Origin of the sequence: Streptomyces sp. NBC_01320 (assembly GCF_035974375.1) — a bacterium.
Classification (GTDB): domain Bacteria; phylum Actinomycetota; class Actinomycetes; order Streptomycetales; family Streptomycetaceae; genus Streptomyces; species Streptomyces yanii.
This window is the reverse complement of sequence record NZ_CP108390.1, coordinates 10478825-10594167: the sequence shown is the minus strand read 5'-3', so window position 1 is coordinate 10594167 and position 115343 is coordinate 10478825. Positions and strand designations below refer to the sequence as shown.

General features: G+C 68.6%; 100 protein-coding genes, 1 tRNA gene and 20 pseudogenes (1 of these 121 cut by a window edge). 65 read left to right on the top strand and 56 right to left on the bottom strand.

Annotation, left to right across the window (positions count from 1 at the left end; genetic code table 11):
- The 4 genes from OG395_RS48285 to OG395_RS48270 form a co-directional block, all read right to left on the bottom strand.
- A protein-coding gene (locus OG395_RS48285; RefSeq protein WP_327248578.1) for an ABC transporter substrate-binding protein crosses the window boundary here: on the bottom strand, positions 1–1052 show its 5' portion. It extends 238 nt beyond the left edge of the window; only the first 1052 of its 1290 coding nucleotides appear in the window; it begins with the start codon at positions 1050–1052; its stop codon lies beyond the left edge, outside the window.
- A gap of 159 nt (positions 1053–1211) precedes the next feature.
- Positions 1212–3323: a glycoside hydrolase family 27 protein gene (locus tag OG395_RS48280; RefSeq protein WP_327248577.1), complete on the bottom strand. Its 2112-nt coding sequence runs from the start codon at positions 3321–3323 to the stop codon at positions 1212–1214.
- Positions 3324–3478: 155 nt separating this feature from the next.
- Positions 3479–4687: an ABC transporter substrate-binding protein gene (locus tag OG395_RS48275; RefSeq protein ID WP_327248576.1), complete on the bottom strand. Its 1209-nt coding sequence runs from the start codon at positions 4685–4687 to the stop codon at positions 3479–3481.
- A gap of 49 nt (positions 4688–4736) precedes the next feature.
- Positions 4737–5987 carry an IS110 family transposase gene (locus tag OG395_RS48270; protein WP_327241299.1) on the bottom strand — a complete coding sequence of 417 codons (1251 nt, stop codon included), beginning with the start codon at positions 5985–5987 and terminating at the stop codon, positions 4737–4739.
- Positions 5988–6198: 211 nt separating this feature from the next.
- Between OG395_RS48270 and OG395_RS48265 the strand changes: the two genes are divergently transcribed.
- The gene (locus tag OG395_RS48265) at positions 6199–7818 is read left to right on the top strand and encodes an IS1634 family transposase (RefSeq protein WP_327243145.1); all 1620 of its coding nucleotides are present in this window, start codon (positions 6199–6201) and stop codon (positions 7816–7818) included.
- Between the two features lie 325 nt (positions 7819–8143).
- Here OG395_RS48265 and OG395_RS48260 read toward each other — a convergent pair whose 3' ends face one another.
- A complete protein-coding gene (locus tag OG395_RS48260; protein ID WP_327248575.1) occupies positions 8144–8443 on the bottom strand; it encodes a hypothetical protein in 300 nt (99 codons plus the stop codon).
- 695 nt (positions 8444–9138) lie between these two features.
- Between OG395_RS48260 and OG395_RS48255 the strand changes: the two genes are divergently transcribed.
- The 6 genes from OG395_RS48255 to OG395_RS48230 all read left to right on the top strand — a co-directional run bounded on the left by OG395_RS48255 (position 9139) and on the right by OG395_RS48230 (position 15495).
- Positions 9139–10416, top strand: a complete 1278-nt coding sequence (locus OG395_RS48255) for a lyase family protein (RefSeq protein ID WP_327248574.1) — start codon at positions 9139–9141, stop codon at positions 10414–10416.
- Positions 10417–10633: 217 nt separating this feature from the next.
- The gene (locus OG395_RS48250) at positions 10634–11251 is read left to right on the top strand and encodes a GntR family transcriptional regulator (protein ID WP_327248573.1); all 618 of its coding nucleotides are present in this window, start codon (positions 10634–10636) and stop codon (positions 11249–11251) included.
- Between the two features lie 362 nt (positions 11252–11613).
- The gene (locus tag OG395_RS48245) at positions 11614–12666 is read left to right on the top strand and encodes an ABC transporter substrate-binding protein (RefSeq protein WP_327248572.1); all 1053 of its coding nucleotides are present in this window, start codon (positions 11614–11616) and stop codon (positions 12664–12666) included.
- Complete coding sequence (locus tag OG395_RS48240) at positions 12663–13559, top strand: ABC transporter permease (RefSeq protein WP_327248571.1); 897 nt, start codon at positions 12663–12665, stop codon at positions 13557–13559. Before OG395_RS48245 ends, OG395_RS48240 begins: the two co-directional genes overlap by 4 nt.
- Before the next feature lie 2 nt (positions 13560–13561).
- The gene (locus OG395_RS48235; RefSeq protein ID WP_327248570.1) at positions 13562–14374 is read left to right on the top strand and encodes an ABC transporter permease; all 813 of its coding nucleotides are present in this window, start codon (positions 13562–13564) and stop codon (positions 14372–14374) included.
- Positions 14371–15495, top strand: coding sequence for an ABC transporter ATP-binding protein (locus tag OG395_RS48230; RefSeq protein ID WP_327248569.1), 1125 nt, complete (start codon positions 14371–14373; stop codon positions 15493–15495). Before OG395_RS48235 ends, OG395_RS48230 begins: the two co-directional genes overlap by 4 nt.
- 202 nt (positions 15496–15697) lie before the next feature.
- On the opposite strand, the gene OG395_RS48225 is transcribed toward OG395_RS48230, so the two are convergent.
- Positions 15698–17314, bottom strand: coding sequence for an IS1182 family transposase (locus OG395_RS48225; protein WP_327248568.1), 1617 nt, complete (start codon positions 17312–17314; stop codon positions 15698–15700).
- 246 nt (positions 17315–17560) lie between these two features.
- Between OG395_RS48225 and OG395_RS48220 the strand changes: the two genes are divergently transcribed.
- Positions 17561–19264, top strand: a complete 1704-nt coding sequence (locus tag OG395_RS48220; RefSeq protein ID WP_327242291.1) for an ISAzo13 family transposase — start codon at positions 17561–17563, stop codon at positions 19262–19264.
- 76 nt (positions 19265–19340) lie between these two features.
- On the opposite strand, the gene OG395_RS48215 is transcribed toward OG395_RS48220, so the two are convergent.
- From OG395_RS48215 to OG395_RS48200, 4 genes and pseudogenes are all read right to left on the bottom strand, one after another.
- A complete protein-coding gene (locus OG395_RS48215) occupies positions 19341–20243 on the bottom strand; it encodes a transposase family protein (RefSeq protein WP_327242292.1) in 903 nt (300 codons plus the stop codon).
- Positions 20244–20547: 304 nt separating this feature from the next.
- Positions 20548–21372, bottom strand: coding sequence for a glutamate racemase (locus tag OG395_RS48210; protein WP_327248567.1), 825 nt, complete (start codon positions 21370–21372; stop codon positions 20548–20550).
- A gap of 161 nt (positions 21373–21533) precedes the next feature.
- Positions 21534–21860, bottom strand: a pseudogene (locus tag OG395_RS48205) (transposase); the annotation flags it as partial.
- 86 nt (positions 21861–21946) lie between these two features.
- Positions 21947–22216 carry a hypothetical protein gene (locus tag OG395_RS48200; protein WP_327248566.1) on the bottom strand — a complete coding sequence of 90 codons (270 nt, stop codon included), beginning with the start codon at positions 22214–22216 and terminating at the stop codon, positions 21947–21949.
- A 31-nt stretch (positions 22217–22247) separates the two neighbouring features.
- On the opposite strand from OG395_RS48200, the gene OG395_RS48195 reads away from it, so the two are divergent.
- Complete coding sequence (locus tag OG395_RS48195) at positions 22248–23753, top strand: TerD family protein (RefSeq protein ID WP_327248565.1); 1506 nt, start codon at positions 22248–22250, stop codon at positions 23751–23753.
- Between the two features lie 346 nt (positions 23754–24099).
- On the opposite strand, the pseudogene OG395_RS58710 reads toward OG395_RS48195, so the two are convergent.
- Positions 24100–24255, bottom strand: a pseudogene (locus OG395_RS58710) (DUF3152 domain-containing protein); the annotation flags it as partial.
- 625 nt (positions 24256–24880) lie between these two features.
- On the opposite strand from OG395_RS58710, the gene OG395_RS48190 reads away from it, so the two are divergent.
- From OG395_RS48190 to OG395_RS48175, 4 genes and pseudogenes are all read left to right on the top strand, one after another.
- A complete protein-coding gene (locus tag OG395_RS48190) occupies positions 24881–25570 on the top strand; it encodes a response regulator transcription factor (protein ID WP_327248564.1) in 690 nt (229 codons plus the stop codon).
- A gap of 17 nt (positions 25571–25587) precedes the next feature.
- Positions 25588–27249 (top strand): sensor histidine kinase, encoded by a 1662-nt coding sequence (locus OG395_RS48185; RefSeq protein ID WP_327248563.1) that lies wholly within the window; start codon positions 25588–25590, stop codon positions 27247–27249.
- Positions 27246–28046: a hypothetical protein gene (locus OG395_RS48180; protein ID WP_327248562.1), complete on the top strand. Its 801-nt coding sequence runs from the start codon at positions 27246–27248 to the stop codon at positions 28044–28046. Before OG395_RS48185 ends, OG395_RS48180 begins: the two co-directional genes overlap by 4 nt.
- A 181-nt stretch (positions 28047–28227) precedes the next feature.
- Positions 28228–28487 (top strand): annotated as a pseudogene (locus tag OG395_RS48175) (MarR family winged helix-turn-helix transcriptional regulator); the annotation flags it as partial.
- A gap of 97 nt (positions 28488–28584) precedes the next feature.
- On the opposite strand, the gene OG395_RS48170 reads toward OG395_RS48175, so the two are convergent.
- From OG395_RS48170 to OG395_RS48160, 3 genes and pseudogenes are all read right to left on the bottom strand, one after another.
- Complete coding sequence (locus OG395_RS48170) at positions 28585–30114, bottom strand: MFS transporter (protein WP_327248561.1); 1530 nt, start codon at positions 30112–30114, stop codon at positions 28585–28587.
- A 69-nt stretch (positions 30115–30183) separates the two neighbouring features.
- Positions 30184–31367, bottom strand: a pseudogene (locus OG395_RS48165) (GDSL-type esterase/lipase family protein).
- 56 nt (positions 31368–31423) lie between these two features.
- Positions 31424–31996: a TetR/AcrR family transcriptional regulator gene (locus OG395_RS48160; protein WP_327248560.1), complete on the bottom strand. Its 573-nt coding sequence runs from the start codon at positions 31994–31996 to the stop codon at positions 31424–31426.
- 476 nt (positions 31997–32472) lie between these two features.
- Here OG395_RS48160 and OG395_RS48155 point away from each other — a divergent pair, with 476 nt between their 5' ends.
- From OG395_RS48155 to OG395_RS48140, 4 genes are all read left to right on the top strand, one after another.
- On the top strand, positions 32473–33024 hold the full coding sequence (locus OG395_RS48155; protein WP_327248559.1) for an integrase core domain-containing protein: 552 nt from the start codon (positions 32473–32475) through the stop codon (positions 33022–33024).
- A 236-nt stretch (positions 33025–33260) separates the two neighbouring features.
- Positions 33261–33689: an FAD-binding protein gene (locus OG395_RS48150; protein WP_327248558.1), complete on the top strand. Its 429-nt coding sequence runs from the start codon at positions 33261–33263 to the stop codon at positions 33687–33689.
- A gap of 58 nt (positions 33690–33747) precedes the next feature.
- A complete protein-coding gene (locus OG395_RS48145) occupies positions 33748–34239 on the top strand; it encodes a DUF4352 domain-containing protein (RefSeq protein WP_327248557.1) in 492 nt (163 codons plus the stop codon).
- Between the two features lie 423 nt (positions 34240–34662).
- Positions 34663–36543 (top strand): TerD family protein, encoded by a 1881-nt coding sequence (locus tag OG395_RS48140; RefSeq protein WP_327249696.1) that lies wholly within the window; start codon positions 34663–34665, stop codon positions 36541–36543.
- Between the two features lie 154 nt (positions 36544–36697).
- Here the strand turns inward: OG395_RS48140 and OG395_RS58705 are convergent, their stop codons facing one another.
- Positions 36698–37219 carry a hypothetical protein gene (locus OG395_RS58705; RefSeq protein ID WP_442818695.1) on the bottom strand — a complete coding sequence of 174 codons (522 nt, stop codon included), beginning with the start codon at positions 37217–37219 and terminating at the stop codon, positions 36698–36700.
- Positions 37220–37320: 101 nt separating this feature from the next.
- On the opposite strand from OG395_RS58705, the gene OG395_RS48130 reads away from it, so the two are divergent.
- Together OG395_RS48130 and OG395_RS48125 are read left to right on the top strand one after the other, a co-directional pair.
- The gene (locus OG395_RS48130) at positions 37321–37506 is read left to right on the top strand and encodes a hypothetical protein (RefSeq protein ID WP_327248556.1); all 186 of its coding nucleotides are present in this window, start codon (positions 37321–37323) and stop codon (positions 37504–37506) included.
- A complete protein-coding gene (locus OG395_RS48125) occupies positions 37503–37688 on the top strand; it encodes a hypothetical protein (protein WP_327248555.1) in 186 nt (61 codons plus the stop codon). Before OG395_RS48130 ends, OG395_RS48125 begins: the two co-directional genes overlap by 4 nt.
- A 412-nt stretch (positions 37689–38100) precedes the next feature.
- On the opposite strand, the gene OG395_RS48120 is transcribed toward OG395_RS48125, so the two are convergent.
- Positions 38101–39360 (bottom strand): M14 family zinc carboxypeptidase, encoded by a 1260-nt coding sequence (locus OG395_RS48120; protein ID WP_327248554.1) that lies wholly within the window; start codon positions 39358–39360, stop codon positions 38101–38103.
- Between the two features lie 284 nt (positions 39361–39644).
- Between OG395_RS48120 and OG395_RS48115 the strand changes: the two are divergent.
- Positions 39645–40107: pseudogene (locus OG395_RS48115) on the top strand (integrase); the annotation flags it as partial.
- A 32-nt stretch (positions 40108–40139) separates the two neighbouring features.
- On the opposite strand, the gene OG395_RS48110 reads toward OG395_RS48115, so the two are convergent.
- Positions 40140–41371, bottom strand: a protein-coding gene (locus OG395_RS48110) for an IS3 family transposase (RefSeq protein WP_327248553.1) whose coding sequence is annotated in 2 segments (ribosomal slippage) — positions 40140–41050 and positions 41050–41371 — 1233 coding nt in all. Because the reading frame shifts where the segments join, the coding sequence is not laid out codon by codon here.
- Positions 41372–41765: 394 nt separating this feature from the next.
- On the opposite strand from OG395_RS48110, the pseudogene OG395_RS48105 reads away from it, so the two are divergent.
- The 10 genes and pseudogenes from OG395_RS48105 to OG395_RS48060 all read left to right on the top strand — a co-directional run.
- Positions 41766–42113 (top strand): annotated as a pseudogene (locus OG395_RS48105) (ATP-binding cassette domain-containing protein); the annotation flags it as partial.
- Between the two features lie 46 nt (positions 42114–42159).
- Positions 42160–43299, top strand: a complete 1140-nt coding sequence (locus OG395_RS48100) for a HupE/UreJ family protein (RefSeq protein WP_327248552.1) — start codon at positions 42160–42162, stop codon at positions 43297–43299.
- A 45-nt stretch (positions 43300–43344) separates the two neighbouring features.
- Positions 43345–48048: an outer membrane protein assembly factor BamB family protein gene (locus OG395_RS48095; protein ID WP_327248551.1), complete on the top strand. Its 4704-nt coding sequence runs from the start codon at positions 43345–43347 to the stop codon at positions 48046–48048.
- Positions 48049–48432: 384 nt separating this feature from the next.
- A pseudogene (locus OG395_RS48090) lies at positions 48433–48700 on the top strand (integrase); the annotation flags it as partial.
- Entirely contained in the window at positions 48679–49050 is a 372-nt protein-coding gene (locus tag OG395_RS48085) for a DUF1877 family protein (protein WP_327249695.1), read from the top strand. The pseudogene OG395_RS48090 and the gene OG395_RS48085, both read left to right, overlap by 22 nt.
- A gap of 27 nt (positions 49051–49077) precedes the next feature.
- The gene (locus OG395_RS48080; RefSeq protein ID WP_327241097.1) at positions 49078–49461 is read left to right on the top strand and encodes a hypothetical protein; all 384 of its coding nucleotides are present in this window, start codon (positions 49078–49080) and stop codon (positions 49459–49461) included.
- Between the two features lie 20 nt (positions 49462–49481).
- Positions 49482–50489 (top strand): IS3 family transposase, encoded by a 1008-nt coding sequence (locus OG395_RS48075; RefSeq protein WP_327242340.1) that lies wholly within the window; start codon positions 49482–49484, stop codon positions 50487–50489.
- A 408-nt stretch (positions 50490–50897) separates the two neighbouring features.
- Positions 50898–51209 carry a hypothetical protein gene (locus OG395_RS48070; protein WP_327248550.1) on the top strand — a complete coding sequence of 104 codons (312 nt, stop codon included), beginning with the start codon at positions 50898–50900 and terminating at the stop codon, positions 51207–51209.
- An 80-nt stretch (positions 51210–51289) separates the two neighbouring features.
- Positions 51290–53014, top strand: a complete 1725-nt coding sequence (locus tag OG395_RS48065) for an IS1182 family transposase (protein WP_327248549.1) — start codon at positions 51290–51292, stop codon at positions 53012–53014.
- A gap of 361 nt (positions 53015–53375) precedes the next feature.
- Positions 53376–54554, top strand: coding sequence for an alpha/beta hydrolase (locus tag OG395_RS48060; protein WP_327248548.1), 1179 nt, complete (start codon positions 53376–53378; stop codon positions 54552–54554).
- A 1094-nt stretch (positions 54555–55648) separates the two neighbouring features.
- Here the strand turns inward: OG395_RS48060 and OG395_RS48055 are convergent.
- Together OG395_RS48055 and OG395_RS48050 are read right to left on the bottom strand one after the other, a co-directional pair.
- Positions 55649–56098, bottom strand: a complete 450-nt coding sequence (locus tag OG395_RS48055) for a hypothetical protein (protein ID WP_327248547.1) — start codon at positions 56096–56098, stop codon at positions 55649–55651.
- 612 nt (positions 56099–56710) lie between these two features.
- The gene (locus tag OG395_RS48050) at positions 56711–58033 is read right to left on the bottom strand and encodes an IS701 family transposase (RefSeq protein ID WP_327241768.1); all 1323 of its coding nucleotides are present in this window, start codon (positions 58031–58033) and stop codon (positions 56711–56713) included.
- 193 nt (positions 58034–58226) lie between these two features.
- On the opposite strand from OG395_RS48050, the gene OG395_RS48045 reads away from it, so the two are divergent.
- Together OG395_RS48045 and OG395_RS48040 are read left to right on the top strand one after the other, a co-directional pair.
- A complete protein-coding gene (locus OG395_RS48045; protein WP_268270499.1) occupies positions 58227–58355 on the top strand; it encodes a hypothetical protein in 129 nt (42 codons plus the stop codon).
- Positions 58356–58375: 20 nt separating this feature from the next.
- Entirely contained in the window at positions 58376–59383 is a 1008-nt protein-coding gene (locus OG395_RS48040; protein ID WP_327241096.1) for an IS3 family transposase, read from the top strand.
- Here the strand turns inward: OG395_RS48040 and OG395_RS48035 are convergent.
- The gene (locus OG395_RS48035) at positions 59378–60835 is read right to left on the bottom strand and encodes an IS1182 family transposase (RefSeq protein ID WP_442818803.1); all 1458 of its coding nucleotides are present in this window, start codon (positions 60833–60835) and stop codon (positions 59378–59380) included. The two genes, OG395_RS48040 and OG395_RS48035, sit on opposite strands and share 6 nt — an antisense overlap.
- Positions 60836–61552: 717 nt before the next feature.
- Positions 61553–61972, bottom strand: coding sequence for a DUF6578 domain-containing protein (locus OG395_RS48030; RefSeq protein ID WP_327248546.1), 420 nt, complete (start codon positions 61970–61972; stop codon positions 61553–61555).
- Positions 61973–62482: 510 nt separating this feature from the next.
- On the opposite strand from OG395_RS48030, the gene OG395_RS48025 reads away from it, so the two are divergent.
- Together OG395_RS48025 and OG395_RS48020 are read left to right on the top strand one after the other, a co-directional pair.
- A tRNA-Ser gene (locus tag OG395_RS48025) sits at positions 62483–62581 on the top strand.
- 264 nt (positions 62582–62845) lie between these two features.
- Entirely contained in the window at positions 62846–63376 is a 531-nt protein-coding gene (locus tag OG395_RS48020; RefSeq protein WP_327248545.1) for a hypothetical protein, read from the top strand.
- Between the two features lie 175 nt (positions 63377–63551).
- Here the strand turns inward: OG395_RS48020 and OG395_RS48015 are convergent, their stop codons facing one another.
- Together OG395_RS48015 and OG395_RS58700 are read right to left on the bottom strand one after the other, a co-directional pair.
- Positions 63552–63728 (bottom strand): hypothetical protein, encoded by a 177-nt coding sequence (locus tag OG395_RS48015; RefSeq protein ID WP_327248544.1) that lies wholly within the window; start codon positions 63726–63728, stop codon positions 63552–63554.
- 146 nt (positions 63729–63874) lie between these two features.
- Positions 63875–64399, bottom strand: coding sequence for a restriction endonuclease (locus OG395_RS58700; RefSeq protein WP_442818802.1), 525 nt, complete (start codon positions 64397–64399; stop codon positions 63875–63877).
- A gap of 179 nt (positions 64400–64578) precedes the next feature.
- Between OG395_RS58700 and OG395_RS48010 the strand changes: the two genes are divergently transcribed.
- The gene (locus OG395_RS48010) at positions 64579–64881 is read left to right on the top strand and encodes a hypothetical protein (RefSeq protein WP_327248543.1); all 303 of its coding nucleotides are present in this window, start codon (positions 64579–64581) and stop codon (positions 64879–64881) included.
- Between the two features lie 192 nt (positions 64882–65073).
- Here OG395_RS48010 and OG395_RS48005 read toward each other — a convergent pair.
- Positions 65074–65445 (bottom strand): annotated as a pseudogene (locus OG395_RS48005) (winged helix-turn-helix domain-containing protein); the annotation flags it as partial.
- A 55-nt stretch (positions 65446–65500) separates the two neighbouring features.
- Positions 65501–66058 (bottom strand): TetR/AcrR family transcriptional regulator, encoded by a 558-nt coding sequence (locus OG395_RS48000; RefSeq protein ID WP_327248541.1) that lies wholly within the window; start codon positions 66056–66058, stop codon positions 65501–65503.
- Between the two features lie 120 nt (positions 66059–66178).
- On the opposite strand from OG395_RS48000, the gene OG395_RS47995 reads away from it, so the two are divergent.
- A complete protein-coding gene (locus tag OG395_RS47995; RefSeq protein ID WP_327248540.1) occupies positions 66179–66865 on the top strand; it encodes an SDR family oxidoreductase in 687 nt (228 codons plus the stop codon).
- Positions 66866–67033: 168 nt separating this feature from the next.
- Here OG395_RS47995 and OG395_RS47990 read toward each other — a convergent pair whose 3' ends face one another.
- The 3 genes and pseudogenes from OG395_RS47990 to OG395_RS47980 form a co-directional block, all read right to left on the bottom strand.
- Entirely contained in the window at positions 67034–67234 is a 201-nt protein-coding gene (locus OG395_RS47990) for a fibronectin type III-like domain-contianing protein (protein WP_327248539.1), read from the bottom strand.
- 289 nt (positions 67235–67523) lie between these two features.
- Positions 67524–67868 carry a hypothetical protein gene (locus OG395_RS47985; protein WP_327249693.1) on the bottom strand — a complete coding sequence of 115 codons (345 nt, stop codon included), beginning with the start codon at positions 67866–67868 and terminating at the stop codon, positions 67524–67526.
- A gap of 9 nt (positions 67869–67877) precedes the next feature.
- A pseudogene (locus OG395_RS47980) lies at positions 67878–68648 on the bottom strand (beta-galactosidase); the annotation flags it as partial.
- 62 nt (positions 68649–68710) lie between these two features.
- Between OG395_RS47980 and OG395_RS47975 the strand changes: the two are divergent.
- Positions 68711–69316, top strand: coding sequence for an alpha/beta hydrolase (locus tag OG395_RS47975; protein WP_327249692.1), 606 nt, complete (start codon positions 68711–68713; stop codon positions 69314–69316).
- Between the two features lie 763 nt (positions 69317–70079).
- Here the strand turns inward: OG395_RS47975 and OG395_RS47970 are convergent.
- Both OG395_RS47970 and OG395_RS47965 read right to left on the bottom strand, forming a co-directional pair.
- Positions 70080–71396 carry a hypothetical protein gene (locus OG395_RS47970; protein ID WP_327248538.1) on the bottom strand — a complete coding sequence of 439 codons (1317 nt, stop codon included), beginning with the start codon at positions 71394–71396 and terminating at the stop codon, positions 70080–70082.
- 74 nt (positions 71397–71470) lie between these two features.
- A complete protein-coding gene (locus OG395_RS47965; protein ID WP_327248537.1) occupies positions 71471–74857 on the bottom strand; it encodes an outer membrane protein assembly factor BamB family protein in 3387 nt (1128 codons plus the stop codon).
- A gap of 583 nt (positions 74858–75440) precedes the next feature.
- On the opposite strand from OG395_RS47965, the gene OG395_RS47960 reads away from it, so the two are divergent.
- Positions 75441–78344, top strand: coding sequence for an outer membrane protein assembly factor BamB family protein (locus OG395_RS47960; protein WP_327248536.1), 2904 nt, complete (start codon positions 75441–75443; stop codon positions 78342–78344).
- A gap of 351 nt (positions 78345–78695) precedes the next feature.
- Here OG395_RS47960 and OG395_RS47955 read toward each other — a convergent pair whose 3' ends face one another.
- From OG395_RS47955 to OG395_RS47945, 3 genes and pseudogenes are all read right to left on the bottom strand, one after another.
- Positions 78696–78869, bottom strand: coding sequence for a hypothetical protein (locus OG395_RS47955; RefSeq protein WP_327248535.1), 174 nt, complete (start codon positions 78867–78869; stop codon positions 78696–78698).
- On the bottom strand, positions 78850–79203 hold the full coding sequence (locus OG395_RS47950) for an HAD family hydrolase (RefSeq protein WP_327248534.1): 354 nt from the start codon (positions 79201–79203) through the stop codon (positions 78850–78852). The genes OG395_RS47955 and OG395_RS47950 overlap by 20 nt, the downstream gene beginning before the upstream one ends.
- 189 nt (positions 79204–79392) lie before the next feature.
- Positions 79393–80128, bottom strand: a pseudogene (locus OG395_RS47945) (ABC transporter ATP-binding protein); the annotation flags it as partial.
- Here OG395_RS47945 and OG395_RS47940 point away from each other — a divergent pair.
- Positions 80126–80317, top strand: a pseudogene (locus OG395_RS47940) (ABC transporter substrate-binding protein); the annotation flags it as partial. The pseudogenes OG395_RS47945 and OG395_RS47940 sit on opposite strands and share 3 nt — an antisense overlap.
- A 712-nt stretch (positions 80318–81029) precedes the next feature.
- Positions 81030–81770 carry a GntR family transcriptional regulator gene (locus OG395_RS47935; protein ID WP_327248533.1) on the top strand — a complete coding sequence of 247 codons (741 nt, stop codon included), beginning with the start codon at positions 81030–81032 and terminating at the stop codon, positions 81768–81770.
- 15 nt (positions 81771–81785) lie between these two features.
- Here the strand turns inward: OG395_RS47935 and OG395_RS47930 are convergent, their stop codons facing one another.
- Together OG395_RS47930 and OG395_RS47925 are read right to left on the bottom strand one after the other, a co-directional pair.
- On the bottom strand, positions 81786–81923 hold the full coding sequence (locus tag OG395_RS47930) for a hypothetical protein (RefSeq protein WP_327248532.1): 138 nt from the start codon (positions 81921–81923) through the stop codon (positions 81786–81788).
- A gap of 61 nt (positions 81924–81984) precedes the next feature.
- Entirely contained in the window at positions 81985–82242 is a 258-nt protein-coding gene (locus tag OG395_RS47925; RefSeq protein WP_327248531.1) for an integrase, read from the bottom strand.
- 213 nt (positions 82243–82455) lie between these two features.
- Here OG395_RS47925 and OG395_RS47920 point away from each other — a divergent pair, with 213 nt between their 5' ends.
- Genes OG395_RS47920 through OG395_RS47915 form a run of 4 tightly spaced genes read left to right on the top strand, consistent with a single transcriptional unit; the run spans position 82456 to position 84490 of the window.
- Complete coding sequence (locus tag OG395_RS47920; RefSeq protein ID WP_327248530.1) at positions 82456–82782, top strand: hypothetical protein; 327 nt, start codon at positions 82456–82458, stop codon at positions 82780–82782.
- A 43-nt stretch (positions 82783–82825) separates the two neighbouring features.
- Complete coding sequence (locus OG395_RS58695) at positions 82826–83143, top strand: IS3 family transposase (RefSeq protein ID WP_442818801.1); 318 nt, start codon at positions 82826–82828, stop codon at positions 83141–83143.
- Entirely contained in the window at positions 83053–83658 is a 606-nt protein-coding gene (locus OG395_RS58690; RefSeq protein ID WP_442818694.1) for a DDE-type integrase/transposase/recombinase, read from the top strand. The genes OG395_RS58695 and OG395_RS58690 overlap by 91 nt, the downstream gene beginning before the upstream one ends.
- Before the next feature lie 16 nt (positions 83659–83674).
- Positions 83675–84490 (top strand): SAM-dependent methyltransferase, encoded by an 816-nt coding sequence (locus OG395_RS47915; RefSeq protein WP_327248529.1) that lies wholly within the window; start codon positions 83675–83677, stop codon positions 84488–84490.
- Between the two features lie 146 nt (positions 84491–84636).
- On the opposite strand, the gene OG395_RS47910 is transcribed toward OG395_RS47915, so the two are convergent.
- From OG395_RS47910 to OG395_RS47890, 5 genes and pseudogenes are all read right to left on the bottom strand, one after another.
- Positions 84637–85644: an IS3 family transposase gene (locus OG395_RS47910; protein WP_327241096.1), complete on the bottom strand. Its 1008-nt coding sequence runs from the start codon at positions 85642–85644 to the stop codon at positions 84637–84639.
- Between the two features lie 20 nt (positions 85645–85664).
- A complete protein-coding gene (locus tag OG395_RS47905) occupies positions 85665–86048 on the bottom strand; it encodes a hypothetical protein (RefSeq protein WP_327241097.1) in 384 nt (127 codons plus the stop codon).
- Positions 86049–86162: 114 nt separating this feature from the next.
- Positions 86163–86444, bottom strand: a pseudogene (locus OG395_RS47900) (IS701 family transposase); the annotation flags it as partial.
- Positions 86437–86973, bottom strand: a pseudogene (locus OG395_RS47895) (helix-turn-helix domain-containing protein); the annotation flags it as partial. The pseudogenes OG395_RS47895 and OG395_RS47900, both read right to left, overlap by 8 nt.
- A gap of 443 nt (positions 86974–87416) precedes the next feature.
- Positions 87417–87629, bottom strand: a complete 213-nt coding sequence (locus tag OG395_RS47890) for a molybdopterin cofactor-binding domain-containing protein (RefSeq protein ID WP_327249691.1) — start codon at positions 87627–87629, stop codon at positions 87417–87419.
- 45 nt (positions 87630–87674) lie between these two features.
- On the opposite strand from OG395_RS47890, the pseudogene OG395_RS47885 reads away from it, so the two are divergent.
- A pseudogene (locus tag OG395_RS47885) lies at positions 87675–88793 on the top strand (ISL3 family transposase); the annotation flags it as partial.
- 24 nt (positions 88794–88817) lie between these two features.
- Here OG395_RS47885 and OG395_RS47880 read toward each other — a convergent pair.
- Together OG395_RS47880 and OG395_RS47875 are read right to left on the bottom strand one after the other, a co-directional pair.
- A pseudogene (locus tag OG395_RS47880) lies at positions 88818–89789 on the bottom strand (IS256 family transposase); the annotation flags it as partial.
- Between the two features lie 153 nt (positions 89790–89942).
- Positions 89943–90698, bottom strand: a pseudogene (locus OG395_RS47875) (transposase); the annotation flags it as partial.
- Between the two features lie 124 nt (positions 90699–90822).
- On the opposite strand from OG395_RS47875, the gene OG395_RS47870 reads away from it, so the two are divergent.
- On the top strand, positions 90823–90966 hold the full coding sequence (locus OG395_RS47870; protein ID WP_327248528.1) for a hypothetical protein: 144 nt from the start codon (positions 90823–90825) through the stop codon (positions 90964–90966).
- Positions 90967–91022: 56 nt separating this feature from the next.
- Here the strand turns inward: OG395_RS47870 and OG395_RS47865 are convergent, their stop codons facing one another.
- The gene (locus OG395_RS47865; RefSeq protein ID WP_327248527.1) at positions 91023–91889 is read right to left on the bottom strand and encodes a hypothetical protein; all 867 of its coding nucleotides are present in this window, start codon (positions 91887–91889) and stop codon (positions 91023–91025) included.
- Between the two features lie 59 nt (positions 91890–91948).
- On the opposite strand from OG395_RS47865, the pseudogene OG395_RS47860 reads away from it, so the two are divergent.
- From OG395_RS47860 to OG395_RS47845, 4 genes and pseudogenes are all read left to right on the top strand, one after another.
- Positions 91949–92764: pseudogene (locus OG395_RS47860) on the top strand (IS256 family transposase); the annotation flags it as partial.
- Between the two features lie 13 nt (positions 92765–92777).
- A complete protein-coding gene (locus OG395_RS47855) occupies positions 92778–93104 on the top strand; it encodes a hypothetical protein (RefSeq protein WP_327248526.1) in 327 nt (108 codons plus the stop codon).
- Between the two features lie 186 nt (positions 93105–93290).
- On the top strand, positions 93291–94511 hold the full coding sequence (locus OG395_RS47850) for a metallophosphoesterase (RefSeq protein ID WP_327248525.1): 1221 nt from the start codon (positions 93291–93293) through the stop codon (positions 94509–94511).
- A 121-nt stretch (positions 94512–94632) separates the two neighbouring features.
- Positions 94633–95007 (top strand): hypothetical protein, encoded by a 375-nt coding sequence (locus OG395_RS47845; RefSeq protein WP_327248524.1) that lies wholly within the window; start codon positions 94633–94635, stop codon positions 95005–95007.
- A gap of 179 nt (positions 95008–95186) precedes the next feature.
- Here the strand turns inward: OG395_RS47845 and OG395_RS47840 are convergent, their stop codons facing one another.
- Complete coding sequence (locus OG395_RS47840; RefSeq protein ID WP_327248523.1) at positions 95187–95906, bottom strand: hypothetical protein; 720 nt, start codon at positions 95904–95906, stop codon at positions 95187–95189.
- A gap of 223 nt (positions 95907–96129) precedes the next feature.
- On the opposite strand from OG395_RS47840, the gene OG395_RS47835 reads away from it, so the two are divergent.
- The gene (locus OG395_RS47835; protein ID WP_327248522.1) at positions 96130–96414 is read left to right on the top strand and encodes a hypothetical protein; all 285 of its coding nucleotides are present in this window, start codon (positions 96130–96132) and stop codon (positions 96412–96414) included.
- On the opposite strand, the gene OG395_RS47830 is transcribed toward OG395_RS47835, so the two are convergent.
- The 5 genes from OG395_RS47830 to OG395_RS47810 form a co-directional block, all read right to left on the bottom strand.
- The gene (locus OG395_RS47830) at positions 96411–96590 is read right to left on the bottom strand and encodes a Tn3 family transposase (RefSeq protein WP_327249690.1); all 180 of its coding nucleotides are present in this window, start codon (positions 96588–96590) and stop codon (positions 96411–96413) included. The genes OG395_RS47835 and OG395_RS47830 overlap by 4 nt on opposite strands.
- Positions 96591–96797: 207 nt before the next feature.
- A complete protein-coding gene (locus OG395_RS47825; RefSeq protein ID WP_327248521.1) occupies positions 96798–97319 on the bottom strand; it encodes a hypothetical protein in 522 nt (173 codons plus the stop codon).
- A complete protein-coding gene (locus OG395_RS47820) occupies positions 97300–98028 on the bottom strand; it encodes a site-specific integrase (RefSeq protein WP_327248520.1) in 729 nt (242 codons plus the stop codon). Before OG395_RS47820 ends, OG395_RS47825 begins: the two co-directional genes overlap by 20 nt.
- A gap of 67 nt (positions 98029–98095) precedes the next feature.
- Positions 98096–98398 (bottom strand): hypothetical protein, encoded by a 303-nt coding sequence (locus OG395_RS47815; RefSeq protein ID WP_327248519.1) that lies wholly within the window; start codon positions 98396–98398, stop codon positions 98096–98098.
- Positions 98399–98536: 138 nt separating this feature from the next.
- Positions 98537–98722, bottom strand: a complete 186-nt coding sequence (locus OG395_RS47810) for a hypothetical protein (RefSeq protein WP_327248518.1) — start codon at positions 98720–98722, stop codon at positions 98537–98539.
- 507 nt (positions 98723–99229) lie between these two features.
- Here OG395_RS47810 and OG395_RS47805 point away from each other — a divergent pair.
- Positions 99230–99886 (top strand): restriction endonuclease, encoded by a 657-nt coding sequence (locus OG395_RS47805; protein WP_327248517.1) that lies wholly within the window; start codon positions 99230–99232, stop codon positions 99884–99886.
- A gap of 20 nt (positions 99887–99906) precedes the next feature.
- On the opposite strand, the gene OG395_RS47800 is transcribed toward OG395_RS47805, so the two are convergent.
- The gene (locus OG395_RS47800) at positions 99907–100644 is read right to left on the bottom strand and encodes a phosphotransferase (protein WP_327248516.1); all 738 of its coding nucleotides are present in this window, start codon (positions 100642–100644) and stop codon (positions 99907–99909) included.
- A 135-nt stretch (positions 100645–100779) separates the two neighbouring features.
- On the opposite strand from OG395_RS47800, the gene OG395_RS47795 reads away from it, so the two are divergent.
- From OG395_RS47795 to OG395_RS47770, 6 genes and pseudogenes are all read left to right on the top strand, one after another.
- Entirely contained in the window at positions 100780–101184 is a 405-nt protein-coding gene (locus tag OG395_RS47795) for an integrase core domain-containing protein (protein WP_327248515.1), read from the top strand.
- 150 nt (positions 101185–101334) lie between these two features.
- A pseudogene (locus tag OG395_RS47790) lies at positions 101335–101697 on the top strand (helix-turn-helix domain-containing protein); the annotation flags it as partial.
- Positions 101698–101804: 107 nt separating this feature from the next.
- Complete coding sequence (locus tag OG395_RS47785; protein WP_327244963.1) at positions 101805–102848, top strand: IS630 family transposase; 1044 nt, start codon at positions 101805–101807, stop codon at positions 102846–102848.
- Positions 102845–103741 (top strand): annotated as a pseudogene (locus tag OG395_RS47780) (XRE family transcriptional regulator); the annotation flags it as partial. The gene OG395_RS47785 and the pseudogene OG395_RS47780, both read left to right, overlap by 4 nt.
- A 186-nt stretch (positions 103742–103927) precedes the next feature.
- A complete protein-coding gene (locus OG395_RS58685; RefSeq protein WP_442818693.1) occupies positions 103928–104074 on the top strand; it encodes a hypothetical protein in 147 nt (48 codons plus the stop codon).
- 348 nt (positions 104075–104422) lie between these two features.
- Positions 104423–104836, top strand: coding sequence for a hypothetical protein (locus tag OG395_RS47770; protein ID WP_327248513.1), 414 nt, complete (start codon positions 104423–104425; stop codon positions 104834–104836).
- On the opposite strand, the gene OG395_RS47765 is transcribed toward OG395_RS47770, so the two are convergent.
- Positions 104826–105095, bottom strand: a complete 270-nt coding sequence (locus OG395_RS47765; RefSeq protein ID WP_327248512.1) for a hypothetical protein — start codon at positions 105093–105095, stop codon at positions 104826–104828. The two genes, OG395_RS47770 and OG395_RS47765, sit on opposite strands and share 11 nt — an antisense overlap.
- Before the next feature lie 277 nt (positions 105096–105372).
- Here OG395_RS47765 and OG395_RS47760 point away from each other — a divergent pair, with 277 nt between their 5' ends.
- The gene (locus tag OG395_RS47760) at positions 105373–105495 is read left to right on the top strand and encodes a hypothetical protein (protein ID WP_327248511.1); all 123 of its coding nucleotides are present in this window, start codon (positions 105373–105375) and stop codon (positions 105493–105495) included.
- Complete coding sequence (locus tag OG395_RS47755; RefSeq protein ID WP_327242286.1) at positions 105492–105890, top strand: DUF5958 family protein; 399 nt, start codon at positions 105492–105494, stop codon at positions 105888–105890. The genes OG395_RS47760 and OG395_RS47755 overlap by 4 nt, the downstream gene beginning before the upstream one ends.
- Before the next feature lie 480 nt (positions 105891–106370).
- Here the strand turns inward: OG395_RS47755 and OG395_RS47750 are convergent, their stop codons facing one another.
- Both OG395_RS47750 and OG395_RS47745 read right to left on the bottom strand, forming a co-directional pair.
- Positions 106371–106673: a hypothetical protein gene (locus OG395_RS47750; RefSeq protein WP_327248510.1), complete on the bottom strand. Its 303-nt coding sequence runs from the start codon at positions 106671–106673 to the stop codon at positions 106371–106373.
- Between the two features lie 102 nt (positions 106674–106775).
- Positions 106776–106982, bottom strand: coding sequence for a hypothetical protein (locus OG395_RS47745; RefSeq protein WP_442818692.1), 207 nt, complete (start codon positions 106980–106982; stop codon positions 106776–106778).
- A 56-nt stretch (positions 106983–107038) separates the two neighbouring features.
- Here OG395_RS47745 and OG395_RS47740 point away from each other — a divergent pair, with 56 nt between their 5' ends.
- Both OG395_RS47740 and OG395_RS47735 read left to right on the top strand, forming a co-directional pair.
- Complete coding sequence (locus OG395_RS47740; RefSeq protein ID WP_327248509.1) at positions 107039–107392, top strand: hypothetical protein; 354 nt, start codon at positions 107039–107041, stop codon at positions 107390–107392.
- Between the two features lie 170 nt (positions 107393–107562).
- Positions 107563–108768 (top strand): PP2C family protein-serine/threonine phosphatase, encoded by a 1206-nt coding sequence (locus OG395_RS47735; RefSeq protein ID WP_327248508.1) that lies wholly within the window; start codon positions 107563–107565, stop codon positions 108766–108768.
- 255 nt (positions 108769–109023) lie between these two features.
- Here the strand turns inward: OG395_RS47735 and OG395_RS47730 are convergent.
- Positions 109024–109378 (bottom strand): annotated as a pseudogene (locus OG395_RS47730) (heterodisulfide reductase-related iron-sulfur binding cluster); the annotation flags it as partial.
- A gap of 587 nt (positions 109379–109965) precedes the next feature.
- Here OG395_RS47730 and OG395_RS47725 point away from each other — a divergent pair.
- The gene (locus OG395_RS47725; protein WP_327248507.1) at positions 109966–110202 is read left to right on the top strand and encodes a recombinase; all 237 of its coding nucleotides are present in this window, start codon (positions 109966–109968) and stop codon (positions 110200–110202) included.
- Positions 110203–110281: 79 nt separating this feature from the next.
- Here the strand turns inward: OG395_RS47725 and OG395_RS47720 are convergent, their stop codons facing one another.
- Together OG395_RS47720 and OG395_RS47715 are read right to left on the bottom strand one after the other, a co-directional pair.
- Positions 110282–111001, bottom strand: a complete 720-nt coding sequence (locus OG395_RS47720; RefSeq protein WP_327248506.1) for a response regulator transcription factor — start codon at positions 110999–111001, stop codon at positions 110282–110284.
- Positions 110998–111837 carry a sensor histidine kinase gene (locus OG395_RS47715; protein WP_327248505.1) on the bottom strand — a complete coding sequence of 280 codons (840 nt, stop codon included), beginning with the start codon at positions 111835–111837 and terminating at the stop codon, positions 110998–111000. The genes OG395_RS47720 and OG395_RS47715 overlap by 4 nt, the downstream gene beginning before the upstream one ends.
- Positions 111838–111975: 138 nt before the next feature.
- Between OG395_RS47715 and OG395_RS47710 the strand changes: the two genes are divergently transcribed.
- Together OG395_RS47710 and OG395_RS47705 are read left to right on the top strand one after the other, a co-directional pair.
- Positions 111976–112686, top strand: a complete 711-nt coding sequence (locus OG395_RS47710) for an ABC transporter ATP-binding protein (RefSeq protein ID WP_327248504.1) — start codon at positions 111976–111978, stop codon at positions 112684–112686.
- Positions 112683–114992 (top strand): FtsX-like permease family protein, encoded by a 2310-nt coding sequence (locus tag OG395_RS47705; RefSeq protein ID WP_327248503.1) that lies wholly within the window; start codon positions 112683–112685, stop codon positions 114990–114992. The genes OG395_RS47710 and OG395_RS47705 overlap by 4 nt, the downstream gene beginning before the upstream one ends.
- Positions 114993–115343: the final 351 nt, after the last annotated feature.

Sequence of the window (115343 nt, the reverse complement as noted above, 5' to 3'; positions counted from 1 at the left end):
GACGAGCCCTTGAGGTAGATCTCCTGGGCCTCGGCGGTGGCGAGGTAGCGCAGCAGTTCCTTGGTCTCGTCCTTGCGGCCGGTCCGGGCGCCGGCGAAGTAGCCGTCGGTCGGGGCCTCTTCGGCGAGCGGTACCTTCGGGTCGATGACGGGGAACCGGAAGAAGTCGATGTCGCCGAGCTGGTCCTTGGGGGCGGCGTCGGCGAAGAAGGTGCCGATGAGCATCATGCCGGTGCGGCCCTGGAGCAGTGCGGTGGTCGCGTCCTGGAAGGGCAGCGCGGTCCCGTTGGGGTCGAAGTAGGGCAGTGCCTCGCTCCACCGGTCGAATACCGTGCGGACCTCGGGGTCGTCGAAGCGGTGCTTTCCGGCCAGCAGGTCGCGGTGGTAGGCGGCCCCGTTGATGCGGATGTTGAGGTAGTCGAACCAGGAGGATGCCACCCAGGGGGTGTTGCCGCCGGCCCCGAGGCCGATCGGGGCGACGCCCTTGCTCTTGAGCTTGTCGCACAGGTCGAGGAACTCGTCCCAGGTGCTGGGCTCCTTGACGCCCCACTTGGCGAAGTTGGACTTGCGGTAGAAGACGCCCCACCAGTAGTACGTCGTCGGGACGAAGATCTTCTTTCCCGCGGAGTCGGTGCACAGCTTCTTCAGCGCGTCCGAGTAGCCGGCGAGCTCGGGCTTCTCCCAGATGTCGCTGACGTCGAGCAGCAGGTTCTTCTTGGCGTACGACTCCGCCACCGATCCCGGGTACCAGGTGTAGAGGTCCGGCGGGTTGGCCGAGGTGAGGTAGGTCGGCAGCTGTGTACGGAAGGTCTCCGAGGCGACGGTGTTGAGCGAGCCGCGTGCTCCGCCCCGCTTGTTGAAGGCGTCGATGACGTCCTGCATCGCCGACTTGGCCTGGGGTGAGGAGAGGTTGGACTGCAGGGTGACCGCTCCGCCCGAGCCCCCCTTTCCGCCACTCGACGACGAGGCGACGCAGCCGCTGGTCAACGCGGTGGCGCCGACGGCCGCGGCACCGGCGAGAAAGGTGCGGCGACTCTGTGCTGTGGTGTTCATGGGTCTCCCTGTGCGCCCACGGAACGGGGCCCGGCCCCCTGACGGCCGGGCCCTCGTTCGGCTGATACAGACTGACGGGGCAGGTGAGCCACCGTCAAGATTAATTACTAATTTATTTTTTCTTGCTTGGACCGGGCCTGCATCGGGCCGCGCCCTCGCTCAGATCGCGCCCTGACGGATGAGCCCCGCGACACCGCGGAAGGCCGTCAGCACCCCGCCGTCGGGCCCTGCCACGGCGGCCGGTTCCCCGTCGAAGGCCCCGCTGACGAAGGCGCTCTGCCGGGACCAGTCACCCCAGCCGGTGGCGGTGGCATAGGTGCGCTGCCACAGGGTGTAGTCACCAGCGCGGGCATAGAGCCGGACCTGGTCCCCAGTGGCGACGAGCGTGGGACTGCCGCTCACGGTGCCGCCCAGCGAGGTCCAGTCCGACCAGGTGCCGGACGCCTCCCGCACCCGGGTGCGCACCGAGTCGTCGTCGGTGCGGACAGCCAGATGCGTACGCCCCGCCGCGTCGGTGACGGCCGAGGGCCGCCCGTACAGCGCTGACCCCTCCGGGCCCTGGAACGCGGACCAGCCGCTCGCCGCCCCGCGGGTGTGGATCCGCCCGTCCGTGCCCCGGGCGAAGAGGGTCCAGCGACCCGAGCTGTCGTACGCGGCGGCCGGGGTGTCGGCGAGTGCGCCGCCGAGCTTCTGCCACCGGCCCCAGCGGCCGTCGGCGTAGGAGATCCGGTAGGCCGCGTCATCGGTGCCCCGGGCGAAAACGTCGATCCGGCCGGGACCGGCCGAGTACGCGGCGGGCGCTCCCGCGATCCTGCCGTGGGTCGGCCCGCCGAGGCCGGTGGTCCCCGCGTTCCAGTGCCCGTCGCGCCCGCTGAGCTGCCGCAGCGAACCGTCCGCGCCCCGGGTGAACACGCTCAGCCGGTCGCCGTCCCGCACCAGTGCGGGGCTCGCGTCGGACCGGATGCCCAGCGATGTGCCCGGGGCCTCGTCCCGGCCGCTCAGCGCGAGGAAGGCGGTGCCGTGCGCGGGCACCTCCACGGTGTACGAACCGGTGTGCGTGCCGCGGCCCTTCCTGGCCCGCAGGTCCCGCACCCCGACCGGGCCGCCCAGTCCGGCGTCGGCGAAGCTCACGGTGCGCTCGGCGGCCCGGTCGGAGCGGTTGAGGAGCACCACCGCCCGCTTGCCGGAGCCCTTCAGCACCTTGCTGTAGACGTCGCCGGTGGCGTCGGTCGCGACGCGCACACCCTGGATCGCCAGGGGGTCCTGGTCGACCGCGATGATCTCCGGGTTGCGCAGGGTGTCGATCATCTGCCGGGGCAGGGTGCGCGGGTCCGAGCCGATGACCAGCGGGGATCCCATTTCGGCCCACATCACCAGCTGGGTGGTGGACTCCTCCGCGGTCAGCTCGTACGAGCCGTCCGCGAGCTTGCGCATCGGGATCAGGTAGTCGGGGTCGTTGTAGTGGCCCGGCCCCTGCGCCTCCGGGTGCCAGGCATTGGCGTCCATGTTGCGCAGGATGTTGGGCCACTGGCCGACGGACGGAGTGCCCCAGGCGATGTCGGTACCGGTCCGCCAGGAGTCAGCGGTCGTCGGGCCGTACACATAGGCGTTGTGGGCATCCTGCGCCGGTGTGTGCGGGAGCCCCCAGTCATCGGTCAGCGGGTTGCACAGATTGAGCAGCATGCGCCGGCCGGACTTGGCGACGGCGTCACTGAACTCCTTGAACGCGGGCCCCGGGTCGATCTTCTCGGTGATCCCGCAGAGGAAGTCGACCTTGATCGCGTCGACCTTCCAGCCGGCGAACTGTTCGGCGTCCTCCCGGTAGTGCCCCCGGCTGCCGAGGCCGCAGGTCTTGCCGCCGTCGTAGGTCCCGGCGTCGGTGTAGATACCGGCCCGCAGTCCGCGCTGGTGCAGGTAGTCCACCAGGGCGGGGATGCCGGAGGGGAAGCGGTCGGGGTGTGCGACCAGCCGTCCCTGATCGTCCCGCGGATCGTCGGCCTGCCAGCCCCCGTCGAGCCAGACGATGTCGTAACCGCTGCCCTTGAGGCCGCTGCTGACCAGGAAGTCGGCAACTCCCTTGACCTGGGCCTCTGTCGGGGCACCCAGGCCGTAGTAGGTGTTCCAGCCCATGTACGGGGTCGAGGCAAGGCCGCTGTCGTAGTACGGCGGTGCGCCCTGGGCGGGCCGCTGGTCGGCGTGTGCGGCCGGTGCCGACACGGCGAGCAGTACGGCCGCGCCCAGAGCGGCCGCGGCGCGCCGGGCAGGCGTCATCCTTGCACCTTGCGAAATCAACTGGTTCTCCCAGGAGTTGGGGATGTCCGGCGCCCGGCCCCCGGAGATCAGGGGGCGGCGCCACGGACAGGACTGTGGCGGCTCATCCGACTCCCGTCAATATTTATTACTAATTAAGTGAAACTTGGTCCCCCTCAGGGCATCCGGACCAGATGCACCGCCGCGCTCGCCCAGTCCCCACGGGGCAGTTCGGGCCGGATCCCGTACTCCCGCAGCACAGTTGCGAAGTGGACCGCGTCGGTGCGGACGTCGCGGTAGCGGGCGGCGGGATCCAGCCCGGCCGGGCGCAGCAGCGGGGCGGGGTCGCCCGGCCGGGAGGTCCGCCGCCAGACGAGCAGCAGGGCCTCGGCCTTGGCGACGAGGCTGTTGTACGCGGCATTGTTGATCCCGGCCAGGTTCACCCCGTCCGGCGGGGTCGGACCGGAGACGTACGGGACCATCTGCGTTGGCAGATTCCCCCCGAACGGCTCCAGATAGACGTCCGAGTTGCTGGTCTGGAACATCGTTTGGCTCAGCGCGGTGGTCGTGTCCGCCGTGAGCTTGGTCTGCACCCCCAGCGCTTTCCACTCCTGCGCCACCAGCTCTGCGGTGGGTTGGGCGTAGACGCTGACGCTCGGGACGTAGTGCACGTCGAGGTGCAACGTCGCACCTCCCTTGCGCCGAATCCCGTCGCTGCCCTCCACCCAGCCGGCTTGGTCGAGCAGCGCACCCGCCGCGTCGAGGTCGTGTTCGGGCAGCTGCCCGGCGAGGGGGTTCCCCGGGCACGCCGTCGGCCGCGCATTGATCAGCCCCGTGGCGGCGGTGCCGATGCCGCCCGTGCTCACCTTGATCAGCTGCGGGAGGTCCGCGGCCATCAACAGCGCCTTCTGGACAGCGAGGTCCTGGGTGGGCCGGTTGCCGAGTTGGTTGAACCAGAGCCATTCCCCGGAACCGGCGGAGCCCACCTTGTCGAGCCCGCGGCCGTTCAGGCGTTGCCGTTCCGGGCCCTTGATGACCGCGGCGTTGAGCTGGTCGGCAAGGATCAGGTTCGCCGCGGTCGTTTCGTCCGTGACGAATTTCAGCACCATCTTGGCCGGTGTGCCCGGCGCCGAGGTGGCGGCGCCGTTGGGGCCCCAGGCGTAGCCCTGGCGCCTGATGAAGGTCATGCTCCGGCCGGGCTGGTAGTTCGTCAGGACGAACGGGCCGGTGCCGCTCGAGCTGTTCTTCAGGATCGACGGATCCTTCATGCCCTTGGCACACACGATCGGTGCCAGGCCGATCGTGTTGAGCAGAAAGCCGTACGGTTTGCTCATCGCGATGGTGACGGTCCGGCTCGTGTCGTCGGCCGTGACCGTGAAGGGCACGGTCGGGACAGTCACGCCGTACTGAGAGACATCTCACGTGCCTAAGAAGTCAAGCTGCGACGGTCAACACCGCTGCCGAGGAGGTGAAGGCATGCTGTTCGTCGAAGAGTTGTCCGGTCTGCAAGCAGTGGTAGAGCTGGCCGATCATGCGGTTGAACAGGTGCCGCTGGGCCTGGGCATGCCAGTCCCCGTGCTCGCGTCGTCGGCGGTAGTGCGTGTCAGCCCCAGAAGAGGCTCTCAGCGAGGAGAAGGCCCAGAGAAATCCAGCGGTGATCAGTCGGTCGTTCTTGATGAAGCGCCGTCCGACGTAGCGTTTCTTGCCCGAAGCGCGAGTGATGGGAGCCGATCCCGCGTAGGCCTTCAAAGCGCGGGCGTCAGCGAAGCGGCTGCGGTCGTCTCCGATCTCGGCGAGCACCCGGGCGGCGAGCTGTACTCCCAGGCCGGGAAAGCTGAGGAGGATCTCAGCGTCCGGGTGCCGGCGAAAATGTTCCTCCACCGCCGTCGCGAGTTCCTCGGCGGCCAGGCAGGCTGCGTGCAACTGGCGTATCAATGCCAGAAGTTGATAGCCCATGGCATCCTCGACGGCCTGCGGCTGGTGGGCGTAGTCAGCGCGGAAAATGGTTCGCAGGCGATCGGCCTCGGCGTCGATGCCCCGGGTGCGGCCCGCGCGTTTCAGTGCCGCCCGCAGTTGGGCCGGGGTGAGTCTGGCGGCCCTGGCCGGGGTCGGTGCCGAGGTCAGCACCGCGCGGGCCTCGGGGCGGGCCAGGCCGTACTGCTTGCCCAGGAAAGCGTCCAGGGCGGCAGGGAAGAACTCCCGCAGCAGCGAGCGGACCTGGTTGACCAGCTGCTGACGCGCCCAGACCGCGTCTTGCTGGGCACGGGCGAGGACAGTGATCGCCCGTGCGAGATCGGTGTCGGCGGGCAGCTGGCGGTGCGCGTGTCCATCGGTTCGCAGGATGTTCGCCAGGACCAGGGCATCGCCGGCGTCGGACTTCTTGCGCGAGACACTGTGGCGGTCGCGATAGCGGGCCGCGGCGAGGGGGTTGATCGCGTAGATCGGCCGTGTTCCGGTGTTCAGGGCGGCAACGAGCAGACCCCGCCCGGTCTCGATGGCCACGGGAATCGGTTCCTCGGCGGTGTCGCCGTACTCGGCGAGCAGGTCCAGCAGCAGCCGGTAGCCCGCCGTGTCATCCGTGATGCGGCGCTTGGCCAGCAGCTGTCCGGTGTCATCGACCAGAGCCACGTCATGGTGACTCTCGGCCCAGTCGATCCCGCAGAACACGGTCACACGGTTCTCCATTCACTTGTTGTGTGCGCAGGTGGTGAGCCTGTGCGGGCCACGCGGCGACCTAATTCCAGGACTCTTCGGTCCGCCATCTCACTAGCCCCATCCTCCGCACATGACCGGATCGGATGATCCGGTCATGTGGCCGGTACCTGGACGGGTGTGGTTCGTTGAGTGGGATGTGCCGATATCTCGTACACGTCGTTCCCGGGTCCAGCGTCCCCGCATGGCGGTGGAGTTGACCTCTGTGGTGGAGAGGCGTCTGGGCGCTCTGCCTGCCTCTGCCGAGTTTCTGCGCCGGCTGGACGTGGCCGGGATCATCGACGAACTGTGCCCGGTGCGGGACGTGGCGCATCTGACCCACGGGCAGGTCATCGAGGTGCTGGTCGCCAACCGTCTGTCCTCGCCCACGTCGATGGTCCGGGTGGAGGACTGGGCACGGAAGTGGGCCGTGGAGGAAGTCTTCGGCGTAGAGCCTGGGCTGCTCAACGATGATCGGCTCGTCCGTGCGCTGGACGCGATCGCGCCGAATCTGGAGGAGATCACCGGCTCGGTCGGCGCGCAGGCCATCACGGAGTTCGGCGTCGATGTCACTCAGATTCACTGGGACATGACCTCGCTGTCGCTGTTCGGTGCCTACGAGGACCAGGAAGAAGGCTTCCCGCAGGTCAGGTACGGTCACCCCAAGGACCGGCGAGTGGACCTGAAGCAGATCCAGGCCGGGCTGGCCGTCAGCCGCGACGGCGGCATCCCGCTCTTCCACCGGGTCTACGACGGCGGCGCGGGCGAGGTCGCCCAGGTCGTCGGCGCGATGAAGGCCCTGCGGAAGATCGCCGACCGCAAGGACTTCCTGCTGGTCGCGGACTCCAAGCTCGTGTCGTACCCGAACATCACCGCGCTGCTGGACGCGAAGGTCGACTTCATCGCCCCGCTCCCGGCCGCCCAGGTCAAGGACGAGGTCTACGCCGCCTTGGACGTGGACTCCGCTCAGCTGGTCGGCTACGTCAACGACCGCGACCGCGAGCGGAATACCCCCGCCGATCAGCGGGAGTCCTACCGGGTTCTGGAAGACGTCCACGTCATGGCCGGGCCCCGCAAGCGTGATCCCGTACATACCTTGCGGCGGATCCTGGTCCACTCCACCGGCAACGCCAAAGGCCAGCAGGCCGCCCGTGCCAAACGCCTGGCCAGGGCGGCGGAGGACCTGGACAAACTGCAGTGTTCCGCCGGCGGCCGCTACTACAACACCGCCGCCAAGGTCGAGGCCCGGATCGGCGTGATCACCAAGACCCGCCGCGTGGCGAGCTGCCTGCGCACCACCGTCACCACCGATACCGACGGCCGCCCGTCGCTGACCTGGCACTTCGACCAGGACGTCCTGGACGCGCAGGCCGCCGCCGACGGCTGGTACGCCCTGGTCACCCGACTCACTCCCGAGCAGGCCGACGCCGCCGAGGCCTTACGGCGCTACAAGGGCCAAGGCGTAGTCGAACGCCGCTACAGCGACTTCAAGGGCCCGCTCGCGGTCGCGCCGGTCTTCCTGGAACACAATCGACGCATCGCCGCCCTGATCAGCGTGATCTGCCTCGCGCTGCTGGTGTTCTGCCTGATCGAACGCCAAGTACGCCAGGCCCTGGGCCCCGAGCAGACTATGAGCGGCCTCTACCCCGACAACCGCAGGGTCCGCCCCACCGGACGCATGATCCTCTACCACCTCGACAGCCTCATGCTCCGCCCCGGCACCGCCACCGACCCGCCCACCATCCTCATCAGCCAAGGAGTCCAAGCACACCTGCTCGAACTCCTCGGCATCGATGAAACCAGACCCCGCTGGCTGGAGACCTAAATCCCCATGTGCGAAGTCACCGACTAGCCGTTCGCGGCACCAGCGCACCGCAGGGGCCTCCGTCTTACGAAGAGCTCGGCGGCTCGGGAGGAAGCGAAGAGGTCGCCCTGCGACGGGCTCACACCACAACGATCTACGTACGGGAGGCCGGGTTGGGTTCCGCAGCGGCCCGAAGACACCGGGCGCCACCGTTCTCTCATAAGGCCTCGACGGGCCGGGAACCGACAGGAGTCTGCCCGGTGCCCACGCGGCCGCTACGAACCCAACCCGCTTCAACAGTCCAGCAGCTCACCCACGAGCTGATCTGGAACCGCCTACACACGAATTAGGAACCGTTCTTCGGATTGGCGAGGAACTTCAGGTCGGTGGCCACCTGGCTTGCCGTCAACGGCGAACCGCCGAAGCACGTGACGCCACTCTTGAGGGTGAACGTGGCACCGTGCATGTCAGTCTTCCAGCTGACGGCGAGTCCCGACGCGAACGTCCCGTTGGGCTGCCAGTTGACCAGCGAGTCGTACGCCAGGCCGGTGAGTCCGAAGATCAGCTGATTGCGGTACGGGTCGAAGGTGCCGAGATCGTCCAGTCCCGTGCCCAGCGTGAAGGTCTGGTCGTTCGCGTACGTCACCGGCCCGTGACGGTCGTGCTGGCTCGATACGCCGGAGCAGCCGGCAAGGACGACACACCCGACGGCGGTGAGGGCGCAAAACACATTCTGCGCATCAGGGCTCCTTGGTGTCACCCGGGCCTCAGACGCCCGCCAACTGGGTGGCCTGAGCGCAACCAACGATCTATGCCAGGGTGGCCGAACTGCGACCTACAGATGTCGCAAGGTCTGACCCGGGGTTTGGACACGTTGCACTTGCCGGAAATGTCATCCGCCGAAGCCAGGCTGCGTGTTGGGTCGATCTTCGCCCGGCGGCCAATACGTCCGGGTTCCCGCACTCCACGGCCGCCCGGCCTCCCCGGCATCGCTACGGATCAGGAATTTCCCCGGTGCGCTTGCTCTCCCCGCAGCAATGCCGGGAAGCCGCTCTCGTCCGACCACCTCGACCATCCGGATCGCTTCCTCGCCTACCTGGACCGAAGCCGCCCCAGAAGGAGCCGTAGTTGCGGTTCGGGTCCCTGTCCTCGGACGGGGTGATCAAACTCTGACCCTGCCAAGGTCGCAGCTAGGTAACTAGACAACCTGGTAACTAGACAGCCTGGTTCCTCGGTCATAAGGTCGCTCACAGGTGGCCAAAGTTCATCCGTTCCTACTTGAACGCTGGGCTTTTGCTCCCTTGACGCTCTCCGTAGCCCGCCGATTGATCGAGGTAAGGCATGACTGAGTCGAATGACACCGCCGTCCCCGTGCTGTGGGGTCCGATGACTGCGCTGGTACTGCAGAACTCGCCGGCCTCCGGCCGGCGGTTGCGGGACCTCCCAGCGTTCGTCCGTACGTTTGGGGAGGTCAAGCTGGCTGCGGTGCGCGCGAACCGCGACGTCGGCGTCTTGGACGAGGTGCGCGCCAAGGCCATCGCAGAGGCGGCGAGCGAAGTCGCGCAGGGCGGTCTGATAGATCAGTTCCCGGTGCGACTCGTGGCCACCGGCGGCGGTACCGCGACCAACATGAACGTCAACGAAGTGCTGGCGGCGCGGGCGAACCAGCTTCTCTCGGGCGACGCGGATCTCGCGGTCCATCCCAATGATCACGTGAACCGGTCCCAGTCGTCGAACGACACCTACCCGACCGCGACGAAGGTGCTTCTGGTGCGCCAGGCGTACGAGGTCGCGGCGGCCCTGCGAGAGCTTGCGCGCAGCTTCATCCGGCAGGCAGAGCAGAACGTCGGCCTGGAGCGGATGGGCCGCACCTCCTGGCAGGACGCCGTCGTCGTCCCGGTGTCGGCGACGCACCAGGCCCACGCTGCGGCGGCAGGACGGTTCGCCGACCAGTTCGAGGCTGCCGCACAGACGCTGATGGCTGTTCCGCTCGGTGGCACCGTGCTCGGGACCGGAGTCGGGGCGCCGGAGGGATTCAAGGCTTCAGCAGTAGAGCACCTGGTCGACATCACGGGTCTGCCGCTGCGGCCGAGCACAAACCCCATCGATGCGTTCGTGCACGCCGACGGCTACGCCGCGCTGGCCGACACCGCAGCCCGGTGCGCCAGCATCCTGTTCAAGCAATGCCACGACCTGCGCATCCTCAGCTCGGGCCCGAACGGTGGACTCTCGGAGCTGTCGCTTCCCAAGCTCCAGCCCGGATCGTCGATCATGCCTGGCAAGGTCAACCCGGCCGTACCCACCATGGTCATCCAGGCGACCTTCGCAATCCGAGCGGCCGCCGCGGGTGTGGGCATGGCCGTCGCTTCCGGCGACCCCGACACCTTCGGGCACGGGCCCGCAGTGGTCGCTGGTCTCTCCCCGGCACTCACCGAGTTGGCCTCCGTGGTGTCCGTGCTCACCGACAAGTGCATCGACGGCCTGCGCTGGAACAAGGAGCGGCTCGCCGCACTCGGCGCAAGTCCCTTCGATGCCGCCATCACGCGGGCGGAGAAGGACGGATACGACGCAGTCGCCGGCCGCTCGGCCCGCACCTACCTGTCGACACAGAATGAATAGCTATGAGCACACACAGCAGCGCCAGAGCCGACATCGCACGATTCGGTACAGCACAAATCTGTCGGCCGACCATGAACGGGCGGTATGCCGAAGTCGTCGGCCGGGCGGCGCCCGGCCGAAGCGCTCCAGATCGTCGAGCCCAGTCCGGGGCGCCACAGCGAGGCTCTAGGATGGGGTCCTGATGCGACCGGCAACGAAACTGCAGCGGACGAGCCTGGTGGACCAGGCCGTCGAACAGCTGCGCACCGAAATCATCAACGGTTCGCTGCCCCCCGGCACGCCACTGCCAGAAGTACAGGTCAGTGAGTGGCTGGGCATCGCCAGGCCGACGGTCCGTGAGGTGCTGCTGCGGCTGCAGAACGATGGCCTCGTCCAGAAGCATGGCCGCGGAGTGGCACTCGCAGTCACCCGCATCACCCGTGACCAGATGGTCGACATCTACGTCGCACGGTTCCATCTCGAGACGGCCGGCGCCCGGTCGTTTGCCACCGCCGCCCCGTCGGCCCGCGAGGAACTGGACCAAAGCCTCGAGGGGCTCGACGCAGCGATCGCATCGGCCGACCGGTTCACCCAGCTCCGTCTCGAAGCTCGCTGCCACACCGCAGTTGTCGGCCTGACCGGCTCGCAACGCTTGGTCACTGCCCACACGCAGCTGATGGTGGAGGCTCGACTGGCCGCCATCACGGCGGGCGTTGTCGATCACGAGATCGTCATGGCCAATCACCACAAGTTCGTTGACCTGCTTCGGGCAGGACAGACAGAAGCCGCCTGCCAGCAACTCGGGGAACGCATGAACGCTGCCCGCGGCCGGCTCCTGAAGAACCTCCCTGAATGATCAACCGGGCTCGCCACCGTTTCGCGGCCCACACGTTGACGCCCTGAGCGCGCAGCACCACCGCTACCCACACGGCTGCTAGCGCGCCTCCACGATCAGCTCCCCGGCTCCGCCTTTCCTCGCCGGAGTTGGGGAGCTTTCCTCGCAATCCGTCGACTCTGGCCAGTCTGCCGACTCTGCCGACGACGGTTGCCATCACTGCCTCACATCTCCGTTACGCAACCTCTCGGATAACGGAGACAAAGCTTCTCCAATTTCCTCAGTGAACGGGATGAACATCCCATTCCTGATGTTCAGCGCCCAATCAAGCACATACGGAATCGATATATCCAAACTAGTTCCACATTGGAGGTGCGGCCGACATGAAGAAGTTCATCAGCGTGGCGCTCGTGCTCGGGCTTTCAGCGTCACTGGCGTCCTGCACGTCTACCGGCCTGGACACCGGCGCCGGTGGAGAGGACGTAGTTGTCGTCCAGGGCTTCGGCGCCGAGTACGAAACCCTCTTCAAAGAACACATCGCGAAGCCCTTCACGAAGAAGACCGGCATCCAGGTCAAGTACAGAGCTGGGGGATCCGGAGCGGAGACCTACGCCGCCATCCGGGCCGCCAACGGCGAACCAGGCTTCGACCTCGCCGTGATGACCTACTTCGAGCTCGACCAGGGCCACCGGGATCACCTGCTTGCCCCGGTGACCGACAAGCAGGTGCCGAACATGGCACATGTGCCCCAGAAGCTGCAGGAACACACCTACAGCGTCGGTGCCATCCAGGACGTCCAGCAGGTCTCCCTGATGTACAACCGCGACGACTTCCCGAAGCCGCCCACCAGTTGGGACGTGATGTGGGATCCCAAGTACGGCAAGGGCGCGCTGGTCTTCAACCCGAACAACATTCTCGGGGTCTACGCCCTGCTCAACCTCGCAGACATAGGCGGCGGGGGAATCACCAACATGGGCCCCGCCTTCAAGCGGACCGAGGAGATGGCCAAGCATGCCCTCGCCACCCCCACGACCTCGGCCGAGGCCGTGCCGTTCATGGCGAAGCAGACGGCCACGGCCTTCCCGTACTTCGACGGCCGCGCCGCGATCTACGCCAAGACCAACAACTACGACTTCACCGTTCCCCGTGAAGGCACGTACGCGCACCTGGGCGGTCTCGGTATCCCGGACGGTGCCGAACACAAGGACAACGCCTACAAGCTCATCGACTACTGGCTTTCCAAAGAGGTTCAGGAGCGCTGGGCGCGTGCCTACAACGTCGGGCCCGCAATCAGCGGCCTGACCTTCCCCCCGGACTTCGCGGCCAAGCACATCACGACGCCGGAGAAGCTTGCCAAGGTCAAGATCGCTGACGCGGCGACGGTCAACAAGCACCGCACCGAGTGGCAGCAGGAGTGGCAGGAGGCCGTGCGATGACCACCTCCCTGACGGGCTCGCCCGCGCGCGTGCCGGCGTCGGCGCCGACACGGAAGCGTTCCAGGCTGCCGTTGCTCACGTTGCCCGCGACGGTCTGGGTGCTGGTGGTGTTCGCCGTCCCGACCATGATTCTCCTCGCCAGCAGCGTGCTGACCTACGACGGCGCCAAGGTCACTACTCATCTCACCTCCGAGAACTACACCGATCTGTTCGGCGGCAGCTACTTCCGGTCGGTGCTCTGGGACACCGTCTGGACCTCCGTCGTGGTGGGCCTGGCATGCACGGCTATGGGGCTCCTGGTCGCCCACTTCCTCGTCCGGACCCGCTCACGTCTGCGCACGCTCGTCCTGCTCATCGTGGTATCGCCCCTGGTGTCCAGCGTCGTCGTCCGTACCTACGGCTGGCTGGCGCTGCTCCAGGACGACGGGCTGCTCAACAAGATTCTCCTCTGGACAGGAGTGACTGACGCACCCGTCGCGTTCATCGGGACCTGGTTCGCTGTGATCGTCGGGCTCGTGCACGTGCTCCTGCCGTTCGCGGTGTTCACCGCGATGTCCAGCGTGCAGGGCGTCGATCCCGCACTGGAACGTGCATCCCGCGACCTCGGTGCGGGGCCGGTCCGCACCTTCTTCCGGATCACGCTGCCACTGATCCGGCCCGGCTTGATCTCCGGTTTCATGCTTACCTTCGCGATCAGCCTGGGCGCGTTCGCCACGGCCGCCGTACTCGGCGGCGGGCGGGTCCAGACCCTCGCCACCCTGGTCCGCGACCGCATGGTGGTCAGCCTCGAATGGGGTCAGGCCGCGGCAGTCGCAGTGGTCATCCTCGTGGTGAGCGCCATCACAGTGTCCGCACTGCTGTGGGCCGGCAACCAGTCACGAAAGGGGATCTGATCATGACCATGCGCTTTCGTCCATGGATCCTGCTGCGCTCCGTACTGCTCGCGCTGGTCATGCTCTTCATCGCCGTGCCGATGGTCGTCGTGGTGTGGACCTCCATCCAGCCCGACACCTACCCGGCCTTCCCACCGAGCGGACTCTCCCTGCGGTGGTGGGACTCCGCGCTCACCCGCGAGTGGCTGCTGCCCATGGCCCTGTCCGCCCAAGTCGCACTGGCCTCCGCGCTGTGTGCCCTCGCCATGGGCACAGCCGCTACGTACGCTCTGTCCCGCGGTCGGGGCCGTGGCCGCGCCGCGTTGGAGGGCTTCCTCGCCACCCCGCTGCTTTTGCCGGAGATCGTGATCAGCCTCGGCGTCGTCCAGCTGATCTCGATGCTGAGCGCGCGCGGACTGATCGGCTCCCCCCTGCTGGTGGTGACGCACACGGTGATCGGCATCCCGTTCGTCCTGCGCACCGTGGGCGTCAGCCTGCTCGGGGTCAACCCCCTGTGGGAACGAGCCGCCCGCGATCTCGGTGCAACGCCCCTGCGCGCGTTCACCTCGGTCACCCTGCCGCTCATGCGATCAGGCATGTTCGCGGGAGCACTCTTCGCCTTCATCATGTCGTTCAACAACGTCGAGCTCTCCCTGTTCCTCACCACACGCGACGCGAACACCCTGCCCATCCAGCTCTTGCAGTACATGGACTACGAGTACTCGCCCACCCTGGCCTGCGTCGCGGTCACCAGCGTCCTCGGCATCTGCACCATCGCAGGCATCGCATCCCGGTTCACCCACCTGACCGAGTTCATCCACGGAGGTACCAAGTGACCGCACTCAGCGCCGTCCAGCGACCGGCCACCCAGGGAGGAGCCGGTGGTTACGCTGTCACATTGGGCGGCATATGCAAGCAGTTCGGTTCCTCGGTAGCCGTCGACAACCTCGACCTCGATGTACACCCCGGCGAGTTCCTCACCCTGCTCGGGCCATCCGGCTGCGGCAAGACCACGACACTGAACATGATCGCGGGCTTCCTGACCCCGGACAGCGGACAGATCATGCTCGACGGGCAGGACGTACACCAGCTGTCACCGGACCGGCGCGACACCGCCATGGTTTTTCAGCAGTACGCCCTGTTCCCTCACCTGACTGTCGGCCGAAACGTCGGCTACGGACTGCAGATGCGCAAGTGCCCCAAGGCGGAGATCCGCAAGCGCGTGGCCGAGGCGCTCGAACGCGTCGGGCTTGCCGGTCACGAGGATCGCCTGCCCAGTCAGCTCTCCGGCGGGCAGCAGCAGCGCGTCGCGCTTGCCCGGGCCATCGTGGTGCAGCCGAAGGTGCTGTTGTTCGACGAGCCGCTGTCCAACTTGGACCTGAAGCTGCGCGAGCAGCTCCGCCTGGAGATCAAGCACCTGCAGCGCGAACTCGGCACCACCTCAATCTTCGTGACGCACGATCAGACCGAGGCACTGGTAATGAGCGACCGGATCGCGGTGATGCGAGCCGGCCGCATCGACCAGCTCGACACACCGGAGACGATCTACCGGGAACCGGCGAACGCGTTCGTTGCCGGATTCGTCGGCCAGTCCAACCTGATTCCCGGCGTCTGCACAGAAGCGGGAGCCGACCGATGTGACGTCCAGTTGCCCGCATCGGGCATCGTACATGCGCGACATCCCGGGACAGTCGTGGCGGGCGACTCCGTCCTCGTCCTGCTCAGGCCGGAGGCACTCCGCCTGGGTGGAGAGAGCGCGGCAACATCGATCACGGGGCAGGTGGTCGAGGTCGTCAACGAAGGCAACATCGCCACGGTCGTCGTTGAGATCACAGGAGACGTCCGGCTCCGGGTCGCGGTGTCCGACCCGGCCGCGCTCAGCCTTCCCGCGCCCGGCGACATGATCTCCGTCTCTGTTCCCCCGGGCGCCGCTCGAGCGCTGCCCGCAGAGGACTGAAATCTCGTATCTCAGAAGCAGCAGAGACTAGGACGGGAGCGGACGCGACCCATCTGCCAGTCCCGCCGGCTCCGCTCGGTTCTGGCGCCGATGCCCGAGCGGAAGAGTTCCGGCCGCCACCCAGCGGCCGGAACTCGGCTTCCTACGCGAGAAAGATCGGTGCCTTAAGCTTGACTCTAAGGGGATCTTGGCTTCGCTGCGGTCAACTGCTGGTGGATCGCCAGGACTTCGGCCGGTGGATCTCTTGCTGATCGAGGTAGTTCTGGAAGGCGGTCGGCTGGCGGGGTGGGGGCGCTTCCCCGGTCGACGGCAGTCCGCTGAGGCGCTCGATGTTGACGGCGATGGCGGTCAGGACGTGCTGGACGTGAGCCTTGTCCTGGCCTCGATAGCGGCAGCGGCGCATGCCGTGGCCGTGGGCGAACTCGTTGACAGTTCCCTCCACCCCGGAACGGACCGCGTACCGCGCCTTCCACTCGGGCGTCTGCTGCTCGGTCCGGACGCGGAGTTGCAGGTCGCGGAGTTCTCGCGGTGGGAAACCCACGTTGCGGGCGCCTTCGCGGGAGGTGGTGCACTGGGCGCGGACCGGGCAGGGCCGGCACTGACCCTTGGTGAACCGCGCCACGATCAGCGGGGCCGCGGTGGGCGAGGACGTCGGGTAGGGACCATGCCAGCCTCGGCTGACCTGGCCCTGGGGGCAGGTCACCTGCCGGCGGTCGAAGTCGATGTGGAAGTCGTCCCGGCCGAAGCCCTCGCCTCGACGGTGCTGGCGGGTGGGGTTACCCGGCAGCGGTCCGGTGACGGTGACCTGGTGTTCGCGGGCGGCCTGTTCCAGATGGACCAGGGAGGTGTAGCCGCTGTCGACCAGGTGCTCAGCGGGCAGCAGGCCGCGACGCCCCAGGCGAGTGTGGATGCCGGGCAGGACCTGGCTGTCGTGCGTGGTGGCCGCGGTGGTGGCCACATCCGTGATCACGTTGGGGCCGTCAGGAGCACAGGTCTCGGTCAGATGAGCGGAGAACCCTCTCCAGCTGACGATGTGTCCGTGACGTGCGTAGCGGGCCGAGGTGTCGTAGGGAGAGACGATCGCCCGGGACGAGGGCGGCAGCCCGGGCCCGCCGTCCTCCTCGGTGCGCCAGAGCAGGCGGCCTGCGGCGTCGCGGTAGTAGTTCTGCACCATGATCTGGCGTAGGGCCTGGACGCGGGGGCCGGACGCTCGGCTTCCCCCGTGCCGGTAGAGGTGTTCCAGGAGCCGTAAGGCGTCGTCGCCGGTGGCGAGGATCCTGGTCTTGGGCCGGGTGGGGCTCTTGCCCAGGCGGACCGGTCGGCCGTAGCGGCGCCCCCATTCCTCGTCGACCAGGCCGTCCAGCAGGTGGCCGGCGGTGCCGGCGACTTCCTCCAGCGCGGCCCGCACCGCCTCGGTGATCAGTTCCAGCCGTGTCAGGTCACGCACCGCGGCCAGGACATGGGTGGAGTCGGTGCGCTGCGTGGTGCGCTCGCGCACCAGACCGGCGGCTTTGAGGCGGGCCAGCGCGAGGTCGAGGAGGCGGTCAGCACGCTCGCCCTCGGCGAGACGGTCACGGAAGTCGGCCAGCACGCTGTGGTGGAAGCCGGGGTCGTCCAGCTCCATGGCCATGGCGTACTTGAAGTCGATGCGGCAGCGCACCGCCTCGGAGGCCTGCCGGTCCGACAGACCGAGCAGGAACTGCAGCACACAGACGGTGGCCAGTTGAGCGGGCGAGAGGCCCGGACGCCCGTCGCGTGGGTACCAGTCGACGAAGTCCTCGTCGCACCACAGTCCATCCAGCCGATCTCTCACCCACATCGCCGTCGTACCGCCCGGGTTACTCGCCCGAGCAACCTGCGTAGTCAGAGACGGGACCTGCTCACCGGAACGGGGACGGAGCGACAACGCACACCTCGACAACTGCATCGGCCTTCGGAACAGACCCGAGCATGCCCGTTGAGCAAGCTGTCGCACCGGAGAACACCAAGATCCCCGACAGAGTCAAGCTAAGGGCTCGCAGAGAATCAACGTGTTGCTTCCGGCGATGCGGCTCGTTGATGTGGTATGGGCATAACGCAGGAGATTCGAGATCAACTGAGTGCGAAGTTCGGGGTGTTGTTCCCGCATCTGGACGAGCGGCAACAGCGTCTGCTGATGGGAGCCGAGGCCCGGCTCCTGGGACACGGCGGGATCCGGGCCGTCGCCCGGGCAGCCGGGGTCAGCGAGGCGACGGTCCGCAAGGGCGTCTATGAGCTGGAGGCTGGCGAAGGGCCCCTGGGGCGGGTCCGCCGGCCCGGCGGCGGACGGAAGAAGGCCGCCGACCTGGACGCGGGACTGCGTCCCGCACTTCTCGCCCTGGTCGAGCCGGACATGCGCGGGGACCCGATGTCGCCGCTGCGGTGGACGACCAAGTCGACCCGGAACCTGGCCGGCGAGCTGACGCTTCAGGGACACAAGGTCAGTGCCGACACGGTCGGTGACCTGCTGCGGGAGGCGGGCTTCAGTCTGCAGGCCAACTCCAAGACCGTCGAGGGCAAGCAGCACCCGGACCGGGACGCCCAGTTCCGCTACATCAACGACCGGGCCAAGGACCACATCAGCTCCGGAGATCCGGTGATCAGCGTGGACAGCAAGAAGAAGGAACTGGTCGGCCAGTACAAGAACGCCGGGCGGGAGTGGCAACCGGGGGGCGAGCCGGTCAAGGTCAAGACGCATGACTTCCTGGACCGGGAGGGGCCCGGCAAGGCGATCCCGTACGGGATCTACGACATCGCGGCGAACACCGGCTGGGTCAGCGTCGGCACCGACCACGACACCGCCGCGTTCGCGGTGGAATCCATCCGCCGCTGGTGGCAGGCCCGCGGCCGACACGATTACCCGCACGCCACACGGCTGCTGATTACCGCCGACGCGGGCGGTTCCAACGGCTACCGCACCCGCGCCTGGAAGAGTGAACTCGCTGCCCTGGCCGCCGAGACCGGCATGGACATCACAGTCTGTCACCTACCGCCGGGCACATCGAAGTGGAATCGGATCGAGCACCGGCTGTTCTCCCACATCTCCATGAACTGGCGCGGCAGGCCCCTGAGCAGCCATGACGTCATCGTGGAGACGATCGCGGCGACCACCACCCGCACCGGACTGACGGTCGAGGCCCGCCTCGACACCGACAGCTACGACACCGGCGTGAAGGTCAGCGATGCCCAGGTCGACGCGCTGGCGATGAGCCGGCACCGCTTCCACGGCGACTGGAACTACACGCTCCATGGCGATGCCTGCCCGCCCCCACGCCAGGGCGCGGGCATGGAGACCGAAGCGCGGTCGCCCGAGCTCCCGAATGACGTTGCCGCCGGCTCGCTCCGTGACCCGGAGCTGACCGGCATGACCGATCCACAACTGGACGTTCTGGTCAGCGCGTTGATCCCAGCACTGGCACGACGACGAGAGCAGACTCGCCGCGAACGCCGGGGCGGTGAGCGCCAACGAGCACGCGGTGCGGGCGCCAAGGACAAGCTCTCCGACGAAGACCGCATCCTGGCCACCGTGCTCAGCCTTCGCAAGATTGGTACCCACGACCTGCTCGCCCAGCTCTTCGGCGTCACCGGGAGCACCCTCACGCGGGCAGTCCAGGAAGTACGGCCCCTCCTGGCCGAGCGCGACCACGCGATCCCGCCTTCAACCGCCAGGTTCCGCACCCCGGCAGACGTGGCCGCCCACCTCGGCAAGTACGGCAGCCGACCCCCATCAGAGATCAAACCAGCATGTTGATTCTCTGCGAGCCCTAACGACGTGGTCGGCGATTGAGGTCGGGGCGTGCTGGCCTGGCGGCTCGGCTGGTGGGTGATCAGCAGACGGTGTCGCGGACGAGGACGAGTTCGGTGCTCGTCCGGTGCCGGGTAGGCCGCAGGGCGGTCCGGTCAGAAACCAGGGAGGCGATCGCGGCGTGGGTCTCGGGGTAGGTCTCGCGGCGGCCGGTGTAACGCTGGAGGGGCCTCCACTTCTTCGTCTCGCCGATGACGTGCTCGACGCAGATCCGGCGGGAGGACTGGCGGCGCCGGTATTCGCGGTGCGCGAGTTGCTCGCCCTGCGGGGCGTCCTTGTCCGGCTTGGGCGGCGGGACGGTGACCTGGCCGGGGAATTCCTTGGCCAGGCCCTGGTAGCCGCTGTCTGCTTCGACGTGGACCTCGGGGTGGAGTCTGAGCTGCTCGGCGATGCCTTCGGTGCGCATCGCGGTCTGGTCGTGCATCCGGCCGGGCCTGTCGGCCCCGGACCACAGCATCCGCCCGGAACCGTCGCAGATCGTGGTGGTCTTGCAGGTGTTCTGCTTCTTCTTGCCCGACACGAACTGCTTGCGGCCCGGCTTGCCCGGGCGGGGGCGTCTGACCTGGACCTCGGTGCCGTCCAGGCGCAGGTCGATGTTCTCGGCCTCGGCGTAGGCGAAGACGTCGGCCAGGGTGCGCAACCGCAGACCGGGGCGTTCGGGGACGGAGAAGCCGCGGGTGGCCAGCAGGGGCCGGATCTGCCCGATCGCGTCGGAGACCGTGGAGCGGCCCACGGCGTACATCTCGGCGAGCGCGGCGTGCGTCAGGCCGGTGCGCAGGTGAACCACGGTGAGCATGACGCGGTCGCAGAAGTCCAGTTCCGGCTTCGGCCCGGCACCGGCCTGACGGCGTCGGACACCACCGCGCCGCTCGTACAGCGCGGACTCCTGGCGCGCGGTCCAGGATTCGTACAACTCCTCGGTCAAACCGCCGAGATGTGCACCGGACAGGCCGGAGAAAGCAGGATGGGACAAGGCCGCGCGGGCCCACTTCTTGGTCACACTCGAAGAACTCGCGCGGCCGCCATCACGTCACGGCCCTGGCCAGGACACTCAATCGCCGACCACGTCGTAAGAGGACCTCACAGATAGGCGCGGTGAGGAGCCCCGGCGCGAAACAGGCACAGACTGGGTGATTACAGAGCTGACACGCTCTGTGATCACCCGGGTCTGTCTCGAACGGAGTGCTGTACGCACCTGGCCGAGAAGGTGCAGGGGATCTGGGGCTTGCTCAGATCGCGGGTGCAGCCATCGGGGAGCGAGTTGCGGCGGAGATGAGAATTTCGCGGGGTACCCGCCCTGCTGCGGCGAGTGCGCGGCCCAGTGGGTAGACGTGGGCGCCTGTTGGGAGGTTTCCGCGGCGACCGCTGAGTACCACGTTGATGGAGCCCATGGTGCTGTTCGATTCCCTGGTTCGGTCCAATCGCCGCAGTGTTTGGCGAGCGACTGCCTCCGCGCTGTCGTACAGGGTGGTTCCTACGGGCAGGCTCTGCAGAATCTCTGGCGCCACCAGGGGGTAGTGCGTGCATCCCAGCACCACAGAGTCGCAATTTTGGGGGGTTCGCTCGGCCGCGTCGGAGATCGCTTCCGTTGCTGCGGCCATGTCGCCGTGGTCGATCGCCTCGGCCAGACCAGGGCATGCGACACGCGCGACAGGCCGACCGTTCGCGTAGTCCGCGATCAGGCGATCCTGGTAGTCACTCAACGTGGTCCGGACGGTTGCCCACACGGCGATGCCTTGGCCGGTTGCTGCGGCCGATTTCACGGCGGGCACCGTTCCGATCACGGGTACGCGCGGTTCGAACCTCTCGCGCAGAGCGTCGATCGCGGTGACGGTGGCGGTGTTGCAGGGGACCACGATGGCCTCCGCGCCCCGTTGGACGGCCAATTGAGCGGCACTGAACAGACGGTCCGTGACGAAGGAGGCCGTTCTCGACCCCCAGGGGGCACCGTCGGGGTCCAGAAACAGAAGCAGATCGAGTTCCGGGGCGAGGTGCCGAAGCCAGCCTGTAGTGGAAAGGAGGCCAAACCCTGAGTCGATCAATGCCACCGTCATAGGGTCAAGTTACCAGCCAGGTCTTGCCGCCTGGCTGGACTGGTACGGCTCATGGACCACTGCGAAGTTCCCTCAATGAGTAGGTGCGATGGCCGGTGAAGGCTCCGTTTGAGCCCGCTCCCGCCGAGCGCTTCTCGCGCGCGGGCGTGCATGGTGGTCCGTCACGGGCAGCGGCGCGGGCGGTCCTCCCAGCGGTGAGTGGTCCACGCTCGGCGGATCAGTCTGCGCACGGTGATGATGGTGTCGGCGAGGTCGAAGAAGGCATTGATGACGGTGGCTCGGCGTTCGTAGCAGCGGGCGAGGCGGTGGAAGGCGTTCTGCCAGGCGTGGGTCCGTTCGACGTGCCACCTCTGGCTTGCCTGGATGGGCGCCCTCTCGCCCTTGTGCGCGATGCGGCCGCGCAGGCCGCGTTCGTCGAGCAGGGCGCGGGTCTTGTCCGAGTCGTAGCCGGCGTCCAGGTGCACGGTGATGTCGTCGGGCAGCGGCCCTGAAGTTGCGAGTTAAGGATTCTGGGACGGGAGGCAAGTCCGGGAAGAGTTTCGACCGAAACGCTTCCCGGACTTGCCTTTCGGCGCTACGGCTCGTCGCCGAGCGTCTGTTCCATCTGTTCGGCGAACTCGGGATCGTGCGTGCGGATGAGGCGGAACCGGTCGGCCCGCAGCACCGGCCGAGCGGGCTGGGGTGGTGGACCCCGAAGGGTCGGCAGTTCTTCGGCCAGGTGCAGCTGCTGAACGCCCGCGGCACCGCCGCCGGCAGCGTCCAGATCGAGAAGGTCCTCCCGGACACCGGCCCCTTCGGCATGCCGAGGGTCACCCGCCCTCGGAATCCGCCGGAATCCATCCACCGCGGATGGCGACCGGTGACAGGATGCCGGTATGACGATCATCATCAAGGGGGCCAACACCCCGCTGCCCGGAGGCCCGTTCCGCATCACGGTGGCCCACGAGGCCCGGCCGGACACCCCCCTGGTGGCCGCCACGGCGGTGCTGCTGGACGCGGCGGCCCGGGTCCGTGGTGAAGCCGACGTGGTCCACGGCGATCGGACCCCGCACCCCTCGGGCGCCGTATGGCACCTTGGCGGGGCGGCGGAGGGTGGGCACCTCGTCCAGCGGCTGGAGGTGGACGAGGAGGCGGTGGAGGCCGCCGTACAGCGGGTGCTGATCGCCGTCCTCGCCACGGGCGGGACGTTCGACGCGGTCACCGGGCTGTCCGTGGAGGTGGCCGGCGGCGAGGGCCCGCCGGTGGCGAGGTACGAGGTCACGGACGCCGGCGGGGATACCGCGCTGGTGCTCGGAGAGTGCTACCGCCGCAACGGGGCCTGGCGCTTCCGCGCCGTGGGCCAGGGCTACAGCGCCGGACCGGCCGCTCTCGCCGCCGACTTCGGCATACCCGCGGAGGCCCTGCCGACCGCGCTGCTGCCGGGCTCCGCGATGGCCGAGGTCCACAAGGAGGCCGTCCCGCCCCCGGGCGTGATCCCGGGCCTGACCATGAACAAAACCCCGGCCGCGACCCCGGGCGTGCCCGTGAGCGGGGCCCGGGTGATGTCCCTGGCGAAGGCACCGGGCCCGGCCACCGAGGTCCATGAGGGCCACGGCAAGCTGGAGCTGACCGTGGTGAACCCGGAGCCCGGCCGGCCGGCGGTCGTGGAGTTCGAGCGGACCCGCGCACCCAGGCCGCACAGCTGGTTCTACATCTGGCGGCTCGACGAGCAGGGCGAAGTGGACGAGCTGAGCATCTTCTCCTCCACCAGAGACGCGCGGGGACAGCTGCTGGCGTTCGCCAAGGGCGAGCCCGAGGTGCGGATGAGGGTCGAGGGCTCCGGCGACTGGCAGCTCCGGGTCTGCCCGATCGACACGGTGGAGACCCTGGGCAAGCTCGCCGAGGGGCGGGGACAGGCCGTGCTGCGCTACGCGGGCCCGCCCGCCCTGATCCGGGCTACGTGCGACGGCTCCGAGGACATCAGCAGCTATGTGCACACCATCCAGCCCGACGGCACCAGCCACAGGGTCGGACAGATCGGCACCAGGCTGCCAATGACTGGTCCGCTCGCCGTGGGGCCCGAGGGCTGGTGCCACGTGGTCGTGAAGCTGGACCACGCGGCCTCGTGGAAGCTGGACGTGCTGCCCCTGGACGACGTCCGCGAGCTGGGAGGGAAGCTGTCCGGCCACGGCTGGGAACTGCTCGAGATGACCGGTTCCGCCGCGAAGGTGCACGTCCGACTCGCCCGCGGGGCCGAGTCCGACACGATAGTGCTGGCCACCATGGACGCGTACCTGCGCCCCGAGCGGCAGCTGTGCCGGAAGCCAGGGACCTACCTCGTCCCGCCGGGCCTGATCGGGGTCCGCACCTCCGAGAAGTGGAGTCTGAAGGTCCGCCGCTGACCGGAGCGCCCGACCCCGTCGCGTCGGTGACGCCGACCTCCGCACGGAGCGGACGCCCACGGTTCCCTGGTGTCTGGATCTGTAGCCGCCTCCGGCACGAACTGCCACCGCGCCGCCGACCTCGCGGTTCGTTAACCCCCACATGACCAACGTGCCTCAGACCCCCAGATAACTGTTCAGCACGCGCTGGACGTCCCCCCTGCCTCACGTGCCTATAGATATCCGGCCACCCCAGATAACCAGGTCGTCCAGGCGGTCCAGGGTCGGGGCGAGCAAGGCAAGGAGAGCGGCCGGCCGTTTCCAACGGTTCCCAGCACGGTGTCTTCGCCGGGATACGGGCAGTCCCCGCCGGGGCCCCGAGGTACTTCCCGTGGCTGTCGTACGGCCAGGCGTCGGCCTGGCAGCCGTGCAGCCCGTCGATCTGCTGCATCATCGCCGGAGCGGGGAGGCCGGGCCCCGGGCAGGTCTCATGGCCGTGGCCGATGCGGTGCCCGGCCTCGTTCCCGTCCCGCTATGCGGGATGGTGGGCGAAGAGGAGGGAGAGGGAGAGAGACGCGGACGCCGTCGGAGGACGGGCGCTCTTCGACGAAGTCCCCTTTACACCGAAGGCGAGTCGTCCGGTCGCTGCGAGGCACCGTGCTCCCGGGTCCCGGCGCCGGCCGCCGTGGCCGACCGAGCAGTGCCACCGTTCCCCTACACCACCAGAAGGTCAGCGCCGTCACGCCCCCCAACGCCACCAGGCCGAGCAGGCGCCCTGTGAGCGGGTGATCGGCGAGCGCGGTGGGTGGCGGATCCGCCCGCCCTTGCGGACGGACCGGTCCCCGAGGGGCGTCGGGCGGATGGCTTCTTGGCATGGCGCATGGTGCGTTGACGGTTCCCTTGTCGGTGCCCGGGGAGCCAGGGCGGATGTCGGTCCCTCGGGAGGAGCGAGGTGATCCCACGCTGGGAAGCCCACGTGATGGGACATGGTGCAAAAAGTCACGGAAAGATAAGGAAGGTTGGGTTGCCGCACGGCCGGCGCCATGACGCGCCGTACGGATCGGCGTGTAAGACCATTGCGTAACGGCTGCCCCCCACAGCCCCGCCGCCCGCCCCGGCACCGAAGTTCGCGGACGCATACTGGGACCATGTCCCGCGTGCTGCTCATAGAAGATGACGACTCCGTCCGCAGGGCCGTCGACCTGGGGCTGAGGCGCCAGGGTCACGAGGTCCGCACGGCGGTGACCGGAGAGGAAGGACTGCGTCGGATGACCTCATTCCGGCCCGACGTGCTGGTGCTGGACCTGATGTTGCCGGGGATGGCGGGGCTCGATGTGTGCCGCCGGGTGAGGGAGAGCGAGCAGTTGCCGATCATCATCGTGACTGCCAAGGGCGATGATGTGGACGTGGTGGTGGGCCTTGAGGCGGGCGCGGACGACTATGTGGTCAAGCCGGTACGGGCCCGGGTGCTGGACGCCCGGATACGCGCGGTGCTGCGCCGCGCCGACGCCCCGGTGCCGGCGGGGGGCAGGCCGCGCGTCGAGTCGCACGGTCCGCTGGCCATCGACCGGGCCGGTCTGGTCGTGACCCGCCACGGTGTTCCGGTCCTACTCGCCCCCTCCGAACTGCGTCTGCTGCTGACCCTGTCCGCCGCACCCGGCCAGGTGTTCAGCCGGCAGCAACTACTCGAAGCGGTCTGGGAGCACAGCTACCACGGTGATATCAGGCTGGTCGACGCCTGCGTCAAACGGCTGCGCTCCAAGCTGGGCGAGTCCCGCTCGGAGCCCCAGTGCATCGAGACGGTGCGCGGCTTCGGCTACCGCTTCCGGTCGGCGTGAGAAGGGAGCGACGACCAGTGAGACCACTGGCAGCTGCCCGGCGTCCCCTGAGCGGCCTCCGGGTCCGGCTGGTCCTCTCCTTCGTACTGGTCGCCGCCGCGAGCGCGCTCGGCACCGGTGCCCTGACCTTCCGGGAGGCGCGCACCGGTGTTCTCCAGCAGAGCCAGGACACCGTGGTCAACCAGTTCCGGCAGAGCGTCGACACCCTGATCCCCGAGCTGCCGCTCGCCCCGGCCCAGGCCGATCTCGACACCCTTGTGACGCGGCTCGCACAGGACCACCGGACGGACGGCTGGCGGGTCCTGGCCACCTACGGCGGGCTGACGGCGGCTTCGGCCCCCTCGTCCGGTTCCAGTGAACTGACCCCGTCGCTGCGGAAGTCGGTCACATCCCGCGCGGTCGCTGTCTTCCAGCGGGTACGGGCGGACGGCCAGTCCGTGCTCGTCGTCGGACTCCCGGTCACTTACACCGAGGACGCCTACACCTCCCGCACACTGTCCGGCCTGGCCCTCTACCTCGTGGTATCGCAGCGGACCGAACAGACCTATGTCAACGCGCTGATCACCGCAGTCGAACGCGCCACCGTGCCCGCCCTGGTGCTCGCCGTCCTGCTGGCACTGCTGCTCGCGCGGGGTGTACTACGTCCGGTACGGGCGCTGCGCGGAGCGACCCGCCGGATGGCCACCGGGCACCTCGACACCCGGCTCACCGTCCAGGGGTCCGACGAACTCGCCGATCTCTCACAGGCGTTCAACGACACCGCCGCCGCGCTCGAGATATCCGTCACGGAACTGCGCCGTATGGAGGACCGGGCCCGCCGTTTCGCCGCCGATGTCTCGCACGAACTGCGGACCCCGCTGGCCGCGATGACTGCCGTCACCGATGCCCTCGCCGACGAGGCACTGCTTCTTGAGGGCGACACCGGGGATGCCGTACGGATCATCACCGAGGAGACCGTACGGCTGACCCGGCTGGTCGACGATCTGATGGAGATCTCCCACTTCGACGCGGGAGCGGCGGAACTCCACCCGGACGACATCGACCTCGCGGAGTCCCTGCGGCGGACCCTCTCGGCGCGCGGCTGGCTCGGAGAAGTGGACACGGACCTGCCGGACGGGGTGCGGGCCCGGGTCGATCCCCGCCGCCTCGACGTGGTGGTGGCCAATCTGGTCGGCAACGCGCTGCGGCACGGCCGCCGCCCGGTGACACTGGCCCTGCGCCTGGTGGAGGAAGGGGCGGAAGCGATGGAGAGCGCGGAGCCTGCCGGGCGGCTGGAGCACACCGCGCTGCTGAGGCATACCAAGCGGGTCAGGCGCGCGGACCAGCGGGACCGGCCCGCCTTTTCCGGCCGGACGGACGGCACGGACCGGGCGGATGAGCAGTACGGACCCGGCCGGTGGGTGGTGATCGAGGTGGAAGACAACGGCCTCGGCATCCCCCGGACGGCGCTGCCCCACGTCTTCGACCGTTTCTACAAGGCCAGTTCGGCGCGGACCCGCAGCGAGAGCAGCGGTCTAGGGCTCGCCATCACAGCGGAGAACGTCCACCTGCACGGCGGACGGGTGCACGCAGCCAACCGGCCGGGCGGCGGCGCGGTCCTCACCGTCGTCCTTCCGGCGGGGCCCCGTGAGGCGCGGGACGCGGACGCCGGGCAGCGTGGCGAAGGGAGCCCCGCGTGAGACATGGTGCGGATGACCGCCCCACCGCCGTACGCATGGCACGGCCGGCGCCGCGCGGCGGCTGGGCACCGTTGCGGTGGACGGCGCCAGCACTGGGGCTGGCGGCCCTCGCCCTCAGCCTGGCGGGGTGCGGGGTCCCGCCGTCGGAAGTGATCGACGTGGGTAAGCCGGCGACCGGGATGTCTCCGGCGACGGAGGTCTACTTCCTTACCGGGGACACGGGGACTTCCCAGTCACCGAAGGCCCATTCCCCGGGCACCTCGTCCCCGGACGGTGACGGCGGGATGGCCGCCGCCGACCCGAGCGTCACAGGAGGCGCGACGCCGCGTACCGCGACCGGTGCCGGAAGTCTGCACGCGGTGCCCCGCCCAGCGGCGTCCGGCACCGACCCCGTCTCCTATGCGGTGCGGCAGCTCGTCGCCGGACCGACCGCCGTGGAAGCCGCCGGGCTGACCACGGCCCTGCCCCCGGTGAAGCACCCGTCCCGGATCACGGTCGAGACCGGCCGCCACGCCGATACGGTCGTCATCCGCTTCCCCGCCGGTACCGACCGGCTGACGGAACCGGCCCTGCGGCAGCTGGCCTGCACCGCTGCCCGGGCCCACCGTGCTGCGGAACGGAGCGCGGGCGGGGAGACCGGGACGAGGAGCTCCGCCGTCCCGGCCCCGGCGACGGTCCCAGTGCCCGCGGCGCGGGCCCCGGTCGAGGTCCAGGTCACCGACCGGCACCCGGCCGGGAACGGGGAGCCGGGTGCCGGCTGGGAGGTCACCGTGACGGACGACGCGTGCCCGTCATAGGGAGTTGATGGCGCCCGCGCCCGGCGCACTCGGGTAGCGCGGCTGCCTCCCGGCGGCCAGGGCAGGGGCAGGCGGCGGGGTCCGCCCCTTTCCGCCGGGCCGTCCCCGGCGGCGACGGGCAGCCGTTCAGTCGGTCGGCCTCGGCGAGCGCTGTCCTGGCCGCGTCGTCCCTGCCGAGCCGGCCGTCGCCCGTCTGGAGAAGAACGGCTGGGTGCGCCGCGAGGACTGCCACTCCGACAAGCGGGGCCAGTTCGCGGTGTTGACGGACGAGGAGAACGAGGTGCTGCGGCAGACCGCGCCCGGTCACGTGGCCGCCGTGCGGCAGACCATGTTCGACCGGCTGTCCCCCGAGCAGCAGAAGTCCCTCAGCGAGATCATGCGGATCGTCGCCGAGGGACTCCGCCCCGCGAGGCGGGCGCGGGCCTGCCCTGGCTGCGCTGAGCGCGCGGCCGGGGCAGGCCCTGGATACCGTACGTACGGGGCATCCCCTCCCCTTACGTACGAACGGAACGAGCGGCCCGGAGGGGTACCGCGAGCGTCAGTGCGCGACGACCGGCACCGGCAGCTCGTCCTCGACGCCCTCGCCGGAGGCGGCGACGGTGGTCTCGCCCGGACGCCCTGCGTTGACGAAGGCCAGGGCAATCAGGGCCGCGACGACCAGGATGCCGACGGCGAACCGGATCGCGCTGGTGTAACCCTGCACCTGACCCTGCAGCTGGACCAGTTGCTGCTGTGACCGGGTGGCCGCGCCGCCGATGTGGTCGGCGATGTAGGACGTGGTGGCCGAGGCAGCGATCGTGTTCAGCAGCGCCGTACCGATCGCGCCGCCCACCTGCTGCGAGGTGTTGACCATCGCGGAGGCGACATCGGCGTCCCGGGGTTCGACGCCCTGGGTGGCCATGGACATGGCCGGCATGAACGCCGTACCCATGCCGAGGCCGAGCAGCAGCACGGCGGGCAGCAGCACGGCGGCGTAGGAGGAATCGATCTCCAACTGGGTCAGCAGCAGCATGCCGACGGCGGCGAGCAGGAAGCCGGGGCCCATCAGCAGCCGGGGCGCGACCCGGGTCATCAGACGGGTGCCGATCTGGGTGGAGCCCGTGACCATGCCCGCGATCATCGGCAGGAAGGCGAAACCAGTCTTGACCGGCGAGTAGCCCTTCACGACCTGGAGGTAGTAGGTCAGGAAGAGGAACAGGCCGAACATCGCGATGACCGCCAGGCCCAGGGAGAGGTAGATCCCGCCGCGGTTGCGCTCGGTGACCACGCGGAGCGGCAGCAGCGGGGCCTTGACCTTGGACTCGACGAGCACGAAGGCGAGGAGCAGGACGGCGGCACCGACGAACATGCCGACCGTCACGGAGTCGCTCCAGCCGTCGGACTCGGCGCGGGTGAAGCCGTAGACGAGCGCGACCAGACCGAGAGTGGACAGGATCACGCCGGGGATGTCGAGCGGCGAGCGGTCGCGGCCGACCCGCGGCTCACGGATGACGAGGTACGCACCGGCGGCGGCGACGAGCGCGAACGGGATGTTGATGAAGAACGTCCAGCGCCAGTTCAGGTACTCGGTGAGGAAGCCGCCGAGGATGAGCCCGACGGCGCCGCCGCCACCGGCGATCGCGCCGTAGATGCCGAACGCCTTGGCGCGCTCCTTGCTGTCCGTGAACATCACGGCGAGCAGGGACAGCGCGGCGGGCGCGAGCAGCGCGCCGAAGACACCCTGGAGGGCACGGGCGCCGAACATCATCGCCTCGTTGGTGGCCGCGCCGCCGAGCACGGAGGCGACGGCGAATCCACCCAGCCCGACGACGAAGACCCGCTTGCGCCCGCACAGGTCGGCGATCCGGCCGCCGAACAGCAGCAGACCGCCGAAGGCGAGGGCGTAGGCCGTGACGACCCACTGCCGGTTGCCGTCGGAGATGCCGAGGTCCTGCTGGACGGAAGGCAGGGCGATGTTCACGATGGTGGCGTCGAGAACGACCACCAGCTGCGCGAGCGCGATGAAGACGAGCGCTTTCCAGCGGCCGGCGTCCGGGACACCGGGAGCCTGTGCGGCTGTTTGAGGCATGGGGGTACCCACTTCGGGACGTGAGACTCGGCCACGGCTACGGCCATGAGCCCCCTCGATGGTCGGCGGTCAATGGTTCTCCGCGGCAAAAGCGCCGTCTTCGCCGAAGGCGAGGTGGGCGAAGCGTTCGCCCATGCGCTGGTGGGTGGCGGGGTCCGGGTGCAGATCGTCGGGCAGGGGCAGTTCGGCGTGGTCGGCCTCGCCGTAGAGGTCGAGGCCGTGGAGGTAGTGCAGGTTCGGGTCGGTGGCGGCTCGCTGCTGGACGATGCGGGCCAGCTCGTCGCGGATCACGGTGAGGGTCAGCTTCCCGGCAGCTGTCTGCGCGGGGTCGCCGGTGGCCACGAACCGCAGTCGCCCCTCGCTCATCGCGCTGAGGTCCGGGGCGCTGGGTCCGGGCGTGTTCTCGTGGATGGCGCAGTAGATGGGCGAGACGACCAGCAGGGGGGTGGTGGGGTGGCCGTCGCGGATGGTGTCGAGGAAACCGTGGACGGCCGGGCCGAACGCGCGCAGCCGCATCAGGTCGGTGTTGACGAGGTTGATGCCGATCTTGATGCTGATCAGGTCGGCGGGGGTGTCGCGCATGGTGCGGGCGGTGAACGGGTCGAGCAGGGCGCTGCCGCCGAATCCCATGTTGACCAGCTCCACCTTGCCCAGAGCTGCGGCCAGGGCGGGCCAGGTCCCGGTCGGGGTGGTGGCGTAGGAGCCGTGGCTGATCGAACTGCCGTGGTGCAGCCAGACCTTGCGGCCGCTGGGCAGTGGTGTGTGGACGGGGGCGTTGGTGCGCAGGGCGGCCAGCAGAGTGGTCTCGTCGTGCGGCAGCCAGATCTCGACGTCCTTCTCCTTGTCCGGCAGGTCGGTGAAGCGCAGGGTCTCCACCGGCCCGGGACGGGTTTGTGCGGCCCCGGAGGCCAGGTCGATGGTGATCGTGTCGCCCTCGGGCGCGCTGGCCCGGCCCGCGAGCCGCCCGTCGACGAGCAGCTCGTAAACCCCGTCGGGACGTGGCGGCGCTCCGACGTAGACCCGCTTGGTGGCCACGACGTCCAGCTCGACGGCGGTGGCCCGGGTACGGAAGGCCAGCCGCACTCCGGAGGGCTGTGACTCCGCCATGGCCAGCTGGCCGTCGGGGATCTGCTGCCGGGCGCGCGCGGGCAACCGGTGGGGCAGTACGCCGCGTTCGGTGTGCTCCAGGTCGAGGGCGCCGCGCAGGAGGCCGGCGGTGATGGGGTGGTGGTCCACTGGTGCTCGGTGTTCATCTCGTTGGTCTCTTCGATCGGGAGGGTCGGTTGTTGGAGGCGGCCGGAAGGGTTGGTCAGGAGGTGGTGGGCCAGGTGCGCAGCAGGGCGTCGAGCGCGTTGAGGATCTCGGTCCAGCTCTCCTGCGAGTCGGGGGTGCTGTGGCTGAAGCCGCCCGCGGTCTCCAGGCCGACGTAGCCGCTGAAGACGCTGCCCAGCAGCCGCACCGCGTGTGTCTGGTGCGGTTCGGCCAGGTTGTATCCGCGCAGGATCGCCCGCGTCATCTGGGCGTGCCGGACTCCGGCGCTGGCGGCCGCCGTCTGCGGGTCGAGCCGGAACTGGGCCGCGGTGAAGCGGCCCGGGTGCTGGAGGGCGTAGTCGCGGTAGACGTTCGCGAAAGCGGTCAGGGCGTCTTTGCCGGCCCGTCCGGCCACCGCGGTGGAGACCTGGTCGGCGAGTTCCTCCAGGGCGAGCAGAGCGATCTTGGTCTTGAGATCGTGGGCGTTCTTCACGTGCGAGTACAGGCTCGCGGTCTTGACACCGAACCGCCGGGCCAGCTCCGCGGGGGTCGCCTGCTCGAAGCCGACCTCGTCGGCCAGCTCTGCCCCCGCCCGGACCAGGCGCTCCGTGGTCAGTCCTACCCGTCCCACCCGTGCCATCTTCATCCTCCGAATCGCTTCTCATCCCTGACATCGACGATTATGCACTTACCTAATTCGATTAGGCAAATTAGCATGTCTATTATGAAGCGACTGGCTGGACGCGCAGGCTCTGGCTGAACGAGTGGCCCGCGGTCTTGTTGGCGTTGTAGGCCGGGGTGAAGGGGAGCGGCTGCGTTACCTCCCGTCTGGCGGGCGTATGAGCTCTCCGGTCCGGCTCCTCATACAGCCGCTCACCACCCGGACGGAGCTCAGTCAGTCACGCCGTCCTCAATCAGCGCGAGGACGCCCGCGATTCGCTGGACGTCGCCGAAGGACCAGTAGACGTGTGCAGAGTGGCGTTGTGGTATGCCTCATGAGTACCGACATGCCCCTTGACCAGGCCGGATGATTTATCGGCACCCGCACCGTTGTTGAGTGCGAGAGCAACAGCCGCGAGTTCGTCGGTATCCCATCGCGGCAGGTCGGTGCCCTGGGACTTCCTGCACGTCGACACCGCGCTGGGCAGCAGGCTGTACGCGCTGGCATTTGTCGAGCACGGCACCCGCCGGTTGCACATCACCGGCGTCACCGCCAACCCGACCCAGGCCTGGCCCGTTCAACAGGCACGAAATCTCGCCGCCAACCCGGGCACGCGCTTGGAGTCACTGCGCTTCCTGCTGCGCGACCGCGATGACAAGTACGGCGAGACCTTCGACACGGTCTTCGCAGCCGAAGATATGGAGATCCTCAAGAGCGCGCCGCGAGCGCCGCGGATGAATGCCCGCTGCGAGAGGATCATCGGTAGCATCCGGCGTGAGGCCTTCGATCACGTCCTCATCATGGGCGAGGCTCACGCCCGACAGGTCCTGGCCACCTACAAGAAACACTACAACGCGCATCGGCCTCATCGGGCCCGCAGTCAGCTGCCACCCGACTCGGTCCAACAGCCCGCCACCGTGCACGACTTCGATACGCGCAGACTCCTACGCACCCGCGTCCTCGGCGGTGTCATCAACGAGTACCGCTACGCGACCTGAGTAGCAACAATGACTTTCCGAGCCCCACACGTCTGAACGTAGAGGTTGACTCACTGATAGTTCCCGGTGAAGCCGTACTCCTGGGCCAGCCGCTCGTGAATGACCGCGGCCTTCATCAGCACCTCGGCTCGGAGCATCGAGTCGATCAGAGGCCCGAACTCGTCGATCACCCTTGCGTGGGACCGCCCGCTCGGTGATCGCCGCGGAGGCGTCGCCGACCCGGTGCCGACAGGTACTTGCGAACCGTCTTGCCCGGTCTCCCTCGCGATCTCCGACAGGCTCATCGCCCCGGACTCCAGCAGGATCTTGGTGGTTCATTCCAACTCTTCTGCAATGAAGTCGAGTTGGACGGTCGGCGAGTCCGACCCGGGCGAGCAGGGCCTGCCCCCGCTCCCGGGCCTCGGGCCTCGGGCCTGGGCACCTTCCCGACGCTGGCCGACGGGGGCCTCGCCGTCGACACCAACCTACGCGTGACCGATACCAACGGCGAGCCGATCCGGGGCCTGTGGGCCGCAGGGTCCACCGGGCAAGGCGGCGTCCAGCTGCTCAACCACGGTCTGCACATCGAGGGGGCGATGATCTCCGGCCGGCTCGCCGGCCGGCACGTCGCTCAGGCGCAGAACCGGCTCGACCTGAAGCCGGTGGAGCCAGTACCGGCGGGTTGAGGATCTATCGGCCGCGCGGTCATTCCAAGTTGAAGAGCGAGGCGCTCAATGGTGTGGCATGAGCGACATGTACGTGCCCGCAACCACGGCCATGGCAAGACCATGGGAGTCAGTCGCGGTTGCCCCTGCGCAGGTTGGCGAACGGCAGCTTGCCGTGGAGAAGGGCGACGGCGAAGCGGACGCGAAGCCCGCCGACAAGCCCGCAAAGAAGCCCGCCGAGCTGGCACCGGTGCAGATCACCGCCAAGAAGACCGCGTTCAAGCCGAGCATCCTCCACGACGGCGGCGACTTCACCAGCGTCCAGGTCACCATCAGCAACAACAGCGACGAGAAGATCGACGTCAACCCGCTGTACTTCTCCATCACCGACACCGAGGGGGCCAAGCACAACGCCGAACTCGGCGAGACCGAGGATCAGATGGACGTCATGGACCTCGCCCTGGGCGAGAAGACCACCGGGGTCATCACCGGCAAGGGCGCCTTCACCCCGAAGTACGTCACCTACACCGACGGCATGTTCGGCGACGACATCCGCGGCAACGTGTCCTGAAAGGGCCGAAGTGCCCCTACGACGGTCGCGCGGCTCGCCCCGCCAGGTACCGATCAGTTCCGCAGGCAATAGGGCGCGAGCTCCCGTCCGCTCGGGCAAGCACCTAGAAGAGACTGGGTTGCTGGGTGGAGAGACGGTATCTGACCTGTGCATCTCGACGTTGGCGATCTCTACTCTCCGCGAGCTTCGGCATGTACTCGACAGGTCAAGTGATGACCACTTGTGCCATCTGTCCGCGAGCTGCTTACTGTGCAAGTCTGCTTACCAGCGAACGAGTTCTGTTTTCGTAAGACGAATATCGCAACCTGGGAGCTAAGGTTCACTTCGTGCAACGGGATGTGTTGTACAGGTTTCATGATGGACCGGGCTGCCCTGGGGAGGGTTCAGCGCCGGCCGGGTGCGCTGGGGGGCGACATGTTGGAAATGGTCAAGGGAGCCAACGCCGGGCTTGCTTCTCTGAGCGAGGACGTCAGCTCCGTGGTCCTGAGCCTCGCCTGGTGTAGTGCGACGGGGGACGACGACGCAGATGTTTCCGTGCTGCTGTTGGACGCCAACGGCAAGGTGCGCACCGACGCGGACTTCTTCTTCTACAACAACCCGGCCGCAGCTGATGGCAGTGTGCAACTCCTGGGCAAGACACCGACCGCCGATGGGAGCGAGGATCGAATCACCCTCGACCTGAGTGCAATGCCGTCGGGCGTGGAGCGTGTCGTTGTGGCAGCGAGCCGTTACGGCGACGCGCGGTTCGGTGATCTGGGCGATCTACGGATAGCGATCGCCGACCGTACGGGTGAGGCTCTCCTCGGGTTCTCCATCACCGACGCCGGAGTGGAGAGCGCGTTCATCTTCGGGGAGCTGTACCGACGGGGCGAGGAATGGAAATTCCGCGCCGTCGGCCAAGGGTACGAGACCGGGCTGGCAGGTCTGGCCACGGACTTCGGTATCGATATGGACAACGCCTCTGAGGAAGAGTCGGAGGAACCCGCGGGGGGCGCGGAGCCGTCCGCGGTGGTTGTCGAGGCTCCGGCCGAAAGTCCAGTGCACGTACCAGCACCGGCGGAGGCGCCTGAGGCAGTTGCCGCGAGGCCACGGCGTCCTCGTACTGCCAAGAAGAAGGTCACTCTCCCCCAAACGCCACGGAAGTCGCTCGCCGAGAATGACGCATGGCGGGGAGAACTCGCCATGACCGAAGGTCCGATTGACGCTGTCGACGCCGGCGGCGACGACGATGCCGACCGGGAGGTCGTCGAGCAGGAGCGGGCCGAGCTGAAGAAGTTCATCAAGGGTCTGAGCGCGGACGACATCAAGTCGGGCAGCTGGTTCACCAAGCTCAGCGCTCAGGCCATGAGTTCCTACACCGAGAAGGTCGACTGGCAGTACTTCCAGGAGCGGTACGAGGGCGTCCCCGCGGATGCCATCGTCGATCAGCGGATCAAGATGGCGGCCCGGTACGCCGCGCTCGAAGGCGGGCTCTCCGCCGGGGCCTATACGGCGACCGTCGTCGCCACCCTCGGGAGCGCCGGTGGTGCCTCGCCGGCGACCGTCCCGGCCGCCATCACGACCATGATGGTCGACGTCGCGTTCGTCACCCGGCTCCAGCTCCGCCTGGCCTACGACGTCGCGGTCCTCTACCGGGTCCCGCTCGACCTGTCCGACCCCGAGGACATGTGGAAGCTCATCCGAGTGGCCTTCACGATCAAGAGTGGGGAAACGGTCCAGAAAGGTGTGACCAAGGCGGTCCCAGCCATCGTGCGGCCGCTGATCAAGCGCTTCTACTCCGGAGAGGTACTCACCGCCACGAAGGCTCTCCCCGTCGTCGGGAAGTATCTCCTGCAGAAGAACGTCATCAAAATAGGTATCCCCCTGGTCGGCGTTCCCCTTGCCGTGGTGTTGAACCGCTATACGACACTGCTCGCGGGGCGGCACGCGCAAGCCGTCTTCCGGAACGAGGCGCGGGTGATCGAACTCGCCGAGGGCATGAGCAAGCGGAGTCAGCACCCGCGGTTGATGCTGTGGGTCGCGTGGCTCGTCATCAGGGCGAACCAGAAGATAGCCGACGACGAGGCGCTGTTGATGCGACACCTGGTGAGGCTGGTCCGGGAACAGCATCAGGTGGTCGACAGACAGCTCGCAGACCTCGTCGACATCGAACCCGCCGAGGTATGGGAGCGCATAGACGCCGAGCCGGGGGATCTGAGCGACATCCTCGACGTGGCCGACCGGGTGGCCACAGTGGACGGTGCCGTCAACACGCGCGAGAAGGCCGTCATCTCCGAGCTTCGAGATCGCTACCGCCGAGCCTGACGCCGTCATGCGTTACCTCCCCCAAAGGCGAAGATCTGACGCGTGAGTTGTGGCCTGCTGGCAGTCTTGCGGCTTGATTCGGAGGTTCGCACATGTATGTGCAACGAACCGAGCAGATAGGCCGTCAGGCGGCCGTCTACGGCTTCCTAGCCCTTCAGTTGGAGATCGACTGGTCCGCTGTAGTTCGGTGATCTGTCGGTGCGGGTAACTGGCCGGCATGCAGGCGAAGTTGCTGGATGTGCCGCTGGACGTCACGGATCTGGAGCGGGCCGAGGAGGTCGGTGACCAGCTGGAGCTTTGGTTGCTGGAGGTCGGCGGGTGCTTCCCGCGGGCGGATCTGCTTCGTCGTCGGTGCCCGGCCGGGCCTGCTCCGACGCTTGCTGCAGTCCCACCGGCGCGCCACGAGCCTTCGATGCCACGCCGGCACGGTGCCCGCAGTCACCGGGAACACCTGCGCCCAACGACGCCGGGGTATCAACGCGGACAACGCCGCGAACCACAGCCGGTCCGCCGGCTCGTAGCGCACCGGACCCGCAAGTTGCCTGCGCAGCACCGCGTTCTCGTGCCGCAGGACAAGACGTTCGGCGTGCCTGGCCACCTGCCGACGCAGCAGCACCGGGACCGACAACAGCTTCCCCGTCACCCGATAGACCAGCGAGACAATCGCCCGCGGCATCCTCCCACGCGACCCTGAGCGCCACCAGACCCCCTACGACCCGCAGCAACGCATTTCTGAACGGCACACGCCCTCAGGGCCGGTGAATAGGGAGGGGAACCATGTCCAGCATCTCCAGACGAACCCTGCTCGGATCCTCCGGGACGACCACCGCGGGTGCGGTCCCGGGCGGCGCGGCGGTGGCGCAGCCGGCCCAGGCCGCCGAGCCCCAAGCCGTGCAGGCCCAGGCGAAGACCTCCTCTGCCGACTTCCCCGAGGGGACCCTTTCGACGGTACGGCTCGCATGAACATCGGCGACGATTACAGCGCGGACATGCAGATCAAGTTCAGCGACAGGTGCAACGAGACGCCCGCCCCCTACGCCATCTCCTCGCAGGAGATCGCCGACCTGCTCAACGATCTCGCCGTCCGCCGGGGCTGGCCGACGATCACCTTCTACCGCACCCCGAAAGCCGCCGCGCTGAACTGACGCATACCGTCAGCGGCCCCGCACCGTGCACCAGCACCACCACGGTCCGGTCGGCGCGGGGGCCCTCCCGCGTCCATGCCCCATGAGCAGACACCGCCCCCACCCGCGCCGGTTCCGCTCCGCATCCGCCGGCGCCTGCGCGCCAACCGGGCCCATCCCGGCCAGGACATCACCGAGCGTCCGGCCCGGGTAGCCAGACCCTCCACCCATCCCCCACGCCGACCAGCGGTTCGCCCTCCGAGCCGCAGACACGCAGCGAGATCGCCGCAGGTTGCCAGACCCGCCTGGGCCGGGCCGCCATGGAACAGGCAGGCAACGAACAGACTGGTAACCGCGGCAGGTTGGGAACCTGCCGCGGGCCGCGTCGCTGCCGTGGGTCACGTGCCTGCGCACGGGACCCGTTCCGCCGAGGTCAGTCCGCCATGGTCTCCCACCCGTAGTCCGGCAGCTTGAAGAAGTCGTCCCCGTTGACCCGGTCGGCGCTGCCCGTGGCCAGGCCCGTCATCAGGGACTCCACTCCGGTACGTACGGACTGGACGAACATCCCGCGCTGCCGCTGTCCCAAGTCATCCTGCTGCCCGCGGACTTCGAAGAGGACTGTGCCGGTTCCGTTGAGGGCGAAAGCGGAGCGGCCCTGGCCGGCGTATTCGCGCGCGTCGGGGTGGAGATAGCGGCCGGTCGCGGCGAGCCTCGACTGCTCTCCGTATGCGTCGGCGATGCCATTGGCCACCGTGAGCGCATAGCGGCGGGACTTGTCCTGGTCCAGCTTCGGCCACTGCTTCTTGTACTTGGCCCCATCGTTCACACCGAGCGGCGGATAGTCCAGCGAGACCGTGATCAGCTTGCCGTCCTGAGGGCCGCCCGTGATGCGCTCGCAGGGACCCATGTGGTGCAGATCGATGAACGCGTCGACAGATCCCTTCTCGTTGCGCATCTTCAGATACGTGTCACGGATCGCGCGCGACTCGGGGGAGAGGAAGAAGCCGGCGTCGGCCTGCTTGCCGGGGAGGTCGGATGCCTGCGGGACATAGTTCAGATCCGGGTTGAAGTCCCGGTTGAGGTCATAGCCGGGCTGGTCGATGCCGTCTCCGCGGAGGCTGTGGTACCAGGCACGCGGGGCCCCGGCCAGCTGGGGGAACTGCGCGACGGTCTGGTCCCAGGAACGTACGTTGATACGACGGTTGAGCTCGCCGCCGTCCGGGTTCACCATCGGCATGGCAACCAGGGTGACTTTGCTGAGGAGTTCGTCGGTCTTCGGACCAGAGCTCGAACCGAGCTCCTTGAGGATGCCGATGAGGGCCTCCGTGCCCGTGCGCTCGTTGCCGTGAATAGCGCTGGTCACCATCAGGACGCGGGGGCCGGTGCCCACTCGCGCGGCCCACAGTTCGCGTCCCTGGGTGGTGCGCCCGGCGACCTCGACCTGCACCCGGCCCTTGCTGGTCTTCTCGATCTGCAGCAGTGTGGCGCCGAGTTGATTATGGTCGGTCCAGCCGGACCAGGACGGATCGTCGGAGGTCTTGCAGTTCCCCGGCTCGCTTTCGGCGGCCGTGGCGGTGGCGGCGGCCGGTGAGGTGACCAGTACGGTGCCTAGGGCGGCGGAGGCTGCGACGGTGGCAACGGCTGTGCGTAGCGCTCGCGGACGGGTGTTCCGCGTGCTGCGGTAGGTGCGCATGGGGCGGGCTCCTCACGACGTTACGGGTGGGACTGGCGTGGGGGGCGTTCCGGATGATGCTGACCCGAGGGTCAAGGAAAGGTCAATGGGGCGTATGTGAACGCCCATGTCGGCGAAGGGCCCCGAGAGCCGGGAGCCTCGGCGACGAAGAGACCACGATGTGCGCGCCCTGCCCTTGCCGATAACCTCATCCCTACAGGTGGGAGTGGGTTTCAATGCCGACCGTGGTCACCCGCGTCGGCGCTCTCGCTCGGGGGGCGGTGGAGGCGGCATGATGATCGGCCGTGCTGTTGAGACTGGCGTACCTGGGCATGACGAACGCCTTCGCGATGCTGCGACTGCCGCCGATGAGCAACCGGGAGAAGGATGTCGAGATCCTGGCTCCGCGTCATCAGATTGCCGTCCTGGAGCGGCATCTGGACGGGCAGCGGGTCCGGTTCGACGCCGGCGACCGGGCGTTCCTGGCGTCGCTGCTCCACGGCGTGCCCCGCGAGGTGCAACGCCGGATGCAACTGCTGGTCCGGCCGGACACGGTCCTGCGCCGGCACCGCGACCTGATCGCCCGCCGGGCACGCCGCCCGGTCCCGGCCCAAGCGCGGCGGCCGGCCGCGCACCGTGCGCTCGATCCGCGTGCTGGTCCCGCGCCTGGCCAGGGAGAATCCCGACTGGGGCTACCGCAGGGTGCAAGGCGAACTACTCGTGCTCGGGGTGAAGGTGGCCGCGTCCACGGTATGGGAGATCTTGAAGGGGGGCTCACCCAAGATCGTGGACACCGTGCGTTATGCGGCGAGCGCCACCTTAACCGATCGCCGTTCGAAGGTGATCGGACTGATATTCCCGATGGCGGTGTGGCGCCTTCGGGTGTTGTATCGGGTGATCCAGCGGAAGACTTCCCGGCGGGCTTCACGGGCCCCGTCCCACCGCTTCTTCCCCTTCAACGTCTCTCGTTTCAGGGAGGCGTTGAAGCTTTCCGCGGCGGCGTTGTCCGCGCTCGTGCCCACGGCGCCCCGGCTTCTGGTCACGCCGAGTTCGGTGCAGAGGTCGGCGAAGTCCTTCGAGCAGTACTGGGCTCCGTTGTCGCTGTGGAACACCGCGTCCCGCAGCCCCGGGGAACCTCGGTTGGCCGCCGCCATTCGCAGCGCGTCGGTGATCAGCTCGGTGCGCATGTGCGTCGCGATGGACCACCCGGCCAGACGCTTCGAGCGCAGGTCCAACACCGTTGCCAGGTAAAGGAATTCACCGTCGCCGATCGGCAGGTACGTGATGTCGCCCACGTACCTGGTGTTGATCGCGGGCGCGGTGAAGTCCCGCTGGAGCAGGTCCGGCACCGGCGTCGGCGAGGGCTCGGGGATCGTGGTGCGGACCTTCTTGCGCAGGTGCACCCCGACGATGCCGTGCTCGCGCATGAGGCGCTCGACGCGCTTGTGATTCGCCTGTATCCCCGCCTCGTGCAGCTCGGCGGTGATCCGGGGCGCACCGTAGGTCGCGTCGGAGTCCGTGTGGATCGCCCGGATCCGTTCCACGAGGTCCGTATCCGCGCGGGCGCGCGCCATCCGGGCCTGGATGCCGGCCGCCCAGCGGTAGAACCCGGAACGGGAGACTTCCAGGACCCTGCACAGTCGCTTGACACCGAAGGCGCCGCGATGATCATCAACAAATTGGAAGCGACTCACCAATTCGTCTCGCCCGCGAAATACTTCGCAGCCCTCCGCAGGATCTCGCGCTCCTGCTCCAGCTCCCGCACACGTGCCCTGAGCTGCTTGTTTTCCGCTTCCAGCATGTCATCGGACGATACCGGGCCCGTCGCGGAAGCGGCCGAGGGGGCCGTCTTTGAGCTCCCGCCCGGCTTCCCGCCGGCGGCGCGACGTCGCTCGGCTTCGATCCAGTTGCGCAGCGTGGAGCGGTTCACGCCCAGGTCCTGGGCGATCTCCCGAAGCGTGGCTCCCGGCCGGGACTTGTACATCTGGACGGCGTCCGCCTTGAACTCGGCGGAGTACACCTTCATCACCATGCGTGACCATCTTTCTCTGGATCCTCATGGTCCAGTCTCGGATGGTGTCCACGGTCAAGGGGGAGGCCCCGTTGCCCTTGCCGTCCGGATGCGGACCCGCGTGGGCGGTTCGGTCCTGCCCGAGTGGTGACACCGAGTGACTATCACGCCCCGGTGACTGACTTCTCGTCAATACGCCCTCGGCCCCTCCGTTCAGGCCGCCGAGTGACTCCTCGATCGCCCCCAACACCACGCAGTGTTCGCGATCGTAACTTCTCCATCCACTCCTCTGCTTTTGATCAAGCAATCGCAAAGGGTGCTGGTCGTTTCGTGTTCCATCAGCATTCAACTCGCGATCCCTGTGAGCAGCCTGAGCAGTCCCTATGGTCCTTGAGGCTCTTGAAGGAAGGGACCCATGGATCAACTCCGCGCAATCCGGGCTCGCGGCATCACGAAAAGTTTCGGTGACGTCGTCGCCCTCGACGGCATAGACCTCGATGTGACGCAGGGGCAGATCCATGGCCTGGTCGGACCGAACGGCGCCGGGAAGACGACCTGGCTCGGCCTCCTGCTGGGGCTCGCGGTTACCGACAGTGGCCGCCTCGAGGTCCTGGGCACACCGGTCGGGCGGGCACTCGACGCTCCCGACGGTGTCGCCGGCTTCGTGGACGGTCCCGCTCTCTACCCCTCGCTCACCCCACGGCAGAACCTCGCCGCGCTGGCCGCACTCCGCGGCCACGACGCGCGCACGGCGGGAATCGAAGGATGAAACGCCCGCCCTCCCCCATCTCGGAGTTGCAGCTGTGCGCATGAAAGCGTTCCTTACCACCCTCGTTGCCGCCGTCGTGACCGTGCTCCTGTGCGGCGCCCCGGCGCAGGCGCACGTCCGAACGACCTCCGTCGCCATCGACCTCCGCAGCCACGGTGACGGCGTCGCCGCCGTCGTCGACGTCGAGTACGACGTCCTCGGCAAGCTGCTGAGCCTCGACGGCCTGAGCAGCAACACTGGGTTGCCCAGTCCGGACGGGACGGTCGCCGACGTGCCCACCGATACGCGGCGGAAGGCGCTCGACGCGCATGCGACCGAGGTGGCGGCGTACGTAGGCGGCCGAGTGCGACTGAGCCGTGGCGCGATCGGGTGCACCCCGGAGGACGACCACCGCGTCGAGCTCACCGACGCGGGCGCAGTGCGGGTGTCGCTTGCCTACGACTGCCCTGCGTCGGGTGCATTCACCGTCCGCAGCGACATCTTCCGCGCCTCCGACGGAGTCGTCGACGACACCACCACGAAGGTGGCTTACGACGTCGACGGGCACCGCGGTGCCGCACTGCTCGACCTCGCGGACACCAGCGTCACGGTCGGCCACACCGACCTGCTCAGCGAGATCCCGCGGCTCGTTCGCCTGGGGTCCGAGCACCTGCTGTTCGGCCTCGATCACGTGCTGTTCCTGCTCGCCCTCCTGCTCGGTGCGAACCGGCTGCGCGACGTGGTCCAGGTCGCCTCGGCGTTCACGCTGGCCCACTCGGTGACCCTCGTGCTCGCGGCGATCGGCTGGATCAGCGCGCCAACGTGGATCGTCGAGCCGCTGATCGCGCTGTCCATCGCGTTCGTCGCGATCGACAACCTGCTCTCGCCCCGCGCCGCCCACCGGCTACCCGTCGTATTCGGGTTCGGGCTCCTGCACGGGCTCGGGTTCGCGGGCGCGCTGAGCGTCGACGGCCAGTTGTCGGTCTCGACACTGGTTGACCTCGTCTCCTTCAACCTCGGCATCGAGCTGGCCCAGCTCACCATTATCGCGGTGGCCTTCCCGGCTCTGCTGTTCCTGCGTCGGGCGGCGACCGCACCCGCCGCAGCCCGCACCCTCACGCTCGGGACGGTCGCGGCAACCCTCGCCGTCGCCGGTTCCGGTCTGGTCTGGTTCGTCGAACGCTCGCCCCTCCTGACCTGACGCCCCCAACCGTCACCCCCCAACCACACTCCCCGAAGGATTCTCATGTCCTCGTCCAGATGGACGCACGCACGCATGCGCGTGGTCCTGTACGTCACCACGCTGGGGCTTGCCACCAGTGTCGTGGCGGGCCCGCTCACGTCGTACGTGGCGACCGCCATCGACCCGCCTGAGGCCACCGTCAGTGGCGTCGTGTACGTCGACGCCAACGGCGACGGCGCTCGGAACGACGGCGAGGCCGGTCTGGCCGGCGTCCGCGTCTCCGACGGCGTGGTCGCCACCACGACCGCAGCCGACGGCACCTACTCCCTGACGATCTCGACCGACCGCCGCACGACCGACATCGTGTGGGCCAGTCAGCCCCGCGGCTACCGGTTCGGCCTCGACCAGTTCAAGGAGCCCAGGTTCTGGGCCAACCTCGGCCAGCTCGGCGACGGCGCGACGCCCGCGGCGGACTTCGCCCTCGAGCGCGACCGGATCTCCGACGGGGACAACTTCTCGTGGGCGAACATCGCCGACCCGCACGTCAACGCGCAGCTGCCCGACCAGATCCGCGAGATCAACTCGACAGGCACCGACCTGCGCTTCATCGCGGTGAGCGGTGACCTCACGAACAACGCCAGCCAGGCTCAGTTCAACACCTACCGCAACAGCACCGCGCAGTCGAACGTCGGCGTGTGGCCGGCGGTCGGCAACCACGAGTACGGCAGCGGCTCGGCGTACGCGGCCAGGATTGAGAACTACCGCACGAACGTCGGCCCCGAGTGGTACTCGTTCAACTACGGCAACCGCCACTTCGTCGTGCTGGAGAACAACGGCTCCGCACCGTTCGACGAGCAGCTCCAGTGGCTGAAGGACGACCTCGCAGCGGGCGTCCCGCTCGACGACGACCCGACCAACAACATCGAGGTCGTCGTACTGACCCACCAGCCGATGAACGTGCCGTTCGGCTCGCCGTCGACCTACGACGCCTTCGGTGACGTTCTCGAAAAGTACAAGGCTCAGCTCATCCTCGTCGGTCACGAGCACTCCAACCACGTCGAGAACGACTCGGCGTTCGCCTCGACCGCCAAGCACATCCAGACCGTGTCGAGCTCCTACACGATCGACAACGCGCCCCGCGGCTTCCGCTACATCCACATGGCGGGCTCCGGCTTCGAGAACCCGTTCCGGATGTACGGCGAGAACGAGCACCTGACCATCGTGAGCCCGGCCCCCGGCTCGAAGGTCCCGGCCGCGGGCTTCCCGGGAATCCAGGTCAACGCCTACGACACCGGTGACGAGGTCAAGTCGGCCCGCTACCGCATCGACGGCAAGGGCGTATGGCTCCCGCTGCGCGCCACCGGGGAGTTCACCTGGCAGAACAACCTGCCGGAGAACCGGCAGACCGTCGGCAAGCACAGCATCGAGGTGACCATCACCGACCAGGCCGGCAAGGTCTGGACGAAGTCCGCCGAGTTCACGCTGACCAAGGAGCCCGCGCTCGCCCCCGTCGCCGACGGTGACTGGACCCAGCACCACGGCGACGCCGCCCACTCCGGCATCGCGCCCGCGCAGGAGCCGGGCCGCCGTCTCGCCTGGAGCTACCGCACCCCGGGCACCTTCCTCACGGGCTCGCCGGTGATCCACAACGGCGTCGTCTACGCGGGCACCCGCGACGAGAACGGTGACGGCAACAGCCGCATCCACGCCGTCTCCCTCAAGAGCGGCAAGAAGCTGTGGGACTTCGAGGTGCCGCAGTCGATCCATGGCAGCCTCGCCTACGGCGACGGCCTGGTCTACGCGCCGACGCTCGGCTCGGAGCTGTACGCCGTCGACGCCACCACCGGCGAGCTGCGGTGGAAGGCCGTGCCGGAAAAGGCGCCGGCCCCGAACAACCAGCGCACCTACGGCTACTACTCGCCCGCCGTCTCCGGGCACACGGTCCTCTGGCCGTACCAGACTCGCTACGGCATCGGCAGCCAGGGCGTCCTCAAGGCGCTCGACACGAAGACCGGCAAGGAGATCTGGGCCTCGCCGATGTCGGGCAGCCAGATGAGCGACGGCACCCCGGCGGTCATGGACGGCACCGTGTACGTCGGCAACCAGACCGCTGACCGGGTGCTCGCCTACGACCTCGAGACCGGCGAGCGGAAGTGGACCGGCACCGAGTCCCTGGGCAGCTGGCAGGACGGCGTACCGACGGCGGCCGAGGGCAAGGTCTTCATCGGCGCCGACAACGGCATTGCCGCCCGCGACGCCCGGACCGGCAAGACGCTGTGGACCTACAAGAGCCCGCACACCTCGCTCGTCTCGAGCGGCTCGACCCCGAGCGCCGCGGCGGTCAAGGACGGCGTCGTCTACATGGGCTTCCCGACCGGTGCGGTCGTCGCCCTCGACGCCGAGACCGGCAACGTGATCTGGGACCGGGTCCTGCCCGGCGACACCTACCACGGTGGCGTCATGTCGAGCCCGGTCGTGGCCGGTGACACCGTCTTCGTCGGCACCAACAACGGCCGCTTCTACGCGCTCGCCGCCGACACCGGGCAGCAGCTGTGGAACCACGAGATCGGCACCTGGGTCGGCGCCGGTCCCGCGGTCAGCGGCAACACCGTGGTCGCGGGCTCGTGGGACGGCAACCTGTACGCCTACGTCCCTGGTGGCGAGGCGGCGCAGCGCTGGGCCACCGTGACCGGCACCGTCACCGACCCGGAGACGGGTACACCGATCGCGGGCGCCAAGGTCACCGCCACGGCGTCCGGTCAGGAGACCACCGTCACCAGCACCGACGCCCAGGGCCGCTACAAGCTCGGCCTGCCGGCCGCGACCTGGACGGTCACCGCCGTCAAGCGCGGGCTGATCGCCGACGAGCACTCCGCCCGCACCGTCGAGGTCGGGGAGGCCGGCAACTCCACTGCTGACCTCCAGCTGATCAAGGTCACCCGTCCGGTGGCCGGTGTCTCGACCTTCGCGCCCGACTACGGCAACGGCAGCACCCGCACCGACGTCGTCACCGGCAACAAGTACTACTACCTGGCCAACGACAAGATCCGGGCGTCCGTGACGCCGTACACCGCCGGCAACAACGGCGTGGGCGGTCTCGGCCAGGGTGCCCTGGCGGACCTCATGCTGAACGACGCCAACGGCGCCGAGACGCTCGACTGGGGCGAGATGCTGCTGCGTCCGGACCTCAACGGCACGAAGGACTCGTGGGACCGCCCGAACGACCAGATCGACTTCCCGGAGCTCGCCGTCGACGGCGCTGCGGTGGTCGGCAAGGGTGCCTACCGCGCGAACAAGGCCGTCCAGGCCCAGGTCCGCTACGCGACCCTGCCCGGCGCGCCGGTCGTGAAGATGACGGTCAACCTGACCAACACCGGCACGACCGACTACAAGGGCTACTTCAACTACATGATCGACCCGGACAGCTCCGTCGACAACGGCCGGATCCCCGGCGTCGCCGGCACCAACCCCGGCTTCAAGACCTCGGGTTGGACCGCGCCGTTCGTCTACGTCGGTGCTGACACGGCGACGACCAACGGCCAGCCGGCACAGGCGCTCGCCTGGGCGCAGGACACGCCGTACGCCGTCGGCGCCTTCGGCTACGTCGAGGGTCTCTACTACGACGTCTCCCTCGCCGTGGGCGCGTCCAAGCAGTTCAGCTTCTACCACCTGACCGACTACGCGACCGCGGGTGGCGACCCCACGCGCAACCTCGCGCAGTGGGTCGATGAGCTCGACCTGCACGACCCGGCCGTCCCGGACGCCTCACGCGCCGTCGGCACCATCACGTCGGCCGGTGCTCCGGTCGCCGACGCCCGGGTCGCCCTCGAGCAGGCCGGCAAGGTCGTCGCCTCGACCACCACCGACGCCGCGGGCAAGTACGCCGTCAAGGCTCCGGCCGGTGCGTACGACGTCAAGGTGACCGCGCTGGGCTACCTGTCCGCCGCCGGCCGGGTCACCGTCCCGGAGACGGGCAACGGCACCGCCGACGTCACGCTCGCTCCGGTCACGGTCGAGGCGAGCTTCGGCAAGCGGATCGGCTCCGGTCTGGTCGAGGCCGGCTACGGCGACGTCATGCTCGAGAACGACAAGCTCTCCGTGGCGATCGCCGACGCCTACAACGACAGCCAGCTCAGCGGCGGCACCCGCGGCAAGCCGGTCGACATCGCCGTACGCGGCATGGCCGACCAGTTCGACTGGATCAACCTGCCCTACGTCTCGGCCACCCAGCCGACCGGCGACAGCGCGTGGGACATCCGGTCGGTCGCGGCCACCGACGTCAAGATCGTGCAGGCGACCGGCGACCAGGCGGTCGTCCGCGTGTCGGGTCCGGTCAAGGGCTTCACCGGTTTGACCGCGACCACCACCTACACGCTGAAGCCGGGCGACACCTACGCCACCGTGACGACGGAACTGCGCAACACCGGCTCCGACCCGCTCAACGTGTGGACCGGAGACGCCATGGACCACGACGCCGCGGGCCAGGCCAGCATCATCCCGGGCGCCGGCGTGGTGGCGCCCGGTGCGACCGCGGCCTACACACCGACCAAGCCGTACATCGGCATGACCGGCACCGACCCGCAGGTCTTCGGCCTGGTCTACGGGACGCCCGCGAGCGCCTTCGATGTGTACGCAGCGGGCAACTGGGTGATGAGCCGGTTCCAGGTCGAGGTACCGGCGGGTGGCTCGTACACACTCACCCGGCGCCTCGTGGTCGCCCCGGGCACCGACGCCATCGGAATCCTGGACGCCGTCCCGGCGCCGTGACGGGTTAGCAACACAGTACGACCGCGTTCAGGGCCGGTCCGGATCCGTCCGGGCCGGCCCTACGGGCTTCATGCGTGGTGCTGCTGGCAGGAGACGTGACGCTGTTGCCGTCGGCGGATGCCTTCTCGCGTCGCAGCCAGTGTCGACTCTGCTGCGCAATCGGGCCGAGCAGCGGCAATCCGCTGGGCAGGCCGCGACGGTCACAACATCGTCGCAGGCCATGGTCCGTAGGGCGGAGACACCCTGGAATTGCGCAGCAGAGTCCTGCCGGTGCCGATAAATCATCCACCCAGGTGGAGGCCTTGATCGACTGACCCCTCAGGTCACGCTCGCCGACCACTCCGATGTCTTCACGTGCACAGACACGGACGACATCATGATCTCGTGCTGCTGCGCCTGGCCTACCTCGCCGCGACCAAAACCCTCGCGCTCCTGCGCCTGCCGCCGATGAGCCACCGGGACAAAGACATCGAGATCCTTACAGTTCGGCACCAACTGCTCGTCCTGCAACGCCAGGTCGGCAAGCCCACGTTCACGGACACCGACCGCACTGTCCTCGCCGGCCTGCTCCACCACCTCCCGTGGCAGAAGCTGCACCAGCTCCTGCTGCTGGTACACCCGGACACGATCATGCGGTGGCATCGCAACCTGACCCCGCAGGGTTCTCATGACTGGGAACTCCCGGTCTTCGGTGGCGACCCTGTGTACCACGCCACTTACAACCAGCCGCCGTTTCTGATACTTCGCCCCGCTCAGGTGCGCGATGTAGCGGACTTCCTGGCTGCGGTCTCCTTCGACGATCTTTGGGAGGTGGCCCGGCCGAAGGTCCTGCCTCCCTTCTCTGCCTTCGACGAGGCTGAGGTCAAGGGCTGGTTCCTCACCCATCACACCGACCTGCAGGCCTTCTACACCCGGACCGTCCCCACGGGGCACGCCGTCGTCAAGGCCTTCCCCTCTCTGTCAGCCTCGGGTGAGACGTCCCGTTCTGCGGGGTTAGCCTGAGAGGGCACGACAGGAGAACCGCCCCTTATGCCCAGCACTGAGCCCGTCGGGTCCGACCCGGCGCCGAGGCCGAAGCGCCGTACCTTCACCTCGGAGTACAAACTGCGGATCGTCGCCGAGTACGACGCCGCGCCCAGGAACGAGAAGGGCGCGGTCCTGCGCCGGGAACGCCTCTACCACTCGCATGTCAAGGAGTGGCGGGCCGCCCGGGATGCCGGGGCCCTGGAAAACCTGGTCGACCGCCGGACCAGCCCCGCCCGCACGAAGAAGTCCGCCGCGGAGGTGGAGAACGAGAAGCTGCGACAGCAGGTGGAGCGGCTGCAGAAGGACCTGGCCCGGAACAAGGCCGCACTCGAGGTGATGGGAAAAGCCTCCGCGCTCTTGGAAATGATCTCCGAGAGCGCGGACTGAAACACGCCACCGACCCCGTGGTGGACACCGCGTTCACCGGCGTTCAGGGCCAGCTGGGCATCACGGCCGCGTGCCGGCTGACAGGCCGCTCCCGGGCCACCCACTACCGCAGGCTCAAGCCCCCGACCGACCGCACGCCCCGCTCCCACGTCCAGGCCCAGCCCTCGGCGCTGACGGATCAAGAGCGTTCGGCAGTACTGGAGTTGATGAACAGCGCCGAGTACGTGGAGCTGCCGCCCGCGCAGATCTGGGCCCGTGAGCTGGACGCGGGCCGCTATCACTGCTCGGTCTCCACGATGTACCGGATCCTGCGTGACAAGGGCCAGTCCGGCGAGCGTCGCCGTCAGGCCACCCACCCGGCCAAGACCGTGCCCGAACTGGTCGCCACCGCCCCATCCCAGGTCTTCACCTGGGACATCACCAAGCTCGCCGGACCGGCCAAGGGCACCTGGTACCACGCCTACGTCGTCATCGACATCTTCAGCCGCTACATCGTCGGCCACACCGTCGAACGCGCCGAATCAGCAGAGCGTGCCGAGGAGTTGATCCGGGACACCATCGAGCGCAACGGCATCGTGCCCGAGACCGTCCACGCCGACCGGGGCACCTCAATGACCTCCAAGAAGGTCTCTCAGCTGCTGATCGACCTCGGCGTCACCCGCAGCCATTCCCGGCCGAAAGTCTCCAATGACAACCCCTACAGCGAGGCCCATTTCAAGACCACCAAGTACATGTCCGACTACCCCGAGCGGTTCGATTCCCTGGCCCACGCCCGTGATTGGTTCGACGCGTTCATCGCGTACTACAACCACGAGCACCGGCACTCGGGCATTGGATGGCACACGCCCGCCAGCGTCCACTTCGGCACCGCCGAGGAGGTCCGCGACCAGAGAGCCGTCACGCTCGCCGAAGCGTTCGCCCGCCACCCCGAACGCTTCGGTCGCCGCCCCACACCGCCCGAGATACCCCAGCAAGCGTGGATCAACGACCCCGCCAAGCGCAGGGAAACCACACCACAGATCTCATAGCCACACAAATGTCTCACTGGACTTGAAATTCACCGTTCTGGTACTGAACGGCAGCCCTCTCCCTGGCTCGCGGTACCGAGCGGTCGGCGTAGCGGCTTTGGGCTGGAGTTTCAATGACTCAGTCAAGCGCCGCCGCGCTCGGATCCGGAGCACTAGTTTGGAAGACCTGGGATGCGGGCGCTGGCTGACCTGGGACGCGTCTGACGTTGGCCGTAACTGAACTGTGGCCGAGCTTCCCCGTGAGTCCCCGCCGCTTCCCGTTGGGCCGGGCATGCAACGAGCACGGCCCGGATCGCTAGGACTGTCCGGCCGATCATGAGGGTTGCGGGGAAGCGCGTGGACGCGCAGCGCGGCGGGTGCCATGATCACGCCGGTGTCCGGCGCGGTTCCGGCGCGCAGGGAGGGACCATGAAGCTCTACGTTGCCATACCTGTTGTTCTGCTGGCGTTGCTCATCGCCGCCTCGGGCGTAGCGGGGATTACGCGTGGCTGGGTGCTCCCCGCGAACCGGCGGACGGTCCACCGCCCACGCCTCTACGGGTGGGGCCAGTTGGTGGCTTCCTTCGCCCTGTGCTGGCAACAGGTCTGCTTCTGGGCGCTCAGCGACCCCGACACCCGCCAGTGGGGGTCGCTGAGCGGCGGCGTGCTGCTGACCGGCCTCATCGTGATTATGGTGAGCCATCGCACGGGCGGTAATCAGCAGGACAGTGGCACGCCCTGAGCTTGACTCTGTCGGGGATCTTGGAGTTTCGCTGTGCGGCGGCTTGGTCAACAAGCATGCTCGTGTCGTTCCGATGACCGATGCAGCTGCCGAGGTGCCCGTTGTCCCTTCGCCTCCGTTCCGGTGAGCAAGTCCCGCCTTTGACCGCGCGGGTCGCGCGGGCGAGCAACCCGAAGGGCACGACAGCGATGTGGGTGAGAGACCGGCTGGATGGGCTGTGGTGCGACGAGGACTTCACCGACTGGTACCCGCGCGACGGGCGTCCGGGCCTCTCGCCCGCTCAACTGGCCACCGTCTGTGTGCTGCAGTTCCTGCTCGGTCTGTCGGACCGGCAGGCCTCCGAGGCGGTGCGCTGCCGCATCGACTTCAAGTACGCCATGGCCATGGAACTGGACGACCCCGGCTTCCACCACAGCGTGCTGGCCGACTTCCGTGACCGTCTCGCCGAGGGCGAGCGTGCTGACCGCCTCCTCGACCTCGCGCTGGCCCGCCTCAAAGCCGCCGGTCTGGTGCGCGAGCGCACCACGCAGCGCACCGACTCCACCCATGTCCTGGCCGCGGTGCGTGACCTGACACAGCTGGAACTGATCACCGAGGCGGTGCGGGCCGCGCTGGAGGAAGTCGCCGGCACCGCCGGCCACCTGCTGGACGGCCTGGTCGACGAGGAATGGGGGCGCCGCTACGGCCGACCGGTCCGCCTGGGCAAGAACCCCACCCGGCCCAAGACCAGGATCCTCGCCACCGGCAACGACGCCGCCCGGCTCCTGGAATACCTCTACCGGCACGGAGCAGGCCGGGCATTCGGCCGCCAGGTCCAGGCCCTGCGAGAGATCACGGTCCAGAACTACTACCGCGATGCCGCGGGCCGCCTGCTCTGGCGCACGGAGGAGGACGGCGGACCCGGGCTTGCGCCATCGTCCTTGGCGATCGTCTCTCCCTACGACACCTCGGCCCGCTACGCACGTCACGGACACATCGTCAGCTGGAGAGGGTTCTCCGCCCATCTGACCGAGACCTGTGCTCCTGACGGCCCCAACGTGATCACGGATGTGGCCACCACCGCGGCCACCACGCACGACAGCCAGGTCCTGCCCGGCATCCACACTCGCCTGGGGCGTCGCGGCCTGCTGCCCGCTGAGCACCTGGTCGACAGCGGCTACACCTCCCTGGTCCATCTGGAACAGGCCGCCCGCGAACACCAGGTCACCGTCACCGGACCGCTGCCGGGTAACCCCACCCGCCAGCACCGTCGAGGCGAGGGCTTCGGCCGGGACGACTTCCACATCGACTTCGACCGCCGGCAGGTGACCTGCCCCCAGGGCCAGGTCAGCCGAGGCTGGCATGGTCCCTACCCGACGTCCTCGCCCACCGCGGCCCCGCTGATCGTGGCGCGGTTCACCAAGGGTCAGTGCCGGCCCTGCCCAGTCCGCGCCCAGTGCACCACCTCCCGCGAAAGCGCCCGCAACGTGGGCTTCCCACCGCGAGAACTCCGCGACCTGCAACTCCGCGTCCGGACCGAGCAGCAGACACCCGAGTGGAAGGCGCGGTACGCGGTCCGTTCCGGGGTGGAGGGCACCATCAACGAGTTCGCCCACGGCCACGGCATGCGCCGCTGCCGCTACCGAGGCCAGGACAAAACCCACCTCCAGCACGTCCTGACCGCCATCGCCGTCAACATCGAGCGACTCAGCGGACTGCCGCCGACCGGAAGAACACCTCCGGCCCGACAGCCCACGGCCTTCCAGAATTTCCTGGACCAGCACAACATCCACCGGCCGAAGTCCTGGAGAAGCAGCCGTGGTTGACACCGCTGATTCCAAGATCCCCGACAGAGTCAAGCTGAGGGGGTGTCCCGTTTGAGCTTGCCCTGCATCTCCTTCCGAACGGGTGGAGTGCCCGGACGGGTGGCCCCCGGATGCGATCCGAGGGCCACCTGGGTCAACCTGCTGTCCGGCTACTGTCCGGCTCAGCGGCCGGACCGGGGAGGCCTGATCAGATCCAGCCGCACCCGCACGGCACGCCCTCCCATCGGCGCCGAGTACGCGTGTGTGCGCTGATGTTGAACCGGGTTCGTTGGATCTTCACGAGTGAGTGACCTGCGACGGCGGGGCTGGGCGGGGAAATCCCAAGAAATTGCCCAGAGTTGACGGTGGTACCTTCATGGACATGCCGATGGGATACGTGGCGACGACCGCGCTCTTCGCCTGGTGCACCTTCTTCGCCGTTGTCGCGCCACGCCGTCCCCGGCCACTGGCGACCATGAGCTTCTGGTTCGGCCTGGGCCTCAACGAGGTGCCGTTCGTGGGCATCTATGTCTTGGTGGCCTCCACGGCACTGGCCGCCGCCGATGGTGATCTGGAGTCACCGGGCGCCAAGGTGACGGCCGCGGTGGCCGCCGTCGTCACCGTCGGCCTTGCTGTCTCCGCCTGGCGGGGCCTGCGCACGGATCGGGTAGTCGGGCGGGCTCTTGAGCAGGGCCTCGGGACCGGCTGGCGGGATCGTGTGCACGTACCGCTGCGCCGCCACCGGCCCTGGGCCCGCATCCTGCTGCTGCCCGGCCTGATGCGGCGGCGTGACGTGCAGCGGATCCCCAACATCAGCTACGGGGACGCCGGCCGCCGGAATCTCCTCGACATCTACCGCCGCCGCGACACACCGCAGAACGGGCCGGTCCTGATCTACTTCCACGGCGGCGGGTACACCAGCGGAGCGAAGAACCGCGAGGCACGGCCCCTGCTCTACCGGCTCGCCAGCCAAGGGTGGGTGTGCATCAGCGCCAACTACCGGCTGCGGCCCCAGACCACTTTCCCCGGCCACCAGATCGACGCCAAGAAGGTCATCGCCTGGGTCCGCGAGCACGCCCCCGAGTACGGCGCCGATCCGTCGAGGCTGTTCGTGGCGGGCAGCTCCGCCGGCTCCAACCTGGCGGCCCTGTGCGCGCTCACGCCGAACGACCCGGTATTCCAGCCCGGATTCGAGTCGGTCGACACCTCGGTCACCGCGGCCATCTGCCTCTACGGCTACTACGGCCACTACTTCGGCGATGCGCCGGACGAGCCGCCGCCCCCGCTCCAGCCACAGGGATACATCCACCCCGGTGCGCCGCCGTTCCTCATCGCCCACGGCACCAAGGACGCGCTGGCGACCATCGAGGGCGCCCGGAACTTCGTCGACCAACTGCGCCGCACCTCGGACAGCACCGTCGTCTACGCCGAACTGCCCAGCGGGCAGCACGCGTTCGACATTTTCCACTCCCCGCGCTTCGAGGCAGTCGTAGACGGCGTCGAAGCCTTTGCCGCCTGGGTCCTGGCCGCCTCGCAGCGCACTCCCGACTCAACCCGCTAGGTCGATGGGGTGAGCGCGGCCCGCGCAGACTCCTCCACCTCAACCCACCCCCGCTTCCATCCCGTCCGCCTTCGGCCCACACACCGTGGAGCGGGCGTGGTTCAGGGCGTCAAGGTGGAGCGCGCCACTGTACGAACGACCTTGACGCCCTGGGCCGCGACTGCTCGGCTCCGCCTGGGTCGAAGGTGGTCGGGATGGGAGCCCCACGACGCTCGCGACGCTCCGGCCGGCACCCGCGAACGGCGCCCCGACCCATCCCGGAGTCTGAGCGCCCCCGCCGGAGGCACGTCTTATGCCTTCCGTCTCCCCTCGTCCAGGCTCTCTCGCTCTAGTTACGCAACCGGCGTAGCCGGGGCCCAGAGCGGGGCGGAGACAGGAGCGCAGGGCCCCGGCGGTGAGCCGGGGAGCGCGCGACGAGCGGAGCGAGGAGCCTTGAACCCGTAGAGAAGGTTTCTACTCACGCCCAGCGCGACGCGCCTGAGGGACTGCCGTCACCTACTGCCGTCAACGCCTCCGCAGCGGCACGCTGCGGGGGCGTTTTGACTGGTGGACGCGGACGGTTTCGAACCGCCGACATCTGCTTTGTAAGTTCGATCTTCCCTCGGCCTGGTCGGTGCCCGTCCCGCGCAACAGTGCGACGTCTGGCTGCTGCGTGTTGCCGTCGTCCGGGGTCGTTGATGTCAGCGTTGGATGTCAGCGGAACAGTCCCGGCACCGGGCAGACTTCCAAAGGCTCATCCGGTCGGTCGGCCCAGCGCCACCAGACATGCCGACCGGCGCAGCTCCATAGCGTCCGGCAGGCCCGCCGGCCATCGTCCTCCCGCTGAGAGAGGACGAAGCCGCCGGAGTTCATGGGCTGGCAGCACTCGGGACAGGTCGGGGAGTCGTCGGTCATTCCGCGCACCTTAACGGAGCGACCGCTTCGTCCCGAAGCAACTTGGATGGGCGCTCGGCCTTGAGTTGCTATGCGCCTGAGCTGCTGCGATCGTCCACAGACGTGCGCTCCTGTCCGCCATTGTTCGTCGGCGTTGTCACGCAGTTAGACACGCACTCTCTGACGTGTCGCGAGCGCAGCTATAGCTCGGCGACTGGGATTCAGTTGCCTGGTGCCCGGCACGGCCAGGGTTGCCCATCGGGAGACGCAGACAAAGGCCGACCCGCTCGAACGAAGTCGGCGTATTCGTCGTGGGCCATGGTCTCGTTGATCCATCGCTCCCGCACCGAGCCCGTGACCTCCTCGGCGGCAGCCAGGGCGCTCAACGGGTCCTGGACCGTGGCGACGAGACGGCCGAAGTCTTCTTCGTCGGCATCGGCATCGGCATCGGCATCGGCATCGAACGGTGGGAATTCGACCAGGTCGAAGAAGCTCTCGTGGCCGACGTCCTCAACCGTATGAACGTAGACCTCATAAGACCCCCGCACTGGGCGGATCTCGACGTAGCTGACGCCGCTTCGGCCGGAAGCGGCGACCGGCCCAAGGAACTGCTCAACTGGCCGGCCCTCCTTCAAGGCACCGACAAGCAAGGACTCCGTCAGGTATCGCACTCTGCGCACCTTACTGAGCGCACGCACCCAGCGGGGATGTGCTGCGCATGGTCCTCGCGAAGGCGCGTCAGAAAGGAAGCCAGGGCCTCCCGGTTCGGTATGTGATCCTCGGCGCTCAGAAGGGGGTCCATGTCAGGCACCGTATAGCTAGGAGCGTGTCCCGGTAACGGGCAATCGGCTGGTGATCGTGACGGTGAGATCGGTGGTTGCTCGCTGGGTGCCTGCTGAGGCGGGTGGCCTGGTTATGTCGGCTTGGGGATCGGCCTGAAGGGGGCCGTTGACCGGGCTGGTCAGCTGATCGCCGCCCTCTCTGTCAGCCTCGGGTGAGACGTCCCGTTCTGCGGGGTTAGCCTGAGAGGGCACGACAGGAGAACCGCCCCTTATGCCCAGCACTGAGCCCGTCGGGTCCGACCCGGCACCGAGGCCGAAGCGCCGTACCTTCACCTCGGAGTACAAACTGCGGATCGTCGCCGAGTACGACGCCGCGCCCAGGAACGAGAAGGGCGCGGTCCTGCGCCGGGAACGCCTCTACCACTCGCATGTCAAGGAGTGGCGGGCCGCCCGGGATGCCGGGGCCCTGGAAAACTCGACTTTCGACGTTCTGATTGATCGTCATGCCAGGTGTGCGCTGGCTGCGGCCCATGCCTCTTGCACGGCGCGGATTTCGGTATCTGTGGGCTGACCGGCGTCGATGGGCATAAATCGGGCCGCGATGATCGTTCGGCGGAGCTTGGCGGTCATGTCGGAGAACGCCGGGTGCGTCTTGGTGAGGTACCACGGGGCCCGTGCCCGGTGCTCGGCCGCGTCCTGGGGGTGGTGGCCGTGCAGCGCGTACCAGACCACGGTGATCGTGTAGCAGTACAGGCCGAACGGAACCCCTCGCTGGACCGCGCGCCGGGTCCGGTGGTGGGCCTGGCCGACGCCGAGGATGCCGCGGGCTTCGCCGAAGGTCACCTCGATCGACCATCGCGCGGCATACCGGGCCACCAGTTGCCCGGCCGACGCGGTCAGGTCGGTGGAGATCAACGCCAGGTCGTAGCCGGTGTCGATGGCATCCTCGCGGAGCAGCAGCACCTTCACCGTTTGGGTGTGGAAGGAGCCGTACCACAGGCAGGTGGTCTCGGCGGTGAACACGGTCTCGGTGCGGCCGTAGCGGGTCACGGCCTGCGGGGTGAACGCCAGCGTGGCGGCCAGCTCGGCCGGAGTGCCGAGCCTGTCGCCTTTCAGGCGGGGCCTACCGCGCCGTCCGGTCGGCGGTGGGGCAAGGCGGTAGAGCACCGCGTGGGACGGCAGCCGGGTAGTGAAGGTGACAGATACGGGCAGGTCACGCAGCGCCTTGCCGTGGTAGGCGGCATCCGCGACCACATCGATACGTCGGCTCCAGTGGCAGGCGGCCAGGAATCGGATCATGGAAGCGGCCAGTTCGACCTTGGTCTGCTCGCCTTTCGGGCGGTGCAGCCGGGCGGCCACCGGCAGGCACACCGGACGGGGCAGGAACGGCAGGTCCACGATCAGGCCGAGGACGACGAAGCAGGTGCCGTAGCCGATCCCGTCGCGGCCGGCGGCGGAGCCGTCGTGCTGCCAGGCGGCGCCGAAGACCTTCTTCCCACGCCGTTTGAACAGCGTGTCGTCCACCGCCACCGTCAGCGGGGTGCCGTCGGGCACCACAGAGCGCACCACAAGGTGGGACAGCGACGCGCCCAGCGTCTGCGGCTCCCAGCGGGCGCGGGCGAAGAAGGAGTGGGCCCGGTCATGGGACCAGCAACGGGTCAACCCCGCGCCCAGCAGCATCCCGGTGACCGTGCCCCGACCGGTGTTCGCGATCAGCCCAGTGACCAGCGCGGCGAACGTGGAGAAGGTCGGCGAGGTGAAACTGCCGCGCAAAGCGCCCAGCACAGCGAGCAGAGATGCGGGTACGGTCGGATCCGGAAGCATCGGCGGGTCCCTCACAGCAGGCGACATAAGCACCGCCGATGCTTCCTTGGCGTCTGCCTCCCGGCCGGGCCGATGGCCACAGGTCACCCGTGCGAGCTACCTATCTGACAGTTGGTCAGAACGACGAAAGTCGAGGGAAAACCTGGTCGACCGCCGGACCAGCCCCGCCCGCACGAAGAAGTCCGCCGCGGAGGTGGAGAACGAGAAGCTGCGACAGCAGGTGGAGCGGCTGCAGAAGGACCTGGCCCGGAACAAGGCCGCACTCGAGGTGATGGGAAAAGCCTCCGCGCTCTTGGAAATGATCTCCGAGAGCGCGGACTGAAACACGCCACCGACCCCGTGGTGGACACCGCGTTCACCGGCGTTCAGGGCCAGCTGGGCATCACGGCCGCGTGCCGGCTGACCGGCCGCTCCCGGGCCACCCACTACCGCAGGCTCAAGCCCCCGACCGACCGCACGCCCCGCTCCCACGTCCAGGCCCAGCCCTCGGCGCTGACGGATCAAGAGCGTGCGGCAGTACTGGAGTTGATGAACAGCGCCGAGTACGTGGAGCTGCCGCCCGCGCAGATCTGGGCCCGTGAGCTGGACGCGGGCCGCTATCACTGCTCGGTCTCCACGATGTACCGGATCCTGCGTGACAAGGGCCAGTCCGGCGAGCGTCGCCGTCAGGCCACCCACCCGGCCAAGACCGTGCCCGAACTGGTCGCCACCGCCCCATCCCAGGTCTTCACCTGGGACATCACCAAGCTCGCCGGACCGGCCAAGGGCACCTGGTACCACGCCTACGTCGTCATCGACATCTTCAGCCGCTACATCGTCGGCCACACCGTCGAACGCGCCGAATCAGCAGAGCGTGCCGAGGAGTTGATCCGGGACACCATCGAGCGCAACGGCATCGTGCCCGAGACCGTCCACGCCGACCGGGGCACCTCAATGACCTCCAAGAAGGTCTCTCAGCTGCTGATCGACCTCGGCGTCACCCGCAGCCATTCCCGGCCGAAAGTCTCCAATGACAACCCCTACAGCGAGGCCCATTTCAAGACCACCAAGTACATGTCCGACTACCCCGAGCGGTTCGATTCCCTGGCCCACGCCCGTGATTGGTTCGACGCGTTCATCGCGTACTACAACCACGAGCACCGGCACTCGGGCATTGGATGGCACACGCCCGCCAGCGTCCACTTCGGCACCGCCGAGGAGGTCCGCGACCAGAGAGCCGTCACGCTCGCCGAAGCGTTCGCCCGCCACCCCGAACGCTTCGGTCGCCGCCCCACACCGCCCGAGATACCCCAGCAAGCGTGGATCAACGACCCCGCCAAGCGCAGGGAAACCACACCACAGATCTCATAGCCACACAAATGTCTCACTGGACTTGAAATCCACCGCCGCGGCGAGTCCTGCGGTTCCGGCGTGTCGGAAGATCTTGCGGAGGTTGTGGCAGGCGGCCAACAGTCGCCACTCGCCGCGGGCTCCGTCCTCACCGCGCAGGAGGAGTTGGCGGCCGTTCTGGCAGGTCATGATCTGGCCGAAGACGGGTTCGACGATGGCTTTGCGGCGGCTGTAGGCGGCCTTGCCGGGCTTGGTCCGCAGTTTGCGGGCCATGCGCTCCTTGAGGGTGGCGCTGGCAGGGATGCGTCCGCGGGGCGCGGGCGGGACCTGTTCGTCGTGGCCGAGTCGGCCGGTGGCCATGAACGTGTCGGTGCCGCAGGCGAGTTGGCGCTCTTGGGCGGCTTCCAGGTTGGTTTCGGAGCAGTAGCCGGCGTCGACGAGGGCCTGCTTGGGGTGGACGCCGGTGTTCTGCGCGGACTGGTCGAGCATCGGGGTGTAGTTCAGCGCGTCCGAGGCGTTGGTAGTGATGTCGGCGGCCGTGATGACCTGGTGCTTTTCATCGACGACAGCTTGGGCGTTGTAGGCCTGGATGTAGGCGCCGTCGCTGTTCTTCATGATCCGCGAGTCGGGGTCGGTGAAGTTGGCCTGGGCCTTGGGCTTGGGCCGGACCTTCGCGGCGGCCTTCTGCCCGGCGTCGGTGACGGCCCGTTCGTCGCTGGTCCCGGCGCGCTCCTGACGGCGGCGTTCCTTGTCCTCGGCGTGGCGGCGGGCCTTGTCGGCAGCCTCGGCCTCGATCTGCGCGCGGGCGGCCTGCAGCCTGGCCAGGCGCTTCTCACGCCGGTCCAGCTCGGCAGGCAGGTCGGCCTCTTTGCCGTCCACGCCGAACCGGGCATCTTCGGTGGTATCGACTGCTTCGGCGTCGTCCAGCAGGGACCGGGCCGCGGCCTCCAGGGCGGCGATCTCGGCTTCGATCTGCTCTTCCTTGCCGATCAGGCGGCCGTAGCTCATCGCCTTGTGTTTGGAGGCGCTGGCCTCCAGCTTGGTGCCGTCCAGCGCGACGCGGCCCATCTTGACCATGTCCAGCTTCCGCGCCAGGTGCAGCGACTGCAGGAACAGGCCGGCGAGCGCGTCCAGGTGGCGGCGGCGGAACCGGGCGATCGAGCGGAAGTCCGGAGTCTGGTCGGCGGCCAGGAACCGGAACGCGACGTCATCGACACACTTACGCGTGATCGCCCGCGAGGAGCGCACCCCGGTGGTGTAGCCGTAGATCAGCAGCCGCACCATCAGCCGCGGGTCGTAGGGCGGGTAGCCGCGCTTTTCGGTGTAGTCGGCCAGGATCGGCGACAGGTCGAGCACCTCGTCGACCAGGTCGGCGACGAACCGGGCCAGGTGGTCCTCCGGCAGCCAGTCCTCCAGCGACGGCGGCAGCAGCAGGACCTGGTGCGGGTCGAACGCCCGGAACGTCTTGTCCACCGCCGCGGGACGACCCTGCGGCTGCTTCTTCTCACCCGGCTCGATCTCGAACAGCCCATCCCGATCACGCATACCGTGATCATCCCGCACGAATGATCACGAACCGCAGGCGGGGTGCGGGTTACTGGGACACGCTCCTAGGCAACCAATGCCCGTACGTTGACCAGAAGCCGAAGTAGTGACACGCCGGGTTCCCACCTGCGGTTACGACGTAATCGATCAACGCTGTGACCTGCTGCTGAGCTGTCGGCAGTTGTCAGCGTTGGTCATCATTGAGCACCCTTCCACGGCCCCGAGACGGCCCCGGGAGGGTGCTCCTTGGATGTGATCACACCCGCTTTAGGAGCGAGGTAGGGCGGCTCTGGCGTGACCTGCGTGGATCTGTCGTGCAGCACGTCCCGGCGTCTGCACCGCTGTTACTGGTGACTCCCCGTGAGTCCCTGCGCGTTCTGGCACGAGAGTGGCACGGTCCTGCTGTGGTGGTGAGACAGCCGACCCTTGTCGCACCCCGGGTCGCGGCCTTTACCGTGCGGACGACCTCACCACCGGCCGAGGATACGACCTTCTGATCCGTAGCTCTAGCCGGATCGGTCAGCGACGGCCATACCGGCCGCCCCGAGGCCCAGGAGGGACGCTACCGAACAGGGGCGGTTGCTGGGGTTGCGGTACGGAGCTGCTGTACAGCGACCGGGCAGGAAGCCTGCCCCGCCGACTCCTTCATTGACCGCGAGCAGCAGCACCTTCCGGTCCGTCTGTGGCACGCCGAGCCGTCACCAGATAGCCCGCGAAGCTAACGTCCGGCCTGGCCTTCGCCCACCCGTCCGCCTCCTTCACCGGAACCAGCACGGTCGTGCCCGGAACGGGGTAGTTCACCTTGTCCGTAGCGCCCGGGGGTACCCCGTAACGGCAGTGCACCTCGGCAATCGACACCACCTCCACCGAGGTGGGTGCGTGCCCATCCCCTTGGCCGTGATGCTCCTCGCGGAAGTCGATCTCATCCGCACGTTCGCCGCCAACGACGTCGGCGTAATCCTCCGGGTCGACCTCCAGCAGCGTCCAGGAGACAACATCCCCTGGCGCGAAGCTCTGTCCGCAGCACTGGATCTGCCAGTCATCGATCCAAATCGTCAACGTCATGCGGCCATTGTCCGCCGAGCGACCTGAGCTCATTAGGGGCCTCGCGCATGATCTACGACACCCGCTTTAGGAGCAACGTGGGGCGAGTTGAGGCCTGACCTGCGGGATACCGACTTTGGTAGCTGCTGGCTGTGGCCTCCGCCATCAGCCGCAGTTCCCCGTGAGTCCCCGCCCGATCTGGCGCGGTTGTGGCACGGGGAAGTTGCCGCACTTCGCTGCTGCACGGGGCTGGGCATCCTCAAGCGAGACCCAGAAATCTGCCGTTCGAGCTCGGCAGGAGGCCGGATGAACTAACCTGGCAACGCCGTCAGTTGAGGCAAGGGGCATGGAGCATCTGTTCGACTCAGATGGCAGTTCTCGCCCTGGCTGTCCTGGCTCTGGTTGTGTTGCGATTCGTGGGTCTGGCCTTGGAGGGTTCCAGAAATCGTAGGGCACGGAGTGAGGGGAGTTCGCTTATGGGCAGAGGGAGACTGATTGTTGTGGCTATTTTGGATGTAGTCGGGGCAGTCGGGGCAAGCTGCGTGGCCGGTCTGCCACCCCTTACCTGAGCTGACGGTCTTGAAAACCGTCGTGGCAGCGATGTCACCGTGGGTTCAAATCCCACACCCACCGCAGGTGAACGGCCCTTGATCAGCCAGCTTGGTCAGGGGCCGTCGGCATGTCCAGCGACCGCGATCACCCGGTGCTCCCCGTGATTTCCCGCTCGGTCGGGCACGGAAGGGGCACGGAGGCCACGTAAAACTCCGCTGGGCCCTGGCCGCACCTCGGATTTCGCGATACGGGTTTGGGGGGTGGACAACGCGGTAGAGCATCGCCACACTTCGTGGACGATCACGCGCAGCTGTGGCTGCATGGGAATGGTGGGGATGGTCGATGGGGCGACCGCAGAGCGAGGGCTTGCCGCTGGAGTGCATCCGCTACCGCTTGACGCGCCTTCAACGCTTGCTGCCCATGCTGCCCGCCATTGTGATCATGGCGCCCTTCCAAGTGTTGATCTGGTTGGACGGGGGGCCGGTTGGTCCTCCACTCGCGTCAGTCGTGCTGCCGTTCGTGCTGCTGATCGCTTCGCGGCCGTTCGGGGTCACTCTCGCGCAGTCAGCGGCCGTCGTGCACAACCTGCGCCGCCGGACCATTCCCTGGGCCGACGTGCAGGCCATACAGGTCGAGTCCATCTTCGGGGCCCGGACCGTCGTGATCTACGAAGCGGGCGGCCGCCGTACACGCCTGCGGGCGCCGATCACAGGGTTCCTCAACTGGGATCGAACCTTCGAGGAGAAGTTCCACATCATCGGCAGATGGTGGCTGGATCACCGCGGACCGGATTGGGCTCCTGTCCCGCTGCCGGGGGCCTGGTGGGGTGGTCCACCGGTACCCGGCGGGAACTCTTTCGCCCCTCCTGCGTAGTTTCTGCTGCTGTTCAGCGTCCCGGACGGCGGGCTCAGTGGCCCACTCAAGCGCCGGCACAAGTTGAGCACTTGTTTGGAAGACCACGTACCCGGGTCTGGTCTGACCAGGCAAGACGCAGACCTGGGCCCGGGTACCCAAGCGCCGTGATTCCCCGTGGTTCCCCGCTCATCGCCTACTGATCGGGCACGTGAAGGGCACGGCCCTCCTGGTCCTGCTCGTCCTGTTCCAGTCCGGCGATGATCCTTCGGCGCCAACGTGGCACCACCACTGCGACGATCACACTGACTGTGAACACAGCGATGGCGGCGCCCCACAGCAGAAGCGTGAACGCGTACCCGGCTGGCTCCATGAGCCCCCCTCTCGTGAGGAGCGTACTCAGCCTGAGACTGGCATGTGGTCGACGGAGTCTCAAATGGCGAGGCAACCCCTGAACGATCTTGAAAACCGTCGTCGCAGCGATGTGACCGTGAGTTCAAATCCCACACCCACCGCACGTTAACGGCCCCTGACCAGGTGAATCGGTCGGGGGTCGTCTTCATGCGTGCTGTCCGTCAGACACCGTGGTTCCCCGTCAGTTCCCTGTACATCGGGCACGGCAGGGGCACGATTGAGGTGATGAGGCAGACGGCCCAAAACGCACCCCGGGTCCCGCCCTCGCCCCGAAGCCACTTGACTCCAGCTGGGCATTGTCCGGCTCCACCCGGCGGTCTGGGCCGGGCGAGCAGACAGCCGAGACGCTGGCGCGTTCACTGGAGTGATGTGGCCGAACTCCAGGAGGGAGAACAGCGCGACCCCTCTCTCGTCGGCGAACTCCAGGGCATTGGCCGTATAGCCGCCGGACGCGTAGAACAGCAGGTGATGGTGTGAGTCCGCCACCCCCCGCAGTTCTCGGATGGGGCCGACACCGATTGACTGACTGTAGTGCTTCACCTGCGCTATGGCATCGCGGGCGATCACGTCGATGCCCCCGTCCGCGCCGGAACCCGTCACCTGCGCCTCAGTGAAGCCGATACTGCGCATGTGGTCGACAGCGGCGAGCTCGGCGTCCTGCCACGTGCGGATGGTTCTCGCGCGGAACACCCTCTCCTGTGAGCCGGTACTTTCCTCCGCATGCGGAGGTGCGGAGGTGCGGACGCCTGGCCGGTCGTCCGCGGGTGCGCTCGGGGTGTCCCGGAGGCATCGCGGTCGTCCCGCGCGACGTGCGGAGGAGCGGCCAGGGCATCGTCATCGCCCGGCCGGCCGGCGTCGATCAAAGCGCGGGCCACCGCCAGGGAAAGGGGCTTGAGCTCCATCACCCCTTCGGGGCCGTCGAGCACGACCGCCTCGCCGAACCGGGACTGACTCCCACTCCCCAGGACGGTGAGGGGGCGGCGCAGTTCCATGTGTTCCACCTTGAAGGTGCCCCGCCACAGGAGAAGACGCCGACCGGTCAGCGCGCCCTGGAACCGGAGGGTGGTGAACAGCAACTCGACCCGCTCACCGGGCGCCAGGTGCGTCAGTAACTGTTCGCTCTGTGGCGAGTTGCCCACCCAGCCGCTGCCGCGGACAGCAGCGGAGGTGCGAGGGTCGCTGCGAAGACTTGACACCATGTCATCTTGCCTTAACTCCCGGTGCGGAGCGTAGGTCCAGGTACGGGTTTTGAGCAACCGGCGGCGACTTGACCAGTTCTTTCATCGCGGCGCGCTGGGAGTCATCCTGCGGGCGGGTGCCTGCCAGGCCCAGCCGTGCCGTTTCAGCAGCCGCCATACTGTCGCCACCGACAGACTCAGCCGGAGCTGGTGGCGGACCACCGTCTGAACCCTGGCCAGGGTCCACTGCTCGTCCCCGAAGCCGTGCGCGGCCGGACCCTTGCCCAATTCCTCTTCCAGCACGGCGAACTGGGCATCGGTGACGGCCGGGGAGTTCGCCGGTCCGGCCGAGCGCAAGGCCTCCAACCCGCCCTCGCGCCAGGCGCGGCGCCAGCGTTCCACCGACCGCACACTCACCCGCAGATCCTTTGCGATCACCGCGGTCTTCTCACCCGCCGCGAACCGCCGACCGGCCCGCAGCCGGATCCCCTCACGCACTGACCGCCGCGCTCGCGCCCGCTACGAAGCGAAGGCCAGCAGCGCCCAGCCCCGGTCACTCCCCGACCGTCAAGGCCGCGCGCGCGGAAGCGAGGATCTCCTCGGACAGCGGGGAACCCTTGGTGGCCCGGGCCAGGACGAGTGCCCCGATCATCGTGCACAGCCGCGAGATGCCGTCACCGTCGTCGGCGCCGAGCCACTCGGCGAAGTCGCTGACTCCCTCGGCATAGACCCGGTGGGCCCCACGGTCGCCGCTTCCCCGTGCCATGTCCACCGCAAGCCCGGCGACCGGGCAGCCGTCCGCCGCGTTGTCGCGGTGCTCGACGGAGAGGTAGGCGTCGATGAACGCCTGCCGGGCGGCCCCCTGCCCCGTACGGAGCCCGCGCTCGACCGTCCGACGTTCGGCGAGTTCACCGAAGGCATGGGTCGTGGCTTCGTCGATGAGCGCCTCCTTGGAGGCGAACTGCTTGTAGAAGCCGCCATGGGTCAGGCCGGCCGCCTTCATGAGGTCGGCCACGCTGACGTGCGTGCCCTGCTCGCGGAACAGCCGGGAGGCGGTGTCCACGATCCGCTGGCGGTTCTCCCGTGCCTGAGCTTGCGATACGCGGCCCATCAGCCACCTCCCCATTTGAATGTCGGTCGACATCTATCCTATAGTGGATTTTTAGATTGTGAACGTAATCTAAAAATCGCGTCCGGTCGTCCGGACGGCTCGTAGACATGGGGAGCAAGCATGGAACTCAAGGACGCGGTCGTAGTGGTCTCCGGCGCCAACCGGGGACTGGGGCGTCACCTGGCCGCCCAGCTCGTGGAGCGTGGAGCGAAGGTGTACGCGGCGGCGCGCCGCCCCGAGACCGTCGATGTGCCGGGCGCCGTCCCGCTCGCCCTGGACGTGACCGACCAGGAGTCCGTCCGGGCCGCAGCCCGCATCGCGTCCGACGCGACGCTGCTGGTGAACAACGCCGGTATCTCCACCGCCGCCACGCTGATCACCGGTGACCTGGACGCTGTCCGGCGGGAGATGGAGACGAACTTCTTCGGCCCGCTCGCCACGACCCGGGCCTTCGCCCCGGTCATCGAGGCCAACGGCGGCGGCGCCGTCCTCAACGTCCTGTCCGTCCTGTCCTGGCTGCACCCGGCCGGGCTCGGCTCCTACGCCGCGTCCAAGGCCGCCGCGTGGGCCCAGACCGATGCGGTCCGCGAGGAACTGGCCCCGCGCGGCATCACGGTCTCCGCGCTGCACGTCGGATACATGGACACCGACATGGCCTCGGGCGTCTCCGCCGACCAGAAGGCCGACCCCGCCGATGTCGCGGCTCAGGCCCTGGCCGGCATCGAGCAGGGCCTGCCCGAAATCCTCGCCGACGACACCAGCCGGCAGGTGAAGCAGAACCTGGCCACGGCGCCGAATGCGGCGTGACGCGGGTGGGTGCTGAGGGACCGGTGTCAGGCCGGGTCCCCCAGCGGTCGGTGGGGGCAGTCAGCCGGTGGTGTCCAGCTCGACGAAGAGCGTGGGCGTGAGCGCGTCGTGTGCGGCACGGGCGAGGTGGTGGCCAAGGAGCGTCGTCCATGTGCCGAGGGCGGTGTCTCAGACCTGGAAGGCGCGCTCGGGCAGGGCGATCTCGGCTTCGACGCTCGCGCCGGGGCCCGCCGTGACGGAGGCGAAGACGGCCGGCCACCGTTCGGGGCGGGCCGCCGGGGAATCGGTCGGCGGGCTCACATACAGCAGGACGACGTCGCGGCCGGGCCGCGCCCCGGACCACGTGCCGCTGGCATCGAGTGCTGGCACTCGGTCCCCGGAAATCGGTCGGGCCTAACGACGCCCTTCGCCCCGGCCTCGGGGCCGGTGGCCGGGCCGTCGATGCCGTGCTCGCCGGATCCCGAGCGCGATGCCTGACCCGCCCCAGGCGGGCTGGCCTGGCCCGGCAAGCGCCGCGCCCTGGCTGGAGCGGCCCCACTCCTGCATGGACTGCTACAGCCGGAGCGAGATCCGGGCGTACCGAAGGTCGCGGGGCCGCTCGGCCAGGCCGGAAGCATGCTCCGTTCGAGGCGGGCAAGGGGGTCGGTGTTACTCGCGGTCAGTACTGGGGGGCTGCCGCGATCGGCCCGAGGTCGGGCTCTGCCCGCAGTTCCACAGTGAGTGGTGTGGCGGCTGCGGCAAGGTCCAGTACCAGGATCTCGTTGGCACCCGCACGCCACACGGGCGCCGGGGCGTAAAGGGTGCGCTGCGGCCCCTTCTCTGTGCGCAGGCGGCCGAGGAGGAAGCCGTTGAGCCAGACCAGGGTGCGGTGGCTGCCAGGGACGGAAAGGAATGCGTCGGCGGCCTCGGGCAGGTCGACGACGGCGCGGTGGAAGGCGGGGCCGTCGTCGGTTTCGGCGGCAGCGGTGGTGGGCAGGGCCGTCAGGTCGTCGAGGGGGAGCACGCGGATGTCCCAGTCGAACAGGTGCTGGTGGTCCAGGCGCACGCCTGCCACCGGGCCCTTGCGGTCGGCCAGGTGAGGGCCGTAGTTGACCCGGCCGAAGGGCTCGACGAGGATCTCCAGCTCCGCGCCGCCCTCGGGGACGGACAGCTCGATGGTCGGGGACGGGTCGTCGCGTTCGAGCACGCCGACCAGGTGCCCGTCGAGGAAGATCTGCGCCAGGTCCCGGATGCCGTCGACGGTCAGCGTGGCGGGACCGCCGGGTCCCGTGATGTGGTTCCGGTAGTGGACGAGCCCGCAGTGGTGGCCGAGCTTCTCGATCGGTTCGGGGGCCGGGCGCCTCAGCGCGGCGGAGAGCAGGTCCAGGCTGCCCCGCAGGGACGCGACGCGGGTGGCGGGGACGGTCCGCGGGTCGACCCGCCGCGGCTGGGCGGGCAGTTCGGTGTCCGGCAGCGGCACATGGCGGCCGATGACCTCGCGGAAGGCATGGAACTTCTCGGTGAGTTCGCCGGCCTCGCCGATCGGCGCGTCGTAGTCGTAGCTGGTGATCGTGGCTAGGTAGCCGGGGTCGGCGAGGGTCTTGCCGGTGTGGTTGGCTCCGGCCCACCAGCCGAAGTTGGTACCGCCGTGGCCCATGTAGATGTTGACCGATCCACCGGCGGCGAGGATCCCGTCGAGTGCCTCGGCGGCGTCGGTGGTGTCCCGGACGTGGTGGGGGCCGCCGTAGTGGTCGAACCAGCCGTTCCAGAACTCCATGCAGACCAGCGGGGCGTCCGGCTGGAACGTGGCGAGGGTGGTGAAGGCCTCGCCAGGGCGCGAGCCGAAGTTGGCGGTGGCCCAACACGCTGCGCGGCATACCCCAGGACTCGACGTACCTGAACAGCCTCCTGAAGACCATCAAGGGGTCGATCGTCCTCGTCGGACACTCCTACGGCGGCGGGGTGATCTCGCAGGCGGCCGCCGGGCTCGACAACGTCAAGGCACTGGTGTATGTCAACGCGATCATGCCGGACAAGGGTGAGTCGTTCGCGAGCCTCTCCGGCAAGTTCCCGGCCGCCCCGCTCACCAAGGCGCTCAAGCAAGTGCCGTTCCGCAACGGCGACGGCACCACGGGCACGGACGTGTACATCCAGGCCGCCAAGCTCCAGGCGACCTTCGCCCAGGACGTCCCGCAGCAGCAGGCGTCCGTCATGGCGTCGACACAGCGCCCGATCGCGCAGTCGGCGTTCACCGACAAGCTCACCGCAGCGGCCTGGCGGGACAAGCCGGTCTACGTGCTCGTCGGCACGCAGGACCGGGCCATAGACCCGAGCCTCGAGCGGTACGAGGCCAAGCGCGCACACGCGCGCAAGACGGTGGAGATCAACTCCTCGCACGTGTCCCTGGTCTCCCACCCCCAGGCGGTCACTGATCTCATCGTGAGTGCGGCCCACGACTCCGGTCACCAGTAGGCGAACGGCAGCACCCCGGGCGCAGGCGGCGAGGGGCCTCCAACAGACACCGGAATCCCACCCGCAGAGCGCGTCCGCGGTCACCCACGAGATGGGCAGCGAAGACGCCAGGGTTCGGGATCACCCGGAACCAGGGCGCATCAGGCGGCAGCTCGGTCATGGCCAGCACCAGCCCCTGGCCAGGGGCCGGCGGATCAGGGCTGCGCGCCAAGATCCACCGGACACCCCTGATGCACTCCCGAACGCGGTTGCCGTCAAAGGCTGCCGTCAAGGCATGAGCCAGAGGCCCCTGTGGATCACTCCACAGGGGCCTCTGGTCTGCTGGGCACTCGGCAGGATTCGAACCTGCAACCTTCTGATCCGTCGGATCGGGCAGGCGGTTGGGCGGGGGCTCCGGCGTCAACCCGGCTGGTCTCTGATGGTCGTGATTACTGAGCTTGTAGCCGTGGTGTCGTCAGCCTGAGTCTGGTCTCGGCGAGGCAGCCGTAGATGATGTCGCTGCGGTATTTGGATCTGGCGGAGGCCGTGTCGTAGCGCGCTGATGAGGTGCTCGGGGTCAGTGAAGGCCGCGGTGGCAGACAGGCAACCCCGAGCCTGCGGTGGCCGTCAGCGCCGTGCCGACGTCGCCTCAGATGCGGTCGGAGGGCGCGGGAAGGAGATCGTCTGCCCGGCCGGTTTCCGTTCGTGGAGGCGTCGGCTGAATTCCTGGTGGCCGACACCGACGATGGGCGCGATGGCGGGCGCCGCCGCCTCTTGCCTCGGATCACGATGCCAGGACGCGGCCGGCGGCTATGGCTGATGCGACGGTGCCGCCGGTAACGACGGCCCAAGCGGCGACGATCGGGATGCGGGTGCTCCAGGTGCGCAGCGCGGGTGAGGTCGTCGCTCGGGCGAGGAACGCGTCGCGACCGCGCAGTACCGCAAGGCCGACGCCGGTCAGGGTCAGCGCCATGCCGGCACCGAACGCCGCCACCATCGCGATGGCTGGGCCGACCCGGCCGGTCAGCAGCCCGGTGAGGAGGACGAGGAACGCTGACGGGGAGGGAAGCAGGCCGCCGGATGTGCCGAGCAGCAGGATGCCGCGCCAGGTGAGCAGGGACGTGGACGTCGGGATGTGGTGGCTGTGGCCGTGGTGGTGATCGTGGTCATGTCCGTGATCGTTTCCATGTTGGTGGCCATGGTGGTGGCCATGGCTGTGGCCGTGCTTCCGGTTGATCAGGTGGCGCCGGAGCAGGCCGACGCCCACGGCGACCACGACCAGGGCTGCGATCAGCTGAAGCCAGTTCGTCACCGCTGCGACGTCCGGTGCTTGCTGGGCGGCGAGCCACCAGCCCACGGCGAGTACGGCGACCGATGCGGTGTGCATGACGGCCACGATGGCGCCGAGCCACACCGCGTCCCGCGCCCTGCCCTGGCCGCCCACGAGGTACCCGGCGGCGAGCGTCTTGCCGTGACCGGGGGCGCAGGCGTGGAAGGCGCCCACCGCCGCGGAGATGAGAAGGGCCAGTGGCAGGACGACTCCGTGGTCCAGGAGTGCCGCAAGGTCTGTGGTCCATATGGTCGCCGGCGCGGTGGACGCGGTGGCGGCGGAGGTGTCGGCGGCGCCGAGGGCAAGGGTATGGGTGGGGTCACTCGCCGTGTGCAGGCCGCCGCCGCCCTTCTCCGTTACCGAGATTGTGCGATAGGCGGGGTTGACGTCGGTCAGCGCGGTGATGGTGAGGGCGACCGCGTTCACCGGTTCGGGGCAGGTGTAGGGCACCACGGCGCCCTTGCTCGCGAGCTGCTGGGTGTCCACTGTGCCCAGCCGGCACTCACGCCCGTCCTGGTGCACCGAGATGTGGGAGCCGAGGTAGGCCGCCTCGTCTCCCTTGGCTGCCTGGTGCAGGACGTCCAGGTCGTCCTGCTGGGCAGACCAGGCAATCTCGACGGTACGGCCTTCGGCCTTGACCTTGGCGACCGGCGGTGTGCCGAAGGGGTGTGCCTCGGCCGTGCCTGCGGCGCCGAGCAGCGCCAGCGCGGCTGCCAGGCCGATCAACAGGAGACGGGCGGCGTGGCTGCGGGTGGTGCGGAGGATGTGCACAGTGGTGGTCCCGTCGGGAGTGGAGCGCCGCGAGTTGCCTCCCCTGGCGGGGGAGGCAACTCGCGGACGGTGGATCAGTGCTCGCGCAGGTGGCGGGCGGCCAGTGCGTGGAGCGTGCCGTCGTCGGTGAGGGCGATCACCCAGTCACCGCTGACGGAGAGCGCCGAGGTCACACTCGCGCCGAGGTTGTACTCGGTCAGGAGCTTGCCGGTGGCGCGGTCCAGGACGACCAGACGGCCGTCGCGGGTGCCCGCGTACACCCGGTCCTTGGTGGCCAGGGCGTGCATCGCGGGCGCGTTGAGGTCCCCGGTGCACCCCACGGGGCTCCTGCCGGGTTGGTAGCCGACCTTGGTCTCCCAGGTCGGCTTGGACGAGTCGGCCGCGCTGGTGTCGTAGGCGCGGATGACTCCGTCGCGGCTGGCGACGTAGGCGGTGCTGCCCCAGATCGCGGGGCTGGTCAGCGGGGCGGGGCCGCTCTCGCCGCAGCCGCTGCCGCCGCCCAGCGGGGACTTCCACAGCTCCGCACCGGTGCTGAGGTCGTGCCCGCGGATGCCGCTCTCCGTCATCGTCACCAGCTGCGGGTTGCCCGTGGCCGGGTCGGTCAGGGCCGGGGAGGAGTGGCTGGCGATGCCGCCGCCGGTGTCCTTCGCCCACAGCTGGCGGCAGCCGACGAGGTCCATGGCGACCACCGTGTTGCTGGAGTCGGTGTGCAGGTAGGCGATGTCGGAGCCGGGCTGGCGAACAGCCGTGCTGTGGAACTGGCCCCAGTTCGTCGCGCCGTTGAAGCCGCCCAGTAGGTCGCCGGTCTTGGCGTCACGACATTGGATCTTGTTCCAGTTCTGGTAGACGGCGACCGTGCGCGGCGCGTCCTTCAGGTCGAAGACGGTGACCGGGCCACCGGCGCGCCCATAGCGGCGGACGGTGTCGCCGTGCTGCTGCTCGTCCTCGATCTTCTGCCAGACGACGTGGCCGTCCTTGGCGTCGAGCGCGTAGATCCGGCCGACGGCGGTGGTGATGTAGACCTTGCCGTCGTGGTAGGTCGGTGCCGACTCGGCGTCACCGTCCAGGTAGGTGCGCCAGATCTCGCGGCCGGACTTGATGTCGTAGGCCAGCATCATGTGGTTCGGCGAGTCGAACGCCCTGGAGGAGACGATCACCTTGCCGTCCGCCACGACCGACCCGTTGAGGTTGAACTGCTCGCCGGTGTTGGCCGCCCACTGCAGGTCGAGCTCGGTGCCCGGGTCGTCGCTGCTGTTGGAGCGGCCCGCCTCGTCGCGGCCCTGACGCAGCCAGTCCTGGCCGGTCTTCGGCTTGGCGATCTTGTCCTCGGGTGCCACCGTGAAGGTGTTGGTGACGGTGGGCCACGCCTTGCTCCGCGTGTCGACCGCGGTCATCTCGGCCGTGTAGGTGCCCGGCCGCATGCCGGGGAGGTTGTCGCTGACCCGGGTCCAGGAGGTCCGGGCGGCCGGGCAGGGCTCCGGGGTGCCGCCGGGGGCCGTGTAGCAGTTCTCGATACCGGTCTTGCGGACCTTGGTGCCGAACTTCATCCGCTCCTTGTGCCAGGCGATGTGGCCGCGTGAGTCGCGGATGGTCAGTGAGGCCGTGTCCGGGGTGCGCCCGGCGTCCTCGGTGTACAGCTCGATCGGGATTCCGGCGCTGTTGCCGTGCACACTGCCCTGGGCGGGGCTGACCAGCGCGACGGCGTTGCGGACGTCGAACTGGCGGTGGGTGCCCATCACATAGCCGGTGTCCTCGTTGCGCTTCGTGCTGGGGTCGTCGTAGATGCCCTTGAAGTCGAGGATCTTGAAGTCCGCGCGGGCACCGTCGATGCCGTACTCGCCCTGGTTGTTGATCTCAACCGAGCGGTTGAAGGCGCCACGGCGGTACTCGGCCTGCTGGTTGTGGCCCGCGGCGAACATCCGCACGTCGTACTTCGACAGCTCGTCGATGGTCGGCTGCATGCCGGCCCCCGGACCCCACTTGGTGAACAGCGAGCGGTGTGCGAAGACCATCACCTGCTTGCCGACGGCGTGGCGCTTGAGGTCCTCGCGCAGCCAGTCCAGCTGCGGCTTCAGGCCGCTGGAGTCGTAGTTGTCCTCAAGGACGACGATGTGACGGCCGTTGCGGTCGAAGCTGTACCACTCCGGGCCAAGGTTGCGGCGGTAGTACTCCATACTGCCGCCGTAGCCCTGCGAGGTTGCGGTGCCGCCGACGTCGTGGTTGCCGACCACGGGGTAGAAGGGCATGCCGAGCTTGCCCTCGGTCAGGCCCTTGCGCAGGATGTCGTAGCCGCGCTGGCGGCGCGGCTCCGCCGCGTAGTCGGTCACGGTGTTGTCACCGGTCGTGATCGCCATGGTGGCGCCGTCGACCTCGGACATCGCCTCGACCTGCTTGGGCCACCATTTCTCCGCGCTGGCGGCGCCGGCGTCCGAGGTGTTGCTGACCTCGATGTCCGAGTTCATCAACCATTTTTCGGTGGGGTTGGCGGCGTTCTTGTCCTTGACGAGGGCGAAGTCGATGCCGGAGCCGCCCTCCTCCGGGACCTTGTGGAAGAACTGCGGGATGTAGTCGTCGCGCAGTGCGGGGGTGTAGCCGTTCGGGGAGACGATGCTGATGAGGTCGGTCTCCCGGCGGGTCGGGGCCATCTGCAGGCTGTACGAGCCGTCGGGGCCGGTCGTGGTCCAGACGGAGCCGTCGGTGACGTCGACGCCGGGCATCGGAGCCTCGCCGGCGTCGCGCTTGCCGTTGCCGTTGGCGTCCTCGAAGACCGTGCCCGTGACAGTGACCGTGTTCGCGGTCGCCGCGGCCCCCTCAGCGAGCGGCGCCGCCGAGGCCACCTGCGGAGCCAGGCAGGACAGCGCCAACGCGCCGATGGTGGCCAGCTTCACCGGCTTGCGGTTGGCGCCGACCTTGGCGGCCAGCTGGGCGAGCTGGAGCCGTCCGGTGCGGATCTGCCACACCGCGAGCAGCAGCGCGGCGGCCAGCGCGATGCCGAGCGCCACCACTGCCCACGGGAAGGTGGGGAGCGCGTGGGCACCCGATGCGTCGACAACGGGGGTCTGCGCGTTGGCGTTGGCCGTGGTGCCGTCGAATTCGGCGACGACCTGGGTCAGCCCGCCCTGCTGCAGCATCGCGCTCAGGTCGAGCTTGTCGACGTGGCAGCTCCACGCGAGCTCGACCACCACACCGCCGGGGACGCCGCCGGAGTCTCCGGCGATGCCGGAGCCGGTGGCGGGGCAGCTGGAGGTGCTCAGCAGGCGCGAGGCCCAGGCCCCCGCCCTCTGCGGTGACACCACGTCACGGTGGACGATCAGCCGCCCGCTGGTGACGTCGTTCTTGGTGGATATGACGAGTTCGCCGTGCTGCGGCGACACATGCGCAGCGGCAGGCTGCGCACAGAAGCCCAGGATGAAGTAGAGCAGCGCGAGGCCTAGACCAGCTGATCTGCGTAGGAATCTCATGGGCGACGAGGCTAGCTTGACCGGACAACTTTCCGGTCGAGAAAGGGCGATCTTCATCGAAGGGTCCACGGGAATTCACGCGAAGGCGCGTGGGGTCTCCCAGTGCGGCGCCGCCCGGTGTCGGTGAGCGGCATGAGGGCCAGCAGTCCGGCGACTTCGGCGTCGTCCGGCAGCAGCCGATGCCACCTCGTCCACATAGAGGATTCGGTCCGGCGTAACGGGGACGGGTTCCTCGCTGGTTCCGAGCAGATCGTCGAGTTCCCCACTGCCAAGTAGGAACGCGCTCGACTACGCGCAGCGCAAGAGCCTGTGCGGGCCGCACAGCCGCGGCCGGTCCGGCTCAACGGAGAGGAGCGCCGCGTGAACCCACGTACACCGTCGCAGAACACGTACGGCGAGACCAGGGTGCCGTCCTTGCAGTGCGCGATTGTGCCGCTCGTTGCGCTCAGCCGGAAAGCCGTCCCGTGGGGACACGTAATCATCGTGTCTGGTCCGCTGCTGCAACACCTGGCGGACACCTGTCCGGAGTGTGCTGCGGGGAGCAGAGTTGTATGGACAACTCTCCTGCCTCAAGGAGTGCAGCGTGCCCTCTTCCCGTATCCGGTCCGCAGTAGTGGCCGGCTCCTGCGCCGTTGTCCTCGCTGTCGTCGGCTCGCCGGTCTCGTCCGCCGCACCGACCAGCAGCACCCAGTCGGCCGTGAGCGCATCCACCCTCACCCTGAACACCCAGCAGCCCCAGGTCGGTCAGAAGCTCAGCTTCAGCTACACCACCGACGCTCCCAGTGCCAAGAACTGGATCGGCATATACCCGGCGAGCCGCAAGCCCGGCGACGGGGCCTCGCTCACCTGGGTCTACGTCCCGAACGCCAGCGGCACCGTGACCCTGGACACCTCCGGCCTGCCGGCCGGCTCCTACTCCGCCTACTTGCTGGCCAACGACGGGTACCAGGCACTCGCCGCACCGGTGAACTTCGATATCGCCCCCCGGCCCCCGCGCCATGCCACCGTCCAGGGCACCGTCTTCGACGACAAGAACGGCAACGGCACCCAGGAGAAGGGCGAGCAGGGGCTGGCCGGTGTGTCCGTCTCGGACGGCGCGACCGTCGTCCGCACCGACAGCAACGGCCGCTACGTGCTCTCCGCCGACCTCAACCAGTGGACCCGCACCATCGTCAACATCACCATGCCGCGCGGCTACTCGGCCACCCTCGGCAGCAACCGGGTTCCGCGCTTCTACCGCGACCTCGGCTCACCGGAGGCCGACGCCACCCTCACCCAGAACTTCGAGCTGCGGCGAGACAAGGCCAGCGAGCGGCCTGACTTCACCTTCGCACAGATCACCGACACCCACGTGACCAGCCCCGACGGTCCGGAGGCGCCCGTGGACGGCGATGGCGTCACCCCAGGCAAGCTCGCCAAGCAGCTGGACGACATCGCCGCATTGCCCACCAAGCCGGCCTTCATCGCGGCCACCGGAGACCTCAGCGGCGACGGTGCGCCCTCCCACTGGCAGGCATGGCTCAAGGGCTCAGCGAACTCCAAGCTCCCGATCTGGCCGCTGACGGGCAACCACGACCACGGCGGCGGGGACAGCGGAGTCGGCAACTACCGCTCGTTGCTCGGGCCTTCCTGGTACTCCTTCGACTACGGCAACACCCACTTCATCCAGCTCGAGAACAACGGCGGCCTCGGCGATCCGGTGCAGATGGCCTGGTTGAAGCAGGACCTGGAGCTGAACGGCAAGAACGCCGACGGCATCAGCAAGCAGATCGTGGTCAACACCCACGAGCCGCTGGACACCCCTGACCCCGGCGGCTCCACCGGGCAGATCAACACCCTGCTCGCACTACTCAAGAGCTACGACGTCAAGGCCATCTTCAACGGCCATATGCACACCAACTTCACCGACCCCCACCTGTTGGACGGCGCGGTGGAGTACAACACGGCCTCGGCAACGTACAACGACGACCACTCGCCCACCGGCTTCCGCGAGGTCACTATGCGCGACGGTGAGGTGAAGGCCGAGTTCCGGATGTTCAACCAGGAGCACACGGTCGCAACCACCTCGCCTGCGCCCGGCTCTCAGGTCGGCCAGGGCCGTACCGAGTTCCAGGTGGACGCCTACAACACCTCCAGCCATGTGAAGCGGGTCGAGATCCGCATCGACGGCCACGAGGTCCAGAAGCTGCGCCCCACCGGCAAGTTCTCGTGGTCGGCCCCGTGGGACACCCGCGAGCTGGAGCTCGGCGACCACACCGCCAAGGTCACCGCATACGACGACGCCGGCAAGAGCTGGTCCACCACGAGCCGCTTCACCATCGTGCGGAACGCCGAACAGGTGCGCCCGGGCGCGGACGTGCCCGAGTTCCACGGCGACGCCCTGCACACCGGAGTGCAGCCCGGCAGCCTCGGCTCCGGCAGCCTGACCAACGCCTGGACCCACCGCACCGGCGCCACCATCGGCATGTCCTCCCCGGTGGTCGCGAACGGAACCGCGTACATCGGCACCTGGGACACTGACGGGTCCAAGGGCAATGGCGTGGACGCCGTCGACGTCGCCACCGGCCGGACCAAGTGGCACTTCGCCACCGACAGCCTGGTCCAGTCCACGCCCGTGGTGCACGACGGGACCGTCTACGTCACCGAGATGCGCGGCACCCTGACCGCGCTGGACGCGGCGACCGGCGCGAAGAAGTGGAGCTACACCCTCCCCGGTTCCTCGGAGACCGGCCGCTACGACGGCTACGCCTACGGTGGCGCGACCGTCTCCGGCTCCACCGTCTACTACTTCGGCTACACCACCACGGGCAGCCACCTCGTCGCTGTGGACGCCGCCACCGGTAAGCAGCTGTGGAATTCCCCGGTGGACAGCGGCTGGTGGGACAGCAGTACCCCCACCGTGGTCGACGGCAAGGTTTACGTCCACGACAGCCGTGGTGGCCTGCGCATCTACGATGCCGCCACCGGTAAGCAGCTCGTCTCCGCCGGAGGCGTCGGCGGCGTCCACCACTCCACTCCTGTGGTGGCCGACGGACGGGTGTTCACCACCGACTTCATCGGAGACGCCGGCAACAACTCCATCCTGGCCCGCGACGCCTCTACCGGTAAGGAGCTGTGGCGGTACCGGAGCACCGGAGTCTCCAAGGATGACGCCGGCCAGCCGGGCGCCTCTGCGGCGGTCGACGGCCACACCGTGTACGCCGCCTTCACCAACGGCCGCGTAGCCGCTTTCGATGCCGCCACTGGCACCAAGCTCTGGGACTTCCAGAGCGGCAGGGCCTTCGTCGGCTCGCCGACCATCAGCGGTGACACGCTGTGGATCGGCGGCACCGACGGCCACCTGTACGGCCTGGACAAGACCACCGGCGCCAAGCTCCAGGACCTGGACCTCGGCGCTCCCATCCTGTCGACCCCGACCGTCACCGGTAACACGCTGCTGATCGGCGCCTGGGACGGCAACCTCTACGCCTTCACCGCTCGCGGCTGACGCTCCCGCCGCACCGAACCCGAGCCGACTGCGGCCCCAGCACACCGCCGGGGCCGCAGTCGGCCGTTTTGGTTCCGCAGCCAGCAGCCCCGACCGGGTGCCGGAGGAGCGAGGCGGCGGATGCTGTGCGGGCGGTACGCAGCTCGCCGAGCCCCGAGACAGCGGTCGGTGCCACCCGCGGACGATGGCCGTGGACAGGTGAGGGGACGCTGGGAACAGGCCCGCAGGGGAGCGCAGATCCCTTCGCGACGCGGCGCCCAGTCGATTCCCGGGCGGTCGCTGTGCAGCAACACGAATCGGGTCCTGGCCGCCGACGGCGGCCAGGACCCGGGTCCATCATGGGGTGATGTGTCAGGCGGTCCGGGGTGGCGGTCGGTCGGCCCCGGCCGCCAGGTCCTGGAGCAGCGCCAGGTCGGCGTGGTCGAGGCCGGAGATGATGTGCCGCCCGGGCCCTGCCGGTACGGGGATCAGCAACGGCACCACCAGGATCGGGCAACCGGCCGCCTCAGCGGAGGCGGCGCCCACCGCGCTGTCCTCGACAGCGACACAGGCGCGCGGCGGCGGCAAGGTCGGGGGCGGGCTTGGTGCGCGGGGTGTCCTCGACGGTGATCGTGATGTCGAACCGGCGTCGCCCGATGGTCGTCAGCACGGTGTCCACCACGGCGCGCGGGGAGGCGGATACCAGCGCGGTGGGGATGCCCGCCTCGCGAAGCGCGTCCACCAGTTCCAGGGCGCCGGATCGCGGCACCACCTGCGTCGCGACCCGGTCCGCGAACTCTCTCAGGAGCTCGCCGGCGAGGTGCGCCGCGGGTGCCCGCCCGCCGGTGGTGCGGTGCAGGTGGCCCGCGGTGTGCTCCACGGATCGGCCGAGTACGTCGGGTGTGTCGGCCTCCCCGAGGGCGTATCCGAGGCCGCGGACGACCGACTTGACGGCGTCCCATCAGACCCACTCGGTGTCCACGAGGGTGCCGTCCATGTCGAAAGACGACGGCCTGCAGCCGGTCTGACTCAGCGATGTGTGGAGGCGAGGTCTGCTCTGCTGTTCCGGTCAAAAGTGACGTAGTGTCAACGAATGTGAGGCGCGGCGGGAGTCCACCAGCACCGGTCGGTCGGGGAGGGCCACGGAGACCGACGCACCGGCGCCGAGCGCGGCTGCGTCGGGTGTGGACAGGTCGGCGTTGATCTCGGCGCCGTCGGTGAGCCGTACGGTCAGCCGCGTCATCGCGCCCAGGAAGGTCGCCGCCACCACTCTCGCCCCGCCGTCGACGTCGGACCGCACGGCAACGGCCTCGGGCCGCACCAGCACGTCCAGCTCGGCGCCCGCCGCCGCCCCGCCCGTCACCGGAAGCCGGCGGCCCAGCACCTCGACCTCGCCCTCGCCGGTCGCGCGGCCGGGCAGCCGGGCAGCCGGGCAGCCGGTTCATGGTGCCGACGAACTCGGCGACGGACACGGTCGCCGGGTGCGCCTACAGCTCCACGGGTGGGGCGCACTGCTCAAGCCGCCCGCCGCGCATCACCGCCACCCGATCAGCCATCGACAACGCCTCCTCCTGGTCATAGGTGACGAAGAGGGTGGTGATGCCAAGATCCTGCTGGAGCCGGCGGATCTCCTCGCGCAGCATCAGCCGTAGCTTGGCGTCCAGTGCCGACAGCGGCTCGTCCAGGAGCAGTACCCGCGGCCGCAGCGCCAGCGCACGGGCCAGCGCGACGCGCTACTGCTGGCCGCCCGACAGTTGGTGCGGGTAGCGGCTGCCATGGTCAGGCAGGCCGACCAGCTCCACCAGAACCTCTTCCTGAAGGGCTATGCCCGCCCGGCGCTCATGTCCTCAATGACCCGGAGCGGCACGGTCGACAGCGCGGCCGCCGCCCATCTGCCCCCGGTCACCGGAACCCCCTCCTTCCCGACCGAAGCCCAGCTGGACAAGGCCAAGCAGGTTGTGGCCCAGGGCTGGGGCAAGGCCGTGGCCGGGTGACCCAGCCCATGGCCGACTCCTCCGCCACCGTTACCCCCGCTGTCGTGCCCGTCGGCGGGGGGCGTGACGCCACAGTGCGGGGCCCGGAACCGGCTCCGCCCGGGCCCCGGCTCGCATTCCGGCTGTCCCGCCCGGCCCCGCGACCGCGCCGTCGCTCGGCGGCCGCGCTCGCGGCCGTACCACCGCTTGCCTTCACCGGGCTGTGCTTCGGCGTCCCCGCGCCGGCCACGCTGAACGGCGCGTTCACCGCGCAGGACCCGACCACAGGCGCCTCGCACTACACCACCGCCAACCTCAGCGCCTCGCTGCACGGCGCGTACCTGACCGCGCTGGCCGGCAGCGTCAAAGTCGCGAACGTGGCTGCGGTATCAGCACGCCGGCAAGGCCGGCCGTTCGCGCGGAGAGCAGGTTCACAGGGTCTCCTGAGGGTACGTCAGCTGCGCGGGAAAAGTGATCGGGTGCTACCAAAAACCCAGGCAACTTGTCCAAACAAGATGTCCCAAGTACGTCGGAATGCGATGACCTTTCAGTGAACGGAGAACAGATGCTCGCTCTCGGTTTGAAGACCCTTTGAGACGATGCCGGCCGCGTGGGGGTGCGGTCTTTGCTGTGTGCAGGACAAGTGTGCCCGGTGCGGTGGGATCGCCTACCCTGTGTGCACACGCCGGTGCCTCGCGGAGCGGGGACGGTATTGCGGATGAGGGAGCTGGGTGTGGCAGCACGGCACGAGCAGATCGCCGGCGAGTTGAGGCTTGCGATCGACCGCGGCGACTACCCGGTGGGGGGCCGGCTCCCGACCGAGGGTGAACTCGCCGAGCGGTACCAGGTATCCCGCGGCACCGTCCGCCAGGCGCTCGCGGCTCTGGTGGCCGAGGGGCTGGTCGGCTCACGGCAGGGCACCCGACGAGTGGTGCTCGGCGCCCGCCGCAGTCAGAGCTTCACCGAACTGCGCAGCTTCGCCCAGTGGGCGCGTGCAGCCGGACACAAGGCCACCGGCAGCGTCGTGGAGGCCCTCCGGCGCCCGGCCACCACGGAGGACATGCTGCGTCTCCAACTCCCAGTCGGCACAGAGGTGTTGCACGTCCTGCGGGTGCGTGGCCTGGACGGGCAGCCGGCCCTGCTGGAGCGCACCGTCTACGCCGACTGGATCGCGGCCGCGGTCGAGCGTATCGAGCCCGACTGCGACTCGGTCACCCAGCGGCTGTTCGATGAGGTGGGCGTGGTCTTCGCGCACGGCGAGCACGTCATCGACACACTTGCGGCGGGCGCCCGCGACGCGGAACTGCTCGGCGTACGCCGCAGCAGCCCGCTGCTGCGGGTCCGCCGGGTCACCACCACTCACGCCGGCCGCCCCGTGGAGTGGTCCGACGACCGCTACCGGCCGGGTACGGTCACCTTCCGCATCCACAACTCCATCGGTGTCAACCCGCTCGTCCGCCAGCCCGGCGAATGACCGCGACGTGGCCCTTCAGTGGCGGATACCGCCTGCGGGGTCCGCGACGGCCTTCGGGCCTGCCCGCGGTTCTGCCCCGTCACCCGTGGCCTCGTCGTCCATGCCGCGGACCACGCCCCACCGCGCCGAACTCGTCGTCGACGCCCTCGACATGGCTCGCTCCTCCTCGACCTCCTCCCAGACCTGCGCCTGCCGAGAACCTCATCCGCGCAGGTCATGCGGCATGTTGGTACTCGTGAAGTATGCCGCCGAGCCGTTCACGTCTCCGTATGTCGAGGCGAGCGATCTGCTCCGGATCGCTGATCGGGACCGACAACGGGTGCAGAGGGCGGGCGTTGTCGATGCCCTGATGGGGCCGATGGGAGTTGGAGAAGTCCTCGAACTCGCGTAGGGCGTACAGCAGGTGCCGCTGATTCCAGATCAAGTTACGGTCCAGCAGCACGCGCCGACAGGTCTGCACCCACCTATCCATGATCGAGTTCATGCGCGGTATCCGCACCCCGCTGGGCACCACCTCGATCCTGCGGGGCTCGTAAAGTCATCGCCGCAGGTCGGGATGGTGGAGCGTTCTCGGCTGGGACCATGTCCGCCGTGATCCTCTTGATGCTGTACACGGTGGCCCGCAAGCTGCTGTCTGAACCGTTCTGATTTCGGTGGGGACTCGATCGTTTGAGAGGATCGAGTCATGGCATGTCCTTCCCAGTACCCGCTTGATCTGCGCCGTCGTGCGGTGCGCATGGTCGCCGAGGTGCGGCCCAACTACGACACCGAGTGGGCTGCGATGAAAGCGGTCGCCGCGAAGCTCGGCATCGGCACGACCGAGAAGTTGCGCAAGTGGGTTCGGCAGGACGAGATCGATGCCGGCACACGGCCGGGAACGACGACGGAGGAGTCCGCGCAGATCAAGGCGATGAAGAAGGGGATCGCCGAGCTGAAGCGGGCCAACGAGATCCTGAAGGCGGCGGCGAGTTTCTTCGCGGCCGAGATCGACCGGCCACACACACGCTCGTAGCGTTCATCGACGAGCCCGGGGCCGCTTCGGCGGAGTCGATCCGATCTGCCGTGTTCTGACCGAGCACGACTGCAGGATCGCCCCGTCCACCCACTACGCCCACCACAAACGCCTGACCGCCCCCTCGGCCCGCACCGTTCGGGACGCCGAACTGAAGGCCCTGATCCAGGAGGCATACGAAGGCAACTACCGTGTCTACGGCGCGAGGAAGATATGGAGGCACCTGAACCGCCAGGGCCAGCCAGTGGCCCGCTGCACCGTCAACGTCTCATGCGCGAGCTCGGCATCACCGGGGCCGTCCGCGGCAAAAAGGCGATCACCACGATCTCGGACCCCACTGCACCACGCGCTCCGGACCTGATCGACCGCAACTTCGTCGCGAGTGCGCCGAACCGCTGCGGGGTCGCCGACTTCACTCATGTCGCCACGTTCTCCGGCGTCGTCTACGTCGCCTTCGTCGTGGACACCTTCTCCCGCCGCATCGTCGGCTGGTCCGCTTCGACCACGAAACAGACCCGGCTCGTCCTGGACGCCCTGGACATGGGACTGTGGCAACGCGAGTGCGATCAACACCCGCCTGTTCCGGGTGAGTTGCTGCACCACTCGGACGCGGGCTCGCAATATATACGTCGGTCACGCTGGCCGAGCACTTGGAGGAGGCCGGCGCCAGTTCGCAGGGGCCCTCCGCACTCAGCGGCGACAGCGTCAACTCCGCCGAGCTGCCACTCCCCCGGCGCCGGCTCCGCACCGCATGGTCCGGCGTGGCATCCCCGTACTCAACGAACGCCTGCTAATCAGCGGCAGAGAGGCGAACTGATTTACGCGTCCAGGTTGTTGGGACGTAGGTTGTGCGTTGACAGTTCACGCCCCGGTTGAAAGACGGACGGTACCCATGACCGACCACGCGACATCGCCCGGACCCGCAGCGCATCAGAAGATCGATACGTCGGTGCCGCACTCCGCCCGGATCTGGAACTACTGGCTGGGCGGGAAAGACAACTACCCCGTTGACGAGAAAGCCGGCGACGCGTACAGCGCCGTCTTCCCCGGCATCGTCACCATCGCCCGCAGCAGCCGTGCCTTCCTGCGCCGCACCATCACGTACCTGGTCACCCAGGAGGGCATCCGGCAGTTCCTGGACGTCGGGACCGGCCTGCCGACCGTGAACAACACCCATGAAGTCGCCCAGCGGCTCGCCCCCGAGACCAGGGTCGTCTACGTCGACCACGACCCGATGGTCCTCGTGCACGCCCGCGCCCTGCTCACCTCCGCCCCCGAGGGGGCGACCGCCTACGTCGACGCCAACCTGTCCGACCCTGATCGCATCCTGGCGGCCGCCGCCGAGACGCTGGACCTCACCCGCCCCACCGCCCTGATTCTCAGCAACATCCTGGGCCACGTCGCCGACTACGACCAGGCACGCGCCACCGTCACACACCTGATGGACGCACTGCCGTCCGGCAGCTACCTCTCCATCAACGACGGTTCACGGGGCACCGACGCCGACTACGAACACGCCCAGGACGCGTACAACGAAACGGGCGCCGTACCGTACTTCCTGCGCCCCGTCGACGAAATCGCGGCGTTCTTCGACGGTCTGGAACTTTTGGACCCCGGGGTGGTGTCGGTCCCCTTCTGGCGCCCGGACCCCACTTCCCCCGCCCCGCAACCCATCGGCGAGCACGGCGGCCTCGCCCGCAAGCCATGACACCCTGACGGACCAGGCCCCGCGTACGACTAATAGTGCTTGGTCAGGTCGGCATAGGGGTGGGTATGTCGCGGTGGCAGGTGGGGCAGGCGCCGGTCCAGACTGCGAGCACGGTGGATTTCAAGTCCAGTGAGACATTTGTGTGGCTATGAGATCTGTGGTGTGGTTTCCCTGCGCTTGGCGGGGTCGTTGATCCACGCTTGCTGGGGTATCTCGGGCGGTGTGGGGCGGCGACCGAAGCGTTCGGGGTGGCGGGCGAACGCTTCGGCGAGCGTGACGGCTCTCTGGTCGCGGACCTCCTCGGCGGTGCCGAAGTGGACGCTGGCGGGCGTGTGCCATCCAATGCCCGAGTGCCGGTGCTCGTGGTTGTAGTACGCGATGAACGCGTCGAACCAATCACGGGCGTGGGCCAGGGAATCGAACCGCTCGGGGTAGTCGGACATGTACTTGGTGGTCTTGAAATGGGCCTCGCTGTAGGGGTTGTCATTGGAGACTTTCGGCCGGGAATGGCTGCGGGTGACGCCGAGGTCGATCAGCAGCTGAGAGACCTTCTTGGAGGTCATTGAGGTGCCCCGGTCGGCGTGGACGGTCTCGGGCACGATGCCGTTGCGCTCGATGGTGTCCCGGATCAACTCCTCGGCACGCTCTGCTGATTCGGCGCGTTCGACGGTGTGGCCGACGATGTAGCGGCTGAAGATGTCGATGACGACGTAGGCGTGGTACCAGGTGCCCTTGGCCGGTCCGGCGAGCTTGGTGATGTCCCAGGTGAAGACCTGGGATGGGGCGGTGGCGACCAGTTCGGGCACGGTCTTGGCCGGGTGGGTGGCCTGACGGCGACGCTCGCCGGACTGGCCCTTGTCACGCAGGATCCGGTACATCGTGGAGACCGAGCAGTGATAGCGGCCCGCGTCCAGCTCACGGGCCCAGATCTGCGCGGGCGGCAGCTCCACGTACTCGGCGCTGTTCATCAACTCCAGTACTGCCGCACGCTCTTGATCCGTCAGCGCCGAGGGCTGGGCCTGGACGTGGGAGCGGGGCGTGCGGTCGGTCGGGGGCTTGAGCCTGCGGTAGTGGGTGGCCCGGGAGCGGCCGGTCAGCCGGCACGCGGCCGTGATGCCCAGCTGGCCCTGAACGCCGGTGAACGCGGTGTCCACCACGGGGTCGGTGGCGTGTTTCAGTCCGCGCTCTCGGAGATCATTTCCAAGAGCGCGGAGGCTTTTCCCATCACCTCGAGTGCGGCCTTGTTCCGGGCCAGGTCCTTCTGCAGCCGCTCCACCTGCTGTCGCAGCTTCTCGTTCTCCACCTCCGCGGCGGACTTCTTCGTGCGGGCGGGGCTGGTCCGGCGGTCGACCAGGTTTTCCAGGGCCCCGGCATCCCGGGCGGCCCGCCACTCCTTGACATGCGAGTGGTAGAGGCGTTCCCGGCGCAGGACCGCGCCCTTCTCGTTCCTGGGCGCGGCGTCGTACTCGGCGACGATCCGCAGTTTGTACTCCGAGGTGAAGGTACGGCGCTTCGGCCTCGGTGCCGGGTCGGACCCGACGGGCTCAGTGCTGGGCATAAGGGGCGGTTCTCCTGTCGTGCCCTCTCAGGCTAACCCCGCAGAACGGGACGTCTCACCCGAGGCTGACAGAGAGGGGCAGGGTCTGGAGTTCGCGGACGACTTGGTAGAGGCTCAGGCTGGCGCCGCGTCTTTTGGGGCTTGGGCCAGTCGTTGCAGGGTGCAGAAGGCGTGCGCGACAGAGACAAGGGTGACGTGGTGGTGCCAGCCGCCCCAGGTTCGGCCCTCGAAGTGGGCCAGGCCCAGGGCCTGTTTCATCTCCCGGTAGTCGTGCTCGATGCGCCGGCGGAGCTTGGCGAGCCGGACCAGCGTGGTCACAGGCATGCCGGAGGGCAGGTCGGACAGCCAGAACTGCACCGGCTCGGGCTCGCCGGCGGGCCATTCGGCCAGCAGCGAGGATGCCGTGGGCCTGGGCGGTGAGGAATTCACGCCAGGGCGGGCCGGAGCGCTGCAGAGCGGGATCGATGCCGGCGGCGCGCAGGATCTCCCAGACCGTGGACGGGGCGATCGAGTAGCCGAGGCGGGCGAGTTCGCCTTGGATCCGGCGGTGGCCCCAGGCGTGGTTCTCCTTCGCCAGGCGCAGGATGATTTGCTTGACGGTGGGCGCGGTGGAGGGCCGTCCCGGGCGGCTGCGCTGAGGATGCGTCCACTTCCGGGCGACGAAGCGCCGGTGCCAGGCCAGCAGCCTGGTAGGAGTGACCGCGAACACCTGACGCCAGCGCTCGCGTGGGACCAGCCGGGAGAGCACGGCGAGCCAGATCCGGTCGGCGGGCCCGTAGCGAACCCGGGCGATCTGGCGGCGCAGCACCGCTTTCTCGTGCCGCAACGCCATCACCTCCGCATCCTTCGCTACGCGGCTGCGCAGTACGGCTGCGGGCACCGTGATCAGATTCCGGACCAGCGCGGTGACGACGGATAACGGCATCGAAGGATCGTCGCAGATGCTGTGCCGGCCAGTCCTTCGATCTGGGAACTTCCAGGTCAGGCCCCAGAATCGCGTTTCCGAGCGGGACAAGTCGGCGGGCAGCGCGGCCCTGTCGCCCGTCTCACCGCGGTGCGGGATTGGCAGCACCGCACGCCCCGCCACCTGCGCTTTCACTGGAGCCGCCGCCTCAGCAGCCTCCGTATCGGCCCGGTCCCGTTCGGCAAAGCGGCGCAGGACCCGCTCGGCGATCCCCAGCTCCTCCCGCTCGGCCTCGACCTCCTGAAGCTGCTTGGCCAACTCCTCGGCGAGCACGTCCAGTTCGCTACGGCAAGCCGTGATCCGCTCCAGATCGGACATCCTCACACCCTCCCCACGACGCGATAGCGGGTGCACGCGTCACGCAGAGCCCCACTGGCCGGCGAACCGGCACCGTTGTCACGGATTCAGTTATCCATCAGTGGTAGACCGGGCAGCACCTTCTCGATGGTGATGGGGAAGTCGCGCACGCGCACGCCGGTGGCGTTGAACACCGCGCCCCAGCTGGTGGGAAACTCGGAACGCCCGAGCTCGATCCGCACCCGATCGGGCGGCAGTCCGAGCCCGTCGGACGCGACCTGAGTCAGGACGGTGTACGTGCCAGTGCCGAGATCGGTCATGTCCGTCTGGACGACAGCGGTGCCGTCAGCCTCCAACCGCACACGCGCGCGCCCTGGTTCGACGCCGGGCGGGGCCGACGTCGGTGGCGGGACCTCGACCACGGCGTGATGCGGGTCTTCCTGGAGGCCGACGCGCCGCGGGTGGACTGCCGCCGACACGGAGTGACGGTGACGGCGGTGCCCTGGGCTCGTCACGCTGCCGGACACACCTACGCCTTCGATCAGCAGGCCGCCTGGATGGCCGCCGAGTGCTCCAAGAGCGCGACCGCACAGTTGATGCGGACTTCCTGGCGCACGGTCGGGGCGATCGTGGAGCGGGTGGTCGCCGACCGCGACCGGGCCGTCGACCGGCTGGCCCGCCTGTGGCGGATCGGCATCGACGAGATCAGCTACCGCAAGGGGCAGAAGTACATGACCGTGGTCGTCGACCACGACACCGCCCGCGTGGTGTGGATGAGCGACGGGCACGGCAAGGACGTCCTGCACCGCTTCTTCGACGCTCTCGGCGCTGAACGGGCCCGCACCCTCACGCACATCTCCGCCGACGGCGCCGGCTGGATCGCCGAGGTCCTCCTCGATCGGGCCCCCGGCGCGATACGGGTGATGGACCCCTTCCACGTCGTCGCCTGGGCCACCGAGGCGCTGGACGCCGAGCGCCGGGCCTCGTGGAACCGGGCCCGCCGCGAGCTCGGCGACCGCGACAGGGCCCGGGCGCTGAAGGACTCCCGCTTCGCGCTGTGGAAGAACGCCGACGATCTGACCGACCGACAGGCCGCCAAGCTCACCTGGATCGCCGCCACCGATCCGCGCCTGCACCGGGCCTGGCGCCTGAAGGAGGCCCTGCGGGCCGTGTTCGCCCTGGCCAAGTCCCGCCCCACCGCCGCCCTGCGGGCCCTGGACCGGTGGATCGGCTGGGCCCGCCGCTGCCGCATCGACGTCTTCGTCGACCTCCAGCGCAAGATCATGCGGCGCTACGAGGCCATCCGCTCCGCGCTGGCCACCGGCCTGTCCAACGGGCTGATCGAGTCCACCAACACCAAGACCCGGCTCATCATCCGACGCGGCTTCGGCTTCCACAGCGCCGACGCCATCATCGCCCTCGTCATGCTCACCCTCGCCGGCCCCCGCCCCACCCTCCCCGGACGCCAACCCGCCACAGAGTGACCCACTCATGCGGCAGGAGAGCCTGAAATCCTCCCAGGCCCGCTCCCAACTGGCAATCAAACCAGGGTAGTTCTTGCCGTAGTTCGCCCTCAGCTCGTCCAGGGCGGACAGCGCCTCGGACTCGGTCGCGGCCGTGTAGATGGGTTTGAGGGCGGCGGCGACCTTCTTGCGGTCGCTGTAGGAGACGTACTTCATCGACGCCCGGATCAGGTGGGTCACACAGGTCTGGACCAGGGCTTTGTCCCAGACGGTGTTGATGGCCTCGGGCAGGCCGGTCAGGCCGTCGCAGCACACGATCAGCGCATCGCGCAGGCCGCGGTTCTTCAGCTGGCTGAGCACGTTCAGCCAGAACTTCGAGCCTTCGGTGTCCTGGATCCAGATGCCCAGGACGTTCTTGATGCCGTCGACGTCGACGCCGATGACCAGGTGGGCGGACTTGTTGGTGACCATGCCGCCGTCGCGGACCTTCACGCTGAGTGCGTCGATATAGAGGATGGGATAGACCTCGTCAACTGGCCTGTTCTGCCAGGCAGTTATCTCATCGGCCACCACATCAGTGATCTTGGAGACCAGGGCCGGGGAGACCTCGGAGCCGTAGACCTCCTTCAGATGCGCGGTGATGTCGCGGGTGGTCATGCCGCGGGCGTAGAGGGACAGGATCATGTCGTCGACCTGGGCCAGGCGCCGTCGCCCCTTGGGCACGATGACCGGCTCGAAGGCGGCCTTGCGGTCCCTGGGCACGTCCACCGTGACCGGCCCCGCCGTCGTGGTGAGTGTCTTGGGGAAGCTGCCGTTGCGGGAGTTCCCGCTGCCCCGACCGGCCGGGTCGCCGGCCTCGTAGCCCAGGTGGTCGGCCATCTCGACCTGCAGAGCCCGCTCCAGGACCGCCTTCATCATCTGCTGCAGCAGCCCGCCGGCCCCGTCGATGCCGACCCCGGCCTCCTCCGCGTCCGCCAGCATCCGGTCGATCGCCGCAGGCGACAGTGCCCCCGCCAGGCGTCGGGCGGCCTCCTCACGGCTGTCCATGGGCGCGGCCTGCGGGCTGATCTCGTTCATCAAGTCACTCACTGTGTGTCACAAACTCCAGGTCAGGACGGGCCCGACCAGCACCCAGCAAGACCATCACTTACACATAGGAGTGAACACCCTCCACTTCACCGTGTGGAAGGGGTCCATCACCCGCACCGCGTTCGGGCAGTGCGCGGAGACCGGGCCGGCGACCCAGTCCGCCGCATCGGCCGAAACGTGCGTGATCTTCGCGGAGCGTTCGGGTCCCAGCAGGTCGAAGAACTTGTTCAAGGTGGCCTTGTCCCGGCCGGGTTCGGCCCACAGCAGACGCCCGGAATCGTGGTCGACGACGACGGTGAGGTACTTGTGGCGCTTCTTGTAACTGATCTCGTCGATCCCGATCCGACGGAGCCCGGCCAGCCGGTCGGTCTGCGCCTCGGCATCCGCCCAGACCCGGGCAACGATGGAGCCGACCGTGCGCCACCCAATCCGCATCAGCTGCGTGACGGCCGTCTTGGAACAGCAGGTCGCCAGCCAGGCGACCTGCGCGTCGAAAGCCAGGGTGTGACCGGCGCCGTGCCGGGCCCAGGGCACCCCAGCCACCGTCACCCCGTGCACCGGACACGACACCCGGGGCGCGTCGGCCTCGATGAAAGCCGTGAGCACGCCGATGTCCAGGGCCCGCCAGCGACGCCGCCCCTCACCGGCGTCGTACTTCGCCGCCCTGCGCCCACAGATCCCGCACCTCTGCCGCCGCCCCTTGACCGGACGGGCATGGACAACGATCACCACACTGCCGTCGGCATCCTCGCCGGAGCCTTCCTCTTCGGCCTCGACCTGCTCGATCACCGTCTTTTCGACATCGAGCAGCCGAGTCCATATCCTTGTACTTCGCACGCCGTATCCAGGTTCTTCCGTTTCGTTCCTTAAGCAGTCGAAACGTACCCCGGGTACGGCGTGTTCTGCGTATCAGCCCTGGTCAGCGACCCACGGATCCGACAGGAGAGCCATAAAAACATCGATGCCGCCCTTGGCGGGCGCGGAGGTGATGGGTGAGCGACGGGCGGAAGGGGAGACGTACACCCGGATCCAGACCGACCTGACGGTGGAAATTCTGGCGGGATCGAGCCGGCACGGAACGCTCACGGTGGTGCGGATGCGGTGACCCCGTCCATTCAGCCTTCAACCGGGCAAGGGAAGGCCTGGACGGGCCATGGCTGTTCACCGGCGGGACCAGGTTTCGCGCAGGGCGTGCCGGCGCGCTGCGGAGATGCCGGGCCCGGCCTTGGGGCGGCGTTCCAGGTGGGTGGGTGCGGGGCGGGTGGTGGGGGCGGGCTTGGTGTCGGCGGTGAGGGTGCGGATGTAGTCGGTGAAGTCGGGGTCGGTGAGGGGGAGGTCGAGTCCGTCGACGCAGCCGACGGCGGCGGGGACGCAGTCGATGACGGCTCCGACGGCGGCGGGCCTGGGGGCGGGCTCGGTTCTGAGGGCGCCGAGGATGCGCAGGGCGGTGGGCAGCAGGCTCGCGTCGGTCGTGGTCACTTGCTTGAGCGCGGCGGTGACGGCGGAGGGGACGTCCTGGGCGGGTGTGGTGGCCGTGTTGTCGGTGGTGTCGGTGGCGGGCAGTGCGTCCTGGACGAGTTCGGTCTGGTCGTGCCACCAGCGCGCTTCGCCCTGTTCTCCCAGGGCCAGGTGGTGGAGGTAGAGGCAGTAGGAGGAGGCGGGATCTCCGGCTCCTGCGGCGTATTGCCACCAGAAGCGGGCGTTCTCGGATTCGGCGAGCTGCAGGATGCAGCCCAGCACCCGCGCGCCGGGCGGTTCGGGAAGGTGCGGGGTGATGAAGTCGTCCAGGGTCTGCAGACCGGTGCGGGCCACGACGGTCCCGCACAGGGTCTGCAGGCTCTGTGCGGCTTCGTGTTCCGGGGTCTCCGGGATCACCGGCTGAGCCGCGGACGCCAGGACCGGCGTCGGTGTGGGGGGATTTTCGAGCCGGGCGAGGATGCGTGCCTCGGCGGCGTCGATGTCCTGCTGGGCGTAGGGGGTGGCGGTGAGCCGGGCCCGGGACAGGAATGCCTCGATGTGGGGGGTCATCGCAGTCCTTCCACAGTGGTGCGGTCCGGACCGATGATCTCGCTCAGGCGGCGCCCGGGGACTTCGTCCCGGCACTGGAACACTTCCTCGGCGGCACAGCCGGGCTGTCGCCGGCGACCGTGACCCGGCTGACCAGGCAGTGGCAGGACGACCACGCGGCGTTCCAGCAGCGTGACCTGTCGGACCGCGACTACGTCTACGTGTGGGCCGACGGTGTGCACCCGAAGGTGCGGCTCGGGCAGGCGCACTCGTGCGTCCTGGTTCTGCTCTCCGTCCGTCTGGACGGCACGAAGGAGCTGATCGCGCTCTCGGAGGGGCTGCGTGAGTCCACCGAGTCGTGGGCCGACCTGCTGCGTGACTGCCGCCGCCGTGGCATGCGCGACCCGGAGCTGGTGGTCGGCGACGGCGCGATGGGCCTGTGGCGGGCAATGGCCGAGGTCTTCCCTGCCGCACGGCATCAAAGGCGCTGGGTTCACAAAGCCCGGAATGTCACGAACTCGCTGCCGAAGTCCGCGCAGGTGGGCGCGACGAAGGCGATGCAGGAGATCTACAACGCCGAGGACCGCACGCACGCCGAGAAGGCGATCGAAGCGTTCGCGAAGACTTCGTTCTACGACTTCCCGGCCGAGCACTGGATCCACCTGCGGACCACGAATCCCATCGAGTCGACGTTCTCCACGGTCGAGCTCCGCACGAAGGTCACCCGCGGGGCCGGCAGCCCGGCTGCGGCCCTGGCGATGATGTTCAAGCTCGTCGAGTCCGCCCAGGGCCACTGGCGGGCGATCACCGGCGCCCACCTGGTGCCTCTCGTCCGCGCGGGCGCCCGTTTCGAGGGTGGCCAGCTGGTCGAACGCACCGAGACCACCGCGGCCTGAGGAGAATGCCACGATGACCGTCTTCGACATCTATGGCACGAACACCTACACGGCCGGGGAGTTGGCCGTCCTGCTCGCCGACCGACTCGCAGCGGCCTTCGCCGAACGCGAGAGTGACTACCTCGGCGTCTACTTCCTCGCTGCCCTCGCCGACACGACCCGCATCCAGGTCCAGCCGAACGCCATTCCCGGAGACCACGGCGAAGACGATCTCTACGAGGACGAGTACCCCGACGTGTCGGTACTTCTCCTCGTCACCTCACCGGCTGCCGCCGAGCCCCTCAACGGCGAGCTTTCAGCGGTCGACGGACTCATCCAGCTCAGATCATCCCGAAGCTGAGCAACCTCTGATCCACAGGTATTGTCGATTGCTCGCTCATGCCAAAGGAGGTGTCTGCGGCGGAGTCTTGCCATCCCGCAGAGAACCCTTCGCCCCAAGGGACCGCGCCCATGAACGCCGGTCCGGCCGGCCCGAGGGCGACCGGATACAGTGCGCGGGACGGCAGCCTGGTTTGTGAGGGGAAGCGTGACCGACACCAGCGACACCCGACCCGCCGGCAGTGAAGCGCAAGCGCCGCGGCAGAGCCGACTGCACCGCCTGATGCGCTACATCCCCCTGATCGCCCCCGTCCTGCTGTGGGCCGTGCCCTGCTGGGTGCTCCTGCACAGCGGCCAGCACTGGCCGCTGCCCGTCACGCTCGCCGGCACCGCCCTGTTCGCCCTCGGCCTCGTCGGTATGCCGCTCGCGATGGTGCGCGGCCACGGCCGGCGCCAGCAGGACCGGGCGGCGATCGTCGGTGACACCCTGCTGGGCACCAGTTGGGTTCTGTTCACCTGGTCCATTCTGCTCGGCGTCCCATTGCGGCTCGTCCTGACCGTGGCCGGCGTCGACGAGAGTCAGGACCGGGCTCGAATTGTCACTTGGGCCGTCCTCGGCATAACCGCCGCACTACTCGCCTGGGGATACGCCGAAGCCCGCCGCGTGCCACGCGTGCGCCGACTCGACGTGCAACTCCCACGGCTGGGTGCCGGGTTGGACGGCATCCGCGTCGTCCTCATCACGGACACCCACTACGGTCCCCTCGATCGCACTCGCTGGTCGGCACAGGTTTGCAAGACGGTGAACACCCTGGAAGCCGACCTGGTCTGCCACACCGGTGACATCGCGGACGGCACGGCCGAGCGCCGCCGCGCCCAGGCCGCCCCACTCGGAACCGTGCGGGCCACCCGGGCCCGTGTATACGTCACCGGCAACCACGAGTACTACAGCGAGGCTCAGGGCTGGGTCGACCTGATGGACGAGCTGGGCTGGGAGCCGCTGCGCAACCGCCATCTGCTGCTCGAACGCGGAGGCGACACCCTCGTGGTCGCCGGCGTGGATGACGTCACCGCCGAGTCCTCCGGCCTCGCAGGCCACCGCGCCCACCTCGCCGGAGCCTTGAACGGCGCCGACCCCGACCTACCCGTCCTGCTCCTGGCACACCAGCCCAAGTTCATCGACCGGGCGGCAGCCGACGGCATCGACCTCCAGCTCTCCGGCCACACCCACGGCGGCCAGATCTGGCCCTTCCACCACCTGGTCCGCATCGACCAGCCCGCCCTCGCCGGCCTCAGCCACCACGGCCCCCGCACCCTCCTCTACACCAGCCGCGGCACCGGCTTCTGGGGCCCGCCGTTCCGCGTCTTCGCCCCCAGCGAGATCACCCTGCTCGTGCTCCGCTCCCCGCACCTGCCCACCTCGATGTAGCACTCGACGGGCCGACACATCCGCTTGGAGCAGTCCACGAGCCGAGGGATGCGGCGTCGACAGATGACCACGGGGCGGGGCGAACGCGGGTCCGTCGTGGTGGTCGGGCTGTGCGGTCACGGTGACCTCCTCCTCGATACCCTCCGACGCTACGCGGCACCGGAGGATCGCCGGGGGCTTCCCTCCCACCTCAGAAGCGACCAACGAGATCCGCCGCAAGTGCATCGACCTGCTGCGCGAGGCACTGGGCCTGCCCGCGCTGCGCCTGGGTGGCGGGGAGATCCCATTGCAGCCCGCGCCGGAGGCGGCCACCCTGTCCGCGCTGTCCCGCCAGCTCGACCGGTACCTGGGCGGCGCCATGTCTCCGGCGCAGACCCGGCTGACGGCCCTGCTCGCCGTCGAGCTGGACACCGCGGCGCGCAGCGGGGAGCTGGTCGTCGCCCTGCCCGTCGCCGCCGGAGTGGTGACCCTGGGGTACCGGCCTCGGGACTGGTAGGCCCGCATGTTGAGGTGTCGCGTATTGCGTGACTGCCGCTGCTCGATATCACCGTGAGTGACGAGCGCAGGCCCAGCTGTTTAGTGATCTGCCTACGTATTCCATGGCACCGTCGCGGTCGTCTCGATCCGGCTGTGGCTCTGCACCTGAGACAGAGCCGCTCGCTTCCGGTACACCGCTCACATGAGAGGGCGATTGGAAGACGCGTACTCGTCCGCGATGTTGAAGACGCTGGCACAGCGTGGGCATTCCGCCTGGCCGAAGAGATGGGTGATTCCGTCGGCGAGCACAACTTCCCCATCACGTACGGCGGTCTCGTGCATCCAACGACCGGGGCCGGAGAGCTCCTCGGGGGACGCCGGCCTCAGGTCGCGTCGGTCCACGTCGCCCAGGTTCCAGTCCCGGATCGCTGAATAGCTTCCGTAGTCGCCGATGGCGATCGTCACCTCCTCAGCGCAGTGAGGGCAGGCGACCTGGTAAAAGTCGTCCGAGAAGTCCCCCAGTACCGCACTCCAGTGGTAGTGCCCTTCGACTGCAATCAAGTCGCGGAAGGTCGCGAGGTAGTCGTCCGGCCGTGACCGCAGGCGCCGATCCAGCAGCTCACGGAACTCCGCAATCGCTTCGACACAACCCGCCAGCAGATCGTCGCAACCGTGCCCCCCTGCCGCGCACCGGACGATCGCCCCAGCCAGCTCGCGCGCCGGCGCGCTCCGCGACCCTAGACGCACCAGACGCGGCAGTGCGGCAAAACTGGCGGGGAACACCAAGTCGCATTCGAGGATCAGCCGGTAACCCAGCTCATCCCATGCCTCTGCATCGTCCTCGCGCTCGACCCGCGCCAGGAGCTCGGGGACGCGATCGATGTCCCCGTAGCAGTCGTACATCTGTGCCCAGTTCACCACCTGAGCATTTAACCGCCCTGAGGCTGCCGGGGACGACTCCGTATCCGGCCTCGCACCGGCCCCTCGGCGTGCGTCCATGCCCGCCCGTGCAGGAACGTGCGGAACTTCCGGCCCCACTCCGCGTCCTCGAACTGGTGGTAGCGGGGGCCCCAGTAGGAACGGAACAGAGAACCGTCGTAGCTGTCAAAACTTTTGACGGTCGGTGAGTGAGGCTGCCAGGGTGAGCGACGACCCGACGATCGGTTTCCTGAAGGCGGATGTGGCGCGGTTCTGCGCTGGTCTGGATGAGCTGGCTCCGCCGATCCGGCTGCGGCTGCTCGTCCAGCTGCGGGCCGCGCTGGACGAGGTGACGGATACGGCCCTGGATGCGGGGATGTCTGCGGCGAAGGCGGAGGGCTGGGGGCTGCGGCAGATCGGTGGCCAGGTGGGGCTGTCGCACGAGAAGGTTCGCTACCGGCTCGCCCAGCGCGCCGGCAAGGGCGAGCCGGCCGGAGGCCCTGTCTAGATCGTGGTGGAGGCCGTTTCGGGCTTGGTGGTGGAGCGGAGCTGTCCGCCCTGGCCCTCGCCTGGCAGGGCGAAGTTGTAGCGGCCGTGGAAGTTGATGTGGGCGAACTTCAGCGGCGAGAGCCGGGCGAGGTCCTCGTCACGGACGTGGATGGCTTCGGCTCGCATCTCTTCGATGATCTTCTGGAACTAGACCGTGTTCCACAGGACGACGATGTTGAGCATCAGTCCCAGTGCGCCGAGCTGGTCTTATCCGAACTAGTCCAACTCAGGGACAGGTCCGCCTGCGAGCCGACGTTCACGACGGAAAGTAGTCGTGAAGAAGTTGGGTGGGCGCGTTCCGTCGGGCGTGTCGATCGCGTCGGCACCGTGTGCTTCGCGGTCTTACTGGGAGAACGCGTAGGTCCGGACGGGGTCGAGGTGCAGTTCGTAGGGCCCGAAGCAGTCGGCCGCGAGCGTCGCGACCGGAGCACCGCAGGGGCAGGCTCGGTTGAGTCCCTCGTCGCCGGTCGGTCCGCAGCACCCAGTGCTGTTCTCCCAGTTGGGCAGTGGCTGAAGGCCGGCGGCATCGTCGGGGTGCACCAACACTGTCTGTCGGCTGCCCGCTGAAATGACGAAGCCTTCTTCGCGGCAGATCTGAGGTCCCCGCGGCTGAGCCGACTTTGGGTTCTTCTGATCCTCCTGCGCGACGTAGGGAGGTCCCCAGGGCTCGGGATCGATCGCGTAGCAGCCCCGCGGAACGGTGGAAGGTGCCCGTCGTGTCTCCTTATCCCGGTCGCGCTCGCCGACGGAGACGTCAGGGATGGCGGCAAGTTCGGCCAGCTCCGGCGTGATCGCGGTGCCGCACTTGGAACAGAGGAAGACGGTCATGCCCTCGTTGTAGTCCTCAGGGCTGCTGCTTCGCATCCTCGTTTCGCTGCTCGGTGTCGATCCGCGCGACGACGCCAGGGAAATCGGGCATGCCGAGGTGGACGGCAGGGTGCCGGGCCGCGAGGTCGCGCATGGCGGCGAGCTTCTGCTCTGCGGCGGCGATGCTGGCCTCGATCGCGGCGACCTCGCCGAGCCAGCCCTGTTCCTTGGCTTCCTGAAGCCGGACGAGAAGGTTCGCGCGCATCTCCTCCAACCGGGGCAGCTGCTCGGGGTCGGGCCGCAGGACAGGGCAACGGATGCAGGCGTGCTCGTGGACGCACGGGGTGCCGAAGTCACGGGCACAGACGCCCAGGGCAACCTTCCGCAGCTCGAAGTGGGCCAGGAAGTCCTGCCACTCCTGCGCGGTCGGCTCGCGGCACTCGCTGCTGGGCCGCAGCGACCTGCGGCGGGCGAAGAAGGCCCGGTGGTGGTTGATGACGTCCTCGGGATAGATCGCAGCGTATCCGAGCGTGGTATCGACGGTCTGGTGGCCGCAGATGCGGGCGGCGATATGCGCGGGAAGGCCGGAGCTCAGAGCGTCGGTGACGAAGATCCTCCGGAAGTCGTGCGGGGTGTAGCGCAGGGGCTCGTTGCCGGGGCCGGTCAGCCCGCTCGCCGCGAGTGCGTAGTTGAGCCAGGTATAGACGTAGTTGCGTGGGATGGCGCGGTCTTCCGGGCCGCAGAGGCGCTGGAAGGGGAACGGCATCGGCGGGCTCCAGAGCCGTTCAAGGGAGTCGTAGCGCGTCCCGAGACGGTGTTACGGCCTGCCGTGCTCATGCGCCCATCGTGGCACCGGTCGCGCTGCGGGCGGGCGGCACGAAGGTGCGGGCGCACTCGCGGTGGCACCCGGGGGCCCGGCGGGAGCTGACCATCTTCGCGGTGATCGCCCTGGCGGTCGTCGGCTTCGGCAGCAGCGGCGGGTCGGCCGGCGGCGCTGGGTCGGGCGAGCGGTTACCCCGACCGCAGCAGACCGGGGTGTATCCGGTGCACTTCCCCGGTTGGGACAAGCCCGCGCCGCGGCCGACGCCGACGGTGTCGTACCCGATCCGGTGGGACCGCAGCCAGTAGATGGCCATCGTCCGCTACGAACGCGCGGGCTGACCTGCAGACAGCACAGGGCCCCGGGCGTCATCGGCCGCCCGGGGCCCTGCTGTGTCCGCTTGCTGCGCGAGGGCCCGTCAGATCTGACGGGCCCTCGGCGTGCGGGGTGAGCACTACGGGTGGTCGGTGGCCGGGACTGATGCCGCATGCGACGGAGTGGTGCCGGCCGGTGCCTTGCTGCTGGCTCCCGGTCCGCTGGCCAGGGCCAGTAGTAACAGGAACAGCAGCAGACCTCCGCCCCCGGTGCCCGCGACCACGGCGATGGTGCGCGGGCTGATGGACCGGTGGTGCCCGCGCACGCGGGTGCCGTCGGAGCGGTAGTGGGAGCGTACGTAGGTCGTCGGTCCGGCGGGGACCGGGCGGGGCCGCGGGATGGCGCGTCGGGGTGCCGTACGGGGCTGTGCGGTGCGCGGCCGGGTGCGGCGGTTGTGGCCTTTGACGTAGGTGCCGTCGCGGCGGTAGTGGGGGCGTACTTAGGGCACGGGCGGTCCTCGGCGGTGAAAGGGGGCAATGCCCCCAGGCGGGGCCGGGTGTTCCTCGGCGCAACATTTGACGGTAGCGACCGGCACTGACAATCCGATGCGGCCAACTCCTCTACTGGGCACACCCGTTGGGCTGCGGACAGCGATTTCCGGACGGGTGATCCCGACGGCGGGCCGACTGTCGGTATCGGGTGCTGTCATGAAGGCGGCAGGGAGCTGCAGACGAGGGGGGACTGTGCTCGGGAACAGGGGATACGAAGGCGCCGATTACACCGGCCGGGATGTGCCCGGGACGCTGTGCGCCGTGGCGGCGGGGGTCTTCCGGTGAGCCCGCGTAGGCGGCGGCGCAAGAGCGACGAAGATCTGCTCTTCGCGCTGGGCGGGCTCGTGGTCGCCGGCTTGGTGCTGGTCAAGGTCGGACAGTGGGTGTGGGCGCACTGGTGGGTCCTGGTCGTGCTCGGCCTGCTGGCGCTTCTCGCCCTCGCGGGCTGGATCTACCGGCAGGTTGACCAGATGCGGTCCGCGCAGCTGCGGGTCGAGGGCCTGACCTACTCGCTCGGCCAGCTGGACGCCATGCACCACAGCGCCTTCGAGATCGCCGTACGTGACCTGCTGGCCCGGGACGGCTCTCGCGACGCGCTGCGCTGCGGCGGCCGGGGCGACCTCGGCGCCGACGTAAAGGGGCACGATCCGCTCGGCCGGCTGTGGGTGATCCAGTGCAAGCACCGCAGGAAGGGGCTGGACGGTTCGGCTGTCGGGACTCCGGAGCTGCAGACGCTCAACGGCACCGGCCGGCCGGTGCACGGCGGCGACGTCGTCGTAATGGTGACCAACGGGAGGATCTCCGGGCCTGCCCGCGACTTCGCCCGGCAGCAGCGCCTGCACCTGGTCGACCGGCGGGTGCTGGAGCAGTGGGCCCGGGGCGGGCGACCGCTGTGGGAGATCCTTCCCCTATTCATCCACAGCCAGCTCTTGTCGTGAGATGACCGGCACCCAGTGGGTCAGCGCAATGCGCGATCCATGTTGACCCGGTGATCGGAGACCCACTGATACGCCTCCTGCACCTCTGTCACTGCCCCAGCGTCACGGAGACGGATCATCGCGAAGTCTCCAGAGTCCGCAGCAGTCTCAATACCGCGCCAGCACCTGTCCTGCCACCACAAGATCGCAGAGACGAGATCACGCCGGTCCACGAGCTCATAACTGTCAGCGATCAACCGCAACCGTCGCGCAGCTTCGGAGGCGTCTTCGACGCTCGGCCCGAGTCCGAGGTACTGCCAACAAACGTGGGCGACATCATGGATGCGCGCGCCTGGGGCTGCCAGATCCCAGTCGATAAAGGCCACCGGGCGCAAGGCACCGCTGACAGGTCGATAGACCGTGTTCTTGGGCGAGAGGTCGTTATGACATACGACCTCATGTGATCCGGCCAGTGCCGTGCCTGCCGTCAGGTCGTGGAACTCCCGCACCAGCTGCGTGACCCGCAGCAGACTCTCGTCGGAGTACACGGCCGGCGGCTGCTGCGGTTCCCAGGCCACATGCCCATCGAGGTAGGTGAGAACCTCCCGGCCCTCCTCGTCGATGCCGCAGTAGCGCGGTGCACCGGGCCAGCCGCTGGCCTCAAACATCTTCAGCAGGTCGCCAACGAACCCCGTACTGGCCGACGCGGGCCGGCGCACCGTGGCGCCGACACGCACCACATGATTGATAAAGCCACCAGGCAAGGACGACTCAGACATCACCTCGACACCGTGTCACTCAAGCGCCTCTACACCCTGGTCGTCATCGAGCACGGCACCCGGCGCCTCCACCTCGCCGGCGTCACCGCCCATCCCACCGCGCAATGAACCGTCCAGCAGGCCAGGAACCCCGCCGTGATCCCGGACCGCCGCATCGACTCGCTGCGATTCCTCCTCCGGGACCGGGACAGCAAGTACACCCACGCCTTCGACGCCGTCTTCGAGGCCGACAGCGTGGAGATTCCGCTCAGCCCACCACGGGCACCCAAAGCGAACGCGAACTGCGAGCGAGCCGTGGGCACCCTCCGCCGCGAGCTCCTCGACCGCATGCCGATCTACAACGAGGCCCACGCCGTGAAAGTACTGACCGAGTACATCCAGCACTACAACGGACACCGTCCCCACCAATCCCGCCAGCAGTTCCCCCCGGACAGCGACCAACCGTCCAACCCGGCCGCCATCACCGACCTCCAGGCCCACCGGATCCGGCGACAACCCATCCTCGGAGAATTGATCAACCAGTATCACCGCACCGCCTGACCAAACAACACCACCGCAGCTCACACCACCGAATCGTATTTTCGAGCGGGACAGGCACCTTCGTGCGTTCTGGATCAAGTGACGCAACCCACAGAAAGGGCCTTGCCCAATACCCTGACAGTGACGAGCTGCTCAGAGAGGGGCAAGGCCATGCCAGTTGATGCTACCCCGGACCCATACGCCGACCCGATGGCATTCGGTCAGCGCATGCAGATCCTCCGCACCAAGCGCGGCATCAGCCGCCCCGTCGCCGCCGGCCTGCTCGGCATGTCGCCCTCGTGGGTGAAGCAGGTGGAGCGAGGAGAGATCGGTATGCCGAGGTTGCCCATCGTGCTGCGCATCGCCGAGCTCCTGCGGGTTCGCGACCTCTCCGACCTCACCGGCGACCAGTCCGCCCCGGTGCACCTGTTCATCGGCCCCGGGCATTCGCGGCTGCCTGCTGTCCGGGATGCCGTCAACGCGCTGACGCTGGGCGGGGACCGCGAGGCTCCGTCTGCTGGGCACCTAGTGTCCTGCGCCGGTAGTTGATCGTTAGTTGTTGTGTGACTTCTGCAGCTGGTACATCCATTCCTCGTCGTGGTCCGAAGCTGGAACCGTTACTGCTGTCCGCCGAGGAGCGGATGGCACTGGAGCGGTGGACGCGTCGGGCTACGACGGCTCAGGCGTTGGCCCTGCGGGCCCGGATCGTGCTCGCGTGTGCCGGGCCCGAGGTCCCGCCGATCGTCGTGGTCGCCCGCGAATTGCGGGTGACCGCGGACACGGTCCGCAAGTGGCGGCGGCGGTTTCTGGCCGAGCGGCTGGATGGCCTGGTGGACGAGCCACGGCCGGGCCGGCCACCCACCATCGGCGTCGATCAGGTGGAGGCGGTCGTGGTCGCGACGCTGGAGGAGATCCCGAAGAACGCCACGCACTGGTCGCGGAAGTCGATGGCCGACCGCAGCGGCCTGTCGAAGTCGAGCGTCGGCCGGATCTGGCGGAAGTTCCAGCTCAAGCCACACCTGACGGACACGTTCAAGCTCTCGACAGACCCCTTGTTCGTGGAGAAGGTCTACGACGTCGTAGGTCTGTACTTCAACCCGCCCGAGGGCGCGGTGGTGCTGTCGGTGGACGAGAAGTCCCAGATCCAGGCGTTGGACCGGTCTCAGCCGGTGCTGCCGATGATGCCTGGAATGCCCGAGCGGCGGACTCATGACTACGTGCGTAACGGTCTGACCACCTTGTTCGCGGCCTTCGACGTCGCCACCGGCGAGGTGATCAGCTCCCTGCACCGGCGGCACCGGGCGGCGGAGTTCAAGAAGTTCCTGATCAAGATCGACAAGCAGGTGCCCGCGCATCTGGCGGTCCACCTGATCGTCGACAACTACGGCACCCACAAGACCCCGGCGATCAGAACATGGCTGGCCAAACACCCCCGGTTCCAACTGCACTTCACCCCGACCGGCTCCTCATGGATCAACCAGGTCGAGCGGTGGTTCGGCTTCCTGGCCGACCAGATGATCCGCCGAGGCGCGCACAAGAACGTGCAGGCCCTCGAAGCCGACATCCGCCGCTGGGTCAAGAACTGGAACGAGGACCCCACGCCGTTCATCTGGACCAAGACCGCCGAAGAAATCCTCGACTCCCTCGCCCACTTCTGCCGACGGATCTCCGGCGCAGGACACTAGCGGCCCGCCTTGCGAAGGCGTGGGCGGCACGGCATCAGGCGCCCAATCACCGGGAGGTCATTGGCGAGTTGCTGCCAGGCCTGATCCGGGATGCGCAGCTGGCAGTGCGGCAGGCCGACACCGCATCGGACCGGCGGGCAGCACAGGCGGTGCTGTCCGAGGTGTACAGCCTCAGCCAGTTCTTTGTGGCGTACCAGCCGGACAGTGCCCTTCTGTGGCGGGTGGCCGAGCGCGGCATTGTCGCGGCGCAGGAGTCCGAGGATCCGCACGCGATCGGCGTGGCCGCGTGGCTGGCCGCGCAGGCGCACCGCGACAGCGGCCCGTCGCACTTCGATGCGGCGGACGCCATGACGACGGAGGCCCTCGGCTACCTGGAAAGGTTCCTGCCCGACGCGGATGACCGCACGGTGGCCATCACGGGGGCGCTGCAGTTCGAAGCCGGGTACACCGCTGCCCGCCGCGGGGAGAACGGGGCGGCGTGGGGGTGGTGGGATAAGGCACAGGCCACCGCCCGCCGGTTGAACCCGACGTACTACCACCCGATCACATCGTTCTCTCGGGCCATCATGGGCGCACACGCCGTGACCGTTGCTGTCGAGCTGCGCGCCGGCGGGGAGTCGGTACGGCAGGCCGTTGCCGCGGACTCCGTGGCGATCCCGTCCCGCCCGCGACTGGCCCGGCACCGCATCGAAGAGGCCCGCGCGTACCAGCTCGACGGGCAGGCGGAGACGGCGCTCGCCACCCTGGAGAAGGCGCACCAGGCCGCACCGGAGACGATCCGGTACAACGGGTACGCCAGGCGCATCGTGTTGGAAGAGACCGAGTCGAGGTTCCCTGCCCGCCGGAAGCGGGCTGCAGCTCTGGCTGACCAACTCGGGCTGCTTGCCGCCTGACTCGAACGGATGAGCGAGGGGCAGGATTTCTGACCCTCGTTTGCTGCGCCCGCTCGTACCGTCAGGGAACTGCCGACGAGACAACCCGGGGACGCCATGACCGTGAGGAATTTACCGCCAGTCAACGAGCTCACCGAGCAGCAGCGCCGCGGGTGGCGTTGCGTCTGGTGTCGGTACCCCCTCACGGTGGGCGACGACATCGATCTGGGAGAGCAGCGCGCCCGGCCGGCCAACGGGGCGGCGTACTCGTGGTTCCCTCGCGCCTGCGCCGACACCGAGGCGTGCACGGAGCGGGCCGAGAAGCGGTCCGCCGACCCGCTGGGTCCTCGCTGATCTCCTGTCTGTTCTGGTGCCGACGGCGGCCCAAGACAGGCAGGGTCGTCAGCGCCCCGCGTACCCCCCGGGCGGGGCGCAGACGACACGGGCACCGGGAGAACCCGCCCCGCCGTCATCGCCCTGGCGGCCGCCCTCCTCGTCGGCGGGCTCGGGTACGGAGCCACCCAGACCCTGTCCACCGGCCCCACCGACCCCGGCTCCACCGACACGATCGTCAACGCCGCGGCCGGCCAGTCACAGAAGAAGTCCCCGCACCCGAAGGGGTCCTGCGCGATCGGCGAGAAGAAGATCACGAACAAGAAGTTCGTCACGACCGTATACGAGTGGCCCGACGACCCCGCGCACGTGCAGAGCATGCCGGGGCCGGCGAAGAACACGTGGGAGTACAAGGTGGACTTCGGCGGCAAGGTCAGCGCGACCTTCGGTCTGAGCTACGGGGTGATCAACGCCGGTCTGGGATTCGAGATCAACAAGACCGAGAGCTTCAGCAAGAAGGTCGAACTCAACCTGAAGGACAAGGCCCACTACCTGGTCCGTACGGGACGGGTGTACAAGCAGTACCAGTTCGACGTCTACGAGCAGCATGCCGACTTCCTCTGGGCCACCTCGACGTCCGCCCGGTGCGGTGACTACTACTGGGTGAAGAAGGGCAGCGCTACCGCCCTCAGGCCCTGGACCGGTACGTACAGGGTCCAGAAGGTCACCAAGCCCAAGACCCACGCCGCTCCCGCACAGCAGACGTCGGGCATCACCGAGTAGTTCCCGTCACCTCCCCCGCCCGCGAAAGGAGCGCCCGGCCCCCGCGGGTGCGGTAGCCGGGGCGGACAGGGCGCACCGGTACGAAGCGGCGTAGCTGTTCGTACCGGTGCGTCAGGCGGGCGGGGTACTGGGGGCCCAGGCCACCGCGGTCGCGGAGCTGCTGGAGGCTGTCCAGTCCGCCCGGTCTGTACAGCAAAGCGGCCTCGATGTCGGCCCCGGTGGCCCGCACCCGCCGAGAGGCGTCCGTAGGGGTGTTCACGAGTGCCTGTGACCAGGCACTCCAGAGACGGATGAAGATCGATTTCCGTTTGACTGGAGATCGTTTCCCGGTGCTTTGGCGATGCTGCTCGTAATGGGTTGGTGTTCGAGCGGCTGCGCACGGCAGAGTGGCGTGGTGAGTGAGCTGTGGGCACACACCCTGACATGGGCGGACGTGGATCCGCGCCAGCATCCGTTCGAGCTGGAAGCGGAGGCGGCAGACGAACTGGCCGGCGCTGGCCTTCGTCCTGGCCCGCGAAGGCGTCTCCCTCGACCAGGTGCACCCGCTGCAGGCCACTCGCTGGGCCGACGACGCCGAGGGTGCGGCCGAACTCGCGGTCCTCCTCGGCATCCTGATCACCGCGGCCGAGCGCCGCCTGTCCCACGGGAGGCAGTCATGAACGAACGCGATGTCCTGCTCAACGAACTTGCCCAGGGGCTGCGCCCGATGTCAGAGGGCATTGAGTGGTTCGACGGCCTCGGCCCGGAAGAGCAGTCCGAGGTGCTGCTGTTCCTGCGCCATCACTGCGTCCAGGCGCGCGCCGTCGCCGAGGACGCACCGGAGAGCATCCGCCGTGCCGGGCTGCGCCCGACGCATACGCCCGCAGTGCTGATCACACGCGGCCGGATCGACCAGCAACTGGGGAAGATCGCCTGTCTCACCCCTCTCGACGAACGCCGCAAGGCGTTCAGGCTGCTGATCGCGGTGCTCACGATCGCCGACGCACGGCGCCGCGAGCGCTCCTGCTTCGGCGGATGCGGTCACTGGTGGCACAGGCTGTCCGCCGCTGACTGATTGCATCGGCCGGAAATGCAGAGATCCCGTCCGCTGACCGATCGGACGGGTCGAACGGGTCGTGAACTCTCCTTGAGCCAACTCAAGAACAGTCGTCGACGACGAGCTAACTCAAGAACAGTCGCCGTACCGGCCGAGGGGATTTGTGTCTGGTGCTGAGGGCCGTGGCCCAGGGGCTTGCTACCGCTCTTCGGCGCGGGCGCGCAGGCGGGCGAGGATCCCGTTGGTCGCCGCCGCGTCCTGAACCGCAACTTCCCTCCCTACCTGTGCACGACGGCTGTGCTCGCAGACCGGGCACAGACCGCCGGCAGCGGGACGGTAGCCGTCCTCGCCAACCGTGCCCGGTTCGACGTCGGTCCGGCAGGACGGGCACTGCCAGACCACTTCCCACCCGGCCAGCTCCTCGCGCCACTGTTGTTGCTCCAGGGCCCGGGACAGTCGTCGAAGCCGGTCAAGCAGAGCGGCTGTCCCGGGGCAGAACTACAGGTCGATGGGCCTGGAGTTGAGCCAGCTGTACGGGCTCCTCCAGGAGCCGGCCTTCGCGGCGGGCCAGTCGGGCTCCCAGCCGGGCCGGTAGCCGCAGGCGCCCCAACCGTCCGGGCGCCCGTGGGGAATCTCGAGCCCGGCCTGCGCCGCGGCGCGCGCCGCGTCGTAGACCTCGGGCGCCGCCTGGACGGCGGCGCTGCGGCTGTCGGCCCGGCCGGTGAAGACGTGCACGCCGTCCAGGCCGGGCGGCTCGCTGCTGTGTATCGGGACGTCAACCTCGTAGTACGGGTGGGCCATGACGTCCATCTCCTCTCGTGATCGCGGTGGTGAGGGACCACCGCGACCGCCCCGGTCCCGGCGCGGTGGCCGGGGTCGGGGCAGCACGGAGGGTCCGTCAGCTCATCCGTGGATCGCTTCCAGGGCCTGCGCTTCGAGGTCGGCCAGGCTGTCGGGGTCGTCGTCGACGCGGTCGGCGTGGACGGTGCAGACGATGTCCGGGTCGTTGTCCATGGCGCCAGTCAGCGCCCGGTACAGGCCGGTGACCGAGTAGGCCGGCGCCCAGGCGCGGCCTGGACACTCGTCGTCGAAGGGGCAGGGGAGCGCCACGTCGAAGCCGAAGTCGCATCGGGGCGCTCGCAGGTGAGCACCACGACCATTTCGCCGTGCGGCTCCAGATGGGCGAGCAGGTCCAGGACGACGGGCTTGTGCTGCTCATGCCGGGCCAGGGCCGCTATCAGCTCAGGGGAATGCGGGTGGTGCACCACCACCAGGAGCTGCTGGTCTCCGTCGGTGAGGAGGTGCCCCGGACCACCACCGCACTGGTCGACTTCTTCCGCCGGTTCTTCGACAAGGGCGTCTTCGGCCGGGACGAGCGCGGCGGCTACATCAGCCTCGACCACGTCCACGCAGCGCATTCCGCACTTGCCCGGCCGCACGTCCAGGAACCCCACCGCCTCCAGCCGCTCCGCCCACCGCGCCCGGTACCGGTCGTTGCGCCCCCGTCCGGTCGGCGGTGACCTCGCGAACGCGCAGCGGCTCGTAGCGCCGGGAAGGGACTGCGAAGGCCCGGTCGTGAGTGACTCTCGTGGCCAGGTCCGGCGGTCGGATGTTGCTCCGCCTCGGTGACCGCGATCGGCTTTCGTTGGATCTGCGGGACTTCGGGGAAGTGCTGAGAAGGGAGGCTGTCATGGCGCGGGACCGGATCGAGCTGGCCGCGGTGTTGGCCGCGGCGGAGGCTGCGGCGCCGATGGAGTCCCTTGATGTGGTCGCGCGTAATCTGCAGGATCGGTTCGATGCGCGGCACGTGTCGTTTCTGTTCGTCGATGTCATCGGTCGGCGGATGGTGCGGGTCAGTAAGGAAGGTGCCTCGCAGAGGGGCCGGCATGCGGAGCAGATTCCGCTTGCCGGCAGCGTCTACGACGAGGTGCTGCGCACCCAGCGACTGGTGCGGGCGGGAGACAGCAGGCTGGGGTATCGGGTCGTCGCGCCCGTCACCAACCGGGGCGATGTCATCGGCGTGCTGGAGCTGACCTTGCCCCACACCACACCAGAGGTGCTGGTCGGCGTCGAGGAGGCCGCGCACGCGCTCGCGTACATCATCATCGCCGACCGCCGCTTCACCGACCTCTATCACTGGGGCCAGCGCACCACCCCGATGAGTCTGGCCGCCGAGATCCAGCGCCAGCTGCTGCCTTCGGCACCCTCCTGCGAGGCGTCCCAGTTCACCCTCGCCGCCGCTCTGGCCCCGGCCGACTCCATCTCCGGCGACACCTACGACTACACCTTGGACTACGACGCCCTGCACCTGTCCGTCACCGACGCCGTCGGCCACGACGTCGACTCCGCCCTGCTGGCCACCCTGCTGATCAGCGCCTCCCGCGGCGCCCGCCGCGCCGGGGCCGACCTGAGCGAACAAGCCCGCCAGACTCACCAGGCACTCTTCGACCATGGCTCGGAAGCCCTGGCCACCGGCCAGCTGTTCCGCATCCCGTTGGACGGCAGCGGCGCGCGGCTGATCAACGCGGGCCACCCTTGGCCGCTGCGCCTGCGCGAGGGCACGGTCCAGGAGGTGTCTTTGGACGTCGATCTGCCCTTCGGTGTTCCCTCATCCGACCCGTATCGGGTGCAGGACCTCGACCTGCGCCCCGGTGACCGGCTCCTGCTCTATAGCGACGGGATGCAAGAACGCCAAGCGGAAACCGTTGATCTGCCCGGGATCATCCGCGACACCGCCACCGAACACCCCCGCGAAGTGGTGCGGACCCTGACCGCAGCAGTGACCGACGCCTGCAACGGCCACCTCACCGACGACGCCACCGTCCTCTGCCTGGACTGGCACGGCACCCATGACGGCGGTCGCCACGCGAAAGCCGAAGCGGGCGCACCGGCCTGAGGGAGCGTCGTCACGGCTGCCGACCCGCGAGAGGGCGGTGTGCAGCGCCTCCGCATCGCACCCGCATCGCACCCGCATCGCACCCGCATCGCACCCGCATCGCACCCGCAGGTCAACGGGCCGCACTGCCTGCTGAGTGGCTGGCACTCAGCACTTTCCGAGTTGGTGCAGAGAATGTCGAGGTGGAAAGCGCCGTGCCGTGCGAGGCGAGCCGGTAGAAGTTGGTCTTGCCGGTCCTGTCGGCGAGCTTCTCCAAGCGGCGCACAGCACGTCGGCACCGCTGTCGAGGACTCCCCTGGTCTTGTCGGCGAGCATCGTGCCGGACGTCTCGGCGTTCTTGACGGCGAAGGTGCCACCGAAGCCGCAGCAGGAGTCGGCGGCCGGGAGGCCGACGAGTTCGATGTCCTTGACGGCGCAGGAGTCGGTGCGGTCTGTCGCCGAGCCTGAGCCCGCGCAAGGAGTGACAGGTGGGGTGGTAGGCGACGCGGTACGGGAAGCGGGCGCCGACGTCTGTCACGCCCAGCACGTCGGTGAGGAACTCGGTGAACTCGTTGACCCGGGGCGTGAGTTCTGCGACCTGTGCGCGCAGGGCGTCAAAGCCACCGGACGCGTTCGTGCCTCCGACGTCGTACGTGGTGCCGTCCAGGACGATCGTGGCCTCCGGCTCGCCGGTGTGGTCGAGTATCTCCTGGCCCGTGCCCAGCTTCTTCAACGAGGTGGTCGTGAAGTTGGGTGCGGTGTGGAAGGAGCGCTGCACGATCCCGTTGGCCATCGTGACGGAGCGACCGTGGACGGAGATGGTCGACGGCGTGGTCACCGGGTGGACAACCCAGTCCTTGCCCGGCGCCGGATTCGACGTCGCGGCGCTCGCACTGGCCCGCGTGGCAATGGGGGCGACTGTGGCGACGAGACCGGCCGCGGCCGTGGCGCGCAACATCTTGCGACGCGTCAGTTGCTGATCCCTGTCCATGAGCTTCCCTTCGACGAGAGCAACGCTCAGAGCGGCGTGATCTCGGTGGTCGATGAGCGGATGGATGGCAGAGGGCTGTGACGGCCGTAGCAGGCCTCTTCCGAGGCGAGTCGATTCAGCCCTTCGTGGTGCCCCGGCCAGGCCGCGGGCGAAGTGCTTGTGAGGCGCGAGGGGGCCGTCCTTACGGCACTCCGTGCGCTCATGAGCACGCCTGCATCCGCTGCCCCATGCTGAGCATCAACCCGAAGATGGTCCCCCGCCTCGACGAACTGGAGGAAGACCTGATTGCACGCCGCCAACGGGCTGTCCAGGAGGACTGGCGAGGCGAGATCGAAGGGCTCGACCTCACGCTCACCTTCCTACGGGGCAAGCGCGAGCAGGCCCGCCGTATCGCGCGAAGCGGCCCGGTCTCCCTCGGCCTTCCCGTAGTCCCTCACCAGAAGCCTCAGGTCACACCAGGGTAATCAGCGCCAAGGTGAACTGGATTTTCACGTCTGGTACAGGAGTGCCGGCGTCGAGCATGCCTGGCTCCTAAAATGCCGGCTATCGGCAGTGGTTGGCGGTGTCAGCGGACTCGCCCGGTGAGACGAGTCCTGTCTCGTAGGCGAGGACGACGGCCTGGGCCCGGTCGCGCAGGGTCAGTTTGGCGAAGATCCGGGCCACGTGGGTCTTCACTGTCGCCTCACTGAGCGTCAGTTCCCGCGCCAGTTCGGAATTGGAAAGACCCCGCCCCATGAGCGTCAGCACTTCGCGCTCGCGCGGCGTCAGCGCGGCCAGGTCTCGGTGGACGGCCGGGGTTGCGAGACCCGAACCGGTTCTGGGGGCGCTGGGGGCGAAGCGCTCCACCAGGCGGCGGGTGATCGAGGGTGCGAGCAGGGCGTCACCGGTGTCGACCAGGCGTACGGCGGCGGCCAGATGCGCGGGGGTGACGTCCTTGAGCAGGAATCCGCTGGCTCCGGCGGCGAGGGCGGCGTAGACGTAGTGGTCGAGGTCGAAGGTGGTCAGCATGATCACCCGGCAGCCCGGGGCCTGCGCGAGTATACGGCGGGCGGCTTCCAGGCCGTCCATGGCGGGCATCCGGATGTCCATCAGTACGACGTCGGGCCGCAGCCTCCGCACGGTGGCCACGGCCTCGGCTCCGTCGCAGGCTTCGCCCACCACGTCGATGCCGCGGGCGGTCAGGATCAGGCGGAAGCCAGTGCGGACCAGTTCCTGGTCGTCGGCGATCACGACGCGAGGGGCGGGTTCGGTGTGCGTCGTCATGGCCGGTCCAGCGGGATCCGGGCGCGGACGCGGTAGCCGCCGCCGAGGCGGCGGCGGGCGTCAAGGTCGCCGCCGTACAAGGCGACCCGCTCCCGCAGGCCGAGCAGCCCGCGTCCCGTTCCGTCCGCCTGGCCCGGGACCGGCTCTCTCCGCGCGGGCCGGCTGTCCGACAGGATGCTCGGTCCGCTGTTCAGCACCTCGACTCGCAGGTAATGGTCCGTGTATCGCACCGTCACCTCGGCCTTCGCTCCGTCCCCGTGTTTGAGAGCATTGGTCAGGGCCTCCTGGATGATCCGGTACGCGGTGACATCGATCCCGGTCGGCAGCGGGCGCGGCTCACCCGAGACGCGCATCTCCACGGGCAGGCCGGCAAAGGCGATCCGGTCGATCAGCGGGCTGAGTCTGCTCAAGCTCGGCTGCGGTGACAGGTCCATACCGTAGGGCTCGTCGTCGCCGTTCTGCGCGGGTGCGAGCAGGCCGAGCAGGTGCCGCAGTTCGGTCATCGTGTTCCGCCCGGCGGTCTCGACGGCGCTCATCGCCGCCGCGGCCTCGTCCGGCATCGTGGCCAGCACCTCGCGGGCAGCCCCGGCCTGGACCACCATGAGGCTCACGTTGTGGCTGACGATGTCGTGGAGCTCGGTGGCGATCCTCGCCCGCTCGGCGTCAACCGCGGTCCGCGTCGCGCTCTCGCGTTCCCGTTCCAGCAGCCAGCCGCGCTCCTCGATGGCCGCCTGGTGCAGCCGCCGCGCCCGGACCACCGCCACGCACAGACACCCGGCGGCGCCAACTGCCGCCGCCAGGGCGATGGTCAGCCAGATCGTCCCAGATCCCCACACCGGATCATCTTCGCAGCTGCACGACGCGGCCCACATCAGCCCCTGGATGCAGCTCCGTACATCCCCGGGATGACCTGCCCGGACGGATACATCCGGGGGGTGACGCCTCGTCCGCGGACTCCGTCCTAAGTTCGAGCCATGACAACTGATCACGACAGTGCCCGGCAAGTGGTGGTGCGGCTGGACGGCGTGCACAAGGAGTACGGCGACGCGAAGGCCCTGGACGGCCTGTCGCTGGAGATCGGGGCGGGGGAGGCGGTCGCCGTGATGGGCCCCTCCGGCTGCGGCAAGTCCACCTTGCTCAACATGGTGGCCGGCCTGGACCGGCCGACCTCGGGCACAGTCGAGGTGCATGGTCATGACCTCGGGAAACTGAACGAGACCGGCTTGGCGCTGTTCCGGCGACGGAACGTCGGCATGATCTTCCAGTTCTTCAACCTCATCGACGATCTGCCCGTCCTGGACAATGTGGCGCTGGCCGCGCAGCTGACCGGCACCCCGGCCCGGCAGGCGCGCCGCCGTGCCCTGGAGCTCTTGGACGAACTCGGTGTCACCGAGCGCCGGAACAACTATCCGGCGACGCTGAGCGGCGGCGAGCGCCAACGCGTCGCCGTCGCACGGGCGTTGATGAACCGCCCGGCCCTGCTGCTTGCCGACGAGCCGACCGGCGCCCTCGACAGCCGGTCGGGCGAGCAGGTGATGGATCTGCTGATAGACCTCAACCAGATCGGCCAGACCCTGTTGATCGTCACCCATGATCCGCAGCTGGCCACCCGCTGCGCCAGCCGGCTGGTCGAAGTCGCTGACGGCCGGGTCGCCCGCGAGAGCACGCTGGAGGCGACCGCGTGAGCGCCGTATGGAGAGCCTCGCGCGCGGCCGTGAAACGCCGCCGGCTCCAGACCTTCGTCATCGGGCTCGTCGTGCTCTGCTCCACCACGACCGTCCTGCTCGCGTTGGCGCTGCTGAGCGCCGCATCAGGCCCCTTCGACAAGGCCTACGCCGAACAGCGCGGCGCCCATACGGTGGCGACCTTCGACACTACGAAGGTCTCACAGGAGCGGCTGGCGCGGACCGCCCGGCAGCCCGGGGTGGAGGCCGCGGCCGGACCGTTCGGGCAGGCCGTCGTCGACATCCCCAAGGACTGGCTCTGGATGGCGGGCGGCACCCTCACCGTGGTGGGCCGGGCCGATCCGGCGGGCCCCGTGGACCGGATCGAACTCCTTGAGGGCCACTGGGCCACCGCACCCGGCGAGATCGTCGTCAACTGGAGCGTCCAGGGCTCCCCCGGCACCGCGCTGCTCGGCACCAAGCTGGAGACCCCCGGCGGAGCGACGCTGACCGTCGTCGGATTCGCCACCAGCATGAGCAAGTCGGCGAGCGCCTGGGTTTCGCCCGATCAGATGGCCGCACTGCACCCGACCTCCGCCCAGATGCTGTACCGCTTCACGGACTCCTCGACGGAGGCCCAGCTGAGCGCCTCGCTGGCACGGGCCACCACCGGACTGCCCAAGGAATCGCTGACCGGCGCACAGACCTACCTCACCCTCAAGCAGGCCTTCTCCGCGCTGGCCGACTCCTACCTCCCGTTCATGACGCTCTTTGGCGTCCTCGGCCTGCTCGTCTCCACCCTGATCGTCGGCAACGTGGTCAGCGGGGCGGTCGTCTCCGGGAACCGGCACATCGGGGTGCTCAAGGCCCTGGGCTTCACCCCGAACCAGGTCGTCGCCGTCTACCTGACGATGCTCTCCGTACCGGCGGTGGTGGGCTGCGTGCTGGGAACGCTGGCCGGCAACGCGCTGGCCGGGCCGATCCTGAAGGTCGCGTTCACCGGCATCGACGTGGGCCGGGCCTCGGTCGGCGACATCAGCCCGTGGGTGTCCGTGGCCTGCCTCGTGGGCATGCCCGCCCTCGTCCTGCTGGCCGCGCTGGTCCCCGCCCTGCGCGCCCACCGGCTACCCGCCGCACGGGCGATCAGCGCGGGCGGCGCGCCGCGGACCGGGCGTGGGCTGCGCGTCCAGCGGATGCTCGGCGCCACCCGGCTGCCGCGCCCGGTCAGTCTGGGCCTCGGCCAGCCGTTCGCCCGCCCCAGCCGCACCCTGCTGACCATGGCCGCCATCGTCCTCGGGGTCACCACGGTGACCCTGTCGACCGGACTGACCAGCACCATGGTGGCGTACGGCAATGTCGGGCGGGAGGACGGAGGCGCCAGGATCCACGTGACGACCGGGGGGTCGGGCAACGACCGGACCCCGCCCCGGCTCAGTGACCTGCAGATCGAGAAACGGCTGCGGTCCCTGCCGGGTGCGGAGGGGGTACGGGCACGCGCGCTGTCCCAGGCGAACATGACCGGGCAGACCCAGCCCGTCTTCACAGACTTCTACCGCGGCGACGATTCCTTGTACGAGCACACCATCGTCAAGGGCCGGGCGCCGGCCGCGGCGGGCGAGATCGTGGCCGGGCCGGCCTTCCTGACCCAGCGCGGACTGAAGCTCGGTGACCGGGTCACGCTGGAGCTGAACGGCAGGAAGATCACCGCGACCGTCGTGGGCCAGCTCATCGAGGGAAACGCCCGGGCCCTGGAGGCCACCTGGCAGACCCTCACCCAACTCGCACCGGACGCCCACGCCACCGAGTACACGGTACGGCTCGCCTCCGGCGCCGACGCGCGCGCCTACGCCGAGGCGGTCGCGGCGCTCGACCCGGGCCTGCACGCGTCGGTGATGGACTCCGGCAACGCCGGCACCGCCACCGTCATCACCTTCTCGACGGTGTTCACGGTGCTGCTGACGCTCGTCGCGTCGCTCGGTGTCTTCAACACCGTTCTCCTGAACACCCGTGAGCGGCGCCGGGACCTGGGCATGCTCAAGTCGATCGGGATGACGCCCCGGCAGGTGGTGGTGATGACGGTGACCTCGGTCGCCGGGCTGGGCGCGGTCGGCGGGCTGCTCGGCATCCCGCTCGGGATCGAGGCGCACCGCCTCGTCGTGGACCATGTCGGGGTGGTCGACTTCCCCGCGTATATGAAGGACGTGTGGCACGCGCCGCAGCTGGCCGCGATGCTCCTGGCGGGTGTGGCGATCGCAGTCCTCGGCGCCCTGGTCCCGGCCCGGTCGGCGGCCCGGATGACCATCGCCTCGGTGCTGCACACCGAGTAGATCACCTGTCGGCATGGTGCAGAGAAGGGCGAGGACGCTTCCGCCGGCGGCCGGGGCGACCATGCCGCGCTCGGTCATCATCCGGCTGCCGAGTCCGAGGGGCTCGCGGCCGTCACGCCGTACGACGGTGCCGGTGCGCCGCTTCGGCTTCTGGCTGGTGGCGCCGTTCTTGCGCCGACCGACGCCGGATGCCAACGGATGGTCAGCCGAGGACTCCGGGCGATTGGTCGACCTTATCGACTGCCCGTGATCGACCTGATAACGATGTAGTCAGACCGCAAAGGCCGTGCCGTCGGGGCGCCACCTCCAACTGGTACCCGGCGCCCCCTGGGCTTGATGAGTCATTGAGAC

Bases quoted from the DNA above. Each gene is read 5' to 3' on its own strand.
- OG395_RS47865 (WP_327248527.1), bottom strand. From the start codon at position 91,889: ATGACCCCCCACATCGAGGCATTCCTGTCCCGGGCCCGGCTCACCGCC.
- OG395_RS47905 (WP_327241097.1), bottom strand. From the start codon at position 86,048: ATGCCCAGCACTGAGCCCGTCGGGTCCGACCCGGCACCGAGGCCGAAG.
- OG395_RS48235 (WP_327248570.1), top strand. From the start codon at position 13,562: ATGACCATGCGCTTTCGTCCATGGATCCTGCTGCGCTCCGTACTGCTC.
- OG395_RS48085 (WP_327249695.1), top strand. From the start codon at position 48,679: ATGCGGTGGCATCGCAACCTGACCCCGCAGGGTTCTCATGACTGGGAA.
- OG395_RS48240 (WP_327248571.1), top strand. From the start codon at position 12,663: ATGACCACCTCCCTGACGGGCTCGCCCGCGCGCGTGCCGGCGTCGGCG.
- OG395_RS48190 (WP_327248564.1), top strand. From the start codon at position 24,881: ATGTCCCGCGTGCTGCTCATAGAAGATGACGACTCCGTCCGCAGGGCC.
- OG395_RS48100 (WP_327248552.1), top strand. From the start codon at position 42,160: ATGAAAGCGTTCCTTACCACCCTCGTTGCCGCCGTCGTGACCGTGCTC.
- OG395_RS48000 (WP_327248541.1), bottom strand. From the start codon at position 66,058: ATGGGCCGCGTATCGCAAGCTCAGGCACGGGAGAACCGCCAGCGGATC.
- OG395_RS47890 (WP_327249691.1), bottom strand. From the start codon at position 87,629: ATGACCGATCTCGGCACTGGCACGTACACCGTCCTGACTCAGGTCGCG.
- OG395_RS48195 (WP_327248565.1), top strand. From the start codon at position 22,248: ATGACGATCATCATCAAGGGGGCCAACACCCCGCTGCCCGGAGGCCCG.
- OG395_RS47965 (WP_327248537.1), bottom strand. From the start codon at position 74,857: ATGAGATTCCTACGCAGATCAGCTGGTCTAGGCCTCGCGCTGCTCTAC.
- OG395_RS48120 (WP_327248554.1), bottom strand. From the start codon at position 39,360: ATGCGCACCTACCGCAGCACGCGGAACACCCGTCCGCGAGCGCTACGC.
- OG395_RS47785 (WP_327244963.1), top strand. From the start codon at position 101,805: ATGGCACTGGAGCGGTGGACGCGTCGGGCTACGACGGCTCAGGCGTTG.
- OG395_RS47915 (WP_327248529.1), top strand. From the start codon at position 83,675: ATGACCGACCACGCGACATCGCCCGGACCCGCAGCGCATCAGAAGATC.
- OG395_RS48255 (WP_327248574.1), top strand. From the start codon at position 9,139: ATGACTGAGTCGAATGACACCGCCGTCCCCGTGCTGTGGGGTCCGATG.
- OG395_RS48170 (WP_327248561.1), bottom strand. From the start codon at position 30,114: ATGCCTCAAACAGCCGCACAGGCTCCCGGTGTCCCGGACGCCGGCCGC.
- OG395_RS48220 (WP_327242291.1), top strand. From the start codon at position 17,561: ATGGGCATAACGCAGGAGATTCGAGATCAACTGAGTGCGAAGTTCGGG.
- OG395_RS47710 (WP_327248504.1), top strand. From the start codon at position 111,976: ATGACAACTGATCACGACAGTGCCCGGCAAGTGGTGGTGCGGCTGGAC.
- OG395_RS47750 (WP_327248510.1), bottom strand. From the start codon at position 106,673: ATGGCCCACCCGTACTACGAGGTTGACGTCCCGATACACAGCAGCGAG.
- OG395_RS47920 (WP_327248530.1), top strand. From the start codon at position 82,456: ATGGCATGTCCTTCCCAGTACCCGCTTGATCTGCGCCGTCGTGCGGTG.
- OG395_RS47930 (WP_327248532.1), bottom strand. From the start codon at position 81,923: ATGTCGAGGGCGTCGACGACGAGTTCGGCGCGGTGGGGCGTGGTCCGC.
- OG395_RS58705 (WP_442818695.1), bottom strand. From the start codon at position 37,219: ATGCCGCGGGCGATTGTCTCGCTGGTCTATCGGGTGACGGGGAAGCTG.
- OG395_RS47735 (WP_327248508.1), top strand. From the start codon at position 107,563: ATGGCGCGGGACCGGATCGAGCTGGCCGCGGTGTTGGCCGCGGCGGAG.
- OG395_RS47995 (WP_327248540.1), top strand. From the start codon at position 66,179: ATGGAACTCAAGGACGCGGTCGTAGTGGTCTCCGGCGCCAACCGGGGA.
- OG395_RS58700 (WP_442818802.1), bottom strand. From the start codon at position 64,399: ATGCGCAGTATCGGCTTCACTGAGGCGCAGGTGACGGGTTCCGGCGCG.
- OG395_RS48095 (WP_327248551.1), top strand. From the start codon at position 43,345: ATGTCCTCGTCCAGATGGACGCACGCACGCATGCGCGTGGTCCTGTAC.
- OG395_RS48265 (WP_327243145.1), top strand. From the start codon at position 6,199: ATGGCGGTGGAGTTGACCTCTGTGGTGGAGAGGCGTCTGGGCGCTCTG.
- OG395_RS48020 (WP_327248545.1), top strand. From the start codon at position 62,846: ATGGGGCGACCGCAGAGCGAGGGCTTGCCGCTGGAGTGCATCCGCTAC.
- OG395_RS47870 (WP_327248528.1), top strand. From the start codon at position 90,823: ATGCCGCCCTTGGCGGGCGCGGAGGTGATGGGTGAGCGACGGGCGGAA.
- OG395_RS48030 (WP_327248546.1), bottom strand. From the start codon at position 61,972: ATGACGTTGACGATTTGGATCGATGACTGGCAGATCCAGTGCTGCGGA.
- OG395_RS47925 (WP_327248531.1), bottom strand. From the start codon at position 82,242: ATGGATAGGTGGGTGCAGACCTGTCGGCGCGTGCTGCTGGACCGTAAC.
- OG395_RS48070 (WP_327248550.1), top strand. From the start codon at position 50,898: ATGAAGCTCTACGTTGCCATACCTGTTGTTCTGCTGGCGTTGCTCATC.
- OG395_RS48015 (WP_327248544.1), bottom strand. From the start codon at position 63,728: ATGGAGCCAGCCGGGTACGCGTTCACGCTTCTGCTGTGGGGCGCCGCC.
- OG395_RS47825 (WP_327248521.1), bottom strand. From the start codon at position 97,319: ATGCGAAGCAGCAGCCCTGAGGACTACAACGAGGGCATGACCGTCTTC.
- OG395_RS48280 (WP_327248577.1), bottom strand. From the start codon at position 3,323: ATGACGCCTGCCCGGCGCGCCGCGGCCGCTCTGGGCGCGGCCGTACTG.
- OG395_RS48065 (WP_327248549.1), top strand. From the start codon at position 51,290: ATGCAGCTGCCGAGGTGCCCGTTGTCCCTTCGCCTCCGTTCCGGTGAG.
- OG395_RS48210 (WP_327248567.1), bottom strand. From the start codon at position 21,372: ATGACGGTGGCATTGATCGACTCAGGGTTTGGCCTCCTTTCCACTACA.
- OG395_RS48060 (WP_327248548.1), top strand. From the start codon at position 53,376: ATGCCGATGGGATACGTGGCGACGACCGCGCTCTTCGCCTGGTGCACC.
- OG395_RS48145 (WP_327248557.1), top strand. From the start codon at position 33,748: ATGAGCGACATGTACGTGCCCGCAACCACGGCCATGGCAAGACCATGG.
- OG395_RS48245 (WP_327248572.1), top strand. From the start codon at position 11,614: ATGAAGAAGTTCATCAGCGTGGCGCTCGTGCTCGGGCTTTCAGCGTCA.
- OG395_RS47725 (WP_327248507.1), top strand. From the start codon at position 109,966: ATGCTGAGCATCAACCCGAAGATGGTCCCCCGCCTCGACGAACTGGAG.
- OG395_RS47820 (WP_327248520.1), bottom strand. From the start codon at position 98,028: ATGCCGTTCCCCTTCCAGCGCCTCTGCGGCCCGGAAGACCGCGCCATC.
- OG395_RS48270 (WP_327241299.1), bottom strand. From the start codon at position 5,987: ATGGAGAACCGTGTGACCGTGTTCTGCGGGATCGACTGGGCCGAGAGT.
- OG395_RS48080 (WP_327241097.1), top strand. From the start codon at position 49,078: ATGCCCAGCACTGAGCCCGTCGGGTCCGACCCGGCGCCGAGGCCGAAG.
- OG395_RS48125 (WP_327248555.1), top strand. From the start codon at position 37,503: ATGAACATCGGCGACGATTACAGCGCGGACATGCAGATCAAGTTCAGC.
- OG395_RS48130 (WP_327248556.1), top strand. From the start codon at position 37,321: ATGTCCAGCATCTCCAGACGAACCCTGCTCGGATCCTCCGGGACGACC.
- OG395_RS48225 (WP_327248568.1), bottom strand. From the start codon at position 17,314: ATGTGGGTGAGAGATCGGCTGGATGGACTGTGGTGCGACGAGGACTTC.
- OG395_RS47800 (WP_327248516.1), bottom strand. From the start codon at position 100,644: ATGTCTGAGTCGTCCTTGCCTGGTGGCTTTATCAATCATGTGGTGCGT.
- OG395_RS47755 (WP_327242286.1), top strand. From the start codon at position 105,492: ATGAACGAACGCGATGTCCTGCTCAACGAACTTGCCCAGGGGCTGCGC.
- OG395_RS48140 (WP_327249696.1), top strand. From the start codon at position 34,663: ATGGTCAAGGGAGCCAACGCCGGGCTTGCTTCTCTGAGCGAGGACGTC.
- OG395_RS47815 (WP_327248519.1), bottom strand. From the start codon at position 98,398: ATGGCCATCTACTGGCTGCGGTCCCACCGGATCGGGTACGACACCGTC.
- OG395_RS58690 (WP_442818694.1), top strand. From the start codon at position 83,053: ATGCGCGAGCTCGGCATCACCGGGGCCGTCCGCGGCAAAAAGGCGATC.
- OG395_RS48050 (WP_327241768.1), bottom strand. From the start codon at position 58,033: ATGCTTCCGGATCCGACCGTACCCGCATCTCTGCTCGCTGTGCTGGGC.
- OG395_RS47855 (WP_327248526.1), top strand. From the start codon at position 92,778: ATGACCGTCTTCGACATCTATGGCACGAACACCTACACGGCCGGGGAG.
- OG395_RS47720 (WP_327248506.1), bottom strand. From the start codon at position 111,001: ATGACGACGCACACCGAACCCGCCCCTCGCGTCGTGATCGCCGACGAC.